This window comes from Phaeobacter gallaeciensis DSM 26640 (genome assembly GCF_000511385.1).
Taxonomy (GTDB): Bacteria; Pseudomonadota; Alphaproteobacteria; order Rhodobacterales; family Rhodobacteraceae; genus Phaeobacter; species Phaeobacter gallaeciensis.
The window spans coordinates 1-115,343 of sequence record NC_023138.1 but is presented as its reverse complement, the minus strand read 5'-3'; the positions used below and the strand labels follow the sequence as shown (position 1 = coordinate 115,343).

104 protein-coding genes (1 of these 104 running past the window's edge) are annotated in these 115,343 nt (G+C 58.6%); 54 read left to right on the top strand and 50 right to left on the bottom strand.

Annotation, left to right across the window (positions count from 1 at the left end; genetic code table 11):
• The 14 genes from GAL_RS18730 to GAL_RS18665 all read left to right on the top strand — a co-directional run.
• Positions 1–1,140, top strand: partial view of an ABC transporter substrate-binding protein gene (locus tag GAL_RS18730; RefSeq protein ID WP_024099115.1) — the 3' portion only. It extends 417 nt beyond the left edge of the window; 1,140 of the gene's 1,557 nt are visible here — the last part of the coding sequence; its start codon lies beyond the left edge, outside the window; the stop codon is at positions 1,138–1,140.
• Positions 1,141–1,291: 151 nt separating this feature from the next.
• Positions 1,292–2,272 (top strand): ABC transporter permease, encoded by a 981-nt coding sequence (locus GAL_RS18725; protein WP_014881734.1) that lies wholly within the window; start codon positions 1,292–1,294, stop codon positions 2,270–2,272.
• Complete coding sequence (locus GAL_RS18720; protein WP_024099114.1) at positions 2,269–3,216, top strand: ABC transporter permease; 948 nt, start codon at positions 2,269–2,271, stop codon at positions 3,214–3,216. The genes GAL_RS18725 and GAL_RS18720 overlap by 4 nt, the downstream gene beginning before the upstream one ends.
• 5 nt (positions 3,217–3,221) lie before the next feature.
• Complete coding sequence (locus GAL_RS18715) at positions 3,222–4,214, top strand: ABC transporter ATP-binding protein (protein ID WP_014881732.1); 993 nt, start codon at positions 3,222–3,224, stop codon at positions 4,212–4,214.
• Positions 4,211–5,245, top strand: a complete 1,035-nt coding sequence (locus tag GAL_RS18710) for an ABC transporter ATP-binding protein (protein WP_024099113.1) — start codon at positions 4,211–4,213, stop codon at positions 5,243–5,245. The genes GAL_RS18715 and GAL_RS18710 overlap by 4 nt, the downstream gene beginning before the upstream one ends.
• A 50-nt stretch (positions 5,246–5,295) precedes the next feature.
• Positions 5,296–6,219 carry a LysR family transcriptional regulator gene (locus GAL_RS18705; protein WP_024099112.1) on the top strand — a complete coding sequence of 308 codons (924 nt, stop codon included), beginning with the start codon at positions 5,296–5,298 and terminating at the stop codon, positions 6,217–6,219.
• Positions 6,220–6,487: 268 nt separating this feature from the next.
• On the top strand, positions 6,488–7,378 hold the full coding sequence (locus GAL_RS18700; protein ID WP_024099111.1) for a LysR family transcriptional regulator: 891 nt from the start codon (positions 6,488–6,490) through the stop codon (positions 7,376–7,378).
• A 214-nt stretch (positions 7,379–7,592) separates the two neighbouring features.
• Positions 7,593–8,285, top strand: a complete 693-nt coding sequence (locus tag GAL_RS18695; protein ID WP_024099110.1) for a glutathione S-transferase family protein — start codon at positions 7,593–7,595, stop codon at positions 8,283–8,285.
• Between the two features lie 522 nt (positions 8,286–8,807).
• Entirely contained in the window at positions 8,808–9,410 is a 603-nt protein-coding gene (locus tag GAL_RS18690; RefSeq protein WP_024099109.1) for a type 2 periplasmic-binding domain-containing protein, read from the top strand.
• A gap of 37 nt (positions 9,411–9,447) precedes the next feature.
• Positions 9,448–9,864 (top strand): acyl-CoA thioesterase, encoded by a 417-nt coding sequence (locus GAL_RS18685; RefSeq protein ID WP_024099108.1) that lies wholly within the window; start codon positions 9,448–9,450, stop codon positions 9,862–9,864.
• Positions 9,865–9,887: 23 nt separating this feature from the next.
• Positions 9,888–11,081, top strand: a complete 1,194-nt coding sequence (locus GAL_RS18680) for an acyl-CoA dehydrogenase family protein (RefSeq protein WP_024099107.1) — start codon at positions 9,888–9,890, stop codon at positions 11,079–11,081.
• A 39-nt stretch (positions 11,082–11,120) separates the two neighbouring features.
• Positions 11,121–11,696 carry a hypothetical protein gene (locus GAL_RS18675; RefSeq protein ID WP_024099106.1) on the top strand — a complete coding sequence of 192 codons (576 nt, stop codon included), beginning with the start codon at positions 11,121–11,123 and terminating at the stop codon, positions 11,694–11,696.
• On the top strand, positions 11,693–12,379 hold the full coding sequence (locus GAL_RS18670; RefSeq protein WP_024099105.1) for a M23 family metallopeptidase: 687 nt from the start codon (positions 11,693–11,695) through the stop codon (positions 12,377–12,379). Before GAL_RS18675 ends, GAL_RS18670 begins: the two co-directional genes overlap by 4 nt.
• Positions 12,380–12,464: 85 nt before the next feature.
• The gene (locus GAL_RS18665) at positions 12,465–13,022 is read left to right on the top strand and encodes a gamma-glutamylcyclotransferase (RefSeq protein WP_024099104.1); all 558 of its coding nucleotides are present in this window, start codon (positions 12,465–12,467) and stop codon (positions 13,020–13,022) included.
• Here GAL_RS18665 and GAL_RS18660 read toward each other — a convergent pair.
• The 5 genes from GAL_RS18660 to tsaA are packed head-to-tail and all read right to left on the bottom strand — an operon-like array spanning position 13,019 to position 18,460.
• A complete protein-coding gene (locus GAL_RS18660; protein WP_024099103.1) occupies positions 13,019–14,515 on the bottom strand; it encodes an ABC transporter ATP-binding protein in 1,497 nt (498 codons plus the stop codon). The two genes, GAL_RS18665 and GAL_RS18660, sit on opposite strands and share 4 nt — an antisense overlap.
• Positions 14,512–15,321, bottom strand: coding sequence for a peptide ABC transporter permease (locus GAL_RS18655; RefSeq protein ID WP_024099102.1), 810 nt, complete (start codon positions 15,319–15,321; stop codon positions 14,512–14,514). The genes GAL_RS18660 and GAL_RS18655 overlap by 4 nt, the downstream gene beginning before the upstream one ends.
• Complete coding sequence (locus GAL_RS18650) at positions 15,322–16,365, bottom strand: ABC transporter permease (RefSeq protein ID WP_024099101.1); 1,044 nt, start codon at positions 16,363–16,365, stop codon at positions 15,322–15,324.
• A gap of 4 nt (positions 16,366–16,369) precedes the next feature.
• Positions 16,370–17,971 (bottom strand): ABC transporter substrate-binding protein, encoded by a 1,602-nt coding sequence (locus tag GAL_RS18645; RefSeq protein WP_024099100.1) that lies wholly within the window; start codon positions 17,969–17,971, stop codon positions 16,370–16,372.
• 42 nt (positions 17,972–18,013) lie between these two features.
• Positions 18,014–18,460 carry a tRNA (N6-threonylcarbamoyladenosine(37)-N6)-methyltransferase TrmO gene (tsaA, locus tag GAL_RS18640; protein ID WP_040104383.1) on the bottom strand — a complete coding sequence of 149 codons (447 nt, stop codon included), beginning with the start codon at positions 18,458–18,460 and terminating at the stop codon, positions 18,014–18,016.
• Between the two features lie 309 nt (positions 18,461–18,769).
• Here tsaA and GAL_RS18635 point away from each other — a divergent pair, with 309 nt between their 5' ends.
• From GAL_RS18635 to GAL_RS18620, 4 genes are all read left to right on the top strand, one after another.
• Entirely contained in the window at positions 18,770–20,227 is a 1,458-nt protein-coding gene (locus GAL_RS18635; RefSeq protein WP_024099098.1) for an SLC13 family permease, read from the top strand.
• Between the two features lie 130 nt (positions 20,228–20,357).
• Positions 20,358–21,683 carry a vanadium-dependent haloperoxidase gene (locus tag GAL_RS18630; RefSeq protein WP_024099097.1) on the top strand — a complete coding sequence of 442 codons (1,326 nt, stop codon included), beginning with the start codon at positions 20,358–20,360 and terminating at the stop codon, positions 21,681–21,683.
• Positions 21,684–21,772: 89 nt separating this feature from the next.
• Positions 21,773–22,834, top strand: coding sequence for a hypothetical protein (locus GAL_RS18625; protein WP_024099096.1), 1,062 nt, complete (start codon positions 21,773–21,775; stop codon positions 22,832–22,834).
• 16 nt (positions 22,835–22,850) lie between these two features.
• On the top strand, positions 22,851–23,279 hold the full coding sequence (locus GAL_RS18620) for a hypothetical protein (RefSeq protein ID WP_244462808.1): 429 nt from the start codon (positions 22,851–22,853) through the stop codon (positions 23,277–23,279).
• 62 nt (positions 23,280–23,341) lie between these two features.
• Here the strand turns inward: GAL_RS18620 and GAL_RS18615 are convergent, their stop codons facing one another.
• Together GAL_RS18615 and paaZ are read right to left on the bottom strand one after the other, a co-directional pair.
• The gene (locus tag GAL_RS18615) at positions 23,342–23,923 is read right to left on the bottom strand and encodes a flavoprotein (protein ID WP_024099094.1); all 582 of its coding nucleotides are present in this window, start codon (positions 23,921–23,923) and stop codon (positions 23,342–23,344) included.
• Positions 23,924–23,957: 34 nt separating this feature from the next.
• On the bottom strand, positions 23,958–26,090 hold the full coding sequence (paaZ, locus tag GAL_RS18610) for a phenylacetic acid degradation bifunctional protein PaaZ (protein WP_040104381.1): 2,133 nt from the start codon (positions 26,088–26,090) through the stop codon (positions 23,958–23,960).
• 333 nt (positions 26,091–26,423) lie between these two features.
• On the opposite strand from paaZ, the gene GAL_RS18605 reads away from it, so the two are divergent.
• Positions 26,424–27,533: an NAD-dependent epimerase/dehydratase family protein gene (locus GAL_RS18605; RefSeq protein ID WP_024099092.1), complete on the top strand. Its 1,110-nt coding sequence runs from the start codon at positions 26,424–26,426 to the stop codon at positions 27,531–27,533.
• A 5-nt stretch (positions 27,534–27,538) separates the two neighbouring features.
• Here GAL_RS18605 and GAL_RS18600 read toward each other — a convergent pair whose 3' ends face one another.
• On the bottom strand, positions 27,539–28,783 hold the full coding sequence (locus tag GAL_RS18600) for a lytic murein transglycosylase (protein ID WP_024099091.1): 1,245 nt from the start codon (positions 28,781–28,783) through the stop codon (positions 27,539–27,541).
• Between the two features lie 88 nt (positions 28,784–28,871).
• Positions 28,872–29,345 (bottom strand): Lrp/AsnC family transcriptional regulator, encoded by a 474-nt coding sequence (locus tag GAL_RS18595; RefSeq protein WP_024099090.1) that lies wholly within the window; start codon positions 29,343–29,345, stop codon positions 28,872–28,874.
• An 84-nt stretch (positions 29,346–29,429) separates the two neighbouring features.
• Between GAL_RS18595 and GAL_RS18590 the strand changes: the two genes are divergently transcribed.
• Together GAL_RS18590 and GAL_RS18585 are read left to right on the top strand one after the other, a co-directional pair.
• Complete coding sequence (locus GAL_RS18590) at positions 29,430–30,455, top strand: pyridoxal-phosphate dependent enzyme (RefSeq protein ID WP_024099089.1); 1,026 nt, start codon at positions 29,430–29,432, stop codon at positions 30,453–30,455.
• Positions 30,448–31,575, top strand: a complete 1,128-nt coding sequence (locus tag GAL_RS18585; RefSeq protein WP_024099088.1) for an amidohydrolase — start codon at positions 30,448–30,450, stop codon at positions 31,573–31,575. Before GAL_RS18590 ends, GAL_RS18585 begins: the two co-directional genes overlap by 8 nt.
• On the opposite strand, the gene GAL_RS18580 is transcribed toward GAL_RS18585, so the two are convergent.
• The 5 genes from GAL_RS18580 to GAL_RS18560 are packed head-to-tail and all read right to left on the bottom strand — an operon-like array spanning position 31,567 to position 35,385.
• Entirely contained in the window at positions 31,567–32,727 is a 1,161-nt protein-coding gene (locus GAL_RS18580) for a sensor histidine kinase (RefSeq protein WP_024099087.1), read from the bottom strand. The genes GAL_RS18585 and GAL_RS18580 overlap by 9 nt on opposite strands.
• Before the next feature lie 4 nt (positions 32,728–32,731).
• Positions 32,732–33,745 carry an ATP-binding protein gene (locus tag GAL_RS18575; protein ID WP_024099086.1) on the bottom strand — a complete coding sequence of 338 codons (1,014 nt, stop codon included), beginning with the start codon at positions 33,743–33,745 and terminating at the stop codon, positions 32,732–32,734.
• On the bottom strand, positions 33,742–34,149 hold the full coding sequence (locus GAL_RS18570; protein WP_024099085.1) for an ATP-binding protein: 408 nt from the start codon (positions 34,147–34,149) through the stop codon (positions 33,742–33,744). The genes GAL_RS18575 and GAL_RS18570 overlap by 4 nt, the downstream gene beginning before the upstream one ends.
• Complete coding sequence (locus GAL_RS18565) at positions 34,146–34,508, bottom strand: STAS domain-containing protein (RefSeq protein ID WP_024099084.1); 363 nt, start codon at positions 34,506–34,508, stop codon at positions 34,146–34,148. Before GAL_RS18565 ends, GAL_RS18570 begins: the two co-directional genes overlap by 4 nt.
• 1 nt (position 34,509) lies before the next feature.
• A complete protein-coding gene (locus tag GAL_RS18560; RefSeq protein ID WP_024099083.1) occupies positions 34,510–35,385 on the bottom strand; it encodes an STAS domain-containing protein in 876 nt (291 codons plus the stop codon).
• Positions 35,386–35,604: 219 nt separating this feature from the next.
• Between GAL_RS18560 and GAL_RS18555 the strand changes: the two genes are divergently transcribed.
• The 4 genes from GAL_RS18555 to GAL_RS18540 all read left to right on the top strand — a co-directional run bounded on the left by GAL_RS18555 (position 35,605) and on the right by GAL_RS18540 (position 39,648).
• Entirely contained in the window at positions 35,605–36,102 is a 498-nt protein-coding gene (locus tag GAL_RS18555) for an MgtC/SapB family protein (RefSeq protein ID WP_024099082.1), read from the top strand.
• 126 nt (positions 36,103–36,228) lie between these two features.
• Positions 36,229–37,581 (top strand): hypothetical protein, encoded by a 1,353-nt coding sequence (locus tag GAL_RS18550; protein ID WP_024099081.1) that lies wholly within the window; start codon positions 36,229–36,231, stop codon positions 37,579–37,581.
• A gap of 277 nt (positions 37,582–37,858) precedes the next feature.
• Positions 37,859–38,389, top strand: a complete 531-nt coding sequence (locus tag GAL_RS22835) for a COG3904 family protein (RefSeq protein ID WP_024099080.1) — start codon at positions 37,859–37,861, stop codon at positions 38,387–38,389.
• Positions 38,390–38,499: 110 nt separating this feature from the next.
• Complete coding sequence (locus tag GAL_RS18540; RefSeq protein WP_024099079.1) at positions 38,500–39,648, top strand: lytic murein transglycosylase; 1,149 nt, start codon at positions 38,500–38,502, stop codon at positions 39,646–39,648.
• A gap of 96 nt (positions 39,649–39,744) precedes the next feature.
• Here GAL_RS18540 and GAL_RS18535 read toward each other — a convergent pair whose 3' ends face one another.
• Entirely contained in the window at positions 39,745–40,824 is a 1,080-nt protein-coding gene (locus GAL_RS18535; protein ID WP_024099078.1) for a calcium-binding protein, read from the bottom strand.
• 313 nt (positions 40,825–41,137) lie between these two features.
• Here GAL_RS18535 and GAL_RS18530 point away from each other — a divergent pair, with 313 nt between their 5' ends.
• Positions 41,138–42,187 (top strand): DUF418 domain-containing protein, encoded by a 1,050-nt coding sequence (locus tag GAL_RS18530; protein WP_024099077.1) that lies wholly within the window; start codon positions 41,138–41,140, stop codon positions 42,185–42,187.
• 186 nt (positions 42,188–42,373) lie between these two features.
• Here the strand turns inward: GAL_RS18530 and GAL_RS18525 are convergent, their stop codons facing one another.
• Positions 42,374–43,105, bottom strand: a complete 732-nt coding sequence (locus GAL_RS18525; RefSeq protein WP_024099076.1) for a metallophosphoesterase — start codon at positions 43,103–43,105, stop codon at positions 42,374–42,376.
• A gap of 127 nt (positions 43,106–43,232) precedes the next feature.
• On the opposite strand from GAL_RS18525, the gene GAL_RS18520 reads away from it, so the two are divergent.
• Genes GAL_RS18520 through GAL_RS18505 form a run of 4 tightly spaced genes read left to right on the top strand, consistent with a single transcriptional unit; the run spans position 43,233 to position 47,732 of the window.
• A complete protein-coding gene (locus tag GAL_RS18520; protein ID WP_024099075.1) occupies positions 43,233–45,362 on the top strand; it encodes a YjbH domain-containing protein in 2,130 nt (709 codons plus the stop codon).
• On the top strand, positions 45,359–46,018 hold the full coding sequence (locus GAL_RS18515; protein ID WP_024099074.1) for a YjbF family lipoprotein: 660 nt from the start codon (positions 45,359–45,361) through the stop codon (positions 46,016–46,018). The genes GAL_RS18520 and GAL_RS18515 overlap by 4 nt, the downstream gene beginning before the upstream one ends.
• Positions 46,019–46,074: 56 nt before the next feature.
• Positions 46,075–47,448 carry a polysaccharide biosynthesis/export family protein gene (locus tag GAL_RS18510; protein WP_174888037.1) on the top strand — a complete coding sequence of 458 codons (1,374 nt, stop codon included), beginning with the start codon at positions 46,075–46,077 and terminating at the stop codon, positions 47,446–47,448.
• Between the two features lie 26 nt (positions 47,449–47,474).
• The gene (locus GAL_RS18505; protein ID WP_024099072.1) at positions 47,475–47,732 is read left to right on the top strand and encodes a hypothetical protein; all 258 of its coding nucleotides are present in this window, start codon (positions 47,475–47,477) and stop codon (positions 47,730–47,732) included.
• On the opposite strand, the gene GAL_RS18500 is transcribed toward GAL_RS18505, so the two are convergent.
• Together GAL_RS18500 and GAL_RS18495 are read right to left on the bottom strand one after the other, a co-directional pair.
• On the bottom strand, positions 47,729–49,204 hold the full coding sequence (locus GAL_RS18500) for a UdgX family uracil-DNA binding protein (protein WP_024099071.1): 1,476 nt from the start codon (positions 49,202–49,204) through the stop codon (positions 47,729–47,731). The two genes, GAL_RS18505 and GAL_RS18500, sit on opposite strands and share 4 nt — an antisense overlap.
• Positions 49,204–50,439, bottom strand: a complete 1,236-nt coding sequence (locus tag GAL_RS18495) for a putative DNA modification/repair radical SAM protein (protein ID WP_040104356.1) — start codon at positions 50,437–50,439, stop codon at positions 49,204–49,206. Before GAL_RS18495 ends, GAL_RS18500 begins: the two co-directional genes overlap by 1 nt.
• Positions 50,440–50,628: 189 nt before the next feature.
• On the opposite strand from GAL_RS18495, the gene GAL_RS18490 reads away from it, so the two are divergent.
• Positions 50,629–52,008 (top strand): NAD-dependent succinate-semialdehyde dehydrogenase, encoded by a 1,380-nt coding sequence (locus tag GAL_RS18490; RefSeq protein ID WP_024099069.1) that lies wholly within the window; start codon positions 50,629–50,631, stop codon positions 52,006–52,008.
• Positions 52,009–52,082: 74 nt separating this feature from the next.
• Positions 52,083–53,060, top strand: a complete 978-nt coding sequence (locus GAL_RS18485) for a DNA topoisomerase IB (protein ID WP_024099068.1) — start codon at positions 52,083–52,085, stop codon at positions 53,058–53,060.
• Positions 53,061–53,069: 9 nt separating this feature from the next.
• On the opposite strand, the gene GAL_RS18480 is transcribed toward GAL_RS18485, so the two are convergent.
• Complete coding sequence (locus GAL_RS18480; protein ID WP_024099067.1) at positions 53,070–54,404, bottom strand: MATE family efflux transporter; 1,335 nt, start codon at positions 54,402–54,404, stop codon at positions 53,070–53,072.
• Positions 54,405–54,597: 193 nt separating this feature from the next.
• Here GAL_RS18480 and GAL_RS18475 point away from each other — a divergent pair, with 193 nt between their 5' ends.
• The 5 genes from GAL_RS18475 (at position 54,598) to GAL_RS18455 (ending at position 58,636) form a co-directional block, all read left to right on the top strand.
• Positions 54,598–55,611 (top strand): ligase-associated DNA damage response exonuclease, encoded by a 1,014-nt coding sequence (locus tag GAL_RS18475; RefSeq protein WP_024099066.1) that lies wholly within the window; start codon positions 54,598–54,600, stop codon positions 55,609–55,611.
• Positions 55,611–57,167 (top strand): cisplatin damage response ATP-dependent DNA ligase, encoded by a 1,557-nt coding sequence (locus tag GAL_RS18470; protein WP_024099065.1) that lies wholly within the window; start codon positions 55,611–55,613, stop codon positions 57,165–57,167. Before GAL_RS18475 ends, GAL_RS18470 begins: the two co-directional genes overlap by 1 nt.
• A gap of 77 nt (positions 57,168–57,244) precedes the next feature.
• Positions 57,245–57,967, top strand: coding sequence for a hypothetical protein (locus GAL_RS18465; RefSeq protein ID WP_024099064.1), 723 nt, complete (start codon positions 57,245–57,247; stop codon positions 57,965–57,967).
• Positions 57,968–58,008: 41 nt separating this feature from the next.
• Positions 58,009–58,284 (top strand): type II toxin-antitoxin system ParD family antitoxin, encoded by a 276-nt coding sequence (locus tag GAL_RS18460; protein ID WP_024099063.1) that lies wholly within the window; start codon positions 58,009–58,011, stop codon positions 58,282–58,284.
• Positions 58,268–58,636, top strand: coding sequence for a type II toxin-antitoxin system RelE/ParE family toxin (locus tag GAL_RS18455; protein WP_024099062.1), 369 nt, complete (start codon positions 58,268–58,270; stop codon positions 58,634–58,636). The genes GAL_RS18460 and GAL_RS18455 overlap by 17 nt, the downstream gene beginning before the upstream one ends.
• Here GAL_RS18455 and GAL_RS18450 read toward each other — a convergent pair whose 3' ends face one another.
• The 4 genes from GAL_RS18450 to xylF all read right to left on the bottom strand — a co-directional run bounded on the left by GAL_RS18450 (position 58,637) and on the right by xylF (position 62,414).
• On the bottom strand, positions 58,637–59,065 hold the full coding sequence (locus GAL_RS18450) for a MerR family transcriptional regulator (RefSeq protein ID WP_024099061.1): 429 nt from the start codon (positions 59,063–59,065) through the stop codon (positions 58,637–58,639). It abuts the gene before it with no gap.
• Positions 59,066–59,190: 125 nt separating this feature from the next.
• Positions 59,191–59,973 (bottom strand): ATP-binding cassette domain-containing protein, encoded by a 783-nt coding sequence (locus GAL_RS18445; RefSeq protein ID WP_024099060.1) that lies wholly within the window; start codon positions 59,971–59,973, stop codon positions 59,191–59,193.
• Complete coding sequence (locus GAL_RS18440; RefSeq protein ID WP_024099059.1) at positions 59,970–61,271, bottom strand: sugar ABC transporter permease; 1,302 nt, start codon at positions 61,269–61,271, stop codon at positions 59,970–59,972. The genes GAL_RS18445 and GAL_RS18440 overlap by 4 nt, the downstream gene beginning before the upstream one ends.
• Before the next feature lie 117 nt (positions 61,272–61,388).
• Positions 61,389–62,414 carry a D-xylose ABC transporter substrate-binding protein gene (xylF, locus tag GAL_RS18435; RefSeq protein WP_024099058.1) on the bottom strand — a complete coding sequence of 342 codons (1,026 nt, stop codon included), beginning with the start codon at positions 62,412–62,414 and terminating at the stop codon, positions 61,389–61,391.
• A 185-nt stretch (positions 62,415–62,599) separates the two neighbouring features.
• Between xylF and GAL_RS18430 the strand changes: the two genes are divergently transcribed.
• On the top strand, positions 62,600–63,814 hold the full coding sequence (locus GAL_RS18430) for an ROK family transcriptional regulator (protein ID WP_024099057.1): 1,215 nt from the start codon (positions 62,600–62,602) through the stop codon (positions 63,812–63,814).
• Positions 63,804–65,360, top strand: a complete 1,557-nt coding sequence (locus GAL_RS18425; RefSeq protein WP_024099056.1) for a CRTAC1 family protein — start codon at positions 63,804–63,806, stop codon at positions 65,358–65,360. The genes GAL_RS18430 and GAL_RS18425 overlap by 11 nt, the downstream gene beginning before the upstream one ends.
• Positions 65,361–65,372: 12 nt before the next feature.
• On the opposite strand, the gene GAL_RS18420 is transcribed toward GAL_RS18425, so the two are convergent.
• The gene (locus tag GAL_RS18420; protein WP_024099055.1) at positions 65,373–66,725 is read right to left on the bottom strand and encodes a cytochrome-c peroxidase; all 1,353 of its coding nucleotides are present in this window, start codon (positions 66,723–66,725) and stop codon (positions 65,373–65,375) included.
• Positions 66,718–67,776: an aldose epimerase family protein gene (locus GAL_RS18415; RefSeq protein ID WP_024099054.1), complete on the bottom strand. Its 1,059-nt coding sequence runs from the start codon at positions 67,774–67,776 to the stop codon at positions 66,718–66,720. Before GAL_RS18415 ends, GAL_RS18420 begins: the two co-directional genes overlap by 8 nt.
• A 344-nt stretch (positions 67,777–68,120) precedes the next feature.
• On the opposite strand from GAL_RS18415, the gene GAL_RS18410 reads away from it, so the two are divergent.
• Together GAL_RS18410 and GAL_RS18405 are read left to right on the top strand one after the other, a co-directional pair.
• A complete protein-coding gene (locus GAL_RS18410) occupies positions 68,121–68,804 on the top strand; it encodes a sugar transferase (RefSeq protein WP_024099053.1) in 684 nt (227 codons plus the stop codon).
• Positions 68,805–68,924: 120 nt separating this feature from the next.
• Entirely contained in the window at positions 68,925–70,418 is a 1,494-nt protein-coding gene (locus GAL_RS18405; RefSeq protein ID WP_024099052.1) for an oligosaccharide flippase family protein, read from the top strand.
• Positions 70,419–71,144: 726 nt separating this feature from the next.
• Here the strand turns inward: GAL_RS18405 and GAL_RS18400 are convergent.
• From GAL_RS18400 to GAL_RS18365, 8 genes are all read right to left on the bottom strand, one after another.
• On the bottom strand, positions 71,145–73,295 hold the full coding sequence (locus GAL_RS18400) for a methyl-accepting chemotaxis protein (RefSeq protein ID WP_024099051.1): 2,151 nt from the start codon (positions 73,293–73,295) through the stop codon (positions 71,145–71,147).
• A gap of 175 nt (positions 73,296–73,470) precedes the next feature.
• Positions 73,471–75,273, bottom strand: a complete 1,803-nt coding sequence (locus GAL_RS18395) for a M24 family metallopeptidase (protein WP_024099050.1) — start codon at positions 75,271–75,273, stop codon at positions 73,471–73,473.
• A complete protein-coding gene (locus GAL_RS18390; protein WP_024099049.1) occupies positions 75,266–76,264 on the bottom strand; it encodes an ABC transporter ATP-binding protein in 999 nt (332 codons plus the stop codon). Before GAL_RS18390 ends, GAL_RS18395 begins: the two co-directional genes overlap by 8 nt.
• Positions 76,261–77,259, bottom strand: a complete 999-nt coding sequence (locus GAL_RS18385; protein WP_024099048.1) for an ABC transporter ATP-binding protein — start codon at positions 77,257–77,259, stop codon at positions 76,261–76,263. Before GAL_RS18385 ends, GAL_RS18390 begins: the two co-directional genes overlap by 4 nt.
• A gap of 15 nt (positions 77,260–77,274) precedes the next feature.
• Positions 77,275–78,141, bottom strand: coding sequence for an ABC transporter permease (locus GAL_RS18380; RefSeq protein WP_024099047.1), 867 nt, complete (start codon positions 78,139–78,141; stop codon positions 77,275–77,277).
• Positions 78,138–79,079 (bottom strand): ABC transporter permease, encoded by a 942-nt coding sequence (locus GAL_RS18375; RefSeq protein WP_024099046.1) that lies wholly within the window; start codon positions 79,077–79,079, stop codon positions 78,138–78,140. Before GAL_RS18375 ends, GAL_RS18380 begins: the two co-directional genes overlap by 4 nt.
• Positions 79,080–79,147: 68 nt before the next feature.
• Entirely contained in the window at positions 79,148–80,734 is a 1,587-nt protein-coding gene (locus tag GAL_RS18370) for an ABC transporter substrate-binding protein (RefSeq protein ID WP_024099045.1), read from the bottom strand.
• Between the two features lie 148 nt (positions 80,735–80,882).
• Positions 80,883–81,494 carry a helix-turn-helix domain-containing protein gene (locus GAL_RS18365; protein ID WP_024099044.1) on the bottom strand — a complete coding sequence of 204 codons (612 nt, stop codon included), beginning with the start codon at positions 81,492–81,494 and terminating at the stop codon, positions 80,883–80,885.
• A gap of 200 nt (positions 81,495–81,694) precedes the next feature.
• On the opposite strand from GAL_RS18365, the gene GAL_RS18360 reads away from it, so the two are divergent.
• The 4 genes from GAL_RS18360 to GAL_RS18345 all read left to right on the top strand — a co-directional run bounded on the left by GAL_RS18360 (position 81,695) and on the right by GAL_RS18345 (position 84,660).
• Positions 81,695–82,720 (top strand): trans-3-hydroxy-L-proline dehydratase, encoded by a 1,026-nt coding sequence (locus GAL_RS18360; RefSeq protein ID WP_024099043.1) that lies wholly within the window; start codon positions 81,695–81,697, stop codon positions 82,718–82,720.
• A gap of 93 nt (positions 82,721–82,813) precedes the next feature.
• Positions 82,814–83,482: a GntR family transcriptional regulator gene (locus tag GAL_RS18355; RefSeq protein ID WP_024099042.1), complete on the top strand. Its 669-nt coding sequence runs from the start codon at positions 82,814–82,816 to the stop codon at positions 83,480–83,482.
• A gap of 154 nt (positions 83,483–83,636) precedes the next feature.
• Entirely contained in the window at positions 83,637–84,077 is a 441-nt protein-coding gene (locus GAL_RS18350) for a hypothetical protein (RefSeq protein ID WP_024099041.1), read from the top strand.
• A gap of 109 nt (positions 84,078–84,186) precedes the next feature.
• Positions 84,187–84,660, top strand: a complete 474-nt coding sequence (locus GAL_RS18345; RefSeq protein WP_024099040.1) for a Dps family protein — start codon at positions 84,187–84,189, stop codon at positions 84,658–84,660.
• Positions 84,661–84,701: 41 nt separating this feature from the next.
• On the opposite strand, the gene GAL_RS18340 is transcribed toward GAL_RS18345, so the two are convergent.
• From GAL_RS18340 to GAL_RS18325, 4 genes are all read right to left on the bottom strand, one after another.
• Complete coding sequence (locus GAL_RS18340; RefSeq protein ID WP_024099039.1) at positions 84,702–84,947, bottom strand: DUF1289 domain-containing protein; 246 nt, start codon at positions 84,945–84,947, stop codon at positions 84,702–84,704.
• Between the two features lie 115 nt (positions 84,948–85,062).
• The gene (locus GAL_RS18335) at positions 85,063–86,547 is read right to left on the bottom strand and encodes an aldehyde dehydrogenase family protein (protein WP_024099038.1); all 1,485 of its coding nucleotides are present in this window, start codon (positions 86,545–86,547) and stop codon (positions 85,063–85,065) included.
• Complete coding sequence (locus tag GAL_RS18330; protein ID WP_024099037.1) at positions 86,544–87,719, bottom strand: mandelate racemase/muconate lactonizing enzyme family protein; 1,176 nt, start codon at positions 87,717–87,719, stop codon at positions 86,544–86,546. The genes GAL_RS18335 and GAL_RS18330 overlap by 4 nt, the downstream gene beginning before the upstream one ends.
• Positions 87,716–89,326, bottom strand: a complete 1,611-nt coding sequence (locus tag GAL_RS18325) for a GMC family oxidoreductase (protein ID WP_456153955.1) — start codon at positions 89,324–89,326, stop codon at positions 87,716–87,718. Before GAL_RS18325 ends, GAL_RS18330 begins: the two co-directional genes overlap by 4 nt.
• Before the next feature lie 120 nt (positions 89,327–89,446).
• On the opposite strand from GAL_RS18325, the gene GAL_RS18320 reads away from it, so the two are divergent.
• Together GAL_RS18320 and GAL_RS18315 are read left to right on the top strand one after the other, a co-directional pair.
• A complete protein-coding gene (locus GAL_RS18320) occupies positions 89,447–90,373 on the top strand; it encodes a LysR substrate-binding domain-containing protein (RefSeq protein WP_024099035.1) in 927 nt (308 codons plus the stop codon).
• A 68-nt stretch (positions 90,374–90,441) separates the two neighbouring features.
• The gene (locus tag GAL_RS18315; protein ID WP_024099034.1) at positions 90,442–91,758 is read left to right on the top strand and encodes an MFS transporter; all 1,317 of its coding nucleotides are present in this window, start codon (positions 90,442–90,444) and stop codon (positions 91,756–91,758) included.
• 43 nt (positions 91,759–91,801) lie between these two features.
• Here the strand turns inward: GAL_RS18315 and GAL_RS18310 are convergent, their stop codons facing one another.
• Entirely contained in the window at positions 91,802–92,275 is a 474-nt protein-coding gene (locus GAL_RS18310) for an Lrp/AsnC family transcriptional regulator (protein ID WP_024099033.1), read from the bottom strand.
• 88 nt (positions 92,276–92,363) lie between these two features.
• On the opposite strand from GAL_RS18310, the gene GAL_RS18305 reads away from it, so the two are divergent.
• Both GAL_RS18305 and GAL_RS18300 read left to right on the top strand, forming a co-directional pair.
• On the top strand, positions 92,364–93,080 hold the full coding sequence (locus GAL_RS18305; protein ID WP_024099032.1) for an AzlC family ABC transporter permease: 717 nt from the start codon (positions 92,364–92,366) through the stop codon (positions 93,078–93,080).
• Complete coding sequence (locus GAL_RS18300; RefSeq protein WP_024099031.1) at positions 93,077–93,376, top strand: AzlD domain-containing protein; 300 nt, start codon at positions 93,077–93,079, stop codon at positions 93,374–93,376. The genes GAL_RS18305 and GAL_RS18300 overlap by 4 nt, the downstream gene beginning before the upstream one ends.
• Before the next feature lie 96 nt (positions 93,377–93,472).
• Here GAL_RS18300 and GAL_RS18295 read toward each other — a convergent pair whose 3' ends face one another.
• The gene (locus GAL_RS18295; RefSeq protein ID WP_024099030.1) at positions 93,473–96,139 is read right to left on the bottom strand and encodes a methyl-accepting chemotaxis protein; all 2,667 of its coding nucleotides are present in this window, start codon (positions 96,137–96,139) and stop codon (positions 93,473–93,475) included.
• A 100-nt stretch (positions 96,140–96,239) separates the two neighbouring features.
• Positions 96,240–97,400 carry an ABC transporter substrate-binding protein gene (locus GAL_RS18290; protein WP_024099029.1) on the bottom strand — a complete coding sequence of 387 codons (1,161 nt, stop codon included), beginning with the start codon at positions 97,398–97,400 and terminating at the stop codon, positions 96,240–96,242.
• 215 nt (positions 97,401–97,615) lie between these two features.
• On the opposite strand from GAL_RS18290, the gene GAL_RS18285 reads away from it, so the two are divergent.
• The gene (locus tag GAL_RS18285) at positions 97,616–98,674 is read left to right on the top strand and encodes a glycosyltransferase (protein ID WP_024099028.1); all 1,059 of its coding nucleotides are present in this window, start codon (positions 97,616–97,618) and stop codon (positions 98,672–98,674) included.
• Here the strand turns inward: GAL_RS18285 and GAL_RS18280 are convergent.
• Genes GAL_RS18280 through GAL_RS18270 form a run of 3 tightly spaced genes read right to left on the bottom strand, consistent with a single transcriptional unit; the run spans position 98,584 to position 101,773 of the window.
• Entirely contained in the window at positions 98,584–99,759 is a 1,176-nt protein-coding gene (locus tag GAL_RS18280) for a glycosyltransferase family protein (protein WP_024099027.1), read from the bottom strand. The genes GAL_RS18285 and GAL_RS18280 overlap by 91 nt on opposite strands.
• Before the next feature lie 3 nt (positions 99,760–99,762).
• Complete coding sequence (locus tag GAL_RS18275) at positions 99,763–100,716, bottom strand: glycosyltransferase family 2 protein (RefSeq protein ID WP_024099026.1); 954 nt, start codon at positions 100,714–100,716, stop codon at positions 99,763–99,765.
• 4 nt (positions 100,717–100,720) lie between these two features.
• On the bottom strand, positions 100,721–101,773 hold the full coding sequence (locus tag GAL_RS18270; RefSeq protein WP_244462805.1) for a glycosyltransferase family 2 protein: 1,053 nt from the start codon (positions 101,771–101,773) through the stop codon (positions 100,721–100,723).
• A gap of 211 nt (positions 101,774–101,984) precedes the next feature.
• Between GAL_RS18270 and GAL_RS18265 the strand changes: the two genes are divergently transcribed.
• The gene (locus GAL_RS18265) at positions 101,985–104,063 is read left to right on the top strand and encodes a GumC family protein (RefSeq protein ID WP_244462804.1); all 2,079 of its coding nucleotides are present in this window, start codon (positions 101,985–101,987) and stop codon (positions 104,061–104,063) included.
• Between the two features lie 7 nt (positions 104,064–104,070).
• Positions 104,071–104,865 (top strand): hypothetical protein, encoded by a 795-nt coding sequence (locus GAL_RS18260; protein WP_024099023.1) that lies wholly within the window; start codon positions 104,071–104,073, stop codon positions 104,863–104,865.
• Here GAL_RS18260 and GAL_RS18255 read toward each other — a convergent pair whose 3' ends face one another.
• From GAL_RS18255 to GAL_RS18245, 3 genes are read right to left on the bottom strand one after another with little or no spacing between them, the layout of a single operon-like run.
• Positions 104,866–106,158 carry an O-antigen ligase family protein gene (locus tag GAL_RS18255; RefSeq protein ID WP_024099022.1) on the bottom strand — a complete coding sequence of 431 codons (1,293 nt, stop codon included), beginning with the start codon at positions 106,156–106,158 and terminating at the stop codon, positions 104,866–104,868. It lies immediately after the preceding gene.
• Positions 106,142–107,458, bottom strand: coding sequence for a glycosyltransferase family 2 protein (locus GAL_RS18250; protein WP_024099021.1), 1,317 nt, complete (start codon positions 107,456–107,458; stop codon positions 106,142–106,144). Before GAL_RS18250 ends, GAL_RS18255 begins: the two co-directional genes overlap by 17 nt.
• Positions 107,451–108,716 (bottom strand): glycosyltransferase family 2 protein, encoded by a 1,266-nt coding sequence (locus GAL_RS18245; RefSeq protein ID WP_024099020.1) that lies wholly within the window; start codon positions 108,714–108,716, stop codon positions 107,451–107,453. The genes GAL_RS18250 and GAL_RS18245 overlap by 8 nt, the downstream gene beginning before the upstream one ends.
• A 184-nt stretch (positions 108,717–108,900) precedes the next feature.
• Here GAL_RS18245 and GAL_RS18240 point away from each other — a divergent pair, with 184 nt between their 5' ends.
• Positions 108,901–109,815: a sulfotransferase domain-containing protein gene (locus tag GAL_RS18240; RefSeq protein ID WP_024099019.1), complete on the top strand. Its 915-nt coding sequence runs from the start codon at positions 108,901–108,903 to the stop codon at positions 109,813–109,815.
• A gap of 22 nt (positions 109,816–109,837) precedes the next feature.
• Here GAL_RS18240 and GAL_RS18235 read toward each other — a convergent pair whose 3' ends face one another.
• The 4 genes from GAL_RS18235 to GAL_RS18220 form a co-directional block, all read right to left on the bottom strand.
• Positions 109,838–111,136, bottom strand: coding sequence for a family 16 glycosylhydrolase (locus GAL_RS18235; RefSeq protein ID WP_024099018.1), 1,299 nt, complete (start codon positions 111,134–111,136; stop codon positions 109,838–109,840).
• 158 nt (positions 111,137–111,294) lie between these two features.
• Entirely contained in the window at positions 111,295–111,465 is a 171-nt protein-coding gene (locus tag GAL_RS18230) for a hypothetical protein (protein WP_155808119.1), read from the bottom strand.
• Between the two features lie 107 nt (positions 111,466–111,572).
• The gene (locus tag GAL_RS18225) at positions 111,573–112,715 is read right to left on the bottom strand and encodes a ParB/RepB/Spo0J family partition protein (protein ID WP_024099016.1); all 1,143 of its coding nucleotides are present in this window, start codon (positions 112,713–112,715) and stop codon (positions 111,573–111,575) included.
• The gene (locus tag GAL_RS18220; RefSeq protein WP_024099015.1) at positions 112,712–114,016 is read right to left on the bottom strand and encodes an AAA family ATPase; all 1,305 of its coding nucleotides are present in this window, start codon (positions 114,014–114,016) and stop codon (positions 112,712–112,714) included. The genes GAL_RS18225 and GAL_RS18220 overlap by 4 nt, the downstream gene beginning before the upstream one ends.
• Before the next feature lie 571 nt (positions 114,017–114,587).
• Between GAL_RS18220 and GAL_RS18215 the strand changes: the two genes are divergently transcribed.
• Positions 114,588–115,271, top strand: coding sequence for a DnaA N-terminal domain-containing protein (locus tag GAL_RS18215; RefSeq protein WP_024099014.1), 684 nt, complete (start codon positions 114,588–114,590; stop codon positions 115,269–115,271).
• The last annotated feature ends 72 nt before the right edge of the window (positions 115,272–115,343 follow it).

The window sequence follows — 115,343 nt, the reverse complement described above, 5'->3', positions numbered from 1 at the left end:
ACATCCGAGCCCTACCCGCTGATCCTGCACACTGCGACGTATATCTTCCCGATGGACAGCCAGTTTTACTCTGGCACCACCGAGGGCGGTAAAGACAAGGCTGAGCTGGTTAAGCACGGCGACAGCTTCGCCTCGCGGAATCTTTCCGGCACCGGCCCCTTCACTGTCACCGAGCGTGAGCAGGGCGTGAAGGTTATCTTTGACCGCTTTGATGGTTATTGGGACACCGCTTCTGAGGGCAATGTCGACAAGATCATCCTCACTCCGATCAAGGAAGACCCGACGCGCGTCGCCGCATTGCTGGCAGGCGATGTCGATTTTATCGCCCCCGTTCCGCCGACCGACCTGAAGCGGGTTGAGGAGCATGATGGTACCACGCTGATCACCGAGCCTGGCACACGTATCATCACGTTCCAACTGAACCAGAACCGCGTTGAAGCGTTCAAAGATGCACGCGTTCGCAAGGCGATCGATTATGCTGTGAACAACGCAGGCATCGTGGACCGCATCATGCGTGGTTTCGGCACCGTGGGTGCACAGGCCAGCCCGGCTGGGTACCTTGGTTATGATGAGAGCCTGACACCGCGCTTTGACGTTGAGAAAGCCAAAGCTCTGATGGCGGAAGCAGGTTATGCGGATGGCTTCTCGGTCACCATGATGGCGCCGAACAACCGCTATGTGAACGATGACAAAATCGCTCAGGCCGTGGCTTCGATGCTGGCAAAAATCAACATCAAGGTTGATCTGCAGACCATGCCTAAGGCGCAATATTGGCCGACATTCGACGAACGCGCAGCAGATATGATGATGATCGGCTGGCACGCGGATACTGAAGACTCAGCGAACTTCCACCAGTTCCTGACCCATTGCCCGGATGAAACCACCGGCAACGGTCAGTACAACTCCGGCAACTACTGTAACCCGGAAGCGGACGCGCTGATGGCGGAAGCCAATGCGACAACCGACCAGACCAAACGCGGTGAGTTGCTGCGCAAGCTGGAAGGCATCCTTTATGAAGACGCCGCCTTCATTCCGCTGCACTGGCAGAATCTGGCCTGGGGTGCGCGCGACGGTGTCCACGCTGAAAAAATCGTGAACGCTCTGAACTTCCCCTACTTCGGCGATCTGAAAGTCGACTGATAGCTTACTGGCCGGGGCGGCAGAGCTGCCCCGGCTCTTTTGAATTATTCCCCAGATTTTCACCACTTCTTTATGGGCATGCCCCTGCCGCCCGCCGGGCGTCAATGGCGTTGTGCCCATCAACAAGTGACTGATACAAGGTAACTCAAACATGCTCGCCTACCTCGTGAAACGCGTGTTCCAGGCCATCGCGGTGATGTTTGCCATCTCGCTGATCGGCTTTGCCATTCAGGACAACCTCGGTGATCCCCTACGGGAACTGGTCGGTCAGTCCGTCTCCGAAGAGGTTCGTCAGCAACTGCGCGACGAACTGGGTCTAAACGACAGCTTCGTGACCCAATATGTCCGCTTTCTCGGCAATGCCCTACAGGGCGACCTCGGCACCAGCTACTTCTTCAAGGAACCAGCACTGGATGTGATCCTGAAAAAGCTTCCGGCAACGCTTGAGCTGGTCATGGGCGCAACGCTGATCATTGTTGGCCTATCCGTGCCCCTCGGCGTCTACACTGCGATCAAACCCAATACGATCCTCAGCCGCCTGATCATGGGCATCTCGATTGTCGGGATTTCTGTTCCGGTGTTCCTGACAGCGATCCTGATGATCTTTGTTTTCTCGGTCGAACTTGGCTGGTTCCCCTCTTATGGGCGTGGCGATGTCGTGCATGTCTTCGGTTACTGGGACACAAATTTTGCCACCGCTGATGGTTGGGTGCATATCCTACTGCCCTCCGTCGCGCTGGCCTCGATCATGCTGCCCCTGTTCGTGCGCCTGATCCGGGCTGAGATGATGGAAGTTCTGCAAAGCGAATACGTGAAATATGCCCGCGCCAAAGGTATTCGCCCCTATCGCATCTACTTCATCCACGCACTTAAGAACACGTTGCTGCCGGTGATCACTGTTGGCGGTGTGCAGATCGGAACCATGGTGGCCTACACCATCCTGACGGAGACCGTTTTCCAGTGGCCCGGCATGGGGTTCATGTTCCTGGAGGCGGTGAACCGCGTCGATACCCCGCTGATCGTGGCATATCTCATCATCGTGGGGTTCATCTTTGTGGTCACCAATACCATCGTCGACCTGATCTACGGGCTCGTCAATCCAACTGTTAATATCGCGAGGATGGGCGCATGAGCAGCCTTAGCACAAACCAAGGCACACCATCGCGGTTCAGCCGACTCTGGAACTCCAACATGGGCTACAGCTTTCGACGCAACCCGGTGGCGATGGTCTCCTTCGCGGTCTTCTTGGTTATTACCATCGCCTCGGTTCTGGCACCGGTGCTGGCTCCGTTTGACCCCTATGATCCGGCCCAGATCGATATCATGAACAGCGAATACCCACCGGTTTGGATTGACGGGTCGGATTCTCAGTTTGTGTTCGGCACCGATGATCAGGGACGCGATCTGTGGTCCACCATCCTCTATGGGACACGTTTGTCGCTGTTGATTGGTCTTTGCGCCGTTGCTTTGCAGGCTTTCCTTGGGATCTCCATTGGTTTGGTGGCCGGCTATGTCGGCGGACGGCTCGACAGCCTGCTGATGCGCTTTGCCGATATCCAGCTGTCGTTCTCAACACTGATGGTGGCCATCATCTTTCTTGCGGTGACGCAGGCGATGTTCGGTAGCGAGACCTTCAATCAATATGCGATTTATTTTCTTATTGCGGTGATCGGCGTCGCCGAATGGCCGCAATATGCCCGCACTGTACGTGCCACGGTTCTGGCCGAGAAGAAGAAAGAATACATCGACAGTGCGCGTGTGCTCGGTTTTGGCCCGATGCGGATCATGGTCCGTCATATCCTGCCCAACTCACTGTCCCCGATCTTTGTGATCTCCACCGTACAGGTGGCGAATGCGATCATTTCCGAGGCCTCGCTCAGCTTTCTGGGTCTCGGGATGCCGCCGAGCCAGCCCTCGCTGGGGTCACTGATTTCCTCCGGTTTTGACTATATTTTCTCCGGTAGTTGGTGGATCACCGCCATCCCCGGCGTGGTTCTGGTTGTTCTCGTCCTCGTCATCAACCTACTGGGTGACTGGATGCGCGACGTGCTGAACCCGAAACTCTACAAAGGATAAGAGCGATGTCGTTGCTTTCCGTTCGCGACCTGACGGTCAAATTCGCGATGCGTGATCACACCGTCACCGCGTTGAACCAGATTTCCTTCGATCTTGGCAAAGGTGAACGCCTGGGCATCGTCGGTGAATCCGGCGCCGGCAAATCCATCACCGGGTTTTCGCTGATGAATCTTCTCAGCCGCCCGGGTTTCATCGACAGCGGTCAGATCCTCTTTGGCGATAAGGATATCGTCAAACTGTCCGACGCCGAAATGCGCAAGATCCGCGGCAATCGCATGGCGATGATCTTTCAGGACCCGATGGTCACGCTGAATCCGGTTTTGACTATCGGCCAGCAGATGGTCGAGACGCTTAAAGCACACCGTTCGCTAAGCAAAGCAGAGGCCGAGCAGATCGCGATCCTGAAGCTGCGCGAAGTTTATATCCCATCCCCTGAGGAACGCCTAAACCAGTATCCGCATGAACTGTCCGGTGGCATGCGCCAGCGGATTATCATTGCGATGGCGCTGCTGCTTGATCCCGAACTGATCATTGCAGATGAGCCAACTACGGCGCTGGATGTGACCATTCAGGCGGATATCATGGAGTTGCTGCTGGAACTGTGTCAGTCCAACAAGGTCGGTCTGATCCTGATTACACATGACCTTGGTGTGGTTAGCCAGATGACCGAACGGACCCTGGTGATGTATGCCGGCCGACTGATCGAAGCGGGCCCCACCCGTGAAATCATCAACGATCCGCAGCACCCCTATACGCAGGGCCTGATCAATGCGCTGCCGCAACAGACGCTGCCGGGTCAGCGACTAAAGCAGATCCCCGGCAATATGCCCGGTCTGGCATCTATCCCACCGGGTTGCCCGTTCAGCCCGCGTTGCGAATATGCGGTCGACCATTGCCGCAAGGTCTTGCCGGAAACGGTCAGCTACCGTCAGGTCGAGGTCGCCTGTCACGAAGTCTCCCGCCTGCAGAATGCCAGCCTTGAGGAGGCAAGCGTATGACCACCCAAACACAAGACAGTAAACCATTGCTTGAACTGAAGAACCTTGAAAAACGCTTTGAGCTGGACAAGGGGTTTCTGGAAACCATCAAGCTGCGCGGCGGTCGCATCACCCGGGAAAAACGCGCTGTTCATGCGGTGAACAATGTCTCGCTTAGTGCTGATCGGGGAGAAGCTCTGTGTATTGTCGGTGAATCGGGCTGCGGCAAATCTACCGTCGCTCGTCTGGTAGCCGGGCTGCTGACACCGAGCGGCGGCGAGATCCACTATGATGGTGAACGGATTGATGATTGCTCACGCGGGGAGATGATGCCTCTGCGCAAGAAGATGCAGATGATCTTTCAGAACCCTTATGCTTCTCTCAATCCGCGCATGACGATTCAGCAAGCGCTGGAAGAGCCGGTTCGCCACCACAACCCCTCTCTGTCGCGCGGCGAAGTTCGCGACAAGGTCTCAGAAGTGATGCGGTCTGTAGGGGTGGATCCCAGCTGGTCCAGCCGCTATCCGCATGAGTTCTCTGGCGGGCAGCGCCAGCGGATCGCCATCGCGCGCGCGCTGACGGTGGACCCTGAGTTTATCATCGCAGATGAACCTATCTCAGCGTTGGACGTCTCGATTCAGGCGCAGGTTCTGAACCTGATGCTGGAGGCGAAAGACCAGCGCGGTTTGACCTATTTCTTCATCACCCATGATCTGAGTGTTGTGGAACATTTCGGCACCCGCGTTGCGGTGCTGTATCTCGGGACATTATGCGAGCTGGCCGATACCCGGACCCTGTTTGAAAACCCGAAACACCCTTACACCAAGGCTTTGTTGTCGGCGGTCCCGCAGTTGAAAGATCAGGGGCAAAGCCACATCCGTCTGCAAGGTGAGATCCCGACGCCGATCAACTTGCCTCAAGGTTGCCCCTTCCAAACGCGCTGCGCATTTGCGAATGCTAGATGTCGCGAGTCGCGGCCACGGCCGCTGCGTCAGGCAGACGGCAGCACCGTTGCCTGCCACGCAGTCGAAGAAAATAGGCTAGACAGCTAAACACCGGAACCCCCGGCCCACTGGATGACCCCAGAACGGACCTAGGCAAGTTGGATATTATCTGGCTCAGAGATTTTGAAGCGCTGACAACGCACAAGAACTTTTCGCGCGCAGCGGAAGACCGCAATGTCAGCCAACCTGCATTCTCCAGGCGCATTCGTGCCCTGGAGGATGAGGTTGGCGTGAAGTTGATCAACAGGCAAACTTTCCCACTGTCTTTGACACCGGCTGGGGATGTGTTCCTGTCGCAGGCCAAAATTATCCTGCGCACGTACTCGGAAACACTGGAACGCTGCCAGACAATTGATGCTGCGGGTGAAAACGTTATTCGGTTTGCGTCGTCACAGTCGCTTTATATGACACACTTCCGTGACCACATCGAACCTCTGATGGAGGCTGGCGGGCTGGATGTTGATCTCAACTCGACCAGCTGGGCAGCAGATCAGTTTGTGACGGCACTGCAGCAGCGGTATTGTGACGTCATCCTGACCTATTGGCATCCAGCCATGGATTTCCTGTCACCGCTGGAGGTCAGCAAATGCGACTATCTTACGCTGTCAGAGGACGAATTCATCCCGGTTTCAAAAACCGATGCCGACGGCAACCCGCTGTTTGATCTGCGCCGGGATCCCAAGCGGCAGATACCCCTGCTGTCATATGGCAGTGCATCGGCTCTGAGATCGGTTCTTGACCATACTCTGCGGCAGCAAATTTCGCCGCCAAACCTGCTGGTGGTGAACCAGAATTCTCTGGCCAACTCGGTTAAGGCAATGATCCTTGAAGGTTTCGGGTTAGGATGGCTACCTCGCAAACTCTGCCAAGCCGAACTCACCGAGGGTCGTCTGGCGGTTGCCGGTGAAGAAGCGTTTGTGACTCCCCTATCGGTCCGCCTTTATCGTGAGACGGAGAATAGCAAACCCACGCTGAATAGCCTGTGGCGGCGCATGAGCGATAGCGCGATGTCGATCACCTGATTTTCGAAGCGTTACTCTGTCGTTATCTCTGATCGCCATGATGCGACCTATATTTCATCAGTCCGCTGGTGAGCGCGCCCAGTTCAATCCAGTTAAAATTGAGCGCAGGCGGAATACAGCCAAACTACCGCTTTGCGAGTGTTTATGTTTTGACTTCACGCAAAAGGCGCATAAAAGAGGTGCTGAGTGCGCTGACCAGGGGTGGCGGCGTGCCTTTGTATAGCGGTGCTGTTGTCTTTGGCGCCCTATAGTATCTGAAGGGGTAACCATGGATATCAGTCAACTCAAGACCTTTGTCACCGTGGCAAGGGAGGGAAGTATTACGCGCGCGTCAGAACTTCTGTTTCGCAGTCAACCTGCCGTCAGCGCCCATATCAAAACAATGGAAGACACGCTTGGCCTGTCATTGTTCCAGCGCACACCACGTGGAATGAGCGTCACCACGGATGGTCAGCGGCTCTTGGTCGAAGCGCGGCAGTTGCTCGACAATCACCAGAAGTTTTTGGAAGAAGCTTCTCGCCTGCGTGGTCGTTTGGCCGGTCAGCTACGGGTCGGCGCCGGGCGCAACCTGGGATCAACTGAGGTGAGCCGCCTGCTCGCAGATCTGTCGAAGAACTTCCCGGATCTGGAAGTCGCTTTGCAACATGGCACATCCTCCAGCGTGCTGGACGATATTCGCAACGGGCGACTGGATGCCGGCTTTTTCATTGATCCAGATGAGGCTCACACAGATCTTGAAACGCTCGAAATCTCTCACTTCAGCGTCTATCTTGCTGCGGCCCCGGATCTGGTATCAGAACGCACAGAACTTGACTGGGCTCGCCTCGAAGCCCTGCCTTGGATCTATCCAACGTATAGTTCATGCTGCGGTCGCATCGCAGAGCGCCTGTTTAAGGAAAACGGCATCCAACCCGCTCGCATCATCAATGTTGACGACGAAACAATCACTCGGACCCTGATCGCAAGCGGTGCCGGGATCGGGCTGGTTCACGTCAGTTCAGCGGGGACCGAACCGGTGAGCGGCGATATTACCCTGCTTCTTGAGGTGCGCAAATCCACACGGGTCCTGTTCGCCCATTTGGCGTCCCGTGCAAAAGACCCAATTATCAGCGCCGTACGCGAGCTGCTGAATACCGAACAGATGGCTATCTCTGCTTAACATCACGCCGCAATCACACTCGCAGACTGCCAGCCAAGCGGTGCTATTCACCCTTGCCAGCGCCCCAATATCGCTCTTTTTGCCGATCTCGGAGTATTATAATAAATATATTGCTGATTTCATTTGTGTGGATAAAGTTCCGACAATTACTGAGAATTGATTCCCAGTTTCCAAACCAAAATTACCCCCTGTAATTTCAACATGGAGCGCACAGATGAACCGCAAACTATACAGCCTATGTGGCCAAGACGGAAAACGTCACTACTCACCACATGTATGGAAAATCATTATGGCTCTTAATCATAAGAGGCTAGATTACGACCTCATCCCGGTCTCCTTTGCAGATATCTCAAGTATTGAGGATGGGAGCTTTAGCAGCGTTCCTGTGCTGCGTGATGGCAATACGGTTTTGGGAGAGAGTTTCGACATTGCCCGATATCTCGATGAAACCTATACTGATGCCCCCGCCCTGTTTGATGGCAGGGGAGCGGTAGCGTTGACTCGTTTCGTGGAAAGCTACTGTAAGACCGTCCTCCACCCCAGCCTCGCAACCATCGCTGTCATGGATATGCATAATCTGATGTCACCGGCTGACCAGGTCTATTTCCGATCTGCACGCGAACGCCGGTTTGGTATGCCACTTGAGGCTATGGCCGAAGGTGGTGAGGCCGAACGCGCGCTGCTGCCGGAAAAACTTTCCCCGGTACGCGATCTGCTGGCGACCCAAGATTGGCTGTCGGGGACGACGCCTGCCTATGCAGATTTCACCCTTTTCGGGACCCTTCAATGGTGTAACGTATGCTCACCTAACACTCTGTTTGAAAAAGATTGTATCGTTTCAAACTGGTTTGATCGCTGCCTTGACCTTTACGATGGCGTTGGTCGGAATCCAGGCCAGCCAAACTGACGCTGACAGTGGCCTTCGTGGTTTCTACCCTCTTATTATTCTGGCGTATTGTCGTCGCGGACCTCAAGATCCGTGACGGCAGCTATAAGATATACCCAACTGACCAAAGCCTGTTTCGCCTCCCGAGAGTGAAGCAGGCTATCTTTTGTCTCCAAGCTGACGATCTGATTATGTGAGCGGCATTTCGCCTATTTATCGAGCAGCAGCTGGATATCACACGCGAGCGATACTGAGAATTTTCGCTTTTTCAAGTTATTTTCGAACTGATCACCCATTCATCATCATAGCTGAGGAACAACATCAGGTTTTTCGAATTGTTCCGAGAAGCCTTTACCGTTTCGATAGAACCAAGAAATCAGATTCGTTGAAACGGTGACCCAGGGCTAGCTCAAACTTAAAGAAGAACCCACCGCAATAATTATGAAAACTTACCCTCATCTGAATACCCGAATGAAATTCTGGTAAATTAATAAGGTATAAAAATACCCTCCCATCAATACCATTTAGCGGAAAAGACGAGTGATGGATCTTCAAATTGAAAATAACGCCGACGCCGAGTATATTCCGCACCCCCAAACATTCGGCTGGGTGAAACAGGTTCATACGCTGGGCCCAGCCGGTACAAATTGTGAGCGTGCAGCCCTATCCTGGGCATTGCGCCGGTGTCAGGGTGCTTCGGTAAAACTGCACCGAACGATGGAACAGGCCGCAGACAGTGTCGCCTGCCAGGATGGAGCGGTTTTGGTTGGCGTGGTGGCTTATCCACATCTGCACTCAATCATCTACGCCCATATCCAGAAGATGAAGCTGTTGGATGTGTTTATCATGAACACCGACAATATGGTCCTCGCCTCCCGCACTGGGGCAGAGCCCAAGATCTGCGCGACCCATCCGGCACCTGAAAAGCTGCTCCCGATCACGGTTGAGCGACGCTTTGTCTCCAGCAATGTCATCGCCGCGCGGGACTGCGCCGAGGGTCACGCCGACGGCTGTATCACCACGCTCTGCGCGGCCGAGAAATTCGGGCTGCCAATTCTGCGCAAATTTGGTCCCGTTCCTATGGGATTTACCATCCATGGTCCGCTGGAAAAACACGCCTGCCAGGACTGCACCCAGCACGCCTGATCCTGCCCCGACAATCTACACCAACAGGAGGGACATCATGTCCAACAAAGCCTTCGAAACCCCCGTCGAAATCCGTTACCGCGACACAGATTCTATGGGGCATGTCAGCAGCCCAGTTTACTACGACTACATGCAGTCGGCCTATCTGGAATACATGCATGACCTTCTGGAGCTGCCAAAGTCCGAGAAGCTGCCGCATATCATGGTCAAAACCTCCTGCGATTACGTCTCTCAGGCGCTCTATGGTGACAACCTCGTTGTTTGCAGCCGGGTGATCAGCTTCGGCGGTAAGAGCTTCGAGATGGAGCATGTGATGCATATCGACGACGACGATCGGCGCGTCGTGGCCAATGCCAAATCTGTCCATGTGATGTTCGACTACGACAAACAGGCGACCTATCCGGTGCCGGATGCCTTCAAGGAAAGCGTTGCGACTTTTCAGGAAACTGCCTGATCCCTGTTTGTGAGGACGAAGACATGCAATTGAACTGGACAGCCGAGCAGCAGCAAACTCGCACCGCCTTTGCGGCGATTGGGAAAATGGCCGACCCGGATGAGCTGCATCTGGGGCGGCGCGCTTTTGATCAACGTACCTGGGATCGGCTGACCGCCGCTGGTTTGTGGCGGATGATCGTGCCGCGCGAGTTTGGCGGGGACGGTCGGGATTGGTGGGGTTTTACTGCTGCGCTGGAAGGCCTTGCGGCCACCTTGCGCACCCCTGGGATGTTGCTGTCGGTGATCGCGCAGGCTGGAATGGTGCGCGCATTGGACCTCTACGGCAGCGACAGCCAGAAGCGCGAATATTTGGGCCGGATCCTAAATGGGGAGCTGAGTGCAACTGCAATTGCGGATCCTGACACCGGCACCGATGTGCGGGCAACATCGTCGCTGTTAACCCCAGGCCCCAATGAGACCTTCCGCTTGAGCGGCGCAAAATACAATATCGCGCATGCCCCGGTCGCCAGCTTCATTCTTGTTGTCTGCAAGCTGAGTGACCACGGCCGCGAAGGCATTTCGCTCGTATTACTGGATGCCGATAGCCCCGGACTGACGATCGGTGCGCAGGATCGCAAGCTGGGTAATCTGGACCTACCGACCGGCCAAATGCGATTTGATGATGTACCGCTCCACTATGGTCACCTTCTGGGCGAACCCGGAGCCGGCCTTCGTAACCTTGTGAACATCGTCTCCATGGGACGCCTGTACTATGGTCTGGTGGCGGCTTGGCTTATTGAACCTATGCTTACTGAGGCATTCGATTTCTCAAAGAAACGGACAACGTTTGATGTCCCGATCATTGAGCATCAGTACATCCAGAAGAAGCTGACCGATATTCGCATCGGCACCGAAAGCGCAAAGTGGGTATCCTACGGCGCCCTGCATCAACTGCTCAGTGGTGCTCCGGAAGCCGCGATGACCTGTTCGATTTCCAAACTCGTCGGTGCCGAAACCATCGTTGAGGGCGCGATGGAGCTGATGAAGCTCTACGGCAGCAAAGGCTACCACGAGGGACAAATTACCACCTTTCTACGGGATGCTCTGGCGTTTTGCAGCGTGGGCGGCACTGAGGAAATGCACCGTCGCAACATTTTCGGCCAGATGACCAGGTTGCACGCCAAGGCCACGAAAGCCGCAAATCCCGCGACACCCAAAACGCTGGAACCCGCCTAGAGCGGGCAAACTTGAATAAATAATGACTGGAGAGAGACGATGACCTCATCCCTTTGTGCCAAAGCTGCCGGAGCGGTCGCGGCCACAGCTGCGGCGCTGACGCTGATGGCACTCCCTGCCCTTGCGGTAGATAAACCTTCCGACGTGACACGTGCTGTGAGCAGCATTGACTGGACCGCCGCCACGTCTGCAATTGACGCGGCAAGTGCAGACGATCGAACCCTCACGGCTGCGTTTCTTGCCACCGAGCCTGATGGATTTGATGATATGGCAATGGCTGTCATGATCCTCGGGGCCAATACTGCTGCCGGTCTTCCAGCGTTTCGTGGGCAGGGTAATGCCTACGCTGCCTACTACCAGCTGGAGGGAGCGCAGGTCAGTGTCATGGGGAGCCGAACACACCTTGTGGACGTGCCCGGACTGTCCTTCAAACACGAATCCCGGTCCTACGAGTCCACTGGCGACGGAGCTGACCATATGCTCAGCCGCTTTGGAGGGACCTACACCCTGCGGATCACCTGTGATGCGCCGACCGAGGATGTGCGCTGTATCAAACCAGACTACCTTGCCGAACTGGCCGGGTCCCTCACCGTTGTGAAGGGAGCGGGACAATGAAGAAAAGCTCTACGACCCTTGCCTGCGGCGCTCTCGCCCTCTCCGCACTGATCGCCGTCACGCCCGCAATTGCAGATGATCGATTCAAGGCGCCCGGCGACCTGATCAAAGACACCGGTATTGGCCTTTCGATCGGGGCTGTCCTCTACCCCGACATGCGCTTCCCTCTGGAAAGTGGACCGGCCTATGCAAACTCCCACGTCTATGCGCCTGGTGGGTTTAAGGGGAATGGCGGAAGCCAGTGTGATACCGTTAACTACAGCTATCCGTGGCGCGACAATTTCTGCGAGCTGCGCCGTTCAGACCTGCCGGTCTGTGCATCCGGCGGCCATCAGGGACAAGATATTCGCCCGGCCACCTGCCAAACAGACACACATTGGGCAGTTGCAGTAGAAGACGGTGTGATCGCGCATGTAGGCCGCTTTGCCCTGACCTTACAAACGCCCTCCGGCACGCTCTACCGCTACGTTCACATGAATATGGACGATCTCGCCGTTGCCCCACTGGACAAGGTGTCCAAAGGGGATCGCCTTGGCAAAGTGTCAAATTCCTGGATCTCGGAACTGCCGATCCATCTGCATTTCGACGTCAAGGAAACGGTCCAGATCGGCGACGAAACGCGTTCAGTCTTTGTGCCCCCTTACAGCAGTCTGGTGACCTCCTATCGCCAACTGACAGACTGATCTGCCTGGCGGGAGAGGGGACCCCTGACCTCTTCCGCCTTTTTTCAGACGGGGGTGCATCCCAGTTGCATCAAGGAACTGCATTATGTCCGACACACTTTGGGTTTTTGCTTATGGATCATTGATCTGGGATCCCGGATTTGAACCAGCAGAGCAGCTACCCGCCCAACTCAGCGGCTATCAGCGCCGGTTCTGTCTGAACTCTCTGCGCTATCGCGGCACCTTTGCACAGCCCGGCTTGGTGCTTGCATTGGACGCCGCAGAAGACGCGGTCTGTAACGGCGTCGCCCTGGCGGTGCCATCCGGTCAGGAACCAGAGGTCCTGAAAGACCTGCGCGCGCGCGAGCTGTTCAATCCCGCGTACCGTGAAATCACGACGCCGCTTGCCCTCGCGGACGGTCGAATGGTTGAGGCACTCACCTATGTCGTCAATCGGGATCACGAGCAATATGATAACCACAGCCTGCCACGACAGGCGGAGATCATCGCCCATGCAGCCGGTGAACGCGGCCCCAACTGCGATTATCTGTGGAATACGGCCGATCATTTGCGCAATCTTGGAATTGCGGATGACAACCTCGACTGGCTTTCAGCAGAAGTGCGCGCGCTGCAGGCGGCACAGGGTGCCTCCAGTCACCGCTAAGCTGCAACGTCGGAAGGACTAAGGCGCAGCTGCCCCTTCGATAGAAAACGGATATCATGACCTAGGGCGACTGCAACCTTCGGGTCATGAGTAAATACGATCAAAGCCAACTGCTCCTGTGCCATAAGACGTCTAAATAGGTTGAGAATGGTATCTCGGGTATCGCTGTCCAGTGATGCCGTCGGTTCATCCGCAATCATGCAGAGCGGCCGCGATAGCAAAGCACGTGCAATGATCAGGCGCTGCGCTTCGCCTCCGGACAGATCCGCTGCGCGCTGTGATAAAAAGGCGCTGGAATGCGGCAGGCCGACTCTCCCCATCAGCCCTGCAATATCGATATCGCGACCCGCGCGGCCTAGGCGACGAAACAGTCGCTGGGCATCGTGTAGAACATCCCCCACACTCATATGTCGCGCCATTGCCCGATGAGGATGCTGCGCGACCAAAGCCAACTCCTGTGGGTGGCATATCCGAGGCTGAGCATCATTGCGGGGCCGCCACAAGATACGACCCTTCTGCAAAGGCTCATATCCGCAGAGCAAGCGGGCCAGCGTAGACTTGCCGCCACCGCTTTGGCCAAAGACCGCCAGACACCGTCCCGGCCGGACTGCAATTGAAATGTCACGCAACACCTGCGTTCCGGCCTGTCGGTAAGATAGATTCTGAACCACCAGCCCCGGCGGGCTCGTCGGTAGCGGTTCTGGCCTTGGAACCAACGGGGCGATGCCCCGTGGCGCCGTCGTGCACGGGCGGCAGACCATAGCACGCCTGTCGGGTTGCATCAGCATCTCGACTGCAGCGCCGCGCTCCACCAGCTGTCTATCATGCAGGATCACCATGCGATCTGCCATCTGGCCCGCCAGATCAAGATCATGAGTGATCAGCAATTGGCTGCGCTGCGCCTGCCCCGCGCTAAGAGCTGCAACTGCCAGTGTTCGATTGCTGTGATCCAGCGCAGCAGTAGGTTCGTCAAGGATCAGGACCTGCGGATCACGTGCCAATGCCAACGCTGTCAGAACCCGCTGGATTTCGCCACCGCTAAGGGTCGCGGGATATCTGTGCAGGATGCGCTCTGGAATGTTGAACCGCTTGCACAATAACAAAGCCAGGGAGGTCCGTCGGCGGCTGTTTGGCAGCAGCTCCACCACATGTTGCAGAACGGTCTGATGCGGGTTTAACGCGTCCGACAGGGCCTGCACGATCAGGCTTAAACCCGTTCGCCGCAGTTTGCGCTGATCTGCACGCGGCGCACGTAGCATATCAACCCCCAGCACCTCAGCCCTCCCTGACCAGCTGAACCCGTCCCCGTTTTGATCAACCATATCCACATGACGGCCTGGCAGCACACCGAGCAACAGCCGCGCCAGCGAGGTTTTACCGCTGCCGGAGGCCCCGAGCAGTGCCAATGTCTGCCCTTTGGGTACCTCAAAGGAGACATTCCGGAAGATCACGCGGGGCCCATGCCAGAGACAGAGTTTATCGACCCGGATCAAAATGCAGGTCCTAAAACCGCGGCAGAGCGCAAGCGCCGGTCACCCTGTGTCAGTGTCGCATGTAACAGCAGCGACAAAAGCGCCGCCGGCGGCAACAGGAGCCAGATCCAAGCATCGGTATAGAGCTGATCCATTGCAGATTGCATCATGCTCCCCCAGGTTAATAGCCGCGGGTCCGTCAGGCCCAAAAACGCCAGACCCGCGGACTTCAACGCGGCCTGTCTGATGTTTTGCACCATTAGGGCACCCAAAAGTGGGCGCAGCGCTGCAAAAAGATGCCAGCGCCAGCAATAGACCCACCCTGCCCCCATCACGCGGGCATATTGAACATTTTCGCGCAGAGCTTCTCGCCGCAGAACCGCCGCGGCCACCCGCACGTCGTCGCTCCAACCTGTTAGTACCAACAGAAGAAACAAGGCCATGAAGCCAGGGCTCACCAATGCCGCAATAAGCAGGAGAAGCAGCATGGTCGGAACCACCTGCAATATATCCACACACCGCAATACAAGCGCCGATAAAAACGAGCCGCCGAACACCACAAGGCTTGCAGCACCCACGGCAAGGCTCACCGTCACCAGCGCTGTTGCTAAGGCCAGCGTTAGCGTGGTCGGCGTGGCAAGGATCAGCCCCGTCAACACGTCCTGCCCGATCTCATTTGTGCCCAGCCAATGCCCCAGCCCTGGCGGCGCCAGCACCTCTTTGCTGATACGATATTCGAGCAACCCACCTGCCCCAGCTAGCCAGATGCCAAGGCACAGCAGGATGACTGCCGCGAGAAGCGGCCTCCGTCGCGATGTCAGCAGCATCTAACCACGCCTCGCAAGATGCGCAGACAGGCCATCAATCAACCAGTTCATGAGCAGGACAACGCCGGCCATAAATACGACTGCCCCCTGCAACAGGTCATAGTCCCGATCCAGGATGGCGCTGTAGATCAGATACCCAGTGCCCGGATAGGAAAAAACGATCTCCACAAAAAACACGGCGCTCACCAACCCGGTCAATGTGTCGCTTAGCCGTGACAGGCAAGCGGGTATCAGGCTGCGTCCGATATAAGCCCATCGAAGACGCCAAGGCGAGATCCCGCGTGCCCGCGCATTCACGATGAAATCACGTTGGGTTAAATTGAGTGTTTCAGCCCGCGCTAGAAAATAAAACCGCGCCAACTCATGCAGCGCCAACGCGAGCATCGGAAGGATCGCGTGACGCAGAACGCCCATTGCCCGCCCAAAGTACTCCGTCGAGGGGAAAAGTGGCTCCGCCCCACCAGTCGGCAGAATGGGCCACAGAATGCCAAACACAAGAAGCAGCAAGACCGCCCCGGTGAATGGCGGCAGGCTTGCCAGAATGGTCACAACAGGCGTGACCCAACGATCCACAGTTCCACCGGGCTGCTGCCCGGCCTCAATCCCAGCCAAAGCGCCACCAATGAGAAAGACCGGCATCGCGCCTAAAATTAACAGTCCTGTCCAGGGCAAAGCGGTCAATAACAGCTGCAGAACCGGGGCCGCATGGGGAATTGAATAACCCAGATCACCAGAGAACAGCTTGCCCCAGTACTCCCAGACCTGAGAGGCAATCCCGCCGCCCAGTCCCATCGTTTCCTGCAATTGCTGCACCTCACCGGTTCCAAGACCCCGCGCGAAATCCGTCGACAGCATGACCTCCAGCGTGTCGCCCGGCATCATCCGCGAAAGCACCGCGCATAGCACAATGACAAAGCAGAAGATCAATAGCCGCAGAACGAACCCGCCGAGGAGGCGCGAAAACCTTTCAACAGCTAGCGATCCTGCTCCTGTGATCTCCGTCGGCACCGGGTGGTCCAGCAGCGAGGGGGAGGCATTGTCCACCAGATCACTCCAGGAATATGGATTTGTGAAGCGCTGACGGAATGCCAATGGCCACGCCGCCCGGCATAAATGGGGCTGACAGTTTGTCATTAAATACAGTTGCCATCAGCGGGTTGACCAACATGTAAGACGGAAGGTTCTCTGCATAAAGCTGCTGAAATTTGGCCAGGATCTCTTGGCGTTCGTCCTGGCTCTGAGCAACAGCCTGCGCCTTGATCAGGCCCGCCATCTTAGGGTCCGCAGGGAAACGGTCGCTGTTCCAGCCGCGTCCGAAGACTCGGCGGCGGATATTGCCCGGATCGCCCAACGTGCTGGAAGAGTACAACGTCAGATCATAGTCTCCGTCAGCCACCATACTGCGCAGAGAGGCGACCTCCATGACCCGAAGATCAACCGCGAATCCGAACGCTTCCAACTGTTCAGCGATCACTCTGGCGGGCTTCACCTCACGGCCATCCGTAAGGAGCCGCAGGCGGATCTCCCCGTCCTGCGTTTGCCAACGGCCGGCGCTGCTCTGCGTCCACCCTGCAGCCAAGAGCAGGTCGCGCGCCCGAGCAGGATCATAGGCATAACCCTCTGTTACGTCCTCACTTTGCCATTTGGACCCAGGCTGAAAATAACCGGTCTCAGCAAGCTCAGCGACCCCGGGAAATGCAATCGCCAAGAGCGCAGAACGATCAACGGCATAGGCAATGGCTTGGCGCAATTCCTTCGTCTGAAACTGCCCACGATGATTGAACCCCAGCCGCAATACATGGTCGCTTGGCGAGGTTTCAACAGCAAAGCCAGCGCTCAAAGCCTCAGGAAGGCGATCCGGGGGCAGGTATGAAATCACATCCACCTCACCTGCGCTCATCGCCTGAAGGGCGGCATCGGGCCCCATCTTAACAATCCAGATCTGCGCGAACCGTGGCTGCCCAAGAGGGTGATCTTCGGTTGCCTCCAACCGATAGCGTCCCTGCGCCTTGTCGTAGGCGGCCAATCGATAGGGACCGCTGCCAATTGCGGCGTCAGGCGTGGCAAATCGAAAAGGATCTTCCACACCCTCGTAGATATGCCGGGGCAGGATAGGAATTGCGGAAAACAAACCCTCGACCAAGCCATATTCTGCGCGTTTGGTATGGATGCGCAAATCATGGGCGCCCTCGACCTCAACCCCGGCGAGCGATTTGACGGACCCGAAAACATAAGGATGCTCAGCCATATAGCCCAGAGTAAAGGCGACATCATCTGCGGTGACTGGCGTTCCGTCATGCCATTTCGCATCCGGTTGCAGTTCCAAATCGTAACTCAAGCCATCCTGAGACCGCGTCCAAGTCCGAGCCAGTCCCGGTGCCGGATTGCCATCGGCGTCCTGGCTGACAAGCGTATCAAAGATGTAACTGGTATAAAGATAGGCGATCCCGTTTTTGCGATGGACATAAGGCGCGAGCATGCCACGGTCGCCCTTGCTGTCAGTGATCACCAACTGCCTCTGACGATCCGGTTCTGCCGCCATAAGCGTATCAGCGCCCAAACCCGAATACTGCGCAGCGCCAAGCGCCAGTCCGACAGCCGCAGCATGGGCAAGGAAACGAGGTTGAATAAACCGGTAAACGAACGACATGAGCCTACTCTCTTCGTGACTGGAGCACTGTGATTGGCCGGGCTACCAACCGATGGTGGCATCCAGGCGGGCATCTTCCTGTGGGACGACGGGTTTCAGGTCCACAACCGGGGTGCCGTCAATGCAATCCAGCCCGCTGATCGTCAGGACCCCATCGGAGTGGTCCAGCAACTGAACCGCACTCAGACCAATGGGGTTGGGACGGTTTGGCGCCCGGCTGGCGAAAACCCCGCGTGCAATCTGACCTTCCCGCGCCTGCCGTACTCGCGCAGTGCGGTCGGATTTATGCAGCCAATAGAGCACCCAAAGATGGGAGGCCAATTCGATATTCTGTAGCGCATCGTGGTATTCAGGGCCCAACTCAATCCGGCTGGTGGTTGGATTGCGACGTCCAGACATCGGGCAATCTCTGACCTCTTCAAACCCGGTGCGGATTACACCAATTGGCCTGATCTCAAACGCCTCGGAGGGCACTGTCAGAAGTTGCATCGTATCAGTCATGGTATCTCGCAAACGGTATGTGGGAGGGAAAGGGCTGGCTTACCTGTCAAAACAGGTTTGGGCGGGCCACCGTCGAACGGTTGCCTCCTGATATTGCGCAGGCCAGCCATCGTAAAATCGGAAATATGGAGCCTACACCTCAGAAATTCTGAGGTCTGGGGCCTGTAAAGTTGAAACCCTGGGGCCAGCAGAGGGTTTGGAATTTATGAGACCCCGTCTCTGATAAATCGATTGGCTTCAGCCCCCTAACGGGCGGCATATCGGGACCTGACCCATGATCAGAGGACCTTCAGACACATGACCGATCAAAGTAACTCAGCCCCGCCACCCCCTTCACACCAATTGACCGGCGCTGGTCGACCCCTGTCACAACTGCTTCGAAACGGTCGCCCCCTTTGGACAGTGGTTCTGATCCTAATCTGCGCCGGACTGTCGGCTCTCGCGACCTCAATGTACCTGTCCCCTGATCTGGTGATTGTTGCCGCGCTTTCGATTGGTGCGATTGGTCTTTGGGCTACCGGTCTTGTGCCCGAGTATTGGACTGCTTTGGCCTTTTTTCTGGTCGCCGTGATATTCGGCGTCGCAGCGCCTGAAACCATCTTCTCTGGGTTTCACTCATCGACGTTTTGGCTTTTGTTCAGTGGCTTGGTCCTCGGGGCCGCAATCAAGCACACCACTCTCGACAAACGGGCTGCCGGTATTCTCGCGTTGCTGCCGCTACGCAGCTACGGTGGCCTGCTGACCGGCATCGTCGTCTTTTCGGTGGCTTTGGCCTTTGTGATGCCATCGTCCATCGGGCGGATCATGATCCTGCTTCCGGTGATCTCTGCACTGGCGGAGCGTGTCGGTTTCGGCGCTACCTCAAACGGTCGGACAGGGATGCTGGCAGTTGCCACCTTTGGCACCTTTGCCCCGGCCTTCACCATTCTGCCGGCGAATGCCCCGAATATGATCCTCGTTGGGATGTCGGAAACCATCTACGGGATCAATATCTCCTACTTTGACTATCTTCTGCTGCATTTTCCAGTGCTTGGCGTTGTGAAATCCGCAGTCCTAGTCGGGTTGGCCATGGTGATGTTTCCAGACCGCATCCCACCGCATAGTGTCAAGGTCGCCCCCGCTGCCCCGCCGTTTAGCCGTCAGGAATGGGTGTTGAGCATCGTGTTGGCGTTGTGCCTGGTGCTGTGGCTAACCGACCAGATCCATATGGTGTCCCCCGCATGGGTGGGTATGGCAGCTGCATTAATCTGCTTGCTGCCAGGAGCAGATCTCACGCGCAAAGGCTGCATCAACACTGATCTCAGCTACGGAGCCTTGTTGTTTGTCGCAGGCATCATGGGCCTCGGCGCCGTCATATCCTCCGCAGGACTTGGCGAAGCTGTAGTCGGGGCCATTACCGGAACCGTCGCCTTCGCTAGGGATTGGCCGGTGTGGAACACATCAATCCTGATTGGCCTGTCAACGCTGGTGGCGATGATAACAAACCTACCCGGTGTACCCGCTGTGATGACCCCACTTGCGGGCGAATTATCCGACGCTACTGGTCTGCCGCTCGAAACAGTCCTGATGACGCAGGTTGTAGCCTTTTCCAATGTCTTCCTTCCGTTCCAGGCGCCTCCACTGATCGCAGCCATTCAGGCCGGAAACCTGCCGGCGGGGGCGGTAATCCGGCTATGTCTCAGCCTCTTCCTCATCAGCCTTCTGCTGTTGGCGCCGCTGGATCTGCTGTGGTGGCATATCCTTGGAATGCTCTAATTCCGTTGATCTTGCCACGGTGAAGGCGCCCCAGAAGAAATACTGAGGGGCGCCTTCGGGACTTTCGATTTGTGCGAACGGTCAAAGCGTTTCTACCTGTAGCTGCACTTTTCACGGACGAGGTACTCCGATGTTAACCCTGACCCCATGGCGCCGCCAGCTGCTCTCGCACACCTGTCTCACCGGGCTGGCCACCGCGCTCTTTTTCACCGCCAGCGGATCAGCTCAGGCCGAATTAGCAGCTGATTGGCAGGAAACCGCAATGCGATTTGTTGTTGAGGAAAAATGGCCCGGCGCGCAACGCCAGCGCACGCTAGCATTGCTGCATGCCGCGATGTTTGACGCAGCAAATGCCGTTGAGGGCAACTATCATGCCTATGCATACGATGGTCCCCAGCAACCAGATGCCGATCGGCGTGCTGCGGTAACGCAGGCGGCCGTGGTTGTCATGCAGGCCCTTATGCCTGAGCGGGAGGCGGAGCTGACTACAGCTGCCGAGGCAATCCTAAGCGAAATCACAGATGATGAGGCCCGGGAGGCAGGTGTCCAGCTCGGCGCCCTTGCCGCAGAGGCGGTGCTCGAAAAGCGGGCGGCGGATGGCGCTGATTTTGCAAGCGATTTCACCCCTGGTCAGGCAGAAAACGGCGTCTACCAGCCCACCTCTGAGCGGCCGATGGTTGCCCCTAAAATCCGCAACATGCAACCTTTTGCTCTGACCTCGGCCAAGCAGTTCGACGTTCCACCGCCACCACAGCTCGACAGTTTTCAGTTTCAGCGTGATCTGGCGGAGGTCGCCAATCTCGGCGGCGCTGTATCGCAGAGCAATCCTGAACTGATCGCCATCGCAAAACTTCATGCCGGGTCCGGGTCCGGAGCGTGGAACCAGATCGCACGCGACAGCAGCCGGGCCTGTGCACTTCCACTGGTTGAAGAAGCCAGGACACTCGCACTGTTGAATATCGCTCTGACCGACGCACTGGTCGCCGGGTTCAACGCCAAATACACCTACCAGTTCTGGCGGCCAGAAACTGCGATTGCCGCTCTGGGCAACGGGTATGACCACCCGACACTGGACGCAATGGACGGCTGGACCCCCTTGGTGGCTGCCCCCATGCATCCGGAATACCCCTGCCAGCACTGCACCAGTGGCAGCGCCGCTCAGCAGGTCATGGAAACTGTCTTTGGTGCAGATGAGTTCACCTTCAGCTTTGAGGGAAAAGGCGGCTATAGCCGCAGCTATCAGACCTTCGCGCAATTCGCTGAAGAGGAGGCGGAATCGCGTGTGATCGGCGGCGTCCACTACCGCCGGTCAAACACGGTCGGCGACATGCTCGGCTATCAGATCGGCAGCCACATCAGCGCTGAATTTCTGACCCCGACAAACGCCGGTCCGGGCAAAGACAGTGCGGCAGCAACCGAGTGCGCGGGTGTTCTGACTTCCAAACTTTCGCAATAACACCGCCAGGGTAAGATGGTCCCCGCAGCAGGTTCACCTGTTGCGGGGCTTGCTGCGAATATGCCCACCACCAGCCAAGGAGCCAGACTATGACGCAGCCTGTCTCTGCCCGCATAGTTCTCGGTCTGAGCATCGGCCTGATCCTGATCAGCGGAGCTGTGGCAGCACACGAACCATGGCTGCTGACGCCCCAAGAGGTTCAAACCCTGTCACTGCAAAGCGTGCCCGAGTTGTTTCGCAGCCCGAGCCTATTGCTTGTCTTCGCCCTCTTCGCAACGCTCACCGTTTTCGCAGCCGTACTCGCGGGGCAACTTTTGCGCCCAACGGAAGACCGGCTTTTCAGGCGTTTGAGTCATCACAGTCGTGATTGGGGCCCGTTGTGCCTGCGTCTTGGTCTGGGGACGACCGTAGGCATGAATGCTCTGGGCGGGCTGCCCCGGCATGGCACTGAAACATGGAGCACACCGACACTATTTGTCCCAGATATGCAGCTAACGCTTATCTCAGGCTGGGAGTGGCTGGCGTTGCCGGCACTGATCACCTCTGTGTTGCTGGTATTGGGCCTTGGCACACGGCTGGCCGCTCTTGTCATCCTCGGTCTTGTTGGGTTTGGTAGCTGCCTCTTCTCCGTCGACTTCATCGCCTACTACGGCTTCCATTTTGCCGCGCCCGCGTTTCTCCTCCTGCATGTTGGCAGTGGCGCGCTCAGCCTTGATCGCCTGTTGCCGCCGAGCCTCCCACCGCTTTTACCCAACGCCCCCACGTTGGTCTGGAGCCTTGTTCAAGTGACCATGGGCGGAACCTTTGCAGCAATTGCAGTATTGGTGAAATTCCTGCAACCAACCCTGCTGATCGCTATTCTGGAGCACGGGAACATGTGGTTCTTCGGCCTGCCGCTATCGGTTGTTGCACTAATCATGATGGCCGTTGAGCTGATGGCGGGCATTCTTCTGGCTCTTGGACAATTGATACGGCCTATCTCTCTATTCCTGCTCGGTGCTTTCAGCTTTTTCGCAATCAGTCTGCAGGAAACGCCTTTGCTGCACGGCAATCTATATGGAATTTTTCTATTCTTCCTGCTGCATGGTGGCGCCCCTATTGATCTGTTTCAGCGGCGGCAAGTCACCCTCGCCGAAGCCCGAGGGATCTAGCGCAATGCTGCGAAGAGTGTTCTACATCAGCATGCTTGCCGCGACCCCGCTCATCGTCATCTGTGCCTGCCTGCCGCAGATCAAACAGCTGGAGGCCCTGCCCGCTCAACTGTTTGTCACGCTTCCCGCTCACCATCCGCAGCCGGACCTTCAGGTCAGCAGCATCTACAACGCGGAAGACGGTTGGCGCCTGCGGATCGAGGTCGAGAATTTTACGTTCACTGACCTTTGCGTCAGCAATGCCACCGACTTGGCTCGGGGGCATGCCCATGTTCATCTTGGCAACAAAAAACTCGCTACTGCCTATCAACCGGATATCGTACTCAGACATCTACCAACCGGGCAACATCAGGTTACGGTGTCCCTTCGCACACAGGATCACCGGGTTCTTGGGCGTCAAGAGGGCGGGATATTTGCAGCTACGGTCACGATTAATGCGCTCTAATACGCAGCAATCCGGCGCAGCTGCATCTGCGCCGGATTGTTTCAAATCCTTATTGGCCGACATCAGCGGGCTGTGGGCAGCCGATTTTGCAGGATCTGCACAACCTGCTCCGGATCGGGCAGCGAGTGATGTCCGTGCTGAATCTTCAGCAGCGGATCATAGTTCTCCCGCCAAACCGGTTCAAACACCTCATAGCCGTCTTCGCGCAGCTGGGAGACGTTGCGACGCACCGCCGGCTTTTCCCACATCGGGCCGCCCATGACAGGGAACAGCAACACTGGGAAGGTCGCCGCCAGAATTACTGTGGTCAGGCGGTTTTGCGAGGATCCATGTGCTATCGCAGACAGCGTGTTCGCGGTGGTAGGCAGGATGGCAAGGATATCGTGATCCGCAACAATGCGACCCGGTTTATCGGTGGGCCAATCCTTGGGATTATCACCGCTGATCACCCGATCCAGAAACAACGCAACCGCGTCCATATTCACGAATTTCGTCGCAGTAGGCGTAAACAGCGCGGTGAGTTCACAGTCGATCTCGTTCTTGATCTCCCGCAGGTATAGCGGCAGCATGGTGGCATCCAGGGAACCCGTAACGCCAATCAGGATACGCGGGCGCGCAGCAGGGCCAGTCGCAGTGTCAGTCATTGAAAATGTCCTGTTATCAGTTGGTTAATATATATTATTCAGCCGGTTGCTGAAGCGGGTCCTGTGCCCTGTGAGGTGCGGCTCCCGTACGCTGAGCGACTTTATGGTCACTCACGTTGTCCTGCGAAACCGGCGGCCAACTCTTCATCACCAGTGTCAGCAGATCGAACCGCGCGACCACCGCACCGCAGGCATTCAGAACGCAACAGTCCCAACGCACATCCCCAAAGGGGGCAGAGGCGCGCGGTGTGATTTCCTTGCAGGTCACACGCACATGCAGGCAATCGCCGAAATACACCGGCGCGTGAAACCGCAGATTGTCCGAGCCTATATTGGCCAGAACCGGACCTGGCGCAGGGTCAACCAGCAGCCCGTTCGCAAAAGAAACCACCAATTGCCCATGCGCGACACGGTCGTCAAAAAACGGGTGCGTGCGCGCGGCTTCCCGGTCCATATGGGCATAGAAAACATCCCCCGTAAAATGGGCAAATTGCTCGACATCCTGTTCGGTAATCTGTCGCGTTTCAGTGATGAGCTGATCTCCGATACGCAATGTTTCCAGAGATTTACGGAACGGGTGTCCGTTATGCCTGGTCTGTGCTCCCTCGACCCATCGGCCTGTGAGCGCGGTCAGCAGCTGTGGTGACGCGTGTATCTCAGTCCGCATCATATAGGCGGCGACAGCGTGGCGAATATCCTCTGCACCGCAGACCTGTGCGTGATGCGTCGCTGCGAACAGCCGCGGCACTGATGGATCCGGTGACATCTCCAAGGCCTGACGCGCCATATCACTTCCGCAAATTCGGATCTGACCTTCCGCCGATGTCAGGCAGGCCGCAGCCTCCTGTGCCAGCGGACTATCGTTGGTGAAGACGTTTGAGTAGCGCGAGCAGGGCGCCAGATTGGCAAGCGCGATGGCGTCACATAGGCTGTCGTAGGCCATAGCCGTCGCGACGGGTCCCTGAACAAAGGTATGGTGAACATCAGGCGTGTTCGCAGGCTGGGCGCAGTGCAACAGCACCGGCGACAGAAAAGCCCCGCCTGTCTCAACCGGTGTTGTAATCGGTTCGGATACGAATTCTGCCCCATGACGCAATTCATCCAGTGCCTTCTGCACCGTCTCAAGATGCCCGCGTGAGACCAACGCCCCCATCTGGGTGGCCGCATCATCCGGCAATCCGACGATAGTATCCGCCAGGGTTGCCGCCAGATCCCTGAGGACCTCGGCCTCACGGTGGCGCGGCAGAAGAATACGGCGCACTGCGTGACGCCGCTGACCGGCCCGCAAGATCAATTCACTGCGGATTTCCTGCAGGAAAAACCGATATTCTTGACTGCCGGGGGCCACATCGCTGCCGAGGATGGCTGCAGACAGACCTGTTTCACAGGATTGCAACCGCACCAGACCAGCAGCCACCGCGGGGTGCTGCCGTAGTTTTTGGGCCGTACTGCGGGATCCCGCAAAGCTGATTGCGTCTCCTGCGGACAGGCTGTCCAGAATCTCCAGCGGCGGGCTGTATACCAATTGCAAGGCCCCGGTGGGCAGGATCTGGCTGTCGTGGATCAGCTTCACCAGGCGCTCGCTCACACAGGCAGTGACCGGGTCGGGACACACAATACACGGTACACCAGCGATGAGTGCCGGCACGATTTGCTCCAGAAGCCCCGAAACCGGATTATCCAGCGCTGTCATATGTAGCGCAACACCAGACAGCGGGGCGAGGATTTGCTGGCGGCCGGTGGTGCTGCCCGGTCCGATACCATCCCCAAGGTGCAGGACCGGCGCATTGGGCAGTGACTTCAATGCCTGCCCGGCCAAGGCCGATAGGCGCGCAATACCGCCATCAACATCCAGCGCACAGTCGTGCCGTGTCGCACCGATGGTCAGGCTTTCGCGATAGAGTGCAGAGCGGTTGTCCTTCAGAACACGTGCAACAGCCCGCAGTTGCTGCGCGCGATCCTGAAATCCCAATGCCCGCAATGCAGGCCCTCCAACCGCTCGAGCGAAATCAACGGCCTGAGTCCCGTCATCGCAGTCATAGGCAAGCACAGCATTCGGTTGATCGGTTGCCGCATCAGCAAAATTCTGCGTCTGCGCGCCACAGTGATCCCATCGCTCTGCAATCAGGCTTTGAAGGAAACGGGGTCGTTTTACATGATCAGTCACTTCAAAGCCCTCTTGCTGTTCAATCGCCGGATGATGCGGTGTCCTGATAACCGGGACCTGGTCCAGCGGCTCAACTCGCCAGAAAGGCCCGATCATTCAGCCGCTAGGGTTCATCCAAAGCGCGCGTTACATCCAATCGAAACTTTGAAATCTGCGCCTCAGGATTTCTGAGGCTGACGGATGCTTTGACCATCAGACTTTTCTGATGCCCTACCTCACGATTTTCGATGTGCAATTTTGACCTGTCGCTGCGAGCTTGCCTACGGATGGAAGGCGCTCTGCGTGTTGGCCCCTCCAGGTTGAATGCACCGCTCTGAAAAGAGGAACAATGCCATGACCGATGCTATCTCGGCGCAAAACCTGGGACAGACGGTTCTAGGCGGTACTGAACACATGGCTCGGCAGATCTGCGTGGCGGGTGTGTCAGGGCTTGCAGGCGCCCATATTGCGCGCGCTGCCCTTGCGTTGGGATGGCATGTCACCGGCACATTGCGAGACGCGACAGACAGTGCAAAGACTCTTCCTCTCATGGCCTTGCCCGGCGCCCGCGACAGGCTCCGCCTGGTATCCGCAGACACCGCCCAGCCCGAGAGCTTCACCGACGCGTTGACGGATAGCGATGCCTTGGTCATTGCCTGCCTGCCATCCATTCGGAGCGGCCCGGACGGGACCCCTGCAAACGATCTGGATCCGTGTGCCGGGATGGCGCATTGCGTAACCCCTGCAAAAACAGCCTGCCGAAACCTAATCACAGCGGCGGATCGCAACGAAGTTCGCGATATCGTGCTCCTGTCGAGCACCGCCTCAGCAGACCCAAACCCGCCCCCTGCGATCAAGGACGAACTACAGCACCATTCTGACCTTGAGCACCAGATTGAACATGGGAAATTCATCGCGGCTCAGAAAACCGCAATGGAGATTGCCGCGACACGTCTGGCACAGGACCGTGACTTGCGTCTGGTTATTTTGCTCTCGGGTATGATCCTTGGCCCCGGGCTACTGCCTTGCCATGATCAGGGTCATGTGTTGGACCATCTTCGTGACATGGCAGTCAAGGGGCGTCCCTGGCATCGCAATATGCCCAATGGGTCAATGTCACTGATCCATCCGGCGGATCTAGCCAAGCTATGTCTGGCGGCTCTGCAAAAACCTGAAGCGGAAGGTCGCTACTTTGCCGTCGCAAAAAGCTGGCAGTGGTCTGATATTTATAATGAATTATCCAAATTCACACCCAAAGGCGCCTTGCCCACCGCTGTCCCCGAGGGGACAATCCCCGCAGCGGCCACAGCGTTTGATTTCACCAGACGGGACAGCCTTGCACCGCCCCGCAACGGGTTACCGGAGATGGTTGCCGACTTTTATCAGTGGCTGGATGATCGCGCCGAACCAAAGCTGGACCGTCTGCAAATCAGCGCTGAACCGGTAGGCGCAGTGGTCAAGTAATCGGCTTATCTGGACAGGTCAGCCTGCAGTGCAGCACTTGGGAAGCAGGTCGCCCGCCGTCCGGTTGCCTCCTGCCAGCGGCCGATCGAACGCCGCGTTTTGAACCCCGCGAGCCCATCTGCGCCGCCAACATCGTGGCCGCGCCGTTCCAGACCGCGCTGCATGGTCGCCACATCAGACCGCAGCATGCTGTCCACCCGACCCCAGGCACCCCGGAAATCCTGCACGCCAAACTGGATGCGATCCCCAACATGCCCGACAAACAACGCATAAAGATCGCTCTTGTTGTACTCTTTCAGCACATAGAAATTCGGTGTCACAAGAAATGCCGGCCCGTTGCGACCCGCAGGCATCATCAGATAGGCCACCCCATCGCGTTCATGCACGGGAAAGGGTCGGCCTGAAGCGCGGCGAATGCCTAGCTTCTCCCACACGCGAATACTCTGTCCTTGATCAGGGCCTTCCAGAGAACAGGATACCGACGCGGGCACAGAAACCTCAAACCCCCAGTCGCGAGTCTTGTCCCAGCCGTGACGCGCCAAATACCCCCCGATTGAGGCGATTGTATCCGCTTCTGAGCGCCAAATATCGGCGCGCCCATCGCCATCGCCATCTTCGGCAAACTTGAGGAAACTGGACGGCATGAACTGTGGCTGCCCAAGCGCGCCCGCCCAACTGCTCCGCATTGCCTGTTCAGGTGCATGTCCGGCCTGAGCGATCTGCAATGCGGCAATCAATTCCTGGCGAAAATAGTCTGCGCGGCGGCTCATAAACCCCTTAGTGCCCAAAACTTCAAAGACATTGTGGGGGATCTTTGCCTGACCATAGCCGCTTTCGCGGCCCCAGATCGCCAGAATGATCCGCCCCGGCACGCCAGTCCTGCGTTCGGTTTGCTGCAGGGCGGTCGCGTGCCGCTTCGCCATTCGGCGCCCCATGGAGGTTGCGCCATCAACAGAACCGCGGTTGAAATATCGTCCTGGAGCGCCAAATTCCGCCTGGCGTTGGCGGCGGGGCGAAGTCACTTTGCTGCCGGGCGGCACCAGGTCCGGCAAATCCCAGTTCAAACTCACTCTGGAAAAGGCCGCATCAAATGTCAGGCGCTGGACCCCGGCCGCCCGCGCCTCGGGCCAAATATCCTGTGCCAACCACTGCTGAAACTGCCTCTCAACCTGTGCACGATCCACCGCCCGCGCAGGACCATATGGCAACGCAGATAGGATCAGCAGCAGCGATAGCAAACGAAACAACATCTCAGACACTCCATCCGGTTGATAATTGGGAGGCGGCCCGCATCATATCGGCGGCGCGGCAACTCGGCACCGTCCTGCTCACCTGATTTCATCCGGCGGAGACCGGAATTTCAAGGCTGACTTTCTTGCGCCCCATCACCACGGAAGTTCGGAAACGTCGCACGTTTGAGTCCTCGAAAAACAACCGCTTGGTCAACTCTTCAAAGGCCTCCATGTCCGATGCGGTGCAGATAAGACAGAAATCCGCCTCGCCCGTCAGATAGTAACACTGCTGGACCATCGGTTCGGATCCTGCGCGGCGAGTGAAGGCGTCAATCTGGTCCAACCGCTCCCGTTCCAGTTCCACCATTACCACAAATGTCATTGGCATACCCACCTTGGCCGGGTCGACCAATGCTATTTCATCCGTGATCACCCTGCGCTGGCGCAGCGATTTCAGGCGCCGCTGGACGGAGGCCGCAGACAGCCCTGCCTGAGCCGCCATCGCCTCAAGCCCAAGCCGCGTGTTGCGTTGCAGGAGGGTCAGAAGCGTCACATCCGCCTTATCGAGTCTTTCGCCCACAGAACCTCACCAATATGCAATATTTTTTCGTATATGGTCTGACATTGATCAGAACATAGCAATACTCTTGTCTAAACTGTCGGAATGAACAAGATCAATGTCACGCTCGACCCCGCCAAACCACAGCAGATGCTGCAGGCCTGCCCGGCATATCGCCCCTCACCGCTGGCCCTGCATGAGGTGGCCGGCAAGCAGGTCTGGATCAAGGATGAAACCGATCGGATGGGTCTTGGCGCCTTCAAAGCGATGGGGGGTGTCTACGCCGTCGCCGAATTGCTGATGCGTGAAACCGGGCTGACCGAAAACGACCTGGCCAGCGACGCCGGGCGGGAGGCGGCGTCACATGTGACCTTCGTCTGTGCGAGTGCAGGGAACCATGGCATGGCCGTTGCCGCCGGAGCGCGGCTTTTTGGAGCGGCTTGCAGGATCCATCTCGCCGATACCGTCCCTGAGGACTTCGTCCAGCGGCTGCGCGCCAAAGGTTCCGAGGTCATCCGCTCCGGTGCCACCTATGAGGACAGCATCGCAGCAGCCATCAAAGACACAGAAGGAAGCGGTGCAGTTCACCTCGCCGATGGGTCCTGGCCCGGCTACACAGAGCCCCCCCGACTGGTGATGGAAGGCTACACGGTGATCGCGCAGGAAATGCGCGACAGTTTCGCAAGCTCGGGCCAATGGCCGACCCATGTTTATCTGCAGGCCGGTGTCGGCGGATTGGCTGGTGCGATGGCCTATATTATCCGTGCCAACTGGGCGGTTCAGCCCGAAATCATCGTGGTTGAACCCGACGCGGCGCCTTGCCTTCAGCATAGTGCACACGCAGGTAAAATGGTGACGGTAGAAGGACCAGTCTCCAATATGGGGCGTCTGGATTGCAAGACACCCTCACTGCTCGCCTACGAAATATTATCCAAGGCAGCCGACCGATACGTGACCATCTCTGATACAGCGGCGCTCAGAGGGGTCGAGGTCTCCGCCACGCTCGGGATTGCTAGCACCCCATCCGGCGCCGCCGGGTTGACGGCTCTGGTTCAGGATCTGGAAGCGGGCACATCTCCTGACATGCGGCCACTTGTGATCCTCTCAGAAGGGGGCGTTGACGATGCCTGAGCTAGATCTCGTCACCTTTCGGCGTGATTTACACGCGCATCCGGAAACAGGTTTTGACCTCGCGCGTACCTCAGATGCCATTGCTAAAGAGCTGGAACAGGCTGGGCTGACTGTGACCCGCGGAATTGGTGGCACGGGTCTCGTGGCCACCTTGACCCGGGGCCAGTCTGCCGCCGGCGTCGCGTTGCGCGCCGATATGGACGCGCTGCCGATTGAGGAAGCCACCAACCTACCCTACCGCTCCCGCCATCCCGGCCGGTTTCATGGCTGCGGTCACGACGGGCACAGCACCATGCTTCTGGGTGCTGCCCTCCGTCTGGCGCAGGATCCAGATTTCAATCAAACCGTCCATTTCCTCTTTCAACCGGATGAGGAAAACGGCACGGGCGCTGCGGCGATGATTGCGGATGGTCTGTTTGATCGCTTTGATATCACCCGGATCTATGGCCTTCACAACATGCCGGGGATGCCGCTTGGTCACTTCGCGACTGAGACCGGTGCTTTCTGTGCCTTTGAGGATAATTTCGAGATCCGGATCACTGGGCGGGGCGGCCACGCGTCCATGCCAGAGAAAGCAATCGACCCAATCGTAACAGGCGCTGCAATCGTCACCCAACTACAGACAATCACATCGCGCTCGGTGTCAGCACAGGATCATTGCGTTGTTTCAATCACGGATTTCGAAACCGATGGTGCTCGCAATATTCTGGCTAGCAACGTATTGATTTCCGGAGACTGTCGGGGATTTGACGCCCATGTCTCCCACACGATCGAGCAGCGTATGCGCGACATCGCCGATGGCATCTGTGCCGCACAAGGTGCCCGCTGCGAGGTGTCCTATTCAACATCATTCCAGCCATTGGTGAATGACGCGGGTGCAACCACATTGGCCGTTGCAGCAGCAGGATCCGCTGGCAACATTGATGCGCATTACGGGCGTGTGGGGTTTTCAGAGGACTTTGCGGCCTTCCTACAGCACCGCCCGGGCGCATTTGTCTTGATGGGCAATGGCACTGACGGTGCCCATGCCATGCCGCTGCACAATCCAGGGTATGATTTCAATGACGATGCCATCGACCACGGCATTGCGTACTGGTGCGCCTTGGCCCGATCAGGCTGATCTATCGGCCTGTTCGTCGGCGAGTGGCAGGGTGAACTGCACCCGCATACCATCGGAGCCATCCACCTCGGTTGTGCCGGCATATTTGCCGACCATGCTGCGGATCATACGCCAGCCAAGAGAACCGGAGCGCTCAGGTCTGGCATCGCCCTCGGACAGGCCGCGCCCGTCATCTGCGATCACCAGCCGCAACGCGTCATCCTGTTCGGTCAGCTCAACCAGAATACTTCCTTGCTCACGCCCGACAAAGGCATGCTTATACGCATTGGTCAGCAGCTCACCTGTCAGAAGACCCAGATCAATCGCCATCGAACTTGGGATCGTCATGTCATCGCCGCGCACCGATACCGCCACTTGGAGGTTTTCGGAGTTGAACGCCCCCTCGGCACTTGCCGCAACCTCCTGCAAAAAGGGCAGCGCCTGCAAATGGTCAACCCGGGCAGAACGCTGCAATTGTTCATGCACGCGGATCACCGATTGAACCCGCGCCTCCAGATCCGACAGCACCGAGACGGTTTCCGGTGCCTCGGCCCCTCTGCGACTCATCCTGATCAGCGCACCGATCAGCGCGAGATTGTTACCGGTTCTATGATGGACCTCCTTCATCAGGAGATCCCGTTCCGTCAACGCCTCAAGCAACACCCGGTTCTGTTCCGCAAGTTCCGCAACAGGATCAGCGTCGCGGATCTTACTGATAGCATCAGTCGCAGCTTGCGTAGAGGTGACCATCTCGTCGCTTTTCACCGGGCTCAGGAACAGAAGTTCAATCTCCGTGCCCTCTGGCCCGCTGCGTATCGCGTGATGATCAGAAAGGCGTGACAGCCCGCGCAACCCCAGTCCCAGCCCCGAACCAGGCGCCACTCCGCCCCCTCGGCCCCGCAGAATGTCGTCGAGCCCGTCAATACCTGGTCCCTGATCCGTGATCATGGCCCGCATGGCCACCTTGTCGCCGTGTTCCTGCAAACTCAGCCGAACCCGTCCAACACTGGCATGTTGTTGGGCATTTCGAGCCGCCTCAAGCAGTGCCGTCACCGCCCGCGTCTGCGCAAATGTCCCGAACTGCAAGGCCTTGGTGATCGCCATCGCGATAAAGCGCAGCCTCAGAACATCCTGTTCCGTATCGATTTTCAAAGTGATCAGGGCGGTCGGCACGGGTTTAGATCTCTTTAGCGATTTTAATAACTGCAAGACTGGCGTCGTCACGACCTCTGAAGTTTTCGGCCATGAGCTTTCCAGCAATCAATAACGCAGAACGCATCAGCAGAGCAGGTTTTTCGTGGAGGTTCCGTAAAGTCAGCAGACCATCACTATGCAGAATAACGGTATCACCGGGCTGCAGATTGACCTCGTCCGAAAACGGAGAAAGTGCGGCTCCTCCAAGATGGCCATCGCGGGTCGCAAATCTCTTTGTCTCACCCAGCCGCGCGCGGATCGTCGCAATATTGCCAACGGAGGCATAGGACAGGCGTCGCCCGTCCGCAGCCACCGCGACACAGGCCGCAACAGCACCACGGGTATCAGCGATATCAACCGATATATCCGCCAAGGCCGCAGCAGGAGTGCGACCCGGCTTTTGCCCAAAGGCCTGCAGAACCCGTTCAGCGGCATCCGCCGCCCGATGACCATGCCCCAACCCATCACAAAGGATCAGGTCCAATCTGCCATCAGGGGCAGCGTTTGGAGTCACACATGTCATATCCCAAGCGTCGCCGCAGCGGATTTCTCCAGGGTGAGTCACCACAAGACCCGCGACATCCATTGCGGCTGGCCGGTATGGGCGCTGCTGGAATTCACACGCCACAACCGTGCCTTCATCACGGTTCGAATAGATATCGAAGCGATCCGACAACCGTTGCATCGCACCCAGGCCCAGCCCCGCTGAGCCTTCGCTACTGCTCCCGTCCCTCATCATTTTGTCGAGCGCGTCGATCCCGGGCCCCTGATCCACGACGATCACCGCCAAACGCGGACCGCCGATGCCCGGCATTCGCTGTAACAGGCAGCGGCCCCGTTTGGCATATCGCAAGACATTGGTGGCCGCCTCGCTGACAACGATGGCAATCTCTTCGGTCCGGGCCTGTGAAAACCCAGCCACCTGCGCCAGCTGGCGCGCGTTGCGGCGACAGACCGAAACGTCACTGGGGTCTGAAAGAGGCAACCAATGGGTCATATCCGGGCCATCATTATCACGCGTGTTCCTTTGCCTTCTTCGGTCTCGACATCCAGCGCATCGCTCAGCCGTTTCGCACCGCCCAGGCCGCGCCCCATGCTGCCCGCAGTGCTGAAACCATCGCTGAACGCAGCGTCCAGATCCGCAATTCCGGGCCCGTTGTCGACACAGACCACGCTGATCGCGGACGGTTCATTGTGGATATAGATACGCGCTTCGCCTCCGCCACCATGCATCACCACATTTCTTGCAATTTCACTGACCGCAGTGACAAACCGGGTTTTTTGCACGGTACGCGCACCCCGCTGATCCATTTCACGACCCGCAATCCTGCGCACCTGAATAACATCGCGATCCCTGATCAGTGCGTAAACACCGATCAGAACACCATCCGTGGGTATCATCCCTGACGTTCACCGCGCAGATCGCGCAACGCATGCGTCAGGCTGAGCGCCGTTTTGCTCTCGGGCAAATCCATACCCAATTCCACCAGTGTCATTGCCACCGCAGGACGCATGCCAACCACATAAGTCTGGGCATCTAACAGTTTTGACACGCTCGCCAGCTGCGCCAGAATCCGGCCCACGAATGTATCGACAATCTCCAATGCGCTGATGTCCATAACCACCGCCCGGGCCGCTTCGTCCACCACACGTTCGGAGAGGGCCTCCTGCAAATCCAGAATATCGGTATCGGAAATATCTTCCTGGATCGCCACCAACAGAACGCCTTCGACAAAGTAAATGGCCGATGCGCTGGACATGTCAGTGATCCTTCTTCTTGGTGATTTCGTATCCGACACGGTTCAGCGCATCCGCCAGACCACTGCGGATGGTGGACCGGGTTGTTACCTCGCCGACGTCCACACCCAATTGCACCATTGTTTGCGCGATGGTCGGGCTGATACCGCTGATAATGCACTCCGCACCCATCAGACGTACAGCTGCAGCCATCCGCAGCATATGCTGGGCCACCTGGGTGTCCACGGTCTGCACACCGGTCAGATCTACGATCACCACCTCTGCCTGACGGCGCAGAATGGTTTCCAGCAGGTTTTCCATCACCTCCTGCGCGCGTGCTGAGTCCATGGTACCGATCAGAGGCAGGGTCAGTACTTTGTCCCACAGTTCGACAACCGGTGTCGACAGTTCCTGCATCTGGTCACGCTGCTGTTCGATAATGCGATCCCGTTCGGCGATAAATACCTCTGCACAATAAACTGCAAATGCATCGATCACCCGACTGAAGAACCAGATTTCCTCTACAAGGTTGGTCGGGTATTTTGCCAGTTTGTCTTTCAGGCGATAGAATACCGGCGCCTTCAGTGCCAACACGAAAGAAGCCATGTCACTGGGGCTAACGCCACGTGAACTGCGCTCTTTGGTTACGTCGACCAACACGCTGCGCAAATCCACCCAAGCGTCACTGGACAAATCAAAACGATCGCCTGTCGCACCCTTTTCGATCCCAGAAATGAGCGCGCGCAACAAGCCACTAGTCTGCTCCCGCCCTTCTTTGTGACTGAAAAGGTCAATCCGCTGCACGCCTTCGTCGCTTTGGGTCGAAATCCAGGACGCAACAATCTCTTCAAAATCACTTTGCAAAATCGTGAGCACAGTTTCAGTGGCGGTTTCTGACATCTCGACCTCATTTGGGCTGGAAATCCGGCGTCAGGCGCGCCGGAGTGCTCTATGGAATGATCGATTTGATAGCGCTCTGCGGCCCCAGCTGTAAACAGAGAGTTTTGAAATCTCACACTGCGCAGTAGAAATTCTCCTTTTTTCTTGCAAGGATAGGCTACAATAGCCGTATCGCGACACTCGCCGTGCACTTCAGCAGCTCCCTTGGAAAGGTCCACGATGTCCGCATCCCAGACAGCCGCCATGATCGCCTATGACAGTTTTCTTCTACGCTGCTGTCTCGCCGTTGCTTTGGGCCTGTTGATCGGTCTCGACCGCGAAATCAAAAAGAAGCCATTGGGCGCACGCGCCTATATGCTGATCTGCCTTGGCTGTTGCGCGCTGACGATGCTGACTCTTAATCTTGCGGCTGCCGGGCAGGAGGGAACCGCTGCGGTTGATCCATCCAGGACGATACAAGGCATCGTGGGCGGCATCGGATTTCTCGGTGCCGGCGCGATCATGTCGACCACCGAGACGGGCAAACTCCGCGGGGTCGGTAGCGGTGCAGCCATCTGGGTTGTCGGTGTAGTTGGCATTGCTATCGGCTTCGGTTTCATAGCCGAGGCCGCCTCGGTCGCCCTGCTGGCATTTCTAATCCTCACCATCGTTGATTGGGCACAGCAACATAGACCCGATCTCGACAACGGCGGGGATACGTCCGACGGGGAGGATTAGCCCGCAGACCCAGCCCATGATTAAGTTCAACGCAAATAGAGCGGCAATTCATCAGCACTGAGATAGCAGCGATTGCATCTGCCCCTATGCATCATATCTTGGAACAAGCAATAAGGAGCATCGCGCATGACCACCGAACCCAGCGGTCAGCACTCAGATCGTGCAACCGGATCCGCCTCCGGGTTGAGCCGGAGCGAAGCTCGCGCCGCGCAAAACGCCCGCGATCTGGAGGACCACCTCAGCTGGCTTGATAGCATCACAGGTACTGCGCTTGGCGTCTTGGCCGTGGCCTCGGGGATCTACACCTATCTTGGCGTCTCGTCTTTGTTGGATGACACCGGCGCATTCTCGGTGATTGCTGCCTTGGCCTATTCGGTGGCCGTATCCGTAGGGATTTTTGTATTCTGGTCTTATATGATGCGCTTGGTGCCGACCGTGCGGACAGCCGCGGCGCGTATCGGTCTTGTGCTATCGATGGCACTAGGATCGGTTGCAATCATCGCAATGTCATCCTGGCTGAATGCCGCTGCCTTGGCGGGAGCCGCCGCTGTTGAGCAACATCTGGCCGTGACCGTGCAAGACTACCAAACGGCATTGGAACGCGCGGATGAAATCACCCAAAGCGGTCAGAGCCTGGCTCGGGACGTAGCAAGGGTGCGCCAGACCTTTGTTGATCTCTCCGAACAGGAGGCAACCGGTCAACTATCCGGTTTCGCCGGTCAGGGCGCGGTTTTCCGATTGCTGCGCCAGAAATCGGATGAGTTGGCGGCGCTGGAAACGCAGATCACCAGCCAGCAACCCTTGGTGGAGGCAGCCTTCGATGAGGGCAACGCCATCCTGTCACGCATGCGGGCGCTCACAGTCGAACAAGGTCCGGTCGCCCAGCGGTCGGTCCTCTTTTCAGAAGAGGCTGTGCGCCTTGCCAATGTAATCACACAGCTGCGCCAACTGTCGGTCGCCCCACTGGTCCAAAGGGCCGCGCGTGACCTTTCCGACAGTGTTGTCACGCCAGAGCTGGACGGTTCGGATGCGGCCACCCGACAGGGACAGCAGGCCACTATCGACAGTGTGAGGCGTGTTCTGGCGCAACGGGCAGATGGGCTTGGCGCGGCGGCCAGCGCGGTTCTGAGCATGACCCCGCCACATGATACAACCTACACTCCTGTCTCTGCCGCGGATGCTGTTATTCTTTATGCTGGCAATTTCGTTCCTTCTTGGGCAGGCGCGATTGCGATTGACCTCCTGCCGGCGGTGCTGGTGTTGATTGTCGCCATTACACAAGCGGCGATCCGTGCCGGCCGCGAAGGGGCTGCCACCGAGGACACAATGACGCTGGCGGAGTTGCGCGCCGCCGTAGCCGCCATCCGGGATATTGACACGTCTCTGGAACGCGCGGGCCCCTTCGCCGCAACCCCACCCGCACCCGGCAGTCAGCCTCCGGATATCGCCAGTCTGGACGATAAACGCCGTGCCGACTGATCGCGAAGAACCTCAGCCGATAGCCCTCGCGCGCCATCGCAAAAGGCCAGATACCTGGCGTGTATTACGATGGGTTTTTGCGGCACAGCTCGGATTTGCGGCTGTCTTGCTCGGAACTGATCTTGCAAAGCTAATCCCTCGGCTGGCTTGGCCCTCAACCGCACCGGAGCTGACAGCACCGATTGGTCCCGGCGATCAGACCAGGCGATACTCTCCCACGCAGCTGCCAGATCGCCCGCCTGCCCCCGGCAGCCGACCATTGCCAAGCACTGAGAATATGCCCAACAGGCTGACCTTCGCCACAGCTCAGTGGCAGGGTGAAACCGTACTGACCCTGACCGGCCGGATCGCTGAAGGCGACGCGACGCGCTTTAACGACTATCTGGAGTCGCTGGAGATCCTGCCATCACAGGTCTATCTCAATAGCCCGGGCGGCTCCGTCTCTGACGCTTTGACCATTGGTCGCGCCCTGCGCGCACAGAGTATGAACACTGTGATGAGTGCCAGTGACATCTGCCTGTCCGCGTGCCCCTATATTTTGGCCGCCGGGGTCACTAGAATTGCGGATCCAGACGCCATGATCGGCGTACATCAGCATTATTTCGGACAGAATACCGTGCTGCCCGCCTTTGTCGCCGTAGAGCAGATTCAGCGCGGTCAGGGTGAGGTTATGAGCTATCTTCAGGAGATGGGTGTCGATCCGCTGATAATGCAGCCAGCGCTGATGACGCCATCCGATGAAATCTACCTGCTAACCCCTGTTGAGCAGAGCACCTATCGCCTCATCACCAACGGCGAACCGGCATAGGCGAACCAACGCCGGTCCATCATGTAACGTGAATAATCGCCAGCCAAAGCCTTGCAGCACCACAGTGATCCGATAGGATTGTCGTGACAAAACAAACGGCAGGCAGGCAGATGAGCATTTCACGACGCAGCTTCGGATTCGGACTGATGGCGCTTGGCCTCGGGGCCTGCAGCGGAGGGGTAACCAGCACATCGGCGCCGCGCACTGTCGGCGGGCTACCGGCCGATCTGCGCCCGGTGCCCAACGCGGCCTATGACGCTTGGGTTGCCGGGTTTCGCCAACGCGCAAGCACCGCCGGGATCAGCAACAGCACGCTGAATACTGCCTTTCGTGGCGCAGGATACCTGCCAGGCGTGATCAAGCGCGACCGGAACCAGACGGAGTTCAAACGCAGCCTTGAGGACTATCTCTCTATCGCCGCCTCCGACGAACGTGTCAGCAAGGGGCGCGCGGCCTATGCCCGCCATCGCAACACACTCAACGCCCTTGAACAGACCTATGGTGTTGATGCCGAAATCATCACTGCAATCTGGGGTCTTGAGAGTTTCTTCGGCGAACGCCGCGGTGACGTGCCGGTCATCTCAGCCACATCGACCCTCGCTTTTGATGGCCGCCGCGGCGCCTTCTTTGAAAAACAACTTATCGCAGCCCTCAGAATTCTGCAAAATGGCGACATTTCCGCCGCACGCATGACGGGCAGCTGGGCTGGCGCGATGGGGCATACGCAGTTCATCCCTACATCCTATCAAGCCTTTGCCGTTGATTTTACCGGCGATGGCCGTCGCGACATCTGGTCCGAAGACCCCAGTGACGCGCTGGCCTCAACCGCCGCCTATCTGGCCCGCAACGGCTGGACCCGCGGGCTGCGCTGGGGTCAAGAGGTGAGCGGAACAGCAGCAGGCAGCGGAACACTCATCCAACCCCAGGCAGGTGGTCCGAAGTTTGCCGTCACGAGCAATTTCCGCGCTATCAAACGCTATAATAACTCCGACGCCTATGCGATCGGTGTCGGTCATCTCGCGGATCGTATCGGTGGCGCAGGCCCGCTGCGCAGCAGCTTTCCGCCAGACGCAAACGGGCTGACCAAGGATGATCGTATCCTGCTGCAGAAACGGTTGACGGCGAAAGGCTTTGACACTGGCGGTGCTGATGGCGTTATCGGACCAAACAGCGAGAACGCCATCCGTGCCTATCAGCAAAGCCGTGGCCTGCCTGCCACCGGGGTTCCGTCACAGGCCCTGCTCGGCGAGTTGGGCTAGGTATCCGGAGAGCGAGACGGACGGCGATTTAATTATGCGCCTCTGAACGACCATATTAGCGGTGCAGTAGATATGCACCGCTAAAGCCAATCGTGGTCAGAAGAGGAAATCACCCGCATCGAGATCATTCACATCAACACCAAGCAAGGTGATTGTGTTCCCCTGACCATCCGCAATCATTGCGTTGCTGCCGTCTTGTGTCAGGTGATTGTCCTGCAAGTCACTGAGGTCAGAAATTTCTGATACGCCCCGCAAGTCGATTTTCTCCGCATCACTGCGCGACGCGAACCCACGAATGGTGTCGTCGCCAAAATTACCCCGGAAAATGAAATAATCCGCCTGCGCGCCACCAACCAAACTGTCGTTGCCATTTCCGCCAAACAACCTGTCGATCCCTGCTCCGCCCAGGATTGTGTCATGGCCCGAACCGCCAACCAGTCGATCGTTGCCTGCTCCACCGTCCAAGCGGTCCGCGCCACCTTCTCCATAGATAGTGTCACGACCTTGAGCACCAATCAGAACATCTGCCTGGCGTCCGCCCTTCATCAGGTCAGATCCCCATCCCCCACGCAGGACATCCTCACCACTACCGCCGAAAAGGACATCCTGACCCGAACCGCCGTTAATGGTGTCATTTCCAGATCCTCCGCGCACTGTATCATCGCCGAGGTCCCCCTGCCCGGCGGCGAAAGCGTCGTTACCGGTCGCCAGACGAACGTCATCGCTGCCGACGGTACCCGTCAATACGTCATCTCCGTCGGTACCCACCGGAGTGTCTTCGCCTGCGATACTCAGGGCATCGACGACCAGCGTTCCAGTTGAAATCCCGGCAAACTCGGCCCGGAGCAAATCAAACCCTTCGGTTATGTCAGAGGGTTCGATCATCGAAAGTGAATCTAGAATAGTTTGTTTTTCAGCCGCCGTGAGCTGTGCTGAAATGAATGGCGTGTCCAGTAGATCGGCGACCTGATCAACAAGGTCTTGCCAGTTGATCGACAAAATCGCCTGCTCGGCAGCGTTGATGATGGTGAGGAATTCCCCAACGGTCAGCTGTGTTACATTGCTTGCATTGAAAGCTGCGAGCAAATCGGTGTTACCACTATAGGATACCACGCCCCCGATGTATTCGAGCCACTCTTCCAATTCCAAAATATCGTTCAATACTGCATTCGGCATTTTTACCAATCACTCCACTATCGCCAACAAAGCGCGACCCAAACCAGAAACTTCACCGTAAACTCACCATGAGTAAACGATACTTCACACGATAAGATGTCGATAAAATTCCAGTCAAGGTTCGATTGTCAGTGGCGACCACCCACACTCACTTGCACTAGCGAGCCCCCATTTTACCGTCACTAAGCGTTTTCAAAAGTTGTCAGCGAGCAGTACCCCGTCCGGGCAAATCGGGATCGCCCTACCTATTTGGGTTGAACCCGAAGGTATATATCTCATATAGTGAACATACGTTCATTCATTTGGAATAGATATGGCTCTCACACCCGCAACCCGCCTGCAAGGCTTGGACCTTGCACGCTATTTCGCATTTGTCGGAATGGTCATTGTGAATTTCAAGATCGCCATGGGTGCTGAGGGTGGCACAGGTATTGTGGCGGTTTTAAGCACTGCCCTTGAGGGGCGTGCGGCTGCATGTTTTGTTGTTCTGGCCGGGATCGGGCTTGGCCTTGCATCAAACCGGTCAACAGACGGTATCGCCGCAACGACGGTGCGGCGCGCTGCGTTCCTGATGAGCCTCGGAATGATCAACATGATGATCTTTGACGCTGATATCCTGCACTACTATGCCGTCTATTTCATATTCGCAGCACTACTGCTCAAGGCGTCAACGCGGCTGCTTGCATCTCTCACGGTGATGCTGATCCTTATGTTTCCAGTGATGGTATTGATCTTCAACTATGACAGCGGGTGGGATTGGAAGCTTTATACCTATGCGGACCTCTGGACGATCAGAGGATTTCTGCGCCACCTTCTGTTCAATGGATGGCACCCTGTTATACCTTGGCTTGCATTTCTGCTTGCCGGTATCCTGCTGTCTCGGATGCCATTGCAGAACCGAAGAGTTCAAATCGGTCTTATCCTTGTTGGCGCAGTGATTTATACGGTGACCGAAGCAACCAGCGCAATCGCGGTTCAAAGCCTAAAGCAGATTGATCCTGAACTGGCAGACTTGGCGACAACAATGCCAATCCCGCCAATGCCGTTCTATATGATCGCCGGGCTCTCCTCCGCCTGCATAGTGATCGGCGGATGCCTGTTGTTGACGCCGACGCTGCAACGGCTCGGCGTCGTGCAGGCATTGGCCCCCGCGGGCCGCCAGACCCTTACGCTTTATATTGCGCATATTCTCATCGGAATGGGTATTCTAGAAGAAATGAACATGTTGGAAGGTCAGACGCCTGAGACTGCCGTCTCGGCAGCCCTGATGTTCTGCATCTGCGCGACGGGATATGCGTGGATCTGGTCTCGTTTTGCCAGAAACGGCCCAATCGAAATGGTCATGCGCAAGTTAGCGGGCTAATGATCCGCCTGCCCTGAGTGGTTACCTAGTAAAACAATACCTCCGACCTGTGCAGAAACTTTGCTTTGAACGCCGTCACGTGTATCACTCTGCTTCTTTGCTGTCGTCAGCGACGCCGCCTCTCTCCGAGCGAATTTGTTGAGGAACCCACCAACCGTCTTTCCGTTCCACGAAGCCCGCAGACCATTATCCAGTCGAGATGAACGTGACTTGCCCGCAATCGATCTCTGCCGCGGTCAGACAGCCGGTGGCAAATGCGCCGGTATCCAATGCGATCCGCCCCTCGGCGACTGTCGGTTCTTCCACGATCCAGTGGCCGTGCACGACCCAGATACCATCCTCACGGCGTAGCCGGCGTGTATCAGGGCGGCCCCACACCAGCGCCTGCCGAAATTGAGCCGTCAACGGCGCCTCGGGATCGGCACCGGCATGGGCCATGAAGACATTGCCAGATTGGCAGCAGGTCGGCAGGGTCTCCAGCCAGGCAATCATCTCGGCACCCATCACCGCGCGTAGCGTTTGTGCAGCGCTTTCGAGGTCGGCTGCAGAGGATTGTTCCGAAACCCCACCCACACCAAAGCTCGCCAGTGTCTGCAATCCGCCATTGCGCAGCCAGATCTCCGCGTTCGGGATCGGGTCCGCGAGAAAATCAAGCAACATCACCTCATGATTGCCGATTAGGGCGGTAATATCAGGCCGTGCCATCAGCCGTCGCAAAACCTTCGCGCTCTGCTCTCCCCTGTCGATATAGTCGCCAAGACAAACCACCGGCAGCTCAGGATCTAGTCGCGTCAGAAGTTTGGCCAGCAGGTCATCACAGCCATGGATATCTCCGATCACATAGAAGCGCAGCTCTGGGTTGAGAGCCACGAATTCTTGCGATTTTCCCTGAACTCCGGTAATTAACTTTTTGAACATAATCGCTGCTCCCTGGGGGCCTGACGCTGTTTCAACCGGCAAATCTGCGGGTTTAGTGTTAGGCGGGGTTGGGCGCAGTGTGAAGAAGCACCACCAAAAAAGGTGGGCACGACGAGGCTGGGTGGGAATGCGGGTACACGCAATTCTTCTGATTGGCTGTCTGAGCATGCTCAGCGGCCCGCTGGGTGCAGTCCGTGCACCAGCCCAAACTCTGTCGACCTATGGAACCCCGGGGTTGATCGATATGCCAACTGCGGAAGTTCTTCCGGACGGAACGCTGGCGCTGACCACCTCGAACTTCGAGAACACAAGCCGCAATACCCTGACGTTTCAAATGTTGCCGAATGTCTACGGCAGCTTTCGCTACAGTTTTCTGCGGGACTTTGATGCCCGGGTGGGCCTCAGCCGCTATGACCGCAGCTTTGATGTTCACTTTCAGCTGCGCCGGGAAACCGCTGCCGGGCCTGCCATTGCCCTTGGTCTGCGCGATTTCGGAGGCACCGGCGTCTATGCCAGTGAATATCTTGTCGCAACAAAACACGTGACGCCCGATGTCACCGTCACCGGCGGGATCGGATGGGGGAGGCTGGCTGGACGCGGCGGGCAGCGCAATCCGCTGACCGCACTGAACGGGCGATTTGACACCCGCGAAGATTCAAATGCCGGTGGCATATCGACCACAGGCCAGCTGGATTTCGGCAATTGGTTCCGGGGCGACGCTGCTCTCTTCGGTGGGCTGCGCTGGGATGTGACGCCGCGCTGGTCTGTGATGGCGGAATATTCCTCCGACACCTATTCCGCAGAGGCTCAGCGCGGGCTGAGCGATGTTCGCTCCCCTTTCAATATCGGGGCATCCTATCGGTTCGACAATGGTGTGACCCTGGGCGGGTCATATCTGAATGGCTCTGCATTTGCCGTGCAGCTGAGCTATGCGTTTGACCCGCGCCGCGCCGCAACACCCGGTGGTCAGGGTGCAGCAGCACCCGCGCTGAAACCAGCCGAACAGGTGGCAATGGCGAGTTGGAACCTCGCCCAGGGCGGGCCTGATGGACCACAACCTCCCCGCCTGAAAGATGTGCTGAAATCCCAGCTGGAGGCGGAGGGCCTTCGGTTGATCAGCTTTGAACGCGTAGGCTCCAGCGCGCGCATCACTGTGGAGAATTTGCGCTACGGCGCGGCGGCACAGGCGGTTGGGCGCACAACCCGCGTTATGGCCAATACTCTGCCGCCCCATTTGCAGCAATTTGAGGTGACGCTCGCTGAGAACGGGCTGCCCACAACCCGCATCAAAAGCCAGCGCAGCGACCTGTACGAGCTCGAGGGCGATCTGGATGAAGCCTGGCGCAGCCTCGCCCGGACTGAGATCGAAGACGCTCCGGAACCCATCACTGTTAATGACGATATTGCTGCCTTTCCCCGCTTCACCTATCGCTTTGGCCCCTATACGCAACTTTCCTTCTTCGATCCGGACGAACCGCTGCGCTATGAGATCGGCGCCGAGCTAAAAGCCAGCTACCAGCCTGCGCCCGGCTGGACCTTTGCCGGTCAGCTGCGTCAGCCAGTGGTTGGCAACCTTGATACCTCGGCGCGCCCCTCGAACTCCGTATTACCCCGAGTTCGTTCGGACTGGGCGCGCTATGCATCAGAATCCGACCTGCGCCTCAGCCATCTGACCGCTGACTATAGCTGGCGGCCCGGTCAGGATCTGTTTGCCCGCGTCACCGCAGGCTACCTTGAGCAGATGTTCGGCGGTATCTCAGCGGAGTTGCTCTGGTTTCCGGTTGGCAGCAGCCTCGCACTTGGAGCGGAGCTGAACTATGCCAGACAGCGCGATTTTGACGCTCAATTCGGGTTCCGGGACTACGACGTCATGACCGGCCATGCCTCCGTCTATTACAAAACCCGCGGCGATTATCATGTGCAGGTCGATATGGGCCGGTATCTTGCCGGCGACTGGGGCACCACGGTTACCGTTGATCGGGAGTTCAACAACGGCTTCAAGGTCGGCGCGTTTGCGACACTGACAGACGCATCTTATGAAGAATTTGGCGAAGGGTCCTTTGACAAGGGCATTCGTGTTGAGGTGCCGGTTGCCTGGCTCACCGGAAAACCCTCCCGACGTAGCATCACACAGGTCATCCGCCCGGTTCTGCGGGATGGCGGTGCCCGCCTGAACGTACAGACACGCCTCTATGACAAGGTAAGAGACAGCCGTGGGCGGGCGCTTGCGGCACAATGGGGGCGCTACGCCAGATGATGATCGCGCGACGTCTCCACCGGTTCACCAGTGCCATCGCAGCCCTCGCCTGCCTGAGCGTTGCGGCCTGCACGAATGATGAACGCGAGATCCTGACGACAGAGCAGCTGACAAGAGGTCTTTCTGAGCAGACCACCGCACGCGCCGCCATGCTGGCCAACGCCGGTGCCGAGCAGATACAGGTCCGCTTTCTCAAGACCGGAAGAGGCGGTGTCATGCTGCAGGAAACCCGCCGCGCCGGGCTGGTCACATGGCTGTCCTCCGACGGGGCGAGCCTGCAGACGGACAAGGGTCTGCTGCGCGCAACCCGTGGTTTCGGCGCAGGTTTGATGGCTGTTGACCTGGAGCAATCTCGTCGTCGTATTTTTGCACATGCAGAAGGGTCGGCAGAGCGATTTCACAGCTATCTGACCGGCAACGATGAGACTGAGACCCGGACTTATCACTGCGACATCAGGGATCGCGGCAATCGTACGCTGACCATTGCCGGCCAAGAAATCGCCACCCGCCTGATCGCCGAGAGCTGCATCAACCCGGACCAGAATTTCCTGAACCTCTATTGGTTGCGAGCAACTGACAACAGGCTCATCCAGAGCCGCCAGTGGACCGGACCTTATCTTGGTACAATAACAACACGGCTGCAGGTGACACCATGATCCGCACCCTCAACGCGCCTTGCCAGCGCCATCCCACCCCGACTGGAGGAAAGACCTTGCGCCTGATTTCCATGATCTGCTGCGCCGCCCTTGCGCTGGCAGGATGTTCAACCGTCTATCGCAGCTCTGATGTCATCCCCGGCGCAGGGGATGGCACACAGGTGCGTGTGGTGCCGCTGAATGGTGAAACCGTAACGCAAGCCAACCGGGCCGCCTATGCTCCGCAATCACTGCCCGAAGCCTACGCCCGCACCGCCGGCACCGGCGCGGGTGTTTCTGTTCGCGGCGCGGGACGACTGCCAGAGGCGCCATCCACTCAGGAGGGCCTTCGCAATCAGCGCCTTGCGCTAAAGCGTCCTCCGGCGACTCCCGAAATGCCCTATCAGATCGGGGTTGGTGACGTCGTCATGCTGGCAACGCCCACGACACGCAACACCTTGGAAGAGCTGACTGGTCTGCTGGCGGCGCAGAACAGCCGCAATGGCTACACCGTACAGGATGACGGATCGGTCAATATTCCCGATGTCGGGCGCGTACGCATTGCCGGGCTGACGATTGAGGATGCGGAGGAATTGCTGTTCCAGAAACTGGTAGAAGCCCAGTTCGACCCGACTTTCAGCCTCGAAATCGCCGAGTTCAACTCGCGTCGCGTCTCTGTCGGCGGAGCGGTTGGAAAACCCGGTGTTCTGCCGATCACCCTGACACCGCTCTACCTCAGCGAAGCGCTGGCCGCTGCGGGCAGCGTGTCCGTAGCGGATATCGACGTCAGTTCCGTCAGGATTTATCGCGACGGTGAACTCTATCAAATCCCGCTCACAGATTTTTATGCCGCCCCCGATCTGCAAAACACACGTCTCATCTCCGGCGATGCCGTGTTTGTCGATACGGATTTCAATCTCAACCGCGCTGAGCGCTTCTTTGAACAACAGATACGCCTGAAGCAGACAACTCTCGCTGCCCGTGCACAGGAACTGAGCGAGCTGAACACTGCGATCTCCCTGCGCCGCAGTGACTATGCCGAACAGCGCAGCACCTTTGAGGCGCGTGAAGTTCTTGGCGCGAACAACCGTGACTATGTCTATCTGACCGGCGAGGTCGATAAACAGACCCGCTATCCTCTGCCCTACGAACGCCAGGCCTCTCTGGCGGATGCGCTCTATGATGCGGGCGGTGGGATCGCGCGCGAAACCGGTGATGTTTCACAAGTCTATGTGCTGCGCGCCTCCAGCGACCCGCGTGAATTCGGCGCGGTGACCGCCTGGCATCTGAATGCGAGCAGTGCGGCCAACCTGACACTCGCGACCAAATTCCAGCTGCGACCGGATGATGTGATCTTCGTCGCCGAGAACCCGGTCACCAAATGGGGCCGTACCCTGCGCCAAATCACTCCTTCCCTGATCACAACACCCGTCGCAGCGGCGGTGAACTGATGGGACAAACGGCGATAGGATATATCATGCGACCAATCCTGAGCTGCGCCTTTGCCCTCCTGCTGATGGCAGATTCCGGTCTGGCGCAGACTACAAAGACCGCAGAGGACCAACTGGACTGCGAGGATGACCGCAACGCGGAAGAAGACGCGTGTCTTTTGTTCATTGAACCGGTTGCAGGTCAATTCGCGCCGATGATTGCACCTGCAATTGGTCTTCTGGGGCTGGCGCTGGTCGCGGGCCTCGGCTCCTCAAGCTCGACCAGCACCACAAGCACGGACTAGGGGCAGGCTTCTAGTGGCGCCCCACATTGAGGCCTGCCCGACGTCTCGTAGTGAACCAACCAATCAGCCGCCAGTCGCAGGTCTGCCCGCAGATCCTCGGTTGCATGCGCGCGCAGATGGGGGTCGGGCACCCGAAGCAAATAAGACGGATGCAGGGTAATCAAAACCGGCGTCCCGTCAGCGCGGCGCTCAATCGTGCCACGCCGCTGCTGGATATCCTTGCCAGTCCCCAGCAACGCCTCCGTCGCTGTCGCGCCAAGCGCGAGGATCAGCTTTGGTTGGACCAGATCCAGTTCAGCCCGGAGCCAAACCTGACAGTGGTGAATTTCCGATCCATTGGGCCGTTGATGCAGTCTCTTGCGGCCCCTAGGCATAAATTTGAAATGTTTCACCGCATTGGTAACATAGGCCGCCTCCCGCGACAGCCCGATCTCAGCCGCCAATTGATCAAACAGCTGCCCGGCAGGTCCCACAAATGGCCGCCCCACCAGATCCTCCTGATCACCGGGTTGTTCGCCGACAATCATCAGATCCGCATCTGTTGGGCCTTCACCGGGAACAGCCTGCGTGGCTGGGCCATATAACGGACAGCGAGTGCAGCTGTTGATTGCCGCGGGCAATTCAGCGGCCGGCCCCTGCCAATAGGGGTTTGCCTCTGGCAAGCGGGCCTGCACCCGCGCGGCGCGTAACGGTGGCAAGGTTGGTGCGGCTTCCGCCATGGCGCGCGCCCGGGCCGGGGCTGTGGCAATCAACTCCGGAATGGCAGCGGCTTCCGGCATATTCTTCCAGTATTTCTTGGGCATCTCCGATTGCATGGCCTGAACCTTCAACCGCGCCGGATTGAAGATATTGCGGAAATAGGTAACCCAGAGCTGTTCGCTGGCATCCTGCGGCAGTTCAGGCCGGGGATGGCCGGGCTCAAACCGCAGCTCGCCACCCTCAAATATCGCTGCAACATCCGGCGTCAGTATGCGCCAGTCCATATCGGCAAAACGCCGGGCAAAAAACGTCGCTGTTGGCTCCACCGTGTGATGTGTCGGCTCAAACCACGCCGCGAAGGACCGGCGCGGCGCATCTGCGTCACCCAATTCACGAAACCGGACGAAGGCTTTCATCTTGTGTTGGCAGCGCGACACAGCTTTTTCCATCTGCCGCAGCCGGGCCAAATCCAAATCACCGCGATCACTCATCAGACCACGCTCCCCCCGCAGGCGCCAGAGAAACCCATAGAGCCGGGAGAACCGGCTCGGGTCGCTGTGCCAGACCACCTTATCCGCCAAGGTGACAAAGCCGCGCGGCACGTGGATATCGCCATTGGGCGGCGGTCGGGTCTGTGATGCGAACAGATCCGGCGCCATGCTGTCATTGTTCCAGAGGATTGCCTCAGGCGGAATACCCTGTGCCAGAAACCCCCGCGCAGCGCAGCGCCAGGCCTCCGCCGTCCCAATTACAGGCATTTCAGCATGGTACATCAGAACAGGGCCAGCTGTTCTGGTGGCGGTGCAAACCGCGCCCGCAAATCGACACTGTCTGTCAGCCGACCCGGTGTCCAACCACCCGCCACCACAAAGGCCCGTGCCTTTTTCATTGAGGCCCCGATGCGCAGAAGATCTTCATACCGCAGCGACCGGTGCCGCCGGGTGCTCAGGATGCGGTTCACCGTCTTCACGCCAAACCCTGGCACGCGCAACAGCATCTCCCGGCTGGCCCGGTTCACATCCAACGGGAACATCTCGCGATGGGCCAGCGCCCAGGCCAGTTTGGGATCTATATGCAGATCCAGATTGCCATCCGGCGTCACCGAGGTGATCTCATCAAGCTGGAAGTCATAAAACCGCAGTAACCAATCCGCCTGATACAAGCGATGCTCGCGCTGCAATGGTGGGGATATCAGAGGCAACTTGGCCGAACTGTCAGGAATTGGAGAGAACGCAGAATAATAAACCCGCTTCAGCTTATAGCTGGAATAGAGCCGGGTCGACTGGCCCAGTACCATCGCGTCATTTGAGCCATCCGCCCCGATAATCATCTGAGTGGACTGCCCTGCCGGGGCGAACCGGGGCGGGCGACGGCCTGTGTGGCTGCGGTCCTTGGCGGCCTCCTTGCGCAGGCGTACATCGCCCATTGCCTTGCGGATTTGGCTGGGATCTTTCTCAGGCGCATGTTCGCGCACCGCTGCATCATTCGGCATCTCGACGTTGATCGACAGGCGATCCGCCAACAGACCAGCCTCAGCAATCAGCTCCGGCGCTGCATCTGGAATCGTCTTGAGATGGATATAACCGCGAAAATTCTCTTCCTGCCGCAGTTTACGCGCAATCTGTACCATATCCGACATCGTTGCGTCCGGCGACCGGATGATCCCCGAGGAGAGGAACAGACCCTCGATATAATTGCGTCGGTAGAATTCGATGGTCAGCTTCACCACTTCATCCACCGAAAACCGAGCGCGTGGCACATTCGAGGACACCCGATTCACACAATATGTGCAGTCATAGATGCAAAAGTTGGTCATCAGGATCTTCAACAGGCTGATGCAGCGCCCATCCGGCGCATAGGCGTGGCAGATCCCCGTCCCCTCGTTTGAGCCCAACCCCTTCCCATCGCGTGAGTCGCGTTTCGTTGAGGCAGAAGACGCGCAGGAGGCGTCATATTTGGCAGCATCACTTAGGATGGCGAGTTTTTGATCCAGTGTCTGTCGAGTCATATGTTCTGTATACGTTCTCATTGAGAGGAAGGCAATCCGAGTTGCGATGAACAGGCCGAGCCATCCCACAACTTACGGCTACGACCTCACGTCCCCGCGATTGCCGGGAACCCAATCACGGAAGCTACGTTGTGCCTGCAAGAGACAGTCAGAGGCATCCCTCTCTGCCGATAGAACGAAAGGCCAATCATGTCCGATACAGTCACAACCGTGAATCCAACCACTGGCAAAACACTCAACAGCTATAACGTGCTCAGCGGTGAGGCGCTGGAAGACGCCGTGCAACGCTGCCACAATGCATTTCTGGATTGGCGGCTGACCCCGGTGGAAGATCGCGCAAAAGTCATCAAATCTATTGGCGCAGCCCTGCGCGACCGCAAGGATGAGCTTGCAGAACTGATGACCAAGGAGATGGGCAAACTGCTCAAGCAAAGCCATCAGGAGATCGATCTCTGCGCCGCAATCTGTGACTACAGCGCGGCCGAAGCTCCGGATGCTTTCGCCCCGGAAGAACGCGATATCGAGGGTGGCGAGAAAGGGCACATCTTCTATTCGCCCATCGGCGTTGTGTACGGCATCCAGCCGTGGAATTTTCCCGCTTATCAAGTTGTCCGCTATTCGATTGCCAGCTTGATTGCTGGCAACGGCGTGCTGCTGAAACATGCCTCCAACGTCACCGGTTCGGGTCAGATGCTGCAGGAAATCTACGAGGCCGCGGGCCTTCCGAAGGGATTGTTTCAGGCCCTGGTGATCTCCCATGATCAATCGAATACTTTGATCAGCCACGATCTGGTGCGCGGTGTCACCCTGACCGGCAGCGATGGCGCGGGCCGCAAGGTCGGTGCCAAGGCCGCAGAGGCAGTGAAAAAAACTGTACTGGAGCTGGGGTCCAACGATGCCTACATCGTGTTGGAGGATGCCGATATCGAGGCTGCCGTCCAGACCTGCGTCAATGGCCGGACCTACAGCAATGGCGAAACCTGCATTGCCGCCAAACGTTTCATCGTGGTGGACGCCATCTATGATCAGTTCCGCGACGCCTATGTCGAGGCGATGAAGCGTGTCACCCCCGGGGACCCGATGGGGGAAGATGCAGACATCGGGCCGATGGCACGAAAGGATCTGCGCGACGATCTTCATCAACAGGTGAAAGACAGTCTCGAAGGTGGTGCCAGACTGCTTTGCGGTGGTGAGATGCCAGATGGCGAAGGTTTCTTCTACCCGGCGACCGTTCTTGAGAATGTGACCCCCGGCCAACCCGCCTATGACGATGAACTCTTCGGCCCAGTCGCCGCATTGATCCGCGCGCAGGACGAAGATGACGCCATGCGCATCGCCAACGACAGCCGCTTTGGCCTTGGTGGCGGCATCATGACCAAAGACACCGAGAAGGCACTTGCCCTCGCCCGTGATCACTTCGACACCGGGATGGTGTTCATCAACGGGTTTGGTCTCGCGATCCCCAACATGCCCTTCGGTGGTGTCAAGGATTCCGGCTATGGTCGAGAACACGGCGGCTTTGGCATGAAAGAATTTGTGAACGTCAAATCAGTCATGGTTATGAGCTGACAATGTGAGGGCCGCCTGACCTCAGGCGGCCCGCAACCCCATGGCCCATCGTTGTTGAGACAGAGATCAACGTAATGAAACTGGTCTACTATACGGATGATCAGCCCGGTATTACCCGCCGCCGTCGAGGCCGCGGGTTTTCCTATTACATGCCCGATGGCAGTCATATCGGCGATGCGACGGAACGAGCGCGACTGAATGGTTTGGGCGTCCCGCCTGCCTATAAAGATGTCTGGTTGTGCCCACTGACCAATGGCCACCTTCAGGCCACCGGGCGCGACGCCCGCGATCGGAAGCAATATCGCTATCACGCTGAATGGCAGGCGCACCGGGCCGAACAGAAATTTGCCCAGCTGGGCACCTTTGGGGGGCGCCTACCCGTGTTGCGCCGCTGGATCAGCGACAGGTTGACCGGCCCTGTTGGAGACGAAGACACCGCGATCGCAGCCGTACTCGCCCTGTTGGATCGCGGCTCGCTCAGAATTGGAAATCCCAGCTACACCGAGGAGAACGGCAGCTACGGCGCCACCACATTGCGCCCGCGTCACGTCGCCTTTTCGGGGCAGGTGATACAGCTGAGATATACGGCGAAGGGTGGCCAGACCGTGGAGAAATCCCTGCGTGGCCCTGCGCTGCAACGCATTCTTGAACGCTCACAGGATCTGGCCGGTCCCGAACTGATCTCTTGGGTCGACGCCGACGGCAATACCCGCGCCGTGCGTTCAGAGCAGGTGCAGGAGGTTTTGGCTAAACTCTGCGGCGATGGGGTCTCCGCCAAGACCCTGCGCACCTGGAACGGCAGCCATGCCGCATTTACCGTCGCTCTCGATGCCCCGACCCTGACCATCACCGCGATGGCAGAAGCCGCTGCAGAGCGGCTACACAACACCCCAACCATCGCCCGCAACAGCTATATCCATCCGCAGATCATCGGATTGGCCGAGCTACCAGACCCTCAACGTGCAGCACGGCTGAGCGCTTTGTCGCAGCGGCAAATCAGCGGGCTACGCTTGGGTGAGAGTAGACTGATTGATTTGCTGAATGCCAGCTGAGCGGCGCTCTCAGCGCGCCACTAATCCCGTCCTGCGACCGGTGAAATAAGCGCCTGGAACAGCCGCCAGATTGGCGATCACCGCAGCGCCAAGAATGCCCGCATAACCAAATATCCAGACACCCAGCCACGCCAGCGGCACATATATCGCAAAGATCCGCATCAGGCTCAAACCCATTGACCACACAGCTTTCGAACGCGCATTCATCGCGGCGTTGGCGGTAACCAAAACGCCATATCCGAGAAAGCTCCAGCTGACGAAGCGCAGATACTGCGCAGCCCTCGCGGCCGCGCCTTGATCAGAGGTGAGAAGGCTGGCGATATCAGACGCAAACAGCGTCAGCGCCAAAGCCACGGCCAGCCCGTATCCGACGCAGAATTGCCAGGATCGCCACACTGCCAGACGTGCCCGCGCCTGCTGATCCGCGCCCCAGTTCTGACCGACAACAGGCCCGATACCCGCCGACAGCGCCAGCAATGGTACAAGAGCCACCGATTGCACCCGCTGTGCAGCCCCGAGCCCGGCAACGACAGTATCACCCAGGGTCGCCGCCGCGGCTGTGACCATCGCCATTCCGGCCGGGTTGATCGCATTTGAAAATGCGGCGGGGAGGCCGACACGGATAACTTCGCGCACGGAATCGCCAATGCCATCGGTGAACACCTCTGGCGGGCGAATGACCCCGATCCGAAGCGCGTAACTAAAAGCCCCTATCAGCGTCAGAACCCGCGCCAGAGCAGTGGCAAGTGCCGCCCCGGCGGTCGACATCTCCGGCACCGGGCCGAGCCCGTAGATCAGGACAGGGTCCAGCGCGATATTAAGCACGGCTGCAACCATCATGATCACCGCTGAGGTTGCGCCATCCCCATGCGCCCGGAACACTGCATTCAAAAGCGCCATGCCGACTAAAAACGGGAAAGACAGCGCCCAGAATGGTGCATAGGACTGCGCCTCTGCCAGTACATCATCCTTTGCGCCCATCACCGAGAACAGAGCGCCCGCGCCAAGGTAGAACGCCAGCGCCACCAATATCGCAACCACTGTGCCCAGGGCGATGGCATGGACCGACAGCCTGTTGGTTTCAGCCTCGCTATCACCGCGCCCCAAACTCTGAGAAATTGCCGCATTTGCACCAGCGGACAGGCCGATCGACAGCGATGTCACCGCTGTTGTCACGGGATAGATGAAACCGACAGCCGCAAGCGGTGCCTCTCCCAATTGACCTAGAAAATAGGCATCAGCCAAACCAACACTCAACACGCCCAGAATGCCCAGCGACATTGGAGCTGACACCGCCGCGAGCGCACGCCAGACCGCCCCTTGCGTCAAATTCTTCTGCGCCACGGGTCGTCTCCTCAGCTGATATTTTGGGATGGCTGCGCCACAACGGGCAAAACGCGTGACTCCGCAGATGGTTCCAGCCCCCATCATTTAACACTGAGATTGTCAGTCGGAGGCGCCACAGCCCTTGTCCAAACATCTGATTGGGTTAGCTTCTTTCCGATACCCGTTGGTTTGACACGAAGGAGACGATCCCGTGAGCGCAAAACGCCTGGCGGAGGAGTTGCTGCACCCCCAGCCGGATGGCCTCTATTGCCCGGCCGGGGATTTCTACATCGATCCGATACGCCCGGTCCCCCGTGCGATGATCACCCATGGGCATGCCGATCATGCCCGAGCCGGCCACGGCACCGTCTGGGCCAGCCCCCAGACGCTGGATATCATGGCCATACGCTATGGCGATGACTTCTGCGTCAACCGTATTGCCGTTGAGGAAAGTACAGAAATTGACGGCATCAACGCGCGGTTTACACCCGCCGGCCATGTGTTGGGCTCTTGTCAGATTACTGTCGACGACGGCAATACTGCCATCACCGTTTCAGGTGACTATGCCCGCGTGGACAACCCCGCCTGCGCATCTTTTCAACTGGCCCCTTGCGACGTTTTCGTGACCGAGGCGACCTTCGGTCTGCCGGTGTTCAACCACCCTACCCCTCGCTCCGAAATCGAAAAACTGCTGCGCTCGGTCGCGGCGCAACCTGAGCGCTGCCATCTTGTCGGCGCCTACGCATTGGGCAAGGCGCAACGGGTTATCGCGCTGTTACGGCGGGCAGGTTGGGATCAGCCGATTTATATCCACGGGGCCTTGCAGCGCTTATGTGACTACCACATCGCGCAGGGGGTCGATCTGGGAGAACTGCGTCCGGCCACCACCAAGGAAGGCAAAGCGGCCTTTAAAGGCCAGATTATTCTTGGCCCGCCTTCTGCATTTGCCGCGACCTGGGCACAGCGCTTTCCCGATCCGGTCATCTGTTTTGCCAGCGGCTGGATGCAGGTGCGTGCCCGCGCCAGGCAGCGGGGTGTCGAACTGCCCCTAATCCTCAGCGACCATGTGGATTGGCCGGATCTGACCCGCACCATCAGGGATCTCAACCCGGAACAGGTATGGGTCACTCACGGCCGTGAGGACGCGCTGGTCCGCTGGTGCGAGTTGAACCAGATCACCGCGCGCCCCCTGAGGCTCGTCGGCTATGAGGAGGAGGCAGAGTAATGCAGGCCTTCGCCGAGCTTTTGGAGCAACTCGCCTTCACACCCTCGCGTAATGGCAAGATTGCTCATCTAATGACCGCGTTCAGCACAATCCCGGACCCGGACCGGGGCTATGCGCTTGCGGCCATCACCGGTGACCTTGCCCTGCGCAACGTGACGCCCTCCCTGCTGCGCGGTCTGGTGGCAGAGGAGACGGACGCAGAGCTGTTCCGCCTGTCCTATGATTTTGTCGGCGATCTGGCGGAAACCGTGGCCCTGATCTGGCCGCACTCCGACAGGGTGGTTGATCTGTCGCTGGCCGATGCGGTGCATGAACTGACCAGCACCGCCAAAGCACAACTCCCCGCACTCATCGCTCGGCGGTTGTCACAGATGACCCCGACGCAGCGCTATGCGTATCTGAAGTTGGCGACAGGTGGCCTGCGCGTTGGTGTCTCTGCCCGGTTGGCGCGCAGCGCGCTGGCCCAATTTGGGAATGTTGATGTCACCGAGATAGAAGAACTCTGGCACGGGCTAACAGCGCCATACCTGCCACTGTTCGCTTGGTTGGAGGGCGGCGAGAAGCCAATGAACCTCGCAGCGGCCCCCTTCCGCCCGGTCATGCTGTCCACCGGTACTGATCTGGAGGACCTCAACAGCCTCTCTCCGGCAGACTTCGTCGCGGAGTGGAAATGGGACGGCATCCGTGTTCAGGCCGTGAACGACAACGGGACAAGGCGGCTGTATTCGCGCACCGGTGAAGATATCTCCGGATCCTTCCCCGATGTGATCGAGGCGTTGAATTTTGACGGGGTGCTGGATGGCGAGCTGCTGGTAAAACGCGAGGACATCGTTGCTCCCTTCGGCGATCTGCAGAAACGGCTGGGTCGCAAGAAGGTTGGAAAGGCAATGCTGGCAAGCCATCCCGCCGCGCTGCGGGTCTATGACGTGCTGCTCTGGAATGGCGAAGATCTGAGATGCCGCACATTGGTTGATCGCCAGACACATTTGCAAACCTGCGTTACCGATCTGAGTGATCCACGTATCGATCGCTCTCTGCCGCTTGACTTTGAGACTTGGGAAGATCTCGCGAAACTACGGGCGGATCCGCCAAACAGCGTGATTGAAGGCGTCATGATCAAGCGCCGCGACAGCGCCTATATTGCAGGGCGCAAGCGCGGCAATTGGTTCAAATGGAAACGTGATCCAATGCTGGTGGATGCGGTCATGCTCTATGCACAGCGCGGGCATGGCAAGCGTTCAGGCTACTACTCTGATTTCACCTTCGGCGTGTGGGATGGCGATCAGCTGGTGCCTGTCGGCAAGGCGTATTTCGGTTTCACCGACGCTGAGCTGAAGGAGCTGGATCGGTTTGTGCGCAACAACACCATTGATCGCTTCGGTCCGGTCCGTGCGGTAAAACCTGGGCTTGTGTTGGAAGTTGCCTTTGAAGGGCTGAATGAATCATCCCGTCACAAAAGCGGTCTGGCCATGAGGTTTCCCCGTATCAATCGCATACGAACCGATAAACCAGCGTTAGAAGCAGGAACATTAGCTGAGCTGAGAGCGTTTCTTTAACCGCATGTAAACAGAGCGTAATATTGAAATGATAGGCTCTCGAACACACCGGTAAATAATAGCGGGATTTGAAGACAATGAATAAACAATCGTTGGCCTATCTTACCTTGGCTCTTGCCATTGCCTTTGCTGCAGCGCCCTTGGTGACTGCACCCTTTACCGGCTACACCGCCAGCCAACTGCCCTACCCTCAGCCTGATCCCGTCATTCAGCCGGTAGGACCCGCGTTTTCCATCTGGATCGTCATCTATCTCTGGCTCATTGTAGGAGCCGGGTTTGGCGCCGTTCGGGCAGCGGAGAACTCAAGCTGGCATGAGATGCGTAAACCACTTTCGATCAGCCTTGCCATCGGCGTCTGCTGGCTCTGGATTGCAAATATGTCGCCAATTCTGGCCACACTCCTGATCCTGGCCATGACAGTCACTGCGATCCTTGCAATGGACCGCGCCGGTGGTCGCAAAAGGATCTGGAAACGTGGCCCAATTGGTCTTTATGCAGGGTGGCTAACAGCTGCTTCTGCCGTTTCGATCAGTATCGTTGTTCCCGGATACGGGCTGATGAACCCAGAAATTGCGGGGGTGATCTGTCTTGTGGCGGCACTGGCGGTTGCATGGGTGGTCCAATCACGCAACCCCACCGCCTCAACCTATACGATTGCTGTCTGCTGGGCCATCGGCGGGATCGTCGTCAACCAATGGAGCAGCGACAACTGGCTGATCGTCGCCCTCGCAGGATTGGGCTGGATCGCACTGGCCCTGCGTGGAGTATCAGGTGCTGGATTGATAAATGCTACTCAGTAGCATAAGTAGAGATGGGAACCCACAGCAACATCAGGTGCAAAATGAGTGTGAAAGCCTCCATCTCCCTGACCGAAGCGCAGGATGACTTTGCCCGCACCTTGGTCGCAGAAGGTCGGTACTCGAGCCTGAGCGCCGTATTGCAGCAGGGCCTCGAACTTCTACGTGAAGAAACCGAGGCGCGCCGTGCCGACACCGCAGCCCTGCGTGCCCTGATTGCAGAGCGGCGCGACGGGGCCTTCGTCAGCGCGTCAGATGGCCGTCAACGCACAACGGATCTTCTGGCACGGAAACGGATGCAGCATGATCTACCGGGTTAATCGCGCCGAAGCGATCGACCGAGACCTCGAGGCTATTTTCGACTTCCTCTTTGAAGCCGCCATTGGCTTTGGTGAGGACACAGAGACCGCGTTCGAGCGCGCTGCCACACGTCTGGCCGAGATTGACGATGCGATGGAAGCATTGGGGCAAGCGCCCCACCAAGGCATGCTGCGCCCCGAGATTGCACCGGGCCTGCGCAGCGTCACCAAGGGGCGCGCCATATTCTATTTTGATTTAGACGAGGCAGACCAACAACTGCGCGTGTTGGCAGTGTTCTTTGGCGGCCAAGATCACCAGCGCCGGATGCTGCTGCGTGCGCTTGGGCATGATGAGACGCCACCAAGGATCTAATCAGGCACCGATCTCATCGTGATTGGTCAGGCATTCCGAATGATCCCGCAACACCTCCAGAACACGACATTCAGCGACGGTACCGCCAGCACAATCGCAGATCATCCGCTGCAGCTCAGTCTGCAGGGCCTCCAGCCGCGCGATCCGATCCGCCACTTGTTTCAGCTGCCGTTGCGCGATGGAATCCGCATCGGAACATGATTGACCCGGATGATCCGCCAGATCCAACAGCTCGCGTATGGCATCCAGCGGAAACCCCAGTTGTCGGGCATGGCGAATAAAGGCAAGCCTATCCAGCTCCGTATCGCCATACCGGCGTTGCCCGCCCGCAGTTCGGCCCGGTTCCGGCATCAAACCGATCTGCTCGTAGTAGCGAATGGTCTGCACCTTTGTCCCGGTGCGTTTGGCCAATGTGCCAATCGTCAGCATGCTGTCTTCCCCAGCGATCATAAAAATCTACATAGACTGTAGAATCCAACCTGCCGCCCCGCAAGCTAGGGAAAACGCAAAAAGGGGCCGCCGATGGCAGCCCCGCTTGTTAAAAACTTGTCGCCTCAGGCAGCCGCTTCTCCCGGCCGCTTACCCAGGATGATCATACTCAACAGATCGTCATCAGTGACATCATCAATATCAACGGTTCCGACAAGCTGGCCGTTCTTCATGACAGAGGCCCGGTCACACAGTTCCATTACCGCATTGACGTCATGGTCGATCAGGAAAATCCCGATACCCTGCGCCTTCAACTGCTGGATCAGCTCTGCCACCATCTGCGTTTCATGCGGACCAAGGGCTGCGGTCGGTTCGTCCATGATCAGAATCTTGGCGTTGAAATACACCGCCCGCGCAATGGCAACGGATTGACGTTGCCCGCCCGACAAGGCCGAAACCGGTTCAGAGAATTTCTGAAAGTTCGGGTTCAACCGGTTCATGATCTTGCGACATTCGGCCTCCATCGCGGAGTCGTCGACCAATCCGAACGGTGTCACCAGCTCACGCCCCAGAAACAGGTTTGAGGCCGCATCAAGATTATCCGCCAGCGCCAGCGTCTGGTAGATCGTCTCGATATTATGCGACCGCGCATCCCGCGGATTTGTGATCTCAACCCGGTCGCCATTGACCCGGATTTCACCCGCGTCCATCTGATAGGCTCCCGATAACACTTTGATCAGGGTGGATTTCCCGGCACCATTGTGGCCCAGAAGCCCGACAACCTCACCTGGGTACAGGTCGACGCTGACGTGATCCACGGCTTTGATGCCGCCAAAGGAGATCGAGATATCCTTCATCTCGACTAACGGAGTGGCGCCTGCGGCGCGCAGCTCTTTTGCAGTGGTCATATCCGGGCCCCCACACGTTTGCGATACAAAATATCGATCCAGACAGCGGCAACCAACACGGTGCCGACAACAATGTTCTGGAACGGCGCATCCACGCCGACCATCGCCATTCCGGATTGCAGGCTCTGCATAATCAATGCCCCAAGAATGGCCCCATAGATCGTCCCGAAGCCGCCTGAGAGAGCTGTGCCGCCGATGACTGCCGCCGCAATGACGCGCAACTCGTCCAAGGTGCCGATATCATTGGAATGGTTCGCCAGTCGCGCCGATGCCACTACAGCGGAAAGCGCACAGAGGAACCCCATCAGGGCGAAGATCTTCACCGTCAGAAGCCGTGTGTTGATGCCAGACAGCTCAGCCGCATCAGGATTGCCGCCAGTCGCAAAGATATAACGCCCCAGACGCGTCCGGCGGGCGATGATCGTCATCACCACAGCGGTAGCAATCAGGATCAATACCGAAATCGGCAGACCATAGCCAACCACCAGCCCCTCGGGCATGGTTTCCCCCTGCGCCTCCATCATCCGCTTCAGACGGCGGGCAGGAATTTGATAAGCATTGAGAATGGCGACAAAACCTAAAATGGATACCGCGATGGCACTCGCGATGACCGCTTCGGCCCAAGCCGGTTTCACCGGGAAACCATGTCCTTGCTTGGCCCGGCGGCTGTTCCACAATGCGGCCAGCGCCAGAACGGTCGCAACGATCCCAACCGCCCAGCTCAGCGTGGTGCCCAATGTGCCGGAGGTGCCGCCAAAGACCAGGAAGGTGCTGTCGAGCGGGCCAATCGTCTGACCATCGGTCAGATACCAGGCCACATTGCGCCAGACCAGAAATCCGCCCAGCGTCACGATAAAGGCCGGGATGGTCAGAAAGCCCACCATCCATCCCTGAAAAGCCCCGATCAGCGTACCAATGGTAAGGCCCACGGCCACGGTGATGATCCAGGTGGCAGGATGGTTGAGGCCAAGACCCAACATATCCGGCAGCACATCCGTCTGCACCACGGCCATCACCGCCGAGCAGGTCGCCAGCAGCGCGCCGACACTCAGGTCAATGTGACGGGTCACGATCACAAACACCATGCCCGTGGCCATGATGGCCACCGACACGGTCTGAATGGTCAGATTAAAGATATTGCGCGGCGTCAGGAAACGCCCATCCGTCAGGATGTTGAATCCAATGCACAAGATGACAAAGGCACCGATCATTCCCAATAGGCGGACGTCCAGTTCCAATTGCTGGAACAGGCCACGCTTGCTGTGTTCGGGGATCGGCTGAGACGTGGTTTCGGTCATATCCGAACTCCAGTGATCAGCGGTATTTGAAGGAGGGACGCGCGCCCGATCCGATCAGGACCGTGGGTGGGCGCGCGCCGGTTTGAGACGTAGCAGCTGAGCGTTCTCAGCCGCAGCTTAGTTGCAGGGCGCGGGGCCGTTGGTCACGCCCTGGCACAGCGCCTCTTTGGTGATCCATCCTGCATCCACAACAACCGACAGGTTGTCGGCGGTTACCGGGATGGGCTCCAAGAAGCGAGCGGTCAGCTCGGTACCGGCAGGTGAGGTCCAGGCAGCGCCGCCCGCAACATCACCCATGGCAGCACCTTCGGCCATTTCGACCGCGATGTTTGCCGCAGCCTTGCCCAGATCACGGGCGTCTTTCCAGACAGATACGGTCTGCGTGCCCTTGGCAACACGGTTGAGTGCAGCGTGATCCCCATCCTGACCGGAAACCGCAATGCCTTCCATGCCCTGCGCGGTCAGCGCAGCGACAACACCGCCAGCGGTGCCGTCGTTAGAGGCTACAACCGCATCAACCTTGTTGTCGCTGGCGGTCAGGATCTGTTCCATGTTCCGCTGTGCATTGGCCGGCAGCCAGCCATCGGTATAGGCTTCACCAACGATTTTGATGTCGCCGCTGTCGATTGCAGCCTGAATGACCTCTTGCTGACCACCGCGCAGAAAATCAGCATTTGGATCGGTGGGCGAGCCCTTGATCATCACATAGTTGCCGCTGGGCTGAGCTTTCAGCACGGCGCGCGCCTGCATCCGGCCCACTTCGACATTGTCAAAGGTCAGGTAGAACGCACGGCCGTCTTCGATCAGGCGGTCATAGGCAACAACAGGGATGCCCTCGTCTGCGGCGGCCTGCACGGCCGGGCCGATGGCCTGGGCATCCTGGGCCAGTACGATCAGCGCATCGACGCCCTGTGCGATCAGGCTTTCGATATCGGAAAGCTGCTTTGCCGAAGATGACTGCGCATCTGCAGATACATAGGTTGCACCTTTTGCTTCCAGTGCAGCCTTGATCGCAGCTTCGTCAGTTTTCCAGCGTTCTTCCTGGAAGTTCGACCAGCTGACGCCAACGGTCACATCTTCAGCAAGGGCCATGCTCGCAGTTGCAGCAAAAGCCAGTACGGATACGCCACTCAAGAATTTCATTGTTTTCCTCCCTCGGGTCGTTGCGGGTCCGTGCAGCAGTCAGGTCCCCCTCGCTACATGCCCGTCCTGATATCCCTAACATTATTTTTTTTGAAACTCAAATTAAATAATGTATCATGAGGTCGGATATCTTGTCGGTCGGCCGTTTCCTGCGATAACCCGCCCGACAATAAGGGGGAAATACGGTGGTCAAATCGGACAGGCTTTCACATTCCGGCGAGTTGCGCGAAAGCAGCCGCCTTCAGGTATTTGATACCATACGCGCCGCCGGACAGATCGCCCGAATCGATATTGCCCAGATCACCCGGATCAGCCCGGCCACTGTCACCGCAATCACCGCTGAGCTGCTGGCCGCCGGGTTGATCGAGGAGGTCAGCCCCGACACCGCGCGCGGTGCCAAACGGGGCCGTCCACGGGTTGCCCTCAAAATTCGGGGCAGCGCACATCATATCGCAGGGCTGAAACTGTCCCATCACGCCATCACCACGCTGATCACTGATTTCGAAGGCACCGAATTGATCAGCCACGAGATGCCCCTGCGGGGCGGTCAGATGTCCCCGGATGCCCTGTGCGAGAAAATTGTCGAGGCGCTGGATCAAAGCTGCGCCAAAGGTGGGCTGACCCGCGCGCAGATCTCTGGCGTTGGCATCGGCATGGCTGGGGTCATGGATGCGGAGCGGAATTTCATCTATTGGTCCTCATCGCTCAATGTGCGCAACATTGACCTCGGAAGCGCGCTAAAGTCGCACCTTAGTATGCCGGTGTTCATCGACAATGACGCCAATCTTGTCGCCAAAGCAGAGCATCTGTTCGGCGAGGGCGATACCCGCAATAACTTTGTTGTTGTCACCGTCGAGCACGGGGTCGGCATGGGCATCGTTATTGATAACCAGATCTATCGCGGCGCACGCGGCTGTGGTGCAGAGTTCGGCCATATCAAGGTTCAACTGGAAGGCGCGCTCTGCCAATGCGGGCAACGTGGCTGCCTGGAGGCCTATGTCGGCGACTATGCCCTGCTGCGTGAGGCAAATATCACCAGTGGGGTAGAGCGGCACAAGGATCTTGCTTCGCTTTATGCAGCGGTGGCTGAAGGGGACGTGATGGCACAATCCATCCTCGACCGCGCCGGACGGATGTTCGCCATGGGGCTGGCGAACATTGTCAATATCTTTGACCCTCAGATGATCGTTCTGGCCGGCGCGCAGCTGGCCTTTGGGTACCTGTCCTCCGACAAGGTAGTCGAAGAAATGCGCCGCTGGGTAGTGCAGGTGGATGGCCCGCTGCCAGAGGTGCGCGTGCATGGCTGGGGCAATCAGATGTGGGCGAAAGGCGCTGCAGCCTATGCAATTGAAGAAGTCTCGGCCCTTACCATTCGCGAGGTTGCAAGCCATGCCAGTTAGGGTCCGTCTACGTCTGGCGCCGCTGTGCCTTCTGCCGCAGATTGCACTCGCCAACGGTTCCGAGCCGCCCGTTTTCACCCCACGCCCGATCGCCGCGCATATCTATGATGGTGGCTGGGAGCATTTCGTGGGCGGCGGGCTGGCTTCACTGGATTGCAACGGCGACAAGTTTCCCGATCTGGTAGCCGCAGGCGGCAGCAACCCGGTTCAGCTGATGATCAATCGAACCAAGACCCCCGGCGCAGCTTTGCAGTTTACCGCCGATACGCCTACAGCCTTGGTGCAAACGGGAGTCACCGGCATCTATCCGCTGGATATTGATGGTGACGGGGTTCTGGATCTCGCTGTGTTGCGTGTCGGCGCCGACCAACTGCTGCGTGGCACTGGGGACTGCCAGTTCGAACCATTTGATGGTCTTGGATTTTCCAGTGGAGATCACTGGACCACTGCCTTCTCCGCGACATGGGAAATTGGGGCTCAACTCCCCACTCTGGCCTTCGGCACCTACGTAGACCGGAACAACCCGGATGGCCCCTTTGAGGCCTGTGATGACACGCTGCTCTATCGCCCAGAGGGAGACAGATATAGCCCTCCGATCAGGCTCACGCCTGGGTACTGCGCTTTGTCCATGCTGTTCACCAACTGGCACCGACGCGCTGACGGGCCTGCGCATGGGCGCGCCGACCTTCGCATCAGCAATGACCGGCACTATTACGTCCGCGGCGGGCAGGAACAGATGTGGAAGATGACCACGCCGCCGGTGCTGTACCAACAGGAGGACGGCTGGGCTCCCTATCACCTCTGGGGCATGGGAATCGCGTCGCGTGATCTCAATGGCGATGGGTTCTCCGATGTCTATCTCACCTCGATGGGGGATCAAAAGCTTCAGCTTTTTGATCCGGCCGGTATCGGCCCATCCTACCGCGATGTGACCTACGACTACGGCACGACCGCCCACCGTCCAACCAGTGGCGGCGACGGGCGACCGTCCACCGGATGGCACGCGGATTTCGGTGATGTGAACAACGACGGGCGTGACGATATCTTCGTGACCAAAGGCAATGTGGAACAGATGCCAGACGCCGCCATGCGCGACCCAAATACGCTCTTGATCCAAGGTGTTGACGGGCGATTTACGGATGCAGCCGCAGCCGCACAAATCGCCAGCATGGCCCGGTCTCGTGGCGCTGTTCTACGCGACCTCAATCTGGATGGCCACCTTGACCTCGCCGTGGTCAACCGTCGCGCGCCGATGGAGCTTTATCAGAACGCCACTCAAGCCACAGGTAATTGGCTCTCCCTGTCTCTGCACGGCGTTGCGCCCAACACCCAAGCCATCGGTGCCTTTGTCGAGCTGGACACCGGGACCCGGATCCATACCCGCGAAATCACGGTTGGTGGAGGTCACGCGGGCGGTTCCGCCGGGGACCTCCATTTTGGCCTGGGAGAGGCGCAGGGCCTTCGATTGCGTGTGATCTGGCCTGATGGGGAGGCAACCGAGTGGCAGACAGTGCCGCCCAACCAGCATATTACAGTAATCCAGTAGCCCCGTTCGGGCCTATTGCTCGACAGGCAGGCCTGAGGGTACGCTAGCAGGCACGCCAAGCCGCCCCGCCGCCGCTGTGCTATCGGTCAGGGCCTCAAGAAAGGCGACAAGATCGGCGATCTCATCGTCACTCAGCGTAACGGGCGCCAGATCATTGGCGGATGCGATACGCTGCACCTCCGCAGGATCATCCATTGCAGCCCAATCATCGGCGTCTTGCAGTGCAGGCAGAACCACCTGACTGCGGTCATATGCCATCAACGCATCCAGCGGGTCCAGATGATGACGCACAACCGCCTCCAGCGTGGCGTAGGCGCCGCTGTGCCCATAGGGCGCCGTCAGCGCAACATTCCGCAGCGAGGGGGTGCGAAACCTATACGCATCATCAGGGTTTCCGGTCACCCGCAACCGGCCTTCATCGCGGGCATGAGCTTCAAACCGCGCCGCCTTTCCCGGTCCGAGTTGTGGCATTGCGATTGCGTGAAACCCATTGTCCGTCTGCAACCAACCGGAATGGCATTGGCTGCAGCCCCCCGCGCCATAAAACAAGTCCTGCCCCCGCGCTGCGACGGGCGGCAACGGCTCTCCCTGAATCTGCGCACGGTCAAACGGGCTGTTATCGGCCCGCCACTCAAACCGGATAAAGGCTGCAAGCATATTGCCGATATCCGTGAACCGAATGGGGGCTCCAGTGCCCAAAACGCGATCAAACCGCTGCCTGTATTCCGGAATATCCGCCACCCGACCCGCAATCAGGTCCCATGCACCGCCCCGATGACTCAACTGACCCAGGCGCACCGCGCGGGACACTTCGTTTTCACGGTAGTGACCTGCCATCTCATCTGCTGAGAGTACTGGAAACATCGCCTGGGCAGACAGCGCCGAGTCAAAACCAGACAGCATATCGCCCTCCAACGGTGTACGGATACCTGATCCATAAGCCGGATCTGCCTCCAGCCTGCCGTCATGAAACATGACATCCATACCCCGCGCGCCAAGATTCCAAAGTGCAGGCGCATTGCGCGGGATGCGTTGCTCCGGTAGGTTTTCGGGATCCACCTGTCGTTTGAGGCCCAGCCCGTTTGCTCCCTCACCCAGCGACAGCGACACACCATCACCAGTGCCAAACCGCGGATGATGACAGCTCGCGCAGCTGATGTTGCGATTGCCTGACAGGATCGGATCGTAGAACAAGAGCTGCCCCAACTCGACCTGTGCCTGATCCATCAGCGCGAAACTCGGACGTGGACCCAGATCCAAGGGCTGATGCTTGGTCTCTGCGATGCCCCCGCGAGCGTAGGCCGCAAGGCTCAGACTAGCGATGACACACCCCAGAAGGCCGCTCCGACGCCAACACTCAGTCATCCTGATCCGCCTCATTTGTCGAGAAATCCAATAATAGCTTCTGGTGATAAGGCCGTCCCGGATGCACCATAACACTTGGAAAATCAGGTTGATTGACGGCATCCGGGAACCCCTGTGGCTCGATACAGACAGCGGCGAAGGGTGCAAGCTGCTGCCCGTCTTGAGCCGCCACCGCGCTGTTCAGATGTGTTGCGGTATAGATCTGCGCACCCGGCTGATCCGAACAAACCCGCATGGCGACACCGTTTGGAGCAGTCAACGTCGCAACCTCCGGCATATGGCTATCGGCACCCTTGGAAAAGATGACATGAGTGTCGGTCCCGCGTCGCTGTGGATCCAGCTTTGCAAAGGACTGCCCATCGGTAAAATCAAACGGAGTCCCCGCGACAGGCGCAATCGCGCCTGTTGGCACCCCGTCCGGACGCAGCGGAAGATGGGCGGCCGCAGGGCAGCGAAGGCGGTGCCCCCAAATGTCACCTTTGGTACCCAGCGTATAATAATTGTGCTGAGCCAGATTGATTGGGGTCATCTTATCAACGCTGGCCCTCATATCATAGCTTACACTGGTTCCAGACACTGTGATCCGCAGCAGGAACTCAGCGCACCCGGGATAGCCATTCTCACCCTCAACTGAAGTATAGCTCAGCTCCACCACATCATCAGTCACCTGCTGGAGATCCCAGAATACCCGCCCGAGACCCGCCGCCCCACCATGCAGCTGATTGCCCCCCTCATTGGCATCCAGGGCAATCAGTCGTCCTGCCAGATCGAAACGGGCGCCGCCAATGCGATTGGCCACCCGACCCACGATAGCCCCCAGATAGAAAGGGTCCCACAGATAAGCGGCGATATCGCGATAGCCCAGAACCATCGGCACCCATCCATCATCGGTGCGCAGATCCAGACGCGCCGTAATTGCGCCGAAGTTGAGAATCCGAAGCCGCAGGTGATCATCTTCCAGATCCAGCCATCGCAGCTGATCAGAGGCGGTCTCCGGCAGATGCGTGTGCGGCGGAGGTGCTCCAGTAGATGACAGTCTGGCTGGTGGCATTAAAGGATATCCCTGGTTGCAGAACCTCGGTTAGTCCTGATCGGCCATTTATTTTGATTACAAAATTAATGCGGCGCACCCGAGCTGTCAATTCAGCTGGCATAGGCGGCTAAGTAGTTGCGCAAATAGCGATCGACCAGCCGCGTAGGTCATAGATGGCGCGGACATCAAACACATCGCGCGAGATCAAACATCGCCCAAGCAATACTCCGTTTAAGACAAATTCTTGCCACGAATTTGAATCAAATCTTAGGAAAGGCGGATGAGATCGCAGCCACCAAGAGCAGATAGCGATCCTGTCGACATTCATGTTGGCACCGCGAGGTTGAAGATCGGGGTAAGACATGAGCGACATTACAAATTTCGACAACCTGCGCTCACCCGTCGGCTGCGAGCAGACCGCTCCACGGCGTATTGGCCTTTACGCCATCATCGGGAAACGCCTTCTAGATATCCTCTTGGCCCTGACACTGTTTCCAGTACTTTCGCCGGTGATTGCCCTTCTGTGGATGATCAGCCGACGTGACGGAGGACCAGGCTTCTTCGGTCACACGCGCATCGGAAAGGACGGTACCCCCTTCACCTGCTGGAAAATTCGCACCATGATTCACGGTGCCGAAGACGTATTGGCTGAGCATCTGAAAACTGACGCCGAGGCAGCCCAGGAATGGGCGCGCGACCGTAAGCTGAGCCGCGACCCGCGGATCACCAGCCTGGGCCTGTTTCTCCGCCGCAGCAGTCTGGACGAGCTGCCACAGATCTGGAACGTGCTGCGCGGCGACATGAGTTTCGTCGGGCCACGGCCAATCGTGCGCAGTGAGCTGAGTAAATACGGATCCGCTGCGCCGATCTACCTCAGCCAGAAGCCGGGAATCACCGGCCTGTGGCAGGTGTCCGGGCGCAATGATGTGAGCTATGAGGACCGCGTCTCTTTTGATATTGATTACCTCGAACGCCGGACATTCAGCTTTGATATCAAACTGATCCTGTTGACTGGCCTGTCGGTGATCGGACAGACCGGACGGTAAAGACGACATTAAGCCCTATGCGATACTGTCCGGACAAAGGCAAAAGGGATCACCGCGTATGCCCGCGGCGGACAGCCGCGCGGTATCAGGTTCCCTCACTGCAATAGCGGGACAACCAGAATGCACGACAGCAATACAGACGCATCAACACTGAGCCACGTATCAAGAGGCCGTGGCCGCCTCGCGTTGCTCGGGGTGTTCTGGTCTTTCGTGAATATCATGGTCAGCAATGGTCTCACTGTTGTTGTTTTCCTCGTGACCTCTCTGCTGTTGGAGCCTGCCGATTTTGGCGCGGTCGCCCTCGCAACATCGATTGTGATTTGGGTGATGACAGTGGTGCCCCTCCCCCTTGGCGACGCCATTATTCAACGCAGCGATCTGAGGCAGGCACATCTCGACAGTGCTTTCTGGCTGACTATGGCCATTGCCTTGGCCGCGATCGCGGTCTTGGTTTTCACAGCCCCGCTGATTGCCGCCTGGACCAAACTTGATGTGCTGACAGTCATTCTACCGGTCTTGTCCCTGCGCATTCTCTTCGTATCGCTTGGAAATATCCCTGCTGCTCTGGTGAACCGGCGGATGGAGTTTCGCCATATTGCCCTTCGCACAACGCTTGCCAACGGGCTTGGCGCTGCGGGTTGCCTGCTGCTCGTCCTCCAAGGCTATGCCATCTGGGCGCTGATCATGGCACAGGTCATCACCGCAGTGGTTGGCTGCATTGTGTCCTATTGGACTGCGGATTGGCGTCCGGGATTTCAGCTGTCGCGCGCGGCACTGACTGATTTGCGCGGTTTCACCCTGTTCACCATGGGTGGGCGGATGATCGAACCAACCAAGATCAACCAGATCCTAATCGGGGTGGTTGCGGGGCCCGCTGTGCTCGGTATTTTCTTCTTCGCACGTAGAATTTGCGAGATCCTGCAGGAGCTGACTATCGGGACATTGCTGCCAGTCACAAGGGTCCTGTTCGCCAGCCTACAGACGGAAAAGGATCAGCGCCGCGAAGCCTTTATCCTCAGCAGCTTTGCCGCAGCAACAGCTGCCTTTCCACTCTTCATCGGCTTTATCATCGTGGCACCAACCGCCATCCCCTTTGTCTTTGGCAGCAAATGGCTGGCAGCAATCTATCCGTTGCAGTGTTTTGCCATGCTAAGCCTCATGATGAGCATCGGCGTCATGCAGGCCTCTCTGGTTCGGTTCTCAGGTCATGCAAGGTGGTGGTTCGGCTTCGAATGTGTGGTCAGCCTGTCGGGATTTGCGGCAATTTTGCTGCTATCCCCTGAAGGGCTGAACCGGATCATGTCCGCACTCGTAGGCATTTCCTTCCTGCTGTGGCCAATCGCAACACGCAAAACCCTGAAGATACTCGATATGTCGGCAGCAACATATATATTCGAGGCCCTGCGACCTGCCCTGATATCCGTGTCCATGATGGCCATTGCCCTGTTTGCCCTGCGCGAACTGGGTCCACCCATGTATGGTACCCCGCAACTTTTGGCGCAGTTTGCCGTGGCCATCCCAACCTATAGTGTCATGATCTTCCTGGTTGGGCGGGACCGGCTGCAGCAGATATTGAACAAAATTCGCAGCAGCCGAAACATTCGCGCGCAGTGACTTGTTCCACCACCTCAAGGCAATCCGGGAAAGCCGTAGCTAGGCTGTACGAGCACGTTCCACAACAGTGCAGTAAAGGTATCGCAATGTGCCACAGAGCCAGCATCGCTTTCTTGCAGACCAACGAAAGCGGCTGGCGGCACTCAGCCCCTATCTCTCCATCGATTGAGTACCTTGAGATGCGCCTATCCCATTCCTGACAGAACCAGCAAACACTGCACTCCCAATCCCCCCGGTATAAAGCAGTGGCTTGGCCCGTATTCGCACTCTCTCCGCGAACATTCAGCCCCTCGGCCCAGCCTCTGCCACTGGCGTTTTGGCAGTAAGGCGACGCCGAAGCCCACCAAGAAATCGCTCGGCGCCGGGTGCCCTGCACCGAGGCTACGGGCCCGCATCAAAGACTAGCAGTCGATCCGTGTCAGACGCATGGAAATTTACGATCACAGCACAGTGCGCAGCCATTTCCGAGACATCAATCATCTAACGGCTTCACGGTGCGCGGAACCCATACACATCATCGATGACCGCACCGTAAAATGCCACCGCCCCTAGCAAGGAGCGGTGGCCTGTTGTCATTTCACCCTCAAGAGAGGTGAACCATCGACCGGTGTGCCGTTGAGGTGGGCCGGACGTATTTTACCAAACACAACAGCCCCGCCCCCCCTTACCATCAGATGTCACTCTGTGACTGATCCTGCGACGGCGTGGGCACGTGATGCTTCGGGACTAGGCGGCAGCAACGTAGCCATGCTGGGCCTGTGTTTGCTGGGGCTGTGCGCGGTCACCGGTTTGAAACGCCGTAACCAATCGAGACAGGTTCGTTGTCTCATGATCGAGAGAACTACAGGCTGCAGCGGTCTCTTCACACATCGCGGCATTCTGTTGTTGTGCGGATTCCAGCGTGCTCATGGCCCCATTCAACTCCGAGATGCCATTCGACTGCTCGTCCGCCTGCTTGGCAATATCGCCGACATGTTCGGAAATACTACCGATGGCATTCATGATCGTGGTCAGCGAGTCATTCGTCCGGCCGACCAGATCAACACCATGGGCCACCTGCGCCTCGGACGCGGTAATCAGCTTCTTGATTTCAAGAGCGGATTCAGAGGAACGCAGGGCAAGACTGCGGACTTCCGCCGCCACCACTGAGAACCCGCGCCCTGCTTCACCCGCCCGCGCGGCTTCGACGCCGGCATTCAATGCCAGGAGGTTGGTCTGGAACGCGATGTCATCAATCATACCGGTGATCCGCGTGATCTGCTCGGACGTCGCGGCAATGGAATCCATTGCATCCACCGTTTCGCGCGCGACGGCTGAACTGTTTGTTGCATTCTGGCTCACAGAGGTGACTAGGGCGTCGGTTTCTCGGGCGCCGCGGGCGACATGTTGCACATTCTGCGTGAGCTCGCTCAGCGAAGCCGCCGTCTCCTCCAACTGCAGCGCTGATTGCTCAGTCCGCTGAGAGAGATCATTGGTCGCAGACGCAATTTCTGTCAGTCCGGTATCGATGGAATCAGCGGAGTCATTGACTGAGGTGATCAACTTGCTCAGTTGCTCTACCGTGTTGTTGAAATCCTGACGCAGCCCCTCGTACTGGCGCGGCATCTCTTCGTGAATTTCGACATCCAGCCGTCCACCGGCCAATTGCTGGAGCTGCTGTGCAAGTGTTGTGACGACCTCTTCCTGCTGCTGTTTCTCGCGCAGCTGAGTTGCTTCCAGCTCTTCCTTGGAGGCAAGGCCCTGACGCAGAGTCTCGATGGAAGCCGCCATCGCTCCAATCTCGTCTTTTCGCTTTGGAATATCGACAGGCTCGTGAACTTTCCCTTCGGTCAGGTCCTTCATGACGCCAAGCATCTTTCCCAAGGGGCGTCGGACCAGCGAACGAACCGAAAAAAATATGGTCGCCAGAGTCAGACCCAGCAGAAGCACATTCGTCGTCAGCTGTTCATAAATGCTCGCCTTTACGGGATTGACGAAGACGTGTCGGGGCACATCCAGAACCACCACCCAGGTCTTGTTCATGCCATAGGCGGTAAACGGGTAGAACAGGCGTGTAGATCCATCCGCACGATCCGAAACGATCTGCACCTCACCCGTATCAACAGCCGCCTGAAACTCAGCCACTTCTTCTCCCTCAAACGACTGGGTCAGCAGTTCTGGGTCGGGATGGGACAGCCATTTACCGCCCTGCCCCAGCAGCATTACACTTCCGCCTTCGTAGACAGACAGCCCACGAACGAATTCGCCCAGATTGTCGAGCACAATGTCGACACCGGCGACGCCAACGATTTGTCCCTGCGCATTCACCGGGACCGAGACTGATGTCAGCAGTCGATTTTCATTGGTGAGATACGGCTCCGTGATGACGCTCTCGCCGCTATCAATAGGCAAACGGTACCATTCAGACGTATCGTTTGGATCAACTTCGAACGTCTCGAAGTTCAACCCTCCCGTATCTGATTTGGTCCAATACGCGGCAAAGATCCCATCCGCATTGCGCCCTTCGGGTCCTGTGATGAAATCCTCAGTGGCGCCGTCGGGGATTGCGGACATCCAGGAGGAAAACACCAGATCGTAACGGCCTGGTACACCTTCCATGATTTTGATCAGATCGGCGGTGGTCGCTTCGCCATCTTCGATGTAGCCGGACAAGGCTCCACCGAGAGCAGATGCGGCCGAGGTTGCCTCAACCAGTTGCGAAGACAGGCTCTGGGAAATATCCGAGGCGCGTTGGGACGCGCCTTCCAGCACACGCTCTCGAACCTGCTGCGACTCATTGAGAGCCGTGAAGATGCTGAAGCACAGCATCAACCCGGTGATAGCAACTGTTGTCGCAGCAAGAAGCTTACCTGAAATTGTATTAAACAGAGCTGGCATTAAAATCTCCACTTGGAAAGCTCGTCTTTAACGATCTCTCCCACATCGGCCTGAACAAAGTGTTGACCCATGCTTTCAAAGCGTATGTCCAAACAGGTTTACCCAGCAGATTTCAATCAGATTTGATATAATTTTAACGCCACTGTGTTCACCGCTCCGACGGGAGTGCGGCCTATCAGATCTCCGCAGTCACCACAGACAGCCACGCCTGTGCAGCCTCACTTAGCAACGGCGCCAGCCGTTGTGATACCTGTTGATGATAGCTGTTCAGCCACAGTCGTTCAGCCGCAGTCAATGCATCAGGGATCAGCATATCGGTCTGTATCGGTGCCCACGTCATATTCCGAAACGCTAAGAAACCATTCGGTTCTTCAATGATTTCAAAGATATTCTCGATGCGGATGCCAAACCGATCAGCCTCATAATAGCCCGGCTCAATCGACACCACCATGCCTGCGGTCAGATCCACCGGATTAAAGGGCTTGCCGATGCGTTGGGGATGCTCATGAACAGACAGTCGGTGCCCGATCCCGTGACCGGTGCCATGATCGTAATCAAGACCCAGGTCCCAGAGCGGGCGTCGGCAGATCGCATCAATGTGATGCCCTTGGGTACCGCGCGGAAACCGCAGCGTGGCAAGCGCATGGAAGGCTTTGAAAACGGCCGTATAGGCCCGGTCGTATCCTTCGGGGCGCAGATCAAACGCAAAGCTGCGCGTGGCATCGGTGGTCCCTGTCTCATACTGGCCGCCGCTGTCCAACAGATAGGGGTGTTCTGGCAGTATCGGCGCATTCCGACCATTGGTGGCCGCGTAATGGCACATGGCAGCATTCCCCCCAGCGGCGGAGATGGTCTGAAAACTCTCGGTCAGGAAACCCGGGCGGTCTTGTCGAAAGGACAGGATTTTCGCTTCGGCTTCGCGCTCGGTCACCGGATGACCAAGAGCGGCACGGGCCGGGACTGCTTCAGCGAGCCAGCATGAAAACTCCGCCCAGGCGACACCATCCTGAACATGACAGTTGTGCAGCCCCGCCAGTTCCACCGGATTTTTGATCGCTTTCGCCCGGGTCAACGCGCTGGCCATCGGAACCGGCGTGGCCCCTGCTTCTGCAATCGTCTCGCGGACAGCCACGGGTGAGAAATCAGGGTCGAACAGCACCCCCGCGCCCGCAACGCATAAACGGCGCAAAGTGCTGAGAAACTCTGAGATCGGATAAGCGGTCACGGCGGCGGGAAGGTGATCCTGCACCGCCTCATTCAGTTTGGCAGGATTGACAAACCAGGAAACTTCACCGGTCCGGTCCGCAATGAGAAACGATTGCGGCATCGGATTAAATGCCACATCGTCTCCGCGCAGATTGAGCAGCCAGGCGATATTGTCCGGCTGGGTCTCCACCAGACATTCGGCGCCTTGCTCGTTCAGATGCGCAACCATATCGCTACATTTTTCAGCACAGCTGCGCCCCGACAATTGCACAGGGAACACCGTCACCTTCCCCGACGGTGGGGGCGGCTGATCCTGCCAAACGGCATCCACCGGATTGTCTTGCTGCGGTTGCATTGCAGCCCCTGCCTGCGCGCAGGCCACAGCAAACCGGTCATACCAACCGGGCGGCAGGTGCATTGGATCATATCCCACCTGCCAGCCGTCCCGCGCAACCGAGGAAAGCCAGTGCTCCGGCGGTTGCTCAAAGATGTGCAACCGCGAAAACAATGGGCCTGCACATTCATTCGCAACCTGCACACTGTAGCGGCCATCGACGAACACCGCGACGGTCTCTGCCGTCACGATCGCCATTCCGGCGGAGCCGGTAAAACCGGTGACATAGGCCAAACGTTCGTCATGCGGCGCGACATACTCCCCCTGATGGGCATCAAACCGGGGCAAAATGAAAGCATCAAGATTGCGGGCGGTCAGCTCCAAACGCAGATCGGCGATACGGGCGGCCGCAGGCGGCGTGCTCAAAGTGTCAGGCATTTTGGGGGATCTCTTCAGCAAGATGGCAGGCGACTTCACCACGGTCGCCAAGGGGGCGCAGGCGCGGAACATCCCGCCTGCAGACATCGGCGGCATGAGCACAGCGCACATGAAACGGGCAGCCCGGCGGTACATTCAACGGCGAGGGCAGCTCTCCCTCCAGCCGGATCGCATCGCCCGTATCATCCGGGTCAAGCGAGGGCGCCGCACTCAACAAAGCCTGCGAATAGGGATGTGCAGGGTTTGCAAACAGGGTCTCGCTGTCGCCGATTTCCACGATACGACCCAGATAGATCACCGCTACGCGGTGAGAGACATGACGCACCAATCGCAGATCATGGGCCACAAATAGGATGGTCAGATCCAGTTGCTCCTGCAATTCCAGGAGCAGGTTCACCACCTGCGCCTGAACTGAGACATCCAGCGCAGACACCAGCTCATCGGCAATCAGCACCTCCGGCTCCACCGCCAGCGCGCGGGCAATCGCAATCCTCTGGCGTTGCCCACCGGAAAACTCATGCGGCAGTTTCTGAGCCGCATCAGCAGGTAGCCGGACCAGCTCCAACAGCTCCTCCACCCGCGCCGGGATTTCATCCGTCGGGCGCATTTTATGCACATGTAGGGCTTCGCTCAGGATTTGGCCGCAGGTCATACGCGGATTGAGCGAGGAATAGGGATCCTGAAACATCATCTGCACGCGCCGGTTATAACTGCGATCGCTGCGTGTCCCTTCAGCAAAAATATCCTGCCCATGGTGGCGAATACTGCCGTGCTGCGGCTGATAAAGCCGGACGATGCAGCGCGCCAACGTGGATTTGCCACATCCCGATTCACCAACAACGCCAAGGGTTTCCCCCTTTTGCAGCGCCAGGCTGACACCATTCAGCGCCCGCACAGCGCGCCCAGGTCTCTTTCGTATCACATCGACCAAGCTGCGCGGCAGTTGAAAGGTCAGGCTGAGATCGTCAATCTCCATCACCGGATGCGTCATGCAACCTCTCCCTGAATGGCAGGCACCGGATTAAAACAGGCCGCGCGCCGTCCGGCACTGATGGTTTCCAGCGGAGGCCGCTTGCTCAGGCAGGCTTCCGTCCGTACCTCACAACGCGGCCCATATGCGCAGCCCGGCGGCAACATCTCAAGGCTCGGCGGTGTCCCCGGCACGGAATAGAGCGGCGTGCGTGGCGCGATATCCTGCGGCACCGACCGCATCAGCCCGGCGGTGTAAGGATGCCTTGGCGCGCGCAGCACCTGCCGCACCGCACCCTGTTCCACAACGCGACCGGCATACATAACCGCAACATTTTCACAGGTTTGCGCCACCACTCCCAGATCATGGGTGACCAGAATAACCCCCATGTTCATCTCATCGGACAGACGCAGGATCAGATCGAGGATCTGGGCCTGAATGGTGACATCCAGTGCGGTGGTTGGCTCATCCGCCAGCAACAGCTTTGGTTCCGCCGCCAGCGCAATGGCAATCATCACCCGCTGGCGCATGCCGCCGGAAAACTGATGCGGATAGTCCTGCAACCGGGAGGCAGCGGCGGGGATCCCCACATGATCCAGCATTTCAATCGCCCGGTCGCGACGTGCCGCGCGGGACAGATCAGTATGCGCCTTCAGCGTTTCGGTCAGTTGCAGACCCACCGTCAGCAAAGGGTTGAGCGAGGTCATCGGCTCCTGAAAGATCATCGCCACCTCGCCGCCGCGCACCCCACGCAGCTGCCTATCCGTCAGTCGCGAGATATCACGTCCCTGCCAGCGCACCTCGCCCGTAACCTCCCCGTGGCGGCGGGTCAGCCCCAGGATCGACCTCAGGGTCACGCTCTTGCCAGAGCCGCTCTCCCCGACGAGCCCCAGGACCTCCCCTTGCCGCAGATCAAAGCTGACATCGCGAACCGCAGGCAACATCACGCCACCGCGCTTGAACGTCGTGCAGAGGTTGCGAACCTCCAGAACCGGTTGTGTCTCTTGCATGGTCATAGTCCCTTCCCCCGATCAACCACGGGGCCGCAACAGGTCGGCCAACCCATCACCAATCAGCGAAAATCCAATCCCGGTCAGTACGATGGCGATGCCCGGCATCAGGCTGAGCCACCAGGCGGTGGTGATGAAATTGCGCCCTTCGGCAATCAAAACACCCCATTCAGCCTGCGGTGGCTGCGCGCCCAGACCGAGGTATCCCAGCGAGGACCCCAACAGGATTGCCAGCGACATATCCGTCATCCAGTAGACAATCACCGGGGTGATCGCATTGGGTAACAGGTGGCGAAAAATAACCCGCCGGTCGGAATACCCCATGACCACCCCTGCCGAGGCATAGTCGTTGCCCATCTGGGTGATCACCTCCGCGCGCATCAGGCGCGCGTAATACACCCAGCCAACCACTGTAATGGCGATATACATATTGACCAGTCCCGGCCCCAGCACGGCAACAACCGCAATCACCAGAACCAGAAAGGGAAAGGTGATGACCGCATCCACCACCCGGCCAAAGATCATATCGGCGACCCCGCGATAATATCCGACCAATGCGCCGATGATGACGCCAATCAGCATCGCAAAGACCGTGGCCAGAACCGCCATCTGCATATTCACCGAGTAGGCTGAGATAACCCGGCTCAAACTGTCCCGACCCAGCATGTCGGTGCCAAAGGGATGCGCCCAGCTCGGCGGCTGACGCACCGCGTTATAGTCAATGAAGTTGGGGTCATATGGGGCGAACAGCCCCGGCGCGATGGCCAGCAGCGTCGAGACGGCAATAATGGCGACACCAATCATGAAGCCGGGTTTGCGCAGGGCTATCTGCCACCGGCTCTGCTGCGGGCGCGTCGCCTCAGGCGACTGGAGTGTGGCATCAGTCATGTCAGTCGCATCCTCGGGTCTAGGGCGCTCTGGATCAGATCGGTCAGCAGGAATACGATCGACACCAGCACGGCAAACGTCAGGGTCAGCCCCTGAATCAGCGGATAATCACGGGCAAAAATCGCCTCCAGCATCAACCGGCCCACCCCCGGAACGGCAAAGACCGTCTCGGTAACCAAAGTCCCGCTCATCAGGTTGCCAATAGACAGACCCAGCAGCGTGACTGTGGAGATCAGCGCATTTCGCAGCACATGCCGCCCAAGTATCTGCCAGGCCGACAGCCCTTTGGCTCGGGCAAATTCGACATATTCCGCATCCACCACCTCAACGATGGCCGACCGCAGGTTCCGCATGATGATCGCAGATGTATAAAGTGCGACCGCCACCGACGGCAGGAACAGATGATAAAGCCTTGCCCCAAAGCTATCGCCATATCCGCCCACCGGGAACCAGCGCAGCTGTGCCGCCAGAAAGGTGAGCAATATCAGACCAATATAAAACACCGGCATCGACAGGCCGACCTGAAAAACAGTGCGGATCACCGCATCCGGCCAGCGCCCCCGGTTGAGTGCCGCAACAAAAGCCAGCGGCCCCGCAATCAGCACGGACAAGGCCACCGCATAGGTGGTCAGAAACAGCGTCGTTGGCAGGCGGCTGGCAATCACATCCATCACCGGGGCGCGCATCAGGATCGAACGTCCCAGATCCCCCTGGACGGTGTTGGACAGGAATTGCCAGAACTGGATCACAAGGGGTTGGTTCAGCCCCAGTCGTTCTCGAATGGCAGCTAGGTCAGCGTCAGACGCGCGATCCCCTGCAATGGCGATAGCCGGATCCCCCGGCAACAGGCGCACCAGCAAAAAGATGATGATCATGACCAGAAAGAAGGTCACCGCCATCAGTGCCAGGCGCTTGAGAATATATTGAATAGTGGCCATTTCGGCATCCGTTCATCGGCGCCGTCAACCAGCTGGGCTGACGGCGTTTGGTTGTCCAAACCGGTCGATCAGCGGTTGATCGACGCCTCCTCGAACAGGTTGTTACCCAACGGTGTCTGCACATATCCGCTGACACTCTTGGCCACGGCCACGGCAAACGGCGTCTCATACATGAACAGAAGCGGTGCGGCTTCGGCATAGATCGACTGCATCTCGGCGTATTGGCCAGCACGAGAGTCCGCATCCATTTCCGTCGCCGAGGCTTCGAACAGGCTGTTGAACTTCTCGTTCTCCCAACCTGTGCCAACCGCCTTCGCCGTCGGGAAATAGCCCAGCCAACCGGTGACCTGACTTGGATCATTCACGTCATTGACCCAGCCATAGGTATGGATGTCGAACTCACCAGACCGATTTTTTGCACCACGGGTGGCATTATCCACCTGCTCCACCTTCAGCTGGATACCCAAAGGCGCCCACATCTGCTGCAGCGCTGCGAAGATGGTGCTGTCATCAGCGGAACCGGCCAGAGTGGTAAAGGTGATCTCCGTGCCCGGCGCCAGACCGGCCTCGGCAATCAGCGCCTTTGCCTTGTCGATATCATAGCCGTAGAGCGGATCGGTTTCAGTGGCCAGCTGCGTCGCCGCCGCCATCAGCGGCGAGGTCATCGGCTTGCCAGCCCCCTGCAGCACCAGGCCAATCAGCGCCTGCTTGTTGGTGGCATAGTTCAACGCCTGGCGCACACGCGCATCGGCCAGCGGGTTGGGCGACCCATCCGCCCGCGTCGGGCGCGTGTTGATCGGCGAATAGATAATCCTGGTTGACGGGAACAGGTTCATATCAATCTTCGGATCCGCTTCCAGCTCAGCCACGCGCGAGAAAGGGATGAACTCTGCCGCATCCATCTCGCCCGCCTGCAGCTTCAGAATGCGGGTGGCGTCATCCGGAATGATTTCAAAATGAACGCCCTCCAGGTAAGGCAGCGGTTTGCCGTCAGCCCCAGCGCGCCAGTAGTGCTCATTGGCACAGAAATCCATCGAGGTCCCCTGTTCGAACCCACAGAGGTAAAAGGGCCCGGTGCCAACGCCAGCACTTTTCGCGGCAAATATAGCAGCGGATTTTTCCTGATCGGTCGCACCATCGGCAGCCTCGAACGTCGCCTTGGAAACGATGCCGGTCGTGAAGGTGGCGAGCATCGACAGGATCGTGGGATCAGGCGCCGAAAGCGTCAGCTTGATCTCACTGCCATTATTGGCAACTGTATCCAATGTTCCGAGAAGACCCGCCCAAGGGCTTAGATCAGCATCACGCGCACGATTCAGCGAAAACACCACATCTTCACCGGTGAGCGGTGTTCCGTCGGAAAACTTGATGCCCTCACGCAGGGTCAACGACACGGTGGTACCATCTTCTGACACAGTATAGCTCTCGGCGAGGCCAGGTACGACGGAGTTCCCATCCTGACTGGGGCGCAGCAATGTATCAAACAGACTGCCAACCATCCAGATGTCTGGGTTCCGATCAGCATAGATCGGGTCAATCAGCGTAGAGCCATCATAGCGGGCGAAATTCAGCACGCCGCCGCGGTCCTGCGCCAGGGCTGGCGCGGTCAATGCTGTGGTCAGGACGGCTGCAGCCGCCACCAGTTTTTTTGTCATTTGTGAGATCCTCCCAGATCGATTCTCCGTCTCATAGGAGGAAGCATAGCGTGAGTTTTAAAATTACTAAAATTATTTTTAGCAAAATATGTTGCGAGGTGAGCAGAACCCTTATTCCGCTGATGAAAGTCCGATCCGGACAACCAGTTCAGCGCGACGCGCTTTTCATCGGCATGGTGCTGACCCAGAGTTCGACAGCCTCTTCCTCACTCAACACAATCGAATAATGTGGTTTTGAGCAGTCATGATGGACGGTGTCCCCCGGTGACATGATATGCACGGCATCGCCCAGATGATATTCGAGCTGTCCTGAAATCAGATAGCAAAACACCTCTCCTTCATGGCACATTTTTTCTGACACATGGCCGGGAGGTCGGTGAATGATGGAAGGATAGCACAGCGCGCCAGAGAACCCCGGCCCCAGTTTCTCGTAGAGCCTGCCGTTTACGCCCAACGCATAGGTTTGCCGATTATCCTTATGAATATATTCGCGAAATTCTTCCTCAACACTCAACAGTTGCTCCACAGTGGTCTGCAAAGAGGCAGCAATCGACAACAGAGACGACAGCGACGGCGTGCTGATGCCGCGTTCCACCTGTGAGATGAATCCGGGCGTCAGCTCGGTTTCCTCGGCAACTTGCACCATTGTCATTCCCATCGCCTTGCGACGACGGCGGATCGCATTGCCCAATTGCTCAGGGTTGTCTTTTTTCCGATTTCTTTTGTTGGTGCCTGATTTGCGCGTGCCTGAGACGTCCATGTCGATATCCTGAAAATTTCGGCGAGCCTCGCGCCCTACCATCCAAAGACATCAAACCGATCATCCGGGGTGGCTTAGGGATAGTGGAGCCGCCAGTGCCAGGAAAACGTATACTAAAATTTATTGAAGTGCTACATCAGAAATAGCCTGCGATTGACCTCGCGAGGCGTTTCGCTTGTTTCCAACCTCAGAGAGGTCCGATGCGCAGCACCAAGACCGTACATGTAATTTCCGCTCATGCCGAGGGGGAAGTGGGCGATGTCATCGTTGGCGGTGTCGCCCCGCCGCCCGGCGCCACCCTCTGGGAGCAGCGCTCTTTCATCGCAGAGGACCAGACCCTACGGAATTTTATGCTCAATGAACCGCGCGGTGGCGTGTTTCGGCATGTGAACCTTCTCGTGCCACCGAAACATCCGGATGCCGATATAGGTTTCATCATCATGGAACCCGAGTTCACGCCGCCGATGTCGGGGTCAAATTCGATCTGCGTTGCCACCGTCCTGCTGGACAGTGGCATCCTGCCAATGCAGGAACCCGAGACCCACCTGACGCTGGAGGCGCCCGGTGGTTTGGTGCGCGTCCGCGCCGAATGCAGGGACGGCAAGGCGCAGCGCATTTATGTTCGAAATGTCCCCAGCTTTGCTGGCGAAATCAGCGTTCCGTTGAACGTGCCGGGAATCGGAACCCTGCATGTAGATACCGCCTATGGCGGCGACAGTTTTGTGGTGGTTCAGGCTGCGGATCTGGAGCTTGAGATCTGCGAGCCAGAAGCCAAAACACTGGCCCAGATCGGCAGCCGCATCCTTGGGGCAGCCAATCAGCAGCTGGGGTTTACCCATCCCACCAACCCGGACTGGGCGCATATTTCTTTCTGCGCGTTCTGCGGACCGCTCACGCCGACAGCAACCGGTCTGCGCAGTCGCTCGGCCGTGACGATCCAACCTGGCAAGGTTGATCGCTCTCCAACCGGCACTGCTGTTTCAGCGCGGATGGCTCTCATGCTCGCCAAGGGGCAGATAACCGCAGAACAGGACTTCGAGGCAATTTCAATCATCGGCTCAAGCTTTAAGGGCCGCATCGCGGCGCAAACAACCGTGGGTGACCTCGCCGCAATCATACCTGAAATCAGCGGGAGGGGGTGGATCACCGGCACACACCAACACATGCTGGATCCCGACGATCCTTGGCCAACAGGCTATCGCCTCAGTGACACCTGGGGGGCGTGATGCAGATCCTCTTGATCGGCCGACCACAACAGGGCACACCCAATCAACCCTCGCCAAACGGCACCAAACGCAACCACCACTGATGAGGTCCCAATGGCAGCAAGGCGTGCCATCTCCCGCAACACCCTCCCCGACGTTATCGCCGCCGATCTGCGTGAACGCATTTTGAGCGGCGAACTGGCGGAGGGTGAACCGATCCGTCAGGAGGCTTTGGCCGAAGAATATGACGTGTCACGCATGCCCGTGCGCGAGGCACTGAAGCGCTTGGACGCCGAAGGTTTGGTGCTGTTCACAAACAATCGTGGAGCCACGGTGACCAAACACTCGCTGCGGGAAATCGCTGAAATCTTTGATCTACGTATTCTGGTCGAGGTGGATCTGTTTCGCCGTTCGATCCCCGCGATGACCACTACGGATTTCGCCCGATGCGACCAGATCCTGGATGAGATGGACGCCTCCTATGACGCAGATGATGTCGCGACATGGGGCGCACTGAACCATCGTTATCATTCCGCGCTTTATGCTGCGGCTGAGCGCAAACTGACCAATGAGATGCTGCAGGGGCTCAGCCTCCACTCCGACCGGTTCATCCGCATGCATCTAAGTGTGATGAAACAGCGCGAACCCGCCAAGGCAGAGCATCGCGATCTCTTGGCCTTGGCCGAAGCGCGCGATATCGACGCCGCATGTACCGCCCTGACCCGGCATATCTCACGCACCAAGGAAGAGCTGCTCACATTGGTCGCCGAGAACCGCGCCTAGCCCCAGCTCGGCCATCGACGCGAACAGTGGGTACTGCGTGAATTCCGCAGGAGGCCGATCTTCCCCTCTTGTGAATAAACCTAAAACCAATATATTTAGTCAGGAATTATTCAGAACGCCCGAACGCGGGTTACAGCAGACGGATCCATCACCGATGATGCCAGTGCAGACATTGCCCCTGCCACAATCGCAGGCCCCTGATGACTTGCGCCACGCGCCCGTGTTCAACGAACAAGAATATAGCATTCTCAATACCTTGCGTCTTGCTGCAATGGGGTGCCGAGCTGCCGCGCGCACTGACCTCTTTGAGGCCTGCGCCCTGCTCTGCGTCGATGGGGAAGATGCCAGACGCACCTATATCGACACATTTGTGAAATGCCTGCCAGAGGCGATGCCCCGCCGAATCAAATGGTTCCGCCCTGGCACCACGGAGATCTCATTCGACGAAGCTTGGGTTTTGCGCTGCCTGTCACGGGTCTCCGAGCAGGATTACGACAGCCTCGGCTTTCTGCTGAGGTCACAAATTGATCCCGCCCGCCGCCGTTACATCGGGTTTTTACTAGGGCGTATTTCCGAGCAATTCCCTAAAATTTAGAATCGTTCTAAAAACTCTTGATCTATGCGTCGTGTCAGGTATTGTATGGCTTACAGCAAGCCAGCTTCCTGCCAGCCAGCTATTTTATTACGGAATAATGGGGAACACGATGACACAGACCGCTGCCGCACTTTCGACCGATTCGAAAACCGCGATCGCCGATGCGCTGAACCAGTCCGTGGCAGAAACCGCTGTCACCACGATGCTGGCCCAGAACTTTCACTGGAACGTCAAAGGTATGGCATTTGGCCCTCTGCATGATCTGTTCCAAAAGATCTACGAAGATCACTTCCTCGGGCAAGATGATCTGGCGGAACGTGTACGCGCATTGGACGTTCACGCCGAAGGGACATTGGCCGGGATGCTGAAACGCTCCAAAGTGGCCGAGCATGACGGTCATGCCACTGATAAGGAAATGATCCGCATCATGATGGAAGCACAGGAGACGTTGGCCTCAACTCTCGCTGGCTGTGGTGCACTGGCCGCCGATCACGGCGACACACTGACCGAGGATCTCTGCATCGCGCGCGGTCAGACACATGAAAAATTCGCCTGGTTCCTGCGCTCGCATCTTGCAGGCTAAGCCTCAGAAAATCAGGTTTGGCAACACTAGATTGGTCGCGGTCAGAGGATATCCTCGGCCGCGATTTTTCGTTTCTCCAACTTTTTGCGGTAGGCGATATCCCAATGGGTGTATTTGCCCAACTGTCCCTGCTGCGAAGTCAGCATGGTGACAAAGGCCCGCCGATGGCTGTCCTTCTTCAACCCCTTGAAGAGTGATTTTTGCGCTTTGGTCATCGAACAGCCGATGCAATGACCCTCACGTTTGAATTTACAAACATCAATACAGGGGCTGGGCGTCTTGGGCATATCTGACCTTATGCGTTACCGGGCAACTTGGCACACACATGGTATGACTCCGACGCCACTGCAACCATAAAGACGAGTGTTTTTGTCGATTTTAAACAATTCTGCGCGCAACCGGTCAAACGGCCAACGTGATCGCCTTGCTTCTGGTATAGGCATCCAGACCTTCCAGACCCTTCTCTCGCCCGAACCCCGATTTACGGTTGCCGCCAAACGGCAGCTCAATCCCGCCCGCCCAATAGTCATTGACGGTCACCTGCCCCGCATCAATCCGCCGCGCCATACGCAGCGCGGTTGCGATATCCTGAGTGTAGATACCCGCAGCCAACGCAAATTCGGTACCATTGGCCAGGGCCAGCGCCTCAGCCTCGTCGTCAAAGACCTGAATGGCCAACACAGGGCCAAAAATCTCCTGCTGGACGGCATCATCGTTGGCCGCGAGGTTATCCAGAATGGTCGGCGCATAGAACCAGCCCGCGCCACTCTCAACATCGGTCAGAACTTCGCCACCGGTGACGATCTCAACCCCGCGCGCCCCGGCGCGGCTGACATGATCGGCTATCTGCGCCAAATGCCGGACAGAGTTTACCGCTCCGATATCCGGCCCGCGCAACCCGTGGCCCACCCGCAACATCTGCGCCCGCGCCACCAGTTTGTCACGCACCTCGGCATGAAGACTGCGGTGGATCACCAACCGCGATCCGGCGGAACAGATCTGCCCCGCGTTCGAGAAAATCGCCCAAAGCGCGCCCTCAACCACGGCATCCACATCCGCATCACCAAAGGCAACAAGAGGGGATTTGCCCCCCAGCTCCAGCGTCAACCCGGTCACATTGGGGGCCACGCTCTGCATCACACCAACCCCAGTGGCCACCGAACCCGTGAAGGTGACATGCCGCACACGGGGGTCACGTACCAGCGGTGCGCCTACAGCAATCCCGGTGCCCGTCACCACGTTGACCACGCCCGCAGGCAGCCCCGCCCGGATCAGAAGATCGGCAATCATCAGGGCCGTGAACGGCGTTGTCTCCGCCGGTTTCACAACCGCGGAACACCCTGTCGCCAACGCCGGTGCGATGCCGCGAACCAAGGTTGAGGTCGGATAGTTCCACGGCACGATATGCGCGGTCACGCCAACTGGCTCACGCAGGGTGAATGCAGCATTGCCATTGCCGAGGTTCACACTGCGCCCATCCAATTTGTCCGCAGCACCGGCGTAATACTCCAGCAGTCGAGCAGACCCCGCGATATCACCACGCGCCTCCGCCAGGGTCTTCCCGCTATCGATGCATTCAACAACGGCCAGATGCTCCGCCTCCTGCCGCATCAGCCGAGCGGCTTCGTTCAGGATGGCGCATCGCCGCGCAGGAGGTGTGGCACTCCAAGCTTCAAACCCGGCCACGGCGCTGGACACCGCGTGATCAACATCCGCCGCATCGCCCGCTGCAAAATCAGCAAATGCGGTACCCCGTCCGGGGTCGAAACTCTCCATCCGCTCGCCGGCCCCAGATGCTACAGCGCGCCCATCAATGAAATGATCACGCGGCAGATCCGGCAGCGTCCCGGTCTCAAAATAGGCGGCGATCAATTGATCAGCGCTCATGGCGTATCCTCACTACAGGTGTATTTCGACGTGGCCAGCCACTCAGGATTGATCTCGACGCCCCACCCGGGCACATCGCGGACCACAGCCTGGCCATCACTGATCACAAACGGGTCGGTGACAAAGAGATCGCGCTGCCAGGGGTAATAATCCTCGCCCTCAATTGAGAACTCTAGATAACGCCCGGGCAGATCAACGGCGCGCAGCATATGCATCGTGAACAGCGTCACCATCGACAGATTTGCGCAATGAGGCGTGCATGGAAGCCCAGCCGCAGCGCCAAGGCGGGCCACCTCCATGCTCCGCGTCATCCCACCAAGATAGAGAATATCAGGCTGAATGATATCGACCGCACGCATCTCGATCATGCGGTGCCAGGTCTGCAAATCCCAATCCTGCTCACCGCCTGCCACATCCAAATCTAGCGCACGGGTCACCTCTGCGGTCTGCTCCAGCATCCAATAGGGGCAGGGTTCCTCAAAATGCTCATAGCCATGCTCCTGCAGCAACTGCCCCACCTCGATGGAGCGTTTGGGCGAGAACCCGGAATTGCCATCAACCAACAGCGCCGCCCCCTCCCCCAGTGCGGCGCGGATCTGGGGAATGATTGTCTCCGTCCGCCCCGGCCATTCGTCGCGGTCTTCGCCACATTCAGCCCCCACCCGCACCTTGAAGGCATCAAACCCGAGATCATCGCGCAGCGCTTTCATCCGCTCCGCCTCATCCTCGGGCGTGATGTCGCGACGCATCGACGACGCATAGGCGCGGATCGGACCAGCTGATCCACCCAGCAATTCCGCAACGGGCTTTTGCGCCACCCGGCCCCGCCAATCCCAGACCGCGGTATCAAGCCCCGCCATTGCGCGCCGCAAATAGGTGCCGGGATATTTGTGCTCTCGCAGCGGAATCTCAGCGATCACCGCCTCCATCGCATCCATGCCCCGGCCCAAAGCCCAAGGCGCCACTTGCCGATGGAGGATCTCGCAGGTCAGATCGCTGTTATAGGTAGACACCTGCCCCCAGCCCTGCTGCCCGTCCTCAGACGTCACCCGAACAAACCCCACAAGCGGGCTGCAGAAGGTTTCAATACGACGTATCCGGGGACCGCCATCGTCTTTGCCACGACCGGCCCCAACGGGGACGGCACCAGATGCTGAATAGGGCGTGCTCATGGGGACTCCAGAATAAGATCAGCGGCCCGATGGGCCAGCATCATGGTTGGGGCATTGGTATTGCCCGAGGTGATATTGGGAAAGACAGAGGCATCCACCACCCGGACACCATCAAACCCATGCAGTTTCAGTCTCGGACAAACAACACTTGTGCTGGCATCTGCGCCCATTCGACAGGTGCCGACGGGGTGGAACACTGTGCCACAACGTTCGCGAAAATCAGACAGTATATCCGCATCCGTCATCTCTCGCAGGTCCGTCCCCATCGCCGCCTCGATCAGACCATCCAGAGCCGAGGTTTTGGCCAACTGCTGACAAAGCCGCCCACCCGCAATGACCTGTGAGCGATCTTGCTCGGTTGCGAGCGAGTTTGGTCGGATCAGCGGTGCTGCGGTCATATCAGCGCTACAAATATCTATCCGTCCCCGGCTTGTCGGGCGGCTTGGCTGAAAGCCGAGAATAAACCCGGCAAAAGGATCGGGACGGATCACCTCGCGCTTGCCTTCCGGCGTCGTCGTATAGGTCACCGGGTTAAAGTAGAGTTGCTGATCAGGCCTCGTCAGCGACTGCGCACTTCGGAAATAGCCGCCACATTGGTTCACCGACAGCGCCAGCGGCCCCCGTCGCCACAGAGCATAGTGCAACGCCGCGCGGATCTTGCCTGACAATGGCGACAGAACGTTATTCAACGTCGGCTCAGTCGCGCGGAAATAGTAGTTGATCCCCAGATGGTCCTGCAGATTGCCGCCGACCTGCGGCTGATCATCAACGATCTCAATTCCAAGCCTGCGCAACAGCTCCGCAGACCCAATGCCGGAGCTCTGCAGCAGACCGGGCGAGGCAACTGCCCCGGCTGAGAGAATGATCTCCCGCCCCGCTGCTATCGACATGGATTGTCCCCGCCGTCGCACTTGAACCGAAACAGCGCGGCGCCCGTCAAAGGTGATCCGTTCGACCAGCGCGTCGGTCATCAAGGTGACGTTTTTGCGCTTCAAAGCAGGGGCTAGAAACGCCCGCGCGGAATGCATGCGCCGTCCGCCGCTGGTATTAATCCGATAGGCCGTTGCACCTTCGCCCCTCGGATCATTGATGTCATCGGTGCTGGGCAGTCCCAGTTCATCCGCCGCCGCAAAGAAATGCCGGTTCGCCGGGTGGACCTGATCCGACACATCCTGCACATGCAACGGACCCGTCCCGTGGCGTTGCCCATCCGGCGCCACTTGGGTTTCCATTGCCTCGTAGCACTGCCGGACAGCTTCCCAGCCCCAACCTGTGGCCCCAGCGGTCTCCCAATCGTCAAAATCCTGCGGCAACCCACGCGCATAAACCAGCGCATTGATCGCACCGGAGCCGCCAACACCCTTGCCGCGCGGCCAATACCCTGCGCGCCCGGCAAGCGCTTCCTCGCGCTCACTCTCATATTTCCAGTTCACCGCCGGATCGAAGAACGTCTTGCCATACCCCAGCGGCAGCGCAATCCAGGGAGAGCGCCCGCGCCCGCCTGCTTCCAGGATCAGCACCTTATGCCGCCCGGATCGGCTCAACCGGTCCGCCAGCACACATCCCGCAGATCCCGCACCAACAATAATGTAGTCAAATCCCATCACTTGCCCGACCGCCCGCATATCTCCTGTCGTCAGATCGTTACAAAGCATGGGACAAATCCAGAAACGAAAAATAATTCGTCAGCACCTTAAAAAAATTCGCAGCAAAGGTATTCTGGCCGTATGTATCGCGATCTTCCCCCGATGACCTGGCTTCGCGCCTTTGACGCCAGCGCCCGCCACGGCAGCTTCACCCAGGCCGCCGAGGAGCTGGGCCTCACCCCCTCTGCGGTCAGCTATCAGGTGCGCGGGCTGGAGGCGCAATTGGGGCATAAGTTGTTTCACCGGGACCATAAATTGCTCAGCCTGACCCGTCTGGGACATGCCTATCTGCCGATCGTGGCCAAAGCGTTTGCGGATATCGACGCCACCACCTGGAACCTCTTTGGCAACGGGGTCCAGCAGGAGGTGACACTCCGCTGTCTGACCTCGCTGAACCTTCTGTGGCTGATGCCACTGCTTGAGGATTATAAAACACGTTATCCTGACAGCCGACTGCGGGTGTTGTCCTCCTCGTGGAGCGAGTTGTCCCAAGGGGAAGCCATCGATATCGACATTCGCTATGGCGATGGCAGCTGGCGCGACGGAGCTGTCTTACCCTTGATGCAAAACAAGGTGATTGCAGTTGCCGCACCCAGCCTGCTTGGCAGCGCACCCTATCCCGATTTGCACAAACTGCCGCTGATTGAGATGAGCGGTGTCGTCGATACTTGGCGTCATTTCTTTGCGCGCCACAACCCGGAGGCCACACTCCCTGAACCAGCCTACAAGGTCGATCAGTCGCTGATCGCCCTTGAACTTGCCGATCGGGGTCTGGGAGTTGCGCTGGTCGCTGATGTGTTTGCCCGCCCTTATCTGGACCGTGGCACGCTGCTGCGCGCCAGCCTCACGGAACTTTCGACACAACATGGTCACCATCTGGTCCTTCCATCTGATCGCAATAGCCACCGCCCAGAGGTCCGAACACTGGTAAGCTGGTTGCAGTCTCAAGCCCAAAGCAGTGCCGAACTGATCCGCACCGCGATTGCCTCATCGCCAGCGGACAGCTAGGGTTGGCGCCGGGCGGACCGGATAAGCGAACCGTCTCATATCCTGACAATAACGCACCCTGGGTCGGCATGCTCTCTGTTCTCGCAAATCGAACCTACCGCCATCTTCTCGCCGCTCAGATCATCGCGTTGCTGGGAACCGGGCTTGCCACCATCGCTCTTGGACTGTTGGCTTGGCAAATCGCTGGCGAGCAGGCAGGCGTCGTCCTTGGCACCGCCCTCGCGATCAAGATGCTTGCCTATGTCGGATTGGCGCCTGTCGCCTCCGCCCTCGCAGACCGGCTGCCGCGGCGCGTCATGTTGGTATCGCTTGATCTCATCCGTGCCGCTGTTGCGCTTGCCCTGCCCTTCGTCACCGAGATCTGGCATATTTACAGTCTGATCTTTCTCATGCAGGCGGCCTCAGCAGGGTTCACCCCGACCTTTCAGGCCACCATTCCCGATGTGCTGCCTGATGAAGCCGAATATACCCGGGCGCTATCGCTGTCGCGGCTGGCCTATGATCTGGAAAGCCTGCTGTCGCCGATGCTGGCTGCAACCCTTCTCACCATCGTCAGTTTCCCGGTGCTGTTTGGTGGAACCGTGATCGGATTTCTAGCCTCTGCCCTCCTTGTGGTCTCGGTGCCGATCCCATCGCCACAGCCCAGCACACCACGCGGCATCTGGGATCGGACAACACGCGGTATCCGACTCTATTTCGCCACCCCAAGACTGCGTGGTCTTCTAGCGTTGAACCTGGTGGTCGCAGCGGCCTCCGCGATGGTCCTGGTCAATACCGTTGTGCTGGTCAAGGGCCGCTTTGCTCTCAGCGAACCCCAGGTTGCCATCGCGCTGGCGGCCTTTGGCGGTGGCTCGATGGTGGCCGCCCTGCTGCTGCCGCGGGTGCTGGACCATATGCCGGATCGCCCTCCGATGCTGGCAGGTGGCGCGCTGTTGACCATCGGTCTGTGGATCGGTCCGTGGGCCGACAGTTTCAATCTTCTGGTGGCGCTTTGGGCACTGCTCGGCTTTGGCTTCAGCCTGGCCCAGACCCCCGTCGGCAGATTGCTGAGGCGGTCTGCCCTACCAGAGGATCGCCCCGCCTTATTTGCCGCGCAGTTTGCGCTCAGCCACGCCTGCTGGCTGCTAACCTATCCACTCGCTGGGCAGATTGGCGCGCGCGCAGGCTTCGATGCCACATTTCTGCTGCTGGGGACCCTTGCAGGCGGCGGATTGCTGCTCGCCACAAAACTCTGGCACCGCGATGCTGATTTCACGCATCAGATTGAGGCAGCTGCCCATGATCACTCTGACCTGCCCCCTGATCACCCCCATCTGGCCACCTATGGCCATGGGCCGAACCACCGGCATCCGGTGGTCGTCGACGATTTGCACCCGCGAACATAACGGCGCCGATCTGTGATCCCCCACGTGCGGTGGACCAAGGTCCCTAAATATCCAGCGGAAGTTCCTGTGTGCTTTTCTCAGTCGACACCACAATTGAGGTGCGGAATTTACGCACGTTGTTGTCAGAAAAGAAAAATCGATGGGTGAACGCCTCGTAGCCCGCAATGTCCGGCGCGACCACGACCATAACAAAATCAGCGTCACCCGCGATGCAATAAAAATGCAGCACTTGCGGATCGATCCGCGCCTTTCGCTTGAACGCATCAATCTGCTCAAGCCGATCCCGTTCCAACTCCACGGAAACAATCGCAGTAACGCCTAATCCAACCTTTTTCTGATCAACCAGCGCGACTTCCTTTTGCAAAACACCAGCCTCACGCAACCGCCGCAGGCGGCGCTGCACTGAGGCGGTGGACAGACCGCTTTTCTCCGCCATCTGCTGCACCGTTGTGCGCGCGTCCCGCTGCAGCTGGGTCAACAGCATACGGTCCGCGGCATCTACCTGACTTTCCTGCATCATATTCTCCGTATAGGTGATCAAATATGATCACTATTCACAAAAATGAGCGATAGGGAACATCACGCACCGCTGATAGAACAATGTGATGACACATCACACACCACACATACCGACCGCATCACTGGCCCAAGGCGCACTGGCAATTCTGCCCTTGGCACTGGGGGCATCCCTTTATGGCTTTGCCTTTGGCGTTTTGGCAGCCCAGATCGGCTTTCCGTGGTGGGGGATCGCCACAATGAGCGGTTTGGTGCATGCCGGTTCCTCGCAGATTGTTGCGGTTGAACAATTCTCCAGCGGCTCAGCTCTTCTCGGCGCGGTGCTGGCCGGTGCCGCGCTCAATCTGCGCTACATCGGGATCGTGGCCTCGCTAGTACCGCTGCTGGATGGGCTGTCGCTGTGGAAAAAACTGCTGGCGATCCACATAACCGGCGATGAAAACTGGGCCCTGACGATGGCAGGACGGGTGAAAAACCCGCAGATTGGCGCCGGTTTCCTGATCGGGTCCGGCTGCGTGATGATTTCGGTCTGGACCCTGTCAACGGCCCTCGGCGCACTGGTCGGGTCAAGTTTCGGTAATTTGGAGCGCTTTGGTCTCGGCTTTGCCTTTACGGCTGCCTTCATCGCAATGGCCCGAGGTCTGTGGGAAGGCACCGGCGATCTCGCGCCCTGGACAGCAAGCTTCGTTGCCAGTCTCACCTTGGTCACCGCGCAGATGCCAACGGCCTATGCCATTTTACTCGGTACGCTGACCGGCGTTGCAGTCCTTCTCCTTAATCTACGCAGAAAGGTACCGGCGCGATGACGTTGAATGAATGGGGATTGATCCTAAGCCTCGCAGCGATGGCTTTCGGGATCCGGGTTCTTGGGCTGGTTGCAGGCAATCGGGTGCAGCAATCCCGCTTTGCCCCCTTGTTGGGTCGCCTGCCGGGTTTGATCGTGATCTCGCTGGTTGCGACGTCCTTGGCAAACCAACCGCCCCAGACTTGGATCGCGGCGGCCATTGCTTTAGGGACTGCCGCACTAACAAACAACGTTATCTGGACCATGATTGTCGGCGTCACAGCCTATGCTGTGCTCTCCCACGCCGCATTTCTATGATGTGAAATCGCACCTGCCTCCCTTCGTAAAAAACACCCGCAGCGGTATCAGCCACTGCAGGTGCCAGAAGGTCGAACAGGCCGACAGCGGAGATCGTCACCCGGTCATCTGCCAGTCGTCGGGATCCTCATCCCATCCATCCTGCTGAGTCTCCCCAGCAGCAGCCGATGCATTCTCCTCCGCCACGGTGAAGTTTGATACCAGCTCCGCCAGCTTGGTCGCATCGCCGCGCAGCATATGGCTGGCCGCTGTGGATTCCTCAACCATCGCCGCGTTCTGCTGGGTCACCTGATCCAGCTGCGACATGCCGATGTTGATCTCATGCAGCCCGGTCGACTGCGAGGCAGCACCATCGGCAATCTCGGAGACCTGCTGCGAAATCTGCCCGACCTGGGTCACAATATCGCTTAGCGCAGTTCCCGCCTTGCCCACCAGTTCGACACCATAGTCGACTTTTTTCGAGCTTTCGCTGATCAGCGTTTTGATCTCCATCGCCGCCTCGGAGGTGCGTTGCGACAGCCCCCGCACTTCGGAGGCCACAACCGCAAAGCCGCGGCCGGCATCGCCGGCACGTGCCGCCTCAACCCCGGCGTTCAGCGCCAGAAGATTGGTCTGGAACGCGATATCGTCAATCACGCCGATGATCTGCGCGATATGTTTGGAGCTCTCCTCGATATCGGTCATGGCAGAGACTGCGCTGTTGACGACGCTGCCGTTCTTTACGGCTTCGCTCTTTGCATCCTGGGTGGTGGCCTCAACAGACCGCGCACCATCGGCTGCAGATTTCACGCTGGCGGTCAGCTCATCCAATGCGGCGGCGGTTTCTTCCAGCGTCGCAGCCTGACTTTCCGTGCGGCGCGACAGATCATCAGAAGCCTGACTGATCTCATCCGCACCGTTGCGTATGGACGAAGCCACATCCACCATATCGACCACAGTTCTGCTCAGCGTTTCAACCGTCAGATTGAAATCGGCCTGCAGCTGCGCATAGCCCTCTGTCAGCTCTTCGGTGATCCGGGCAGAGAGATCGCCCTGCGCCAGCCGTGCCAGACCATTGCCAATAGCTGTGACTGCAGCAGTCTGCTCAGCCTGATGGGCGGCCCGCTCCTCTTCTGTGGCTTTGGACAGCGCCTCTTTTTCAACGAGACCGTTGCGAAATACCGTTAGAGCCTGTGCAATCCGGTAGATTTCATCGCTGGTACGATCAAACCCGTTGATCGGGCTCAGATCACCATCCGCAAGCCGTTCGGTGGTGCGACTGATGGCATTCAGCGGACGTTGAACCAGCCAATGGGTCAGTAGCAATGCCATGACCAACAGCCCGGCGGCCATCATCAGCAACCGCTCGATATTGGCGTGTGCCGCATCGACTGTAGTCGCAATATCCGTCGCCATATAGGCAATCTCGCCCCGGCTGCCCGATCCCAGAAGGGACGCGCGGCTGGCAATCTGCAAGACTGCATTGGCCGTAGCATTTGCCTCCTTGGTGGCATCCGCATCCGCGGTGAGCGACGCAATGCGAAAAATCGCCAACCCCTGATCTGGGTCTGCCATAGTGATGATTTCATTGAGCTGGGTTGCAAGCCGCCCATCGTCAAATGTCTTATACTCAGCCAGAGCCGCCGCCGCTTGCTCCATCGGTTCCGCAGCAGCACGGGTCTGCGGAATGCCCTGCGCCGTCACCACATCCAGTGCGGCAACCTGAAAATTACTGATCCAGGTGTTGATCTCCAGCAGGGTATTAAGAAAGCCAACTTCATTGGTCAGCAGCCCCTGAATGGCTTTCTTGCTGTCTTCGCTGGCATCTTCAGCCGCCAATGTCACCTCAAATACCATGTCATCGACCGCGGTCGACAGTTCCGTATCAGTGGACAGGCGGGCGCTCAGCACCTCCTGGCGCAGGGCATTGGACTGAAGCCGCCCTCGCGACACCGCCTTCTGGAGGACAGCAGCGGCATCCCGAATGGCAAAGATCGGCACCACACCGGGTGCCTCAACCTCCAGAATATCGATGACATCATTCAGGCGACCATCCGACGCCTTTGCTAAATCCGTCAGGATCGACTGCATCGCACGGTCCTCGGTTTCACCAATCGCCAGAGCAATGCCAGAGATCAGATTGATCTCCGCCCGCGCCTGCAACAAAGACTGCAATGTAGCGAATTTGACCTCGACCAGATCAACCAATGTTGCGTCAACTGCGGACATCGTCTGTTCGCCACCTTTTGAGAGGTTCGAGTAGGCGTGATCCGCCATCTCAGCGAGGGTGACCTGCATGGCGCTGCTCAAGCCTTGAAGCTGTTCCATCATGGCGATCACCGCTGCGGCATTCTTAAACGCGACGGTGCGCGCCGTGATCGAGGCTTCCAGCGCCTCCTCAACCATGACAACATCCGGTTTGAATTCATCGCGCAGCACCTGCGGCAGCTGTTCCACCACACCATCCAGCGCCCGGACCGCCGCGGTGACATCGCTTTTTGCGAAGTCAAGCGAGCCTGGCGTGTCCGCAAGCATAACCGCAACCATTGCGTCTTTCGTCCGGGCGGCAGCAGCAGTCATCTGACCGCTGAGCTCCAGCTCTGGAAGCTTGTCCTCGGTCAATACATGCACATCAGCAGACACCTGCTCAAACGCCTGTGTCACAGCATATCCAATCGCCGCCGAAGTACCCGCCATCGCCAGCAGGATAAGGAACATCTTGGCGCGAATACTGGACAACGGATTCCACCGCCGTGTCGCGCGTTTACGTGTCTGCGTCGTCATAATTAGTCCCGTAAGTCATTAAAACTACTAGGCTCTGCCCGAACAATCGGACAGACGCAGGGCAGTCGAGGCACCGAATATGCCTCGACCAATTGCTGCGTTAGGATTCACCACCCGCGACGACGGGCTGAAACCCACCCTCTTTGGTGATATGTGTCAGGAACACATCGTCCATGCCCTGATTGTCATCCGGGCCAAAGCGCATGGTTACGCCGCCAAAGTCCACATCACGCAGGCCTGCCATGGCCGCGAGATAGCTGTCACGCGTCAGATCCGCGCCGGCGTCTTCCAAAGCACGGATCGCCAGACGCCCGGTCAGATATCCCTCCAGTGTTACAAACCCCGGGTCTACATCAGCGTCGACGGCTTTCAGGGCTGCCTGATACTGCGCCACGACAGGCAGCGACTGATCCCATGGGAACGGCACAACCTGGCTGATGATGACGCCCTCACCCGCGTCGCCCAATTCCTTTGCCAAGGCATCCGAACCCACAAAAGAAATATTCACAAAGGTCGGGTTGAATTTCAGCTTGCGCGATAACTTGATGAACTCGGCAACCGGCTTGTAGGCCCCGACCATCACCACCGCATCCGGTTTTGCTTTGCGAATGGTCAGCAGCGCCTTTTTCACGGCGGTGGTGTTGCGCGTATAGGTCCCCTCGGCCACCAGCGTCATGCCACGTTTTTCCAGGGCAGCGGTCACACCGGACAGGCCGACACGGCCAAACCCGTCATCCTGATACAGCAGCGCGATCGACTTCATGTTCTGCTCATCAACCAGATGGGCGATCCAGGCCTCAGTTTCCGCGGCATATGTGGCCCGCACATTGAGGATGTTCCCGTGGCTGGCATCACGCAGGAAACCCGCGCCGGTGAAGGGTCCGATAAAGGGCAGCCCAGCCTCGGTCGCAATCGGCTGCGTCGCTGAAGCGGTCGGCGTTCCGACAGCCCCAATCAGGCCAATGTGCTGATTACCCGCAATCACCTGTTTGACCAGCGCCACAGACTTATCCGGTTCATAGCTGTCGTCCATGCTCTCCAAAACGATGCTGCGCCCATGGACACCGCCCGCGGCATTGGCTTCGGCAAAAGCCGCTTCCAGTCCCAGTTGCATACCCTGGCCCAGAGCCGCGGCCGGCCCTTCAAGCGCAGCAACCTGTGCGAAGCGCACCTCAGTCGAAGAGACACCCTGCTCAGCCAGTCCAAGCGATGGCACCACCAGAGCCAGAACCGCCGCAGTCGTTAGTTTTCTTAGCAACATCGTTTACTCCACCTTCAAATACATCGCAGTAGCCTGTGGCCTAGCTGTTAACAAAGCTTCCAGCCGCCAGAAAAAATCCCGCACAATACCACTCGCATTTTAACGACCGTCAGACGCCATCATCCCCAAAGCGCGCATAAACCGTCGACGTCGCCCGCGACCGCTGTTAGGTTGGTCGCGCTCTATCCCCGGTCAAAAATACAGGACCCTCCATCGTGAAAATTCCTTTGTTTTTTGATGGCTACGACCTTAGGGCCTATGATTTCCCGGGCGGGCAAAACCTGTCACATCTGCGCGAACGTCTGCGCTATGGGTATCGGTTGATAAAGGGAGCGCAGCCCCGCACCGGGTTCTATGTTGCCTTCACAAACCTCGCCAAAAGCCTGCGAATTTTAGGCCACGACGTCGTGATAAATGACTTTGGCTTTGCGCGCAGGCACCCGAACCACCCCATAGGGTTGAGTGGATATCTCCCACCACTTGCACGATTTGGGCTGCAAAACCCCGCTATTTACGGCCCTGGCCGGGTTCCAGACCCGACGGAGCTTACGGCGATTCGCAGTCAACTGAACCTGAAGGTGGTGACCTATCCATCAACCTGGCCCATCCAGCTCAATCCGATTGAGACCCGCGCCCAGTTTGCACCGATGTTCGTCGGGATCGATACAGATGCCTGGCCCGATATGTCCGGCGCGACCAAATCCATTGATGTGCTGTTTTACAACAAGGTGCGCTGGCGCCGGAAAACGGCTCGTGAAACTGACCTGATCCAGCCACTACGCGATATTCTGAGCGCCCGTGGCCTCAGCTGGCGGGAACTGGACTACGGGAACCACACCCCCGCGCAATACCGCGATCTGGTCAGTCGCAGCCGTGCACTATTGTTTTGCACCGAACATGAGACGCAGGGGTTGGCCTATCAGGAGGCCATGTCGGCCAATCTGCCGGTTTTTGCCTGGGATCAGGGAGAGCTGGTCGATCCCTCCCAGCGCGCGCTCGTACAAGGTGAAGTGACCCCAAGTTCGGTGCCTTACTTCGACGATCGCTGCGGGCGCCGGTTTCAGATCAACAATATCGAAGAACAATTCGACCGGTTCTGGCGCGCTCTCCCCAGCTACCGGCCCCGCGACTACGTGCTCGACACCCTGTCCCTGCAGCGGGGAGGGGAGCGGTTCATGTCGCTTTATGCACCGCTTTTCGACGGTGACGCCCAGGAGTTGCATCGCTCTACCCCCGCCGAGGCCAATAGCGCCACCACATCTGCCGGGGTTTGACGGAACACCGTTTCCGGCAGATCGGTGATCCGTTGGCGAGTGGCGGCAATCTTCGGTGGCGTCAGATCCTGTAAAAGCCCGATCAGCGCCTCAGTGTCTGCGGTCCGCAAGGTCCAGCCCTGACCAGTCTCCTCGATCTTGCGGCCGGTTTCTGTCCCAGACAGCGCGATGACCGGGCAGCCATGCCAGCCCGCCTCATAGATCCGGTTGGGCAGAAGCAAATCGGAATTCCCGCTCCGCGAGGAATCACCCATCTGCCAGAGATCTTGCGCCCAGACAACATCGCAACTGTCATAACAGGCGGCGAGACCTTGGGGGTAAGCATAGGCCCCATGGAACATCACATTGCCAAGGCCAGCGATCCGGGCGTGAAAATCTGGAAGCACATGGTCGTGGATCTTGCCGTGAATATGCACCTCAACGGCTTGCCCCATCTGTTCTGCTACGCGCAACAGCAGCTCAAAACTCGGGCGACAGCGGATGGCACCGATCCAGCCCAACCGCAGCGCCTCACCGCTGCGCACACAGTTGGTTGGCACAGGACGTGGCATGTCATCGGGCACAACCATCTTGTTTTCGACCAGATGCCAAGGGCCCGAATAGCCCTGAACAGGTGCAAAATACCCGTCGTGAAATCCGGGCGATGACAGCCACAGAACCTCCGCCCCCGCCATCAGACGCCGCTCGCCCCAGCGGGCCATTCTGGATTTGAGGCGCGCGCCCTCAAACAGCGAATGGATGTCCAGCACCTCATAGGCGATGGGTGCGGTAGCGCCACTACGCAGCCGCAGGGCGGCGGCTAGCGCCAGCATATCGACATTGCGCGCGACCAGCAGATCGGCCTCTTGCACCAGCGGTACCAGCCGGGGATCGCGCAGTGCCGTGGCCAGCGCCAGCCGCCCGCGTCGCAGCAACCCATGCTGGCCAATTTCGCCCAGATCAATATTTTGCCAATTCACCTCCGGCAACGCTCCCTTGCGCGACGCGACCGAGATCACCTCATGTCCCAGCGCCTGAAATGACGCCAACCGCCGCAGCTGGGCCACATCAGTGAGATCAGAGGCAAAGCAGACCAGCCGCGCCATGGCTCAGCCCCGCACCCGCTTGGACGCAGCTTCTCGATCCGCGCGGTCGCCATAGATTTTGGGTTGTGGCAAAGCACAACACCCCGCAAGCACCCCCAGGTGCAGCAATCCACGCAACAGCCAAAAATTGCGGCGCTGCTCGGATGGCAAAGCAATAAGCCCGGCACCGGCGCAATAGGCCACCTTGGCCATCGCAGCACCTGCCAGCCGTATCCGCGCCAGTGATCCGGGTGCGCCAGACACATAGCTCTGCCCCATGCGAAACCGCCGTTTCGCCAGCCACCCCAGACGCAACCGCTCTGGTGCCACGTCTTCAAAAACCGGCGCCTCAGCAGAGATCGCAAACCGGGCACCCATATGCGACAGTGCAAAGAAATAGGCCGTATCCTCTCCGCCACTTGTCCCGCGATCCAGATCAAACACCTGCCCCTCCCAGAGCTGACCGGCAAATCGCATCAGCGCATTGCAGCTATGGGCGGTTTGCGGTTGCTTTGTTTCGGTCTGCATGGGACCGCGCAGCTCTGGCCAATTGCTGTGCCAGTCCTGATCCACCATCCAATCCGGTGCATCCGCAGGGTAGCACGCGATTGCCGGGCCCGAGATCACATCTGCACCGGTGTCCACCGCCCGGCGCATCAGCTGTTCGATCCAATCGGCGGGCACCACCTCATCGTCATCGACAAAGGCGACCCAATCGGACTGTCGATTGCGTGCCAATGCGAGGCACGCGTTGCGCGCGACAGAGATATTGCGCGCAGGCGCATGGATATAACTGACCGGCCAGGAGGCTGTCGCTCCGCGCACCCAATGCTCCGATGAAAGAGCCTCGTCATTATCGGCAACGATAATATCAATCGTGTATCCCGTCGGAGCACGCAGCGCGGCCAGGCTCTCCAGCGTCTCCACAACGCTGCGGCGCCGATAAGTACATAACAGGATTGAGATCCGCTCGGTCATTCGCTCATCTTCCATCCCGTTGGGTCTGGCTCGCTTGGCCCGACGCAGATCGAAGACCAAACCCAATCATCGTCCGCAGCAGCCCAAGCGCCCAGGCCATATGCATCACCACCAGAGCCACCCCGGACCAAACCCCAATGGCCCCCAGTCGAAGACAAGCCATCGCCGTTACCGCCAGAACCGCTGCCAGATAGACCAACGGCCAGAGCAGCGCGACTGGCCAGACAGGGGCAATCGCCAGCGCCGCAGCGCAGAGGATGAGGTTCAGCACCGGCACCATCTGCCGCAACCGTGGTCGCATCCGATGCTTGATCAGCGTCGCCGCGCGACCGGCACCGTAATTCTGATATTGACGCCACAAGGCTGCCGGCGTGCTGCGCATCACATAAACAAGCCGCACATCACCCGCCAGCCAGATCCGCCCCCCCGCAGCGCGCAACCGCCAGTCCAGTTCCGCATCCTCATTGTGACTGAAGGCAGCATCATACCCCCCCACCCTGCGAAACCAGGTCAGATCCATCAGTGCGTGATGGCCATGGTCGACATAGGCTGAGGCGCGCCCGCCACGATGGGCTGCCCCGCCGGACCCGAGCGGCGTATCCACCACCCAGGCTGCCGCCCTGCCAAAGCTGCTTGTCCCCTGAGAATCCATTGCCACCACAACCGACACCGCATTCTCCGCCAACCGAAATGCCGCAAGCAGAGCAGTGGCGTAATCCGCCGGATAAATCGCATGGGCATCACACCGCAACAGCAGATCAAAGCCACAACCATGCTCTGCTACCGCACGATTGATCCCCGACGATTGGAGCCGGTCGGGATTATGCAGCAGATGAATCCTGATGGGGCTGGTCTCAGCGTAGCGCCGGACGATGTCCTGTGTCCCGTCGGTACTGCCGCCATCGGTCACCACCAAAGTGGCGCGTGCAGGATCGCGCAGCAGTGGATCACGCAGCAGGCTTTCAAGGCAGGGCAGAATGGCCTTCGCTTCATTCAAGGTCGGGATAACAACCAGAATACGCGCATCCTTCGGCGCAGACACAGTGCTGGCGCTCATGGCGCCCTCTTTGCCGTTCTGCCCGCTGCTGCCCATGGTGTTTGTTCCATTCCGTGTTATGGACCTGTCTAGCGGATCTGATTATGCTGCGACAGATTGATTTTTGCGCGCAGTCTGATGAACTTGGAGCTGCCACCTACTTGCCACCTCTGCGGCGTCGCGCAGCGCAGGGACGGCCGTGGGCAAACCAACAACGATGGGGTCAACCAACGTGTCCACGCCTAAGACGTCCTTTGCCGCTGATGACGGTCAGGAAGTGCTCGATCTCGGTGCCATTTTCGCAATCATCTGGCGCGGTCGCTGGGTCATCGCAGCCTGTGTGCTGATCGGTCTGATCGTTGGAATCTGGCGCGCCTATATCGCCGCCACGCCGCTCTATGGAGCAGAAGTCCAGCTGGTGCTCGACACCCGCGACGAGAAGGTGGTGGATATCGAAAGCGTGGTCAGCAGCCTCTCCGCCACGGATGAGGTGATCCGTACCGAAGTCCATATCCTCGGCGGGCGTGAGTTGGCCGGACAGGTTGTCGATCGGCTCAATCTGATCTCTGACCCGGAATTCAACATGAGGCTGCGCGATCCCGGCTTCAATCCGGTGCAAGCGCTCAAGGACATGATCAAACGCATCCTCGGGATGCAGGTCTATGATACCACTCTCACCCCCGATCCTGCCTTCGTCCGTGAGAAAGTCATCCAGACTCTTCTGGCCAATACGCGGGTCGTGAACATCCCGGATACCTATATCTTTTCCATCTGGGTGCTGAGCGAGAATCCCTTCAAGGCGGCGGATATCGCCAATGCTTTTGCCGATAACTATGTCGAAAATCAGGTGGCGGTGAAACTGAATGTCACCGAACAGGCCACAGGTTGGCTGGCGGAGCGGGTGACAGAACTGCGCAGCCAGCTGGAAGCGAACGAGCGCCGGGTCGCCGATATTCGTGCGCAGGCCGACGTCACCAGCCCGGCGCAGCTGATCGGTCTGGAAAACCGCCTGATTTCACTACGAAGCGCCCTGGAGGAACGGGCCGCAGAGGTAGCGGAGCAACAGGCCTTGCAGACCGAACTCAGCGGACTGCAAACGGTGGAAGAACAGCGCACGGCTGCCCGGCGCAATGGCTACGGTGCCATTCTGGCGCAGGCGGATAATCCACAGGACGGATGGCGGAGCGTTCTGGCACAACTCACCCGTGACCTGCGCGAGGCCGAAGCAAAGGAGCAGGCGATCCGGCGTTCTATGGCCGATCTGGAGATCACAATCGCCACCCAGAGTGATGCCCTGACCGAAGTGGTGCAGGCCGAACGTGACGCCGAAGCAAGCCGCCTGTTGTTTGAGAATTTTCAGAACCGGCTGCGCGAAACATCGATGCAAATCGGCCTGCAGCGGGCCGACAGCCGGGTGATCTCCCGCGCGTTTCCCCCCGACCGCCCTGCCCTGCCGAACAAGGGCCAAATTCTGATTTTGTCAGTCTTTCTCGGCGGGTTCCTTGGCACGGTGCTGGTGGTGGTCCTGCAACTCTCCCGCGCACGTCTGCATTCCGCAGCGCAGATCGCAGGGCTTACATCGGTGCCAGTGATCGCTGTCCTGGATCAGTTTTCACAGAAAATCCGCCCCGAACAAGCCAGCGCGCTTGGCCCTCAGACCCGCGATGGCGAGGCCATCCGCAATCTGCGCACCACGCTGCTGATGGCGCGGGGCGATGTGCCGCCGCAAGTGGTTGTCTTCACCTCTGCTGAGAGCGGCGACGGCAAATCCACGTTGTCCGCTGCGATGGCGCATAATATGGCGCAGATCGGAAAATCCGTGCTGCTGGTCGACGGCGACCTGCGCCGTCATTACCTCTCGGACCCGTTGGCGGATGGCAACAGCAAACCGGGGTTGTTCGACGTGCTATCCGGGCGCTGTGACCTGGCAGACGCCGTGTTGCCGGGTGTGCTGGGACAGGCTGATATCCTGCCTGCCGGCAGCGTCTCCGGCAGTGCGGCAGATCTCCTCAGCCAAGGCGGCCTGACGGAGCTGCTGTCAGTCGCCCGCAGCCACTGGGATATCATCATCTTCGACACCCCGCCGATTTCTGTGGTCCCTGATGCGCGGATCATCGGCCAACACGCGGATCTGTTGATTCTTCTGGCACAGTGGAACACCACCCGGCAGGCGGTCTTTATTGATGCGCTGCGCGCGCTGGAACAGGGCGGACGTAGCCCCAATGGTATCGTCCTGACCAAGGTGAAAGCCGCTGCAAAACCGCTCTACGGGGCGACCAAACGGTCCCGCGACCGCTATTATCACGGGTGAGGGCTGGATGCAGCTCACCGCCCTCCTGCGCAAGGCCCGCATGGCCAGTCGCCGCGGCCTTGGCCAACCGGTCCTGAACTATCAGGTCCTGGGAGAACGCTGTTCCGGCACCAATTTCCTTGACCAGCTGATCCAGCAGAATTTTGCAGCCGCACGGCCGCGCTATGACATGTGGAAACACGCGTTCCCCAACCTCATCGCCCTGCCCTCGGATGTGCTTTATGTGGTGATCTTCCGTGACCCGTTCCAATGGCTCGAAAGCATGTATGGCAAGCCGTGGCATAGCGTGCCTGAGCTGCGCGATCTCGCCTTCTCCGAGTTCATCCGCGCCGAATGGCGCAGCGAAATCGACGTGCCAGGCTGGTTTGATTTGCCCAAGACAAGACCCTGCAAAGGCCAACCTCTCAATCAGGATCTGCATCCGATCACCGGCGCGCCTTTTGCCAATCTGCTGGCCTTGCGGCAGGCCAAGGCCGAAGCACTACTGTCCCTGCCACAGCGCGGCGCGCGCGTGCTCTACACCACCCACGCGGCCATCAGCCAAAACCCGGACGAGATCATCGCCCGTATCGCCGCCGAAAGCCCGGTGCCCCGCCGGATCTCCCTTCAGGTGCCGACCGGGCATTATGGCTGGTCGTGGTCCAATCGCGATGTGAAACCGAAAACACCGGGCCAGCTAATCACACCGGATGACCGTGCCTGGATCAGGGCTCAGCTTGATCCGGCACTTGAGGCGGCGATGGGCCTGCCGCTTGACGAGGCACCCCACGACGCACCAACTGGGGCAGACCCCCACCCCTGATCAGATCCGGGATGGCACATCCCGCCAGCACCCCAGCGCCCGCCCGGCATAGATCCAGGCCATAGCGATCAGCATATGCCGGATCGAATGTTCATTATAAATCACATTGTCCGACAGCGCCGCGACCAGATTGATCAGCACGTAGAACAGGTAATACCCAGAGGTCACGCTACCGTCCTGCAGATACCAGCGGAAACAGCGGATCACGACCGCGATCAACAAACCAAAGAAGGTCACCGCCCCCAACAGGCCATTGCCGACCATCAGCTCGATATAGCTGTTGTGGAACCAGTAAAGCCCCTCATCGACATAGGCCTCAATATAAAGTCGCGCATAAGACGGCACCGACCAGAAAGCCCCAAACCCAACGCCTCCAATTGGCGCTTTGGCGATTTCCTCCAGCCCAAAGGCCCAGATCACCGTGCGCCCGGTCAGGGTGCTGTCCTTCCCCAAACGCTCAAGCAGCAGCCCCAGCGCGTCAATGCCTGAGATATAGATCGCGAGCGGCACCAGAAACAGCACCATCAGCGAAAACAAGAGCGCCACCCGCCGCGCGGTCCCGCCCCAGCGGCGAATCCACAATACCGGCACATAGATCGCCAGAATGGCAAAGGTCACATAAGCACCAGCCGATTGTGCCATGCCAAGCACGGGGATCATCAGCACTGCCGCAAGCATGCCCACTATAGCCAGCCGCCAGTAGAACCCCAGCGTTACCAGCCCATGCGCCGCATTCACCGTCGCCTTGGCGAGGGAATTTTTATGCATATAGATGCCCTTCAGCGCACCATTGGGATGAAACGCTGGCGACAGAAACGTCACGATGGAGTTCAGATAGGACAAGGCCACCCCGACGGCGGAGGTCAGGCTGACCACAATCATCGTATGATGGGCTGGTATGGCGGAGGCAATGCGCACAGCGATCAGTGTGGTCATCGTCAGCTGAAAGCTGCGATAGGCGGTGACCGGCGGATTGACGCTCCACAGGGTGGAAGCCATGGCGATCACACAGGGCATCAGCACCGGCCAGGACTGCCAGAGAATGGCCGCGCTCTGGCGCCAGTCGCGCAGGTACCACAGGATCGTCAGCGCATAGAGCGCCATCCAGCCCGGTGACTGAAACCCCAGCCGATAGACCACCCCGGTGCCCGACATTGCGGCAAGGATCAGATAGGCCATATGCAGATGGCCCCGCGTCAGCCACCAACGCCCTGCCCCGCGCCGCAGCACAGATGCCGACACCGGCCCGGACTGCCTCTGTCGGTCCTGATGTGGCTCAACCGTCAGTGTCATCTCGTCCTGCGCTGTGCTGTTGATGTCCTCTGCTTTCCACCGCTACCCGCTCCCTGTCTGCCAATCCAGCCATAGCACATGCGGAGCCCTGCGCCCGCGTCCCATTGGCAACATCGGATGCCTCTGGTGCCAGTGCCCGGAGGGCCGGCACCATCCAGAGCGCCGATTGTCCCAGCGCATCCGTCGCCTCGGCCTCCACCTGCCTGCGCGAGGCTGCACAGCACAGACGCGCCCAAATCGGAGCGGCAGCTGCACTCAGGTCCAGGTTACCGCGATCATCTGTTGGCAGGCGCACCGCCCCTCCCCCACCGTCCCGGCCCTCAAGTCGCCAGCGCTGCGGTCGTCGCCACAGGCGCGAGGCTGCAGCCTGCACTTTCAGCTCCACCCGATTGCGCACTACCGATGCCAGCCAGGGCAGATGATCAGGGCGCATCACAGCCCGCCGCAGCGCCTGCCCCAAGTGACCCGCCCGCACATCCCGTGCCAGCTCCAACTGCGCATGACGCCGCACCAACGCGCGTCGACGGACATGCGCCAGCGCAGCCAGATCCTCGTTGCCCGCCTGCTTCACCAGATCGTCCAGCACATCAACCTGCGCCGCCAGATCCCCCGGCACATTGCGATAGGAGGTTGAGGCCGCATGACGACGATAAAGATAGGCCGCCATTGGCAGCACCCACATCTTCGCGCCAGCCAGCACCAGCCGCAGGTAGAGGTCGTGATCCTCTCCAATCCGTAGCCGTGGATCGTAGCGCAACTCGCTCAGAAAACGGCGCCTGATCAGTGGCTTGAGATATCCGATATGGCTGATACCTTCAGGATCTACGCCGCTCAGAACCAGATCTTTCAAATTGAGCATCCGGGCCAGTTTCGGGGCGTGCTGACCCAATATCGTCGCGCCCCGTGCCATAGGCTGCTCGGAAAACAGGATCATATCGTCAGCGACCACATCCGCCGCCAGGTCCCCCGCCGCGTTCAGCATCAGTTCCAGCCGTCGCGGGTGCTGGCTGTCATCGCTGTCGCAGATGGCAATCCAGTCTCCGCGCGCCAGCGCCAGCGCATCATTGCGGGCGATGGCCGGACCGCCACTGTGTGGTCGTCGCTGCGCCCGGAGACGTGGATCGGCCGCCGCCGCCGCGCGGATCACCGCCCAGCTGTCATCCTCAGAGGCGTCATCAACAATAATCAGTTCCAGATCAGTCAGGGTCTGCGCCAATACCGCCCGAATGGCCAAGGGCAGATGCGCCGCAGCATTGCGGCTGGCCATGATCACTGAAACCTGCGGCCGCCGGTCAGCCATCGCGCTGGCCCTTGGGCGGCGGGAGATCAGACGCCACAGGCCCGCGCGCGCGGACATGCACTGCCGCCGGGACCCGCCAGGCCGCCGACAATCCCGCAACGTCGCCATAAGTCAGCGTCAGCGCGCCCCGTGATGCACGATGGCACAGATCGGCCCAAAGTGCGCTGTGGCTGCCATCCTCCTCCGGCATCGGGACCGCGATCCGTGCCCCCGCACTGTCACCGCTCAGCGCAGGGCTAGCCCCATCAGGCCCGACCAGATGAACAACTTCCGCTGATGCATCAAATGCCCGTTCAGCCTCTTGGCCGGGCTTGGGACCGCGTGCCTTGGCCAAGGCCACCCGCGCCAATTGCGAGACCAGAGAAGGGTCCCGCAACACCTGTCCCACAGCAGATGCCAAACGCCGTTCTTTCAAGTTTTCTGCCAGCATTTCAAAGGACAACCGACGCTGTAGAACCCGCCGCCGTTGGTTTAAAATATTTTTTATTTCAGTGTGTTGATCGAACTCTAACCGATCACTCAGCCCCTCCAGCGCCGCAAGCGACGCCTCGATATGCGCCCGGCTGGAGCGATGAGAGAGCGACTGCGGATGCCGCCGGTATAGGTAAAGCGCCTCCGGCAACAGCCACAGACGTCCCCCCCGCAGCAACAGCCGCAGATAGAGATCCTGATCCTCACCGATCGTTAGCGTTTCATCATAGCTCAGCGCCCCCAGCGCCTCGCGTCGGATCAACGGCTTGATATAGCCCAGCTGCGCGCCAGCCTCCCCCGGCTCGGGCACCCGCAGCATATCTGCCGGGCTGATCTCGCGCGGCAGTTCCTGCGGCTCCGGTCCAAACACGCTGCGCGGCGCCGCCATCGGCTCGGTTGCAAAATGGATCATATCATCGGCCACCGCATCAGCGCCCAGCCTCTCAGCCGCCACTAGAAGGCGCCGCAGCCGGTCCGGGTGCATGATATCGTCGGAATCGCAGATCGCCAGCCACGCCCCCTGCGCAACAGCCAGCGCCCGATTCCGCGCCGCTGCTGGACCGCTTGGTTTTTCCCAAAGAAGCACCCGCACACGGGCGTCCTGCGCAGCGGCGTCTTGCAGGATCTCAACCGACCCATCGCTGGAACCATCATCCGCCACGATCAACTCCCAGTCATCGTGAGTTTGCGCCAGCACAGACGCCAGCGCAGCGCGCAGGTAGCGCGCGCCCTGATGATTGGCCATGATGATCGAAATCAACCGCCCCTGCCCCGCCGGTTCCTGCATTAGCCTGCCCATTCTGCCCCGAACATGTCTAACACGCCGTCCCGCAATGAGACCAGATCCGAAGGCAGACCTGCCCGGATCATGGCTCGGCGGGCATTTCCCGTGGCACGGTGTCATCAAACTGCTAAGACTGACGGCCAAGAGACGCCACAGCGCAACTGCCGCCCCTTCGGAAAGACCCGCCATGACCGACACACCCGCAGCGCCTCAGCGCGACCACCAGACAAATGCGGGACCTTCGCGGATCGGTCCAACCTTGGTGGGGATCGGCGCGCAGAAATGTGCCTCCACCTTCATCCACGCTGCCCTTGGCGCCCATCCGGACGCCGCCGTGTCTGACCCGAAGGAACTGGATTTCTTCAGCGCCTATTTCGATCGTGGCTATCAGTGGTATCGCAGCCATTTTGCCCATGGCGCCGACAAGCCCGTCAGGTTCGAGGCCTCCCCCTCCTATTTCTACGACCCGCGCTGCCCCGACCGCCTGAACGCTTTCGATCCCGAAATCAAGATTGTCTGCCTGCTGCGTGACCCGGTGGCCCGTGCCTACTCCAATCACCTGCATGAGGTGATCAAGGGGCATATCCCTCCCCTGCCCTTTCATGAAGGGCTGGCCAACAATCCAGCCTATCTGGAACAGGGGCTGTACAGCCAGCATCTGGGCCGCTGGCTGGCCGCCCTTGGCCGCGACCGTGTCTTGGTGATGCTGGCAGAGGAAATCAGCGCGGATCCGGTTGCCGCCGCGCAGAAGGTCTATCGCTTTGCCGGGCTGGACGACAGCCATGTCTCACCGGTGCTGCACGAACGCCGGAACGAGAGTGACCGCCCTCGCCTGCCGACCCTGCGCCGGGTGCTGCGCGCGGGCGGTGAGCAGCTTCGCAACATCGGGCTGGAGGATACTTTGGCGCGGGTAAAATCAACCGGCCCCGTCTCCGCGCTGCTGCGCGCCAACAGCCAGAATATGCGGGATGTAGTGCCGCCCCTCCGGGACAGCGATATCACCACGCTGCGGACCTATTTCGCAGATGACCTGCGTCAGCTCCCTACCCTACTGGGGCGCGATAGCCTGCCCTGGGAAAGCTGGGCCGCGGTCACCGGGTAAACTGAGTAATGTACACATATGTCTAGAACAAAATAGCATCCTGAGCCATCATCTGATCCAGCGTCAGAGCTTCTGCGCGATCATCAACCATGGCGACATTCACCCAGCCATCCTCACCCTCAATCTGCAACAGATCCCGTGTCCCGCGCCCCCGCGCGCCATCAAGCCAGCGGATCTGATCCACCCCCTCAAGGCCAAACGCCGTCAGGTCCAATACGTCCCCCTGGGACAGGCTAAAATCATTGACGCGGTCCGCTGGCCCCTCCGGGCTAAAAATGAAAACATCCGCTCCAGCGCCACCACGAAGTTGATCTCGGCCAAGACCTCCGTCCAGCTGATCATCTCCACTGCCACCTGCCAGACGATCCTTGCCACGCCCCCCAAATAGGAAATCATCGCCCCCCTTACCGCGCAGAATATCACGGCCTTTGTCCCCATAAAGATGATCTGCGCCGCTGTTCCCGACCAGTTGATCCGCTCCGGCGCCCCCATGGATCAGATCAGCGCCATCGCCGCCAAACAAATCCTCTGCCTGATCGGTCCCCGCCTGTTCCGTTGCGAAATTGGGCGTGCCGTCCCGCTCCTGTCCCGGCAGGGACACATCTGTAATCACCGCGACCAAGGGCGGTGCGTCCGGGTCGGGTATACCCGCCCAAGCGGTTTGATTGTCAGACACCGCCCAAAGGTCAGCAAAGCTCTTGACCGCGCCGGAATACCACAGCCCGCCCGGCATGTCCGCTTCGCTCAGATTGGCCAGAACCTTGCCATCCACCCGAAAAATCGCGGCTGTCCCGGTCAACTCAATCTCATAGGTGTGCAGCCCCGCCGCCGCGTCAAACCCAAGATCGACCACCAGTGGCCCCGCCGGGCCGTCCGCAAGACGCACGCGGCTGCCGTCTTCGGCCTCCATATGGATGCTCAGCTGAACCTGACGGGTATTGGCGCCGACAAACTCGAAATCAAACTCCAGCCAGCGGTCATTGCGATAGTCCTCCTGATAGAGAAACATCCCGAATACCGTGCCGTCCTGCATCTGCGGCGCCTGTGCTGTCCAGCTCCAGGTTCCGGTCTCATGGGCGGACTCGGATTGCATCTCGCCACCAGTAAAGGTCCGCTCATCCGCGCCATTCTCAGACGTCAGATGTAATTCCACCGCGCCCTCGGCATTGATTTGCACATTGTCCTGCGACCACTTGGTATTTCGGGATTGCCCTGCATTCCAAGTCGACACCAACCAGTCGTCGTCATCGCGGACCTGACCCGGAACCCGCAGGTCCACCGTTGGGGTCACGTCTGCCTGCGCGCTATCGGTTGATGCCATATCAATCACTCCAAACCTTCGTGCCGCTTGTGGCGGCGTTGCCTTGGGTTTGGTTTTTGGGGGCGAACGATGGCAGGATTGTGCCTTAATTATCGCGCATTAATGCCCCATTCATACAGTTTAACGCAAACTCAAGAACAGTTTTAGAGGGTTGCTTTTTAGTCGAATTGCACAGCATGCTCAGGCCGCTCTCCGGCGACCTTGCAGGCACGACACAGCACATCCCCCAGCGTGCCAACGGGTTTGATCCCGACAGCAACCGTATCGTGGCCTTTGTCCCCGTGGGGACGCAAATGATGGTTGGCTCGCTTCAGCAGCGATGCGAGCATGGTTAATATGTATTCATATTTTCGTTCGTTGGCCAGAAAAAAGGCTGCCCCCTTCAAAGGGACAGCCTCGGTCAACGCGTCAGAACTGCAACCACCTCTGGTTGGTTTCAGATATCCTCACCGTCAAGCGCATCGAAGAACGCCGTGATCGCCATTTCCAGTCGCCGCTGATCAACCGACGAGAAATCTCGTTCCATCGCCATCTCAATCCGGCCGTCCCGGGCCAGACAACGGACTGTCCCCGTGGGGACAGCACAGCGCAGCGTTGTCTTTGCCATGCCCGCGCGCTGGCTCGTGCTCATCGCGCTGGCACCTGATACAGATGCTTTCAGCGACTGTCGCAGCACCGACAGCTCTTCATCTGCACTGGAAAAACTCCGGTCCCGCAGGCGCTGGCGCAGCGGCTCAACCGCAGATGGGGTCTCCACAAGATGCTTCTTCAGATCCAAGCCGAGGGCCCGGGGGATCGCTTCGGCAAAGGACAGCTCCGCCCCAATCAGTTCCAGCAGCTCGGCAAAGTGGCGGATGTAGCTGCGTTTCTGACGGCCCGCAGAGGCATAAAGCAGCGCAACAGAGTCTTCTACAGAGTCTGAACCGGTCTCGGGATCCCGCGCATAAGACAGCGCCAATTGTGCCATCTCAGCAAAAGAGATATCCCGCCGCACGAGGTTTTCATCCACCATCCGACGGTAGAGACCTTGCAGTGTTTCTCCCCGCGCAACCAGGCCTGCCGGGATCAGGCGATACTGCTCATCCCCGGTTTCCTCATAAAGCGCGCGATAGGCCGACAGCCGCCGAAACCCCTGAACCAGCTGATAGCCCTCGCCGTCTTCCTCAACCCGGATCGGGTTGGAAAGGCCGAGATCGCGAATAGACTCCTTCAACTCCTGCAGATCAGGATCGCGATTAACCGCGCGGTCGCGGATCAACTTGCTGGTGGAAATCTGATCCAGCGGAATCCGGTCGACCACAAGGCCGAGCGTCTTGAGCCGCACAAACTCATGCGCAAGCCGGTCATTCTCAGCGCGGATATTCTGTTCCACCTCAGCCCGCGTCCGCAACGCATCGGCGTTTTCGCTGATCGCAGTGGCCATCGGTCCACGCCGACCCTCGCCTGAGCGGAAGGCGGATTTGGTTTCCGGCGCGCTGGTTGCCGGTTGCGACTGCGATGCGGCAGGGGAGGGGGCCTTCGGTTTGGCGACTGTTGGCTCCGACGGGAAATCGATGTCGAACATTCTGCGCTTGCTCATGCCTCATCCTCCAACTGGTCCCATGCCGTCAGGGCGTTATCCTTGAATTCCATATAGGCCTGATCAAACGAGGCCCGCGCTCGCCGCCAGGTTTCCCGCGTCATATCCCGATAGTCGATCTCATAAATCGAGCTAAGGAAGCGCCCGGATTGTTCAACCGCGCGGGTCATCTCGATCGGATGATCTGTCATCCGGTCGCCAAACACCTTCACAAATGCGTCGCGCATCGCCCGATGCAGATCATTGCCGGATTCATAGCGGGTCAACAGGAAGCGCACCTCCTGAAACACCTTCGGCAAGCTGAACGTCCCCGCGGGGACAACGCCATTGAACGCAGAGAGATCCTCCAGCGCCTCGGAGAGCTGACCGATGAAGGAGGTCGTGGAATCATACTCCCAGTAGCCAGGACCCGACGGGATATAGAGCATATCTGCCGCAAAAACCGCATTCATTGACTGGTAGCCGATCGCTGGCGGGCAGTCGAAGATCATCATGTCATAGTCTTCTGACGGCAGCTGATCGAGGTAGCGCGACACCGCCGCAAAAAAGGACCACTCAGGATTGAGGTGCCGATACTGGGCGGAAGCAAATTCCACAAAGGCGGCATTGGCACAGCTGGGGATCACATCAATCGTGGGCCAACTGGTCGGTTTGACAAAGTCGCTGATCCGCAGATCCTGAAGTCCCATGCCAGTGATTGCCTCCGGTAGCCGGCGTTCGGGCAGGGCAGCCCCGGACTCCGCACCACGGGTGCTGGCGTTCATGCGTTCAGTCTCGCGCACCAGATCGCGCGCCATGATACCCCAGACGGTATAATCCTCCGTCACATCGCTCAGCCCCATGGAATGGGAGAGCGTGGCCTGGGGATCGAAATCAACACAAAGCACACGGTACCCGTCCAAGGCGGCGGCATGGGCGAAATGCAGCGCTACGGTGGATTTGCCTGCCCCCCCTTTGAAGTTGGAGATCGCCACCCGCAGCGCGCGCTTGCCCGCTGGGCGCTCCGGCATCAGTGATTTGCGGTTCACCTTCAGACGGCGACGCAGCTCGTTTATTTCCTCAAGAGAGTACCAGCGCTGGCGGCCGTCTTCCTCAACATGGCCCTGCGGCAGGCTGGGATCGGCGGCAAGGCGACCGCGCAGGGTCGACTGGTTCACCTTAAAGATCAGCTCCGCCACTTCCCAGCTGGAGAACCGCCGCAGCGTCTTTTCCATCTTGGGAGAAAAGGTCTGTTGCCGGATCCAACTCTGCATTTTCAGCGATTGTGCCTGCATGTCTGCCAGGTCTTGATGGGTAAACATCTCTGCTCCTCAATCTCTGTAGCGCGCCCTTATTCATCTAGCGGACGCTTTTTCTACCTAGAAACTCATTTACGCCGAATTTGCAAAAAACGCAAAAGCTATTATTGTCCGAATGAGCGTCCTGTCCCCGCGGGGACCGCTTGCGACGAAAGATAGGCAAACCCCTTGTTTTTCTGGGCGCATGCGATTCGGTGGTGAGTGCCGCGCTTGGCCGAAAAATGGCGCTTCCTTCGCCGATATAGGGGGACGTGATTTTGAGTGCCGCTGTATATTGGGGGACATTTTTACCCCAATAGGGGACGCCCAGGCTGTCACCTAATACCATGAATACCAATTTTTGATTCAAAAATGGGATTGGGATCGAGAGGCAAACAACAGCGCTCTTGACAGAATCGCATCTCTGGACGCAAATCAGATACACCAACTTAAAAACGTTGAGTTCGGGTCAGGCTTCACCGATAATCGCTACAAGCAACACCATATGACCGCGACCAAGATCAACAGGATCTCATGGCAAACATGAGACGATAGAGGCAGCCATCCGAGAACGGGTGGAGACAAGAGGGCAGCCATGCTTGCCAGTAAACCCGTCGGGCGACAGGCCGCGGCGTTAAAATATGATATCCTCACCGCGTTGGGGACCTATGCCCTCTCGCTGGAGAAGGGGCCCCAGCGTCTGGTTCTGCGTTTCATGACTCTGATGACTGCACGCTATAATTGGCAACGCAATGAGCTGGCGGTCGGGCAACGCGAGATTGCCCGGATGTGGTCCGTTGATGAACGCACGGTGAAACGGGAGATGGCCAAGTTGCGCGCCCTTGGCTGGCTGGTGGTCAAACGGCAGGGCGCGCGCGGGCGGGTCACGGAATATGGGTTTGATCTGGAGTGTATCCTGACGGATACCCGCGGATGCTGGGCGGCAGTTGGCCCCGATTTCGATCACCGGATGCGTGGCAGCGACGCGCCTGAGAAAAACGTTGTGCCTTTGATGACAGGAACAGCAGCACCGGCGCCAGATATCAGCGATGGCAGTGAGTGGAGTCTGGCGAAGGCAGTTTTGCATCAGGAAGATCCGGCCACCTATTCGGCATGGATACAGGCGCTCACCCGGGAAAGCAGGGCAGGGGGGCGGCTGATCCTGCGCGCCCCAAGCCGTTTTCACGGCAACTATGTCACCGCACATCTACAGGAGCGGCTGCTGGCCGCCTGTCATGATATCGACGCGGATGTGGATCAGTTGACGATCCTGTCCTAGCGCTGCGCGCACGAGGCTCCGCGACGAAAAACAGCCCCCAAGCGGCGGCTCGGGGGCTGTGAGATAATCGAA

Coding starts and splice junctions, on each gene's coding strand:
- GAL_RS18710 (WP_024099113.1), top strand. CDS start 4,211: ATGACCACCCAAACACAAGACAGTAAACCATTGCTTGAACTGAAGAAC.
- GAL_RS18585 (WP_024099088.1), top strand. CDS start 30,448: ATGCCTGAGCTAGATCTCGTCACCTTTCGGCGTGATTTACACGCGCAT.
- GAL_RS18625 (WP_024099096.1), top strand. CDS start 21,773: ATGACGCAGCCTGTCTCTGCCCGCATAGTTCTCGGTCTGAGCATCGGC.
- GAL_RS18500 (WP_024099071.1), bottom strand. CDS start 49,204: ATGTACCATGCTGAAATGCCTGTAATTGGGACGGCGGAGGCCTGGCGC.
- GAL_RS18490 (WP_024099069.1), top strand. CDS start 50,629: ATGTCCGATACAGTCACAACCGTGAATCCAACCACTGGCAAAACACTC.
- GAL_RS18720 (WP_024099114.1), top strand. CDS start 2,269: ATGAGCAGCCTTAGCACAAACCAAGGCACACCATCGCGGTTCAGCCGA.
- GAL_RS18390 (WP_024099049.1), bottom strand. CDS start 76,264: ATGACGCATCCGGTGATGGAGATTGACGATCTCAGCCTGACCTTTCAA.
- GAL_RS18550 (WP_024099081.1), top strand. CDS start 36,229: ATGACCACCGAACCCAGCGGTCAGCACTCAGATCGTGCAACCGGATCC.
- GAL_RS18370 (WP_024099045.1), bottom strand. CDS start 80,734: ATGACAAAAAAACTGGTGGCGGCTGCAGCCGTCCTGACCACAGCATTG.
- GAL_RS18575 (WP_024099086.1), bottom strand. CDS start 33,745: ATGACCCATTGGTTGCCTCTTTCAGACCCCAGTGACGTTTCGGTCTGT.
- GAL_RS18350 (WP_024099041.1), top strand. CDS start 83,637: ATGATGCCAGTGCAGACATTGCCCCTGCCACAATCGCAGGCCCCTGAT.
- GAL_RS18305 (WP_024099032.1), top strand. CDS start 92,364: ATGACACATCACACACCACACATACCGACCGCATCACTGGCCCAAGGC.
- GAL_RS18450 (WP_024099061.1), bottom strand. CDS start 59,065: ATGCTGACGATTGGCACATTGGCCAAACGCACCGGGACAAAGGTGCAG.
- GAL_RS18635 (WP_024099098.1), top strand. CDS start 18,770: ATGACCGATCAAAGTAACTCAGCCCCGCCACCCCCTTCACACCAATTG.
- GAL_RS18505 (WP_024099072.1), top strand. CDS start 47,475: ATGCGACCAATCCTGAGCTGCGCCTTTGCCCTCCTGCTGATGGCAGAT.
- GAL_RS18310 (WP_024099033.1), bottom strand. CDS start 92,275: ATGCAGGAAAGTCAGGTAGATGCCGCGGACCGTATGCTGTTGACCCAG.
- GAL_RS18470 (WP_024099065.1), top strand. CDS start 55,611: ATGCAGGCCTTCGCCGAGCTTTTGGAGCAACTCGCCTTCACACCCTCG.
- GAL_RS18380 (WP_024099047.1), bottom strand. CDS start 78,141: ATGACTGATGCCACACTCCAGTCGCCTGAGGCGACGCGCCCGCAGCAG.
- GAL_RS18615 (WP_024099094.1), bottom strand. CDS start 23,923: ATGACTGACACTGCGACTGGCCCTGCTGCGCGCCCGCGTATCCTGATT.
- GAL_RS18590 (WP_024099089.1), top strand. CDS start 29,430: ATGAACAAGATCAATGTCACGCTCGACCCCGCCAAACCACAGCAGATG.
- GAL_RS18340 (WP_024099039.1), bottom strand. CDS start 84,947: ATGCCCAAGACGCCCAGCCCCTGTATTGATGTTTGTAAATTCAAACGT.
- GAL_RS18315 (WP_024099034.1), top strand. CDS start 90,442: ATGCTCTCTGTTCTCGCAAATCGAACCTACCGCCATCTTCTCGCCGCT.
- GAL_RS18330 (WP_024099037.1), bottom strand. CDS start 87,719: ATGAGCACGCCCTATTCAGCATCTGGTGCCGTCCCCGTTGGGGCCGGT.
- GAL_RS18555 (WP_024099082.1), top strand. CDS start 35,605: ATGTCCGCATCCCAGACAGCCGCCATGATCGCCTATGACAGTTTTCTT.
- GAL_RS18215 (WP_024099014.1), top strand. CDS start 114,588: ATGCTTGCCAGTAAACCCGTCGGGCGACAGGCCGCGGCGTTAAAATAT.
- GAL_RS18675 (WP_024099106.1), top strand. CDS start 11,121: ATGACCTCATCCCTTTGTGCCAAAGCTGCCGGAGCGGTCGCGGCCACA.
- GAL_RS18655 (WP_024099102.1), bottom strand. CDS start 15,321: ATGCTGCTGACATCGCGACGGAGGCCGCTTCTCGCGGCAGTCATCCTG.
- GAL_RS18240 (WP_024099019.1), top strand. CDS start 108,901: ATGACCGACACACCCGCAGCGCCTCAGCGCGACCACCAGACAAATGCG.
- GAL_RS18245 (WP_024099020.1), bottom strand. CDS start 108,716: ATGCAGGAACCGGCGGGGCAGGGGCGGTTGATTTCGATCATCATGGCC.
- GAL_RS18700 (WP_024099111.1), top strand. CDS start 6,488: ATGGATATCAGTCAACTCAAGACCTTTGTCACCGTGGCAAGGGAGGGA.
- GAL_RS18605 (WP_024099092.1), top strand. CDS start 26,424: ATGACCGATGCTATCTCGGCGCAAAACCTGGGACAGACGGTTCTAGGC.
- GAL_RS18665 (WP_024099104.1), top strand. CDS start 12,465: ATGTCCGACACACTTTGGGTTTTTGCTTATGGATCATTGATCTGGGAT.
- GAL_RS18335 (WP_024099038.1), bottom strand. CDS start 86,547: ATGAGCGCTGATCAATTGATCGCCGCCTATTTTGAGACCGGGACGCTG.
- GAL_RS18385 (WP_024099048.1), bottom strand. CDS start 77,259: ATGACCATGCAAGAGACACAACCGGTTCTGGAGGTTCGCAACCTCTGC.
- GAL_RS18235 (WP_024099018.1), bottom strand. CDS start 111,136: ATGGCATCAACCGATAGCGCGCAGGCAGACGTGACCCCAACGGTGGAC.
- GAL_RS18560 (WP_024099083.1), bottom strand. CDS start 35,385: ATGTCAGAAACCGCCACTGAAACTGTGCTCACGATTTTGCAAAGTGAT.
- GAL_RS18600 (WP_024099091.1), bottom strand. CDS start 28,783: ATGTTGTTTCGTTTGCTATCGCTGCTGCTGATCCTATCTGCGTTGCCA.
- tsaA (WP_040104383.1), bottom strand. CDS start 18,460: ATGCAACTTCTGACAGTGCCCTCCGAGGCGTTTGAGATCAGGCCAATT.
- GAL_RS18460 (WP_024099063.1), top strand. CDS start 58,009: ATGAGTGTGAAAGCCTCCATCTCCCTGACCGAAGCGCAGGATGACTTT.
- GAL_RS18465 (WP_024099064.1), top strand. CDS start 57,245: ATGAATAAACAATCGTTGGCCTATCTTACCTTGGCTCTTGCCATTGCC.
- GAL_RS18255 (WP_024099022.1), bottom strand. CDS start 106,158: ATGACACTGACGGTTGAGCCACATCAGGACCGACAGAGGCAGTCCGGG.
- GAL_RS18680 (WP_024099107.1), top strand. CDS start 9,888: ATGCAATTGAACTGGACAGCCGAGCAGCAGCAAACTCGCACCGCCTTT.
- GAL_RS18300 (WP_024099031.1), top strand. CDS start 93,077: ATGACGTTGAATGAATGGGGATTGATCCTAAGCCTCGCAGCGATGGCT.
- GAL_RS18365 (WP_024099044.1), bottom strand. CDS start 81,494: ATGGACGTCTCAGGCACGCGCAAATCAGGCACCAACAAAAGAAATCGG.
- GAL_RS18445 (WP_024099060.1), bottom strand. CDS start 59,973: ATGACCACTGCAAAAGAGCTGCGCGCCGCAGGCGCCACTCCGTTAGTC.
- GAL_RS18715 (WP_014881732.1), top strand. CDS start 3,222: ATGTCGTTGCTTTCCGTTCGCGACCTGACGGTCAAATTCGCGATGCGT.
- GAL_RS18355 (WP_024099042.1), top strand. CDS start 82,814: ATGGCAGCAAGGCGTGCCATCTCCCGCAACACCCTCCCCGACGTTATC.
- GAL_RS18525 (WP_024099076.1), bottom strand. CDS start 43,105: ATGTTCAAAAAGTTAATTACCGGAGTTCAGGGAAAATCGCAAGAATTC.
- GAL_RS18270 (WP_244462805.1), bottom strand. CDS start 101,773: ATGAGCGCCAGCACTGTGTCTGCGCCGAAGGATGCGCGTATTCTGGTT.
- GAL_RS18440 (WP_024099059.1), bottom strand. CDS start 61,271: ATGACCGAAACCACGTCTCAGCCGATCCCCGAACACAGCAAGCGTGGC.
- GAL_RS18685 (WP_024099108.1), top strand. CDS start 9,448: ATGTCCAACAAAGCCTTCGAAACCCCCGTCGAAATCCGTTACCGCGAC.
- GAL_RS18290 (WP_024099029.1), bottom strand. CDS start 97,400: ATGTTGCTAAGAAAACTAACGACTGCGGCGGTTCTGGCTCTGGTGGTG.
- GAL_RS18630 (WP_024099097.1), top strand. CDS start 20,358: ATGTTAACCCTGACCCCATGGCGCCGCCAGCTGCTCTCGCACACCTGT.
- GAL_RS18395 (WP_024099050.1), bottom strand. CDS start 75,273: ATGCCTGACACTTTGAGCACGCCGCCTGCGGCCGCCCGTATCGCCGAT.
- GAL_RS18295 (WP_024099030.1), bottom strand. CDS start 96,139: ATGACGACGCAGACACGTAAACGCGCGACACGGCGGTGGAATCCGTTG.
- GAL_RS18260 (WP_024099023.1), top strand. CDS start 104,071: ATGCAGCTCACCGCCCTCCTGCGCAAGGCCCGCATGGCCAGTCGCCGC.
- GAL_RS18690 (WP_024099109.1), top strand. CDS start 8,808: ATGGATCTTCAAATTGAAAATAACGCCGACGCCGAGTATATTCCGCAC.
- GAL_RS18250 (WP_024099021.1), bottom strand. CDS start 107,458: ATGGCTGACCGGCGGCCGCAGGTTTCAGTGATCATGGCCAGCCGCAAT.
- GAL_RS18570 (WP_024099085.1), bottom strand. CDS start 34,149: ATGATACCCACGGATGGTGTTCTGATCGGTGTTTACGCACTGATCAGG.
- GAL_RS18695 (WP_024099110.1), top strand. CDS start 7,593: ATGAACCGCAAACTATACAGCCTATGTGGCCAAGACGGAAAACGTCAC.
- GAL_RS18275 (WP_024099026.1), bottom strand. CDS start 100,716: ATGACCGAGCGGATCTCAATCCTGTTATGTACTTATCGGCGCCGCAGC.
- GAL_RS18485 (WP_024099068.1), top strand. CDS start 52,083: ATGAAACTGGTCTACTATACGGATGATCAGCCCGGTATTACCCGCCGC.
- GAL_RS18405 (WP_024099052.1), top strand. CDS start 68,925: ATGCACGACAGCAATACAGACGCATCAACACTGAGCCACGTATCAAGA.
- GAL_RS18565 (WP_024099084.1), bottom strand. CDS start 34,508: ATGTCCAGCGCATCGGCCATTTACTTTGTCGAAGGCGTTCTGTTGGTG.
- GAL_RS18540 (WP_024099079.1), top strand. CDS start 38,500: ATGAGCATTTCACGACGCAGCTTCGGATTCGGACTGATGGCGCTTGGC.
- GAL_RS18220 (WP_024099015.1), bottom strand. CDS start 114,016: ATGTTTACCCATCAAGACCTGGCAGACATGCAGGCACAATCGCTGAAA.
- GAL_RS22835 (WP_024099080.1), top strand. CDS start 37,859: ATGCCCAACAGGCTGACCTTCGCCACAGCTCAGTGGCAGGGTGAAACC.
- GAL_RS18320 (WP_024099035.1), top strand. CDS start 89,447: ATGTATCGCGATCTTCCCCCGATGACCTGGCTTCGCGCCTTTGACGCC.
- GAL_RS18415 (WP_024099054.1), bottom strand. CDS start 67,776: ATGCCACCAGCCAGACTGTCATCTACTGGAGCACCTCCGCCGCACACG.
- GAL_RS18520 (WP_024099075.1), top strand. CDS start 43,233: ATGCGGGTACACGCAATTCTTCTGATTGGCTGTCTGAGCATGCTCAGC.
- GAL_RS18280 (WP_024099027.1), bottom strand. CDS start 99,759: ATGGCGCGGCTGGTCTGCTTTGCCTCTGATCTCACTGATGTGGCCCAG.
- GAL_RS18535 (WP_024099078.1), bottom strand. CDS start 40,824: ATGCCGAATGCAGTATTGAACGATATTTTGGAATTGGAAGAGTGGCTC.
- GAL_RS18230 (WP_155808119.1), bottom strand. CDS start 111,465: ATGCTCGCATCGCTGCTGAAGCGAGCCAACCATCATTTGCGTCCCCAC.
- GAL_RS18375 (WP_024099046.1), bottom strand. CDS start 79,079: ATGGCCACTATTCAATATATTCTCAAGCGCCTGGCACTGATGGCGGTG.
- GAL_RS18530 (WP_024099077.1), top strand. CDS start 41,138: ATGGCTCTCACACCCGCAACCCGCCTGCAAGGCTTGGACCTTGCACGC.
- GAL_RS18495 (WP_040104356.1), bottom strand. CDS start 50,439: ATGACTCGACAGACACTGGATCAAAAACTCGCCATCCTAAGTGATGCT.
- GAL_RS18400 (WP_024099051.1), bottom strand. CDS start 73,295: ATGCCAGCTCTGTTTAATACAATTTCAGGTAAGCTTCTTGCTGCGACA.
- GAL_RS18645 (WP_024099100.1), bottom strand. CDS start 17,971: ATGTCGTTCGTTTACCGGTTTATTCAACCTCGTTTCCTTGCCCATGCT.
- GAL_RS18345 (WP_024099040.1), top strand. CDS start 84,187: ATGACACAGACCGCTGCCGCACTTTCGACCGATTCGAAAACCGCGATC.
- GAL_RS18515 (WP_024099074.1), top strand. CDS start 45,359: ATGATGATCGCGCGACGTCTCCACCGGTTCACCAGTGCCATCGCAGCC.
- GAL_RS18410 (WP_024099053.1), top strand. CDS start 68,121: ATGAGCGACATTACAAATTTCGACAACCTGCGCTCACCCGTCGGCTGC.
- GAL_RS18425 (WP_024099056.1), top strand. CDS start 63,804: ATGCCAGTTAGGGTCCGTCTACGTCTGGCGCCGCTGTGCCTTCTGCCG.
- GAL_RS18725 (WP_014881734.1), top strand. CDS start 1,292: ATGCTCGCCTACCTCGTGAAACGCGTGTTCCAGGCCATCGCGGTGATG.
- GAL_RS18420 (WP_024099055.1), bottom strand. CDS start 66,725: ATGACTGAGTGTTGGCGTCGGAGCGGCCTTCTGGGGTGTGTCATCGCT.
- xylF (WP_024099058.1), bottom strand. CDS start 62,414: ATGAAATTCTTGAGTGGCGTATCCGTACTGGCTTTTGCTGCAACTGCG.
- GAL_RS18455 (WP_024099062.1), top strand. CDS start 58,268: ATGATCTACCGGGTTAATCGCGCCGAAGCGATCGACCGAGACCTCGAG.
- GAL_RS18225 (WP_024099016.1), bottom strand. CDS start 112,715: ATGAGCAAGCGCAGAATGTTCGACATCGATTTCCCGTCGGAGCCAACA.
- GAL_RS18670 (WP_024099105.1), top strand. CDS start 11,693: ATGAAGAAAAGCTCTACGACCCTTGCCTGCGGCGCTCTCGCCCTCTCC.
- GAL_RS18360 (WP_024099043.1), top strand. CDS start 81,695: ATGCGCAGCACCAAGACCGTACATGTAATTTCCGCTCATGCCGAGGGG.